We start from the raw sequence: 115,343 nt of genomic DNA, 5'->3' as shown, positions 1-115,343 counted from the left end.
CCCTCAGGAGGACGCGCCGTCTGATGCGCAGGCCATTGTGATCAGCCTTAAGTCACGTTCCTGTCCGGCTGATCAGGCGGTGACACAGTCGCTCAACGCGCTGCGCTGGCTGCAACAGCAAGGCTGTGAACGTTTTTATTTCAAATACTGTTCCACCTTCGACAGCACGCGCGGCGGCAATATTGGCCCGGTCACCGATGCGCTGCTGGCTGAGCTGAATGAGACGCAAACGGTAATCTGTCCGGCCCTGCCGGTGAACGGTCGCACCGTCTATCAGGGCTATCTGTTTGTCGGTGAACAGCTGCTGTCCGACTCCGGCATGCGTCATCATCCGGTCACGCCAATGACTGACAGCAATCTGCTACGGCTGATGGAAAGTCAGAGTACGGGAACAGCCGGTCTCATTTCTGCCGCCACCGTGGATCAGGGGGCCATGGCGATAAAGCAGCAGCTGGATCAACTGCGCGAGCAGGGCGTTAACTATGTGGTGATTGATACGCTCAGTGAGCAGCATCTGTTAGCACAGGGCCAGGCGCTGCAGGACAGGCGGCTGGTTACCGGTGGCTCCGGGCTGGCGATTGGCCTGGCACGTCAGTGGTCAGGCGACAGCGGCGATAAACGTCAGGCGCAGCGTGCCGGTTATCCCCAGGGTGAGCGGGCCGTCGTGCTGTCCGGCTCCTGTTCACAGATGACTCATCGCCAGGTCACGGCCTATCAACAGCAGGCACCAGCCCAGGCGATCAGCGTCGAGCGTTGTCTCAGTGATGAACATTACGCACAGGTGCTTTGTGACTGGGTTGCAGAAAATAGCGATGGACCGCTGGCCCCGATGTTATTTGCCACCGCCGAGGCCCAACAGCTGCAGTCGATCCAACAGCAATATGGCGCGCAGCGCAGTAGTGAAGCGGTAGAGCAGCTGTTTGCGCAGGTGGCCCGGGAACTGCAATCCCGCGGCTGGCAGCGTTTTATTGTCGCGGGCGGCGAAACCTCGGGCGTGGTCGCCCAAAGCCTGGGCGTCACCGCGTTTCATATTGGCCCGGTGATCTCGCCGGGTGTTCCCTGGGTCAGAGATATACAGCAGCCGCTGTCGCTGGCGCTCAAATCCGGTAATTTTGGCGACGAGCACTTTTTCCGTCGCGCGCAAACGGAGTTTCCCCATGACTGAACAACAGGCCCGTGAAGAGATGGTCAAACTCGGTGCGTCGTTCTTCCAGCGCGGTTATGCCACCGGGTCAGCCGGCAACCTTTCCCTGCTGCTGGACGACGGCAATCTGCTGGCAACACCCACCGGTTCCTGCCTGGGAGCGCTGGATGCCAGCCTTCTGTCAACGGTCACGTTACAGGGAGAATGGCTTGGCGGGGATAAACCCTCAAAAGAAATCGCCTTTCACCGGGCGCTCTACCTGAACAATCCGGACTGCCAGGCGGTCGTTCATCTGCACAGCCACTATCTGACCGCGCTGTCGTGCCTGCAAAATCTGGACAGCCAGAACTGCATCCGCCCGTTCACGCCCTACGTGGTGATGCGGGTGGGCGATGTGCCGGTTGTGCCTTACTACAAACCCGGTGACGTGCGACTGGCGGAAGATCTGGCACAGCTGGCACCGCGCTATCGTGCGTTTTTGCTGGCTAACCATGGCCCGGTCGTGATGGGTAAATCTCTGCAGGAAGCCGCGGACAATACCGAAGAACTGGAAGAGACCGCGCGCCTGATCTTTACTCTGGGCGATCGGGCCATCCGCTATCTCAGCGCTGACGACGTCGCCGAACTCAGGAGCCGATAATGCCAAAGTTTGCAGCCAACCTGTCTACCCAGTTCAATGAGGTGCCGTTCCTGCAGCGCTTTGCCGCCGCCGCACAGGCCGGATTTGAGGCGGTGGAGTTTCTGTTCCCTTATGATTATTCGGCTGAGCAGCTAAAACCGCTGCTGGATGACAACGGCCTAAAGCTGGTGCTGTTCAATACGGCACCGGGCAACGTTGCGGCTGGCGAATGGGGCGTCAGCGCTATCCCTGGCCGGGAAGCGGAGGCACGGGCCGATATCGACAGCGCGCTGGCCTACGCGCTGGCGCTTGACTGCCCCCAGGTGCATATCATGGCGGCCACCGTACCGCCGGGTGCGGATCGCCAGCAGTACGTTGACACCTTTGTCAGCAATATGCGTTACGCCGCAGAACGCTTCGCACCCCATAACATCAGGCTATTAATCGAAGCGTTAAATCCCACGACGAAACCGCGCTATCTGTATGCCAGCCAGTATCAGACGCTGGAGATGGTCGACCTGATCGACCGTCCCAACGTGTTTACTCAGCTTGATCTGTTCCATGCCCAGATCGTGGACGGCAACCTCAGCCATCTGATTCGCCATTACGCGGGACGTTACCGCCACGTGCAGATTGCCGCGGCCCCCGACCGCCACGAACCGGACGAAGGGGAGATCAACTATCCCTGGCTGTTCCGCTTACTGGATGAAGTGGGATATGACGGCTGGATCGGCTGTGAGTATATCCCGCGCGGGGACACCGTTCAGGGGCTGAACTGGTTCTCGCCCTGGGCAAAAAACCGCTAAGGAATTGATAAACATCACACCGGTGTGTCAGCACCGGTGCAGTTCTGGTCGTCTTTTATACGCACCAGCATCAGGTTGAGCTGTAACCAAAAATCCTAAAAAAGATAATTTACTCTGAGGTTTACCATGACGACTGCGTTGCTGTTAGCCATCGCGACCGCCAGCATTGTGATTCTGCTGCTGCTGGTCATTAAAGCCAAAGTGCACCCCTTTGTCGCGCTACTGATTGTCAGCCTGCTGGTGGCGATAGCGACCGGTATCCCGGCTGAAAAAATCATGGAGACGATTATCAGCGGCATGGGCGGGCTGCTGGGCCATATCACCATTATTATTGTGCTGGGTGCCATGCTCGGGGCCATTATCGAAGCCTCCGGCGGAGCGGAGTCGCTGGCCCAGCGCTTCAGTAAAGCCCTGGGCCTGAAACGGACCGTTGCCGCCCTGACGATGGCGGCGTTTATTCTGGGCATCCCGGTCTTTTTTGAAGTGGGCTTTATTATCGTTATCCCGTTGATCTACGGCTTTACCAAAGTGGCACGGGTTTCTCCCTTAAAGTTTGGCCTGCCGATGGCCGGGGTGATGTTAACGGTGCATGTGGCATTGCCCACCCATCCGGGTGCGGCGGCGGCGGCAGCGATTTTGCACACCGATATGGGCTGGCTGATGCTGCTGGGGATTCTTATCTCTGTTCCGGTTGGTATTTTAGGGTATTACGTCGCCCGGGTGATGAATCGCCGTCAGTATCATCTGTCAGTCGAGGTGCTGGAACAGTTACAGATGGCGAAGCCTGAAGGTGCCATAAAGAAAAATGAGCCGGCCCCACCGGGCGCATTGACCATCTGTGGCCTGATCGTGATTCCCATTGTTTTAATTGTTCTGGGCACGTTGTCGCACTCACTGCTGGCGCCAGACAGCCTGCTGGGGAAAGTGATGACGGTCATTGGCACGCCGCCTGTTGCGCTGTTGATTGCATTAGGGCTGGCTGCCTGGCTACTGGGCATCCGCCGTGGCTGGAGCAAAGATAAGCTGGAAGACCTGACCGGACGGGCGATTCCGGGATCGGCCAGCGTGATTCTGGTTGCGGGCGCAGGGGGCGCTTTTGGTAAGGTGCTGGTTGAGTCTGGCGTAGGTAAAGCGCTGGCCCTGGCGCTGGAAACACTGCACCTGCCGTTAATCCCTGCCGCCTTTATTCTGTCACTGGCGTTGCGCGCCTCTCAGGGATCGGCCACCGTCGCGATTCTCACCACCAGTGGCTTACTGACGCAGGCCGTCGGCGGCATTGATGATGTGCATCGGGTGCTGGTGACGCTGGCAATTTGTTTCGGTGGGCTTGGGCTGTCTCACGTTAACGATGCGGGCTTCTGGGTGGTGACCCGCTATCTGGGCCTGTCGGTGGCGGATGGGTTAAAAACCTGGACGGTACTGACAACCCTGATGGGGCTGTGCGGTTTTGCTCTGATCTGGGCGCTGTGGTGGGTGATCTGATGCGTAGGCCGGGAAAGGCGATTAGCTTTCCCCGGCCAGTCTGAGCGTCAGGACACCAGTTCCTGCGCATAGCGATACAGCGCTTTCAACTGTGCCACTTTTTCCTGGTCGCTTTCATGCAGGCTGGCCAGGGATTCCAGCTCCATCAGGAAGGACTGCACTTTCTCCGGGTTCAGCACCTCGCGTCGATGCTGCAGCCAGCGCTGCTGCTCGGCATCATCCAGGGTGCCCGGAAAATTACGCGCCCGGTAACGAAACAGCAGCTTAGCCACGCGTGGGCTGTCAAACGTCAGGTCCAGCGCGGGCAGATTCGCCGGTGCTGTCTGGCGAATAATGTTCATGCCCGCCCGATCGGCATCGCTAAAGAAACCATCATAGAGCTGGGTGTCGACATCATCCGACGGCGTGAAGGGGTCCGCATCGGCAAAGATCGCCACCAGTTTTTCACGCACCTCAGGATGTTGTCGCAGCGTCGCCAGGTTATCCAGGCTGAACTGACGATCGATACCCAAACGCTCGGCATCTTCTGGTCGCAGGGTATTCGCCGGTGCCAGCACGGGACACTTATTGATATGTACCAGCTTAACGGGAACGGCTGCCAGATCGCCGAGATCGCTTTTGCGCGTATACAGACGCGCGCGCAGGCTGTCGGCATCCAGCGCCAGTAGCGGCGTGATGTCCCCGGCCAGATCCACCACGATGAGCGCATTACGGTTGTCGGGATGCCAGGCGAGCGGCACCACCCAACTGGTATTGCCGCGTGCCGCGCCAAACATACCGGAAACGTGCACCAGCGGTTTCATTTGGGGGATGTCGACCAGCTGAATGAGTTTGTTTTTGTTGCGATGCGTAAACAAAAACTCAAACAGTTTGGGCTGTTTCTCTTTAACCAGTTTTGCCATGGCAAGTGTGGCGTACACATCTGACATCGCATCATGGGCGTTTTCATGGGCCACGCCGTTGGCTTTGGTCAGGTGCTCCAGCCGGAAGCTGGGAAAGCCGTCTTCATTTTCTGGCCAGTTAATGCCTTCGGGCCGCAGCGCATAGCAGGCGCGCATCACGTCCAGTAAATCCCAACGGGAGTTACCGTTCTGCCAGCTCCAGCCATAGGGATCGTAGAAGTTGCGGTAAAAAATATTCCGCGTCACCTCATCGTCAAAACGTACGTTGTTGTAGCCCACCACGCAGGTTTGCTCTGTGGTGAACAGGGCATGAATACGGGCGGCAAACTCGGCCTCGCTCACGCCTCGTGAGGCGGCAATTTGCGGCGTAATGCCGGTGATCATCACCGCTTCGGGCTGGGGCAGGTAATCATCCGGAGGACGGCAATAGAACACCTCTGGCTCGCCAATCGGATTGAAGTTGCTGTCGGTACGTAAACCGGCAAACTGCGCCGGACGATCCAGGGATGGACTGGTGCCGAAGGTTTCGTAATCGTGGAACAAGAAAGTTAATTCAGAGGCGGGCACGTCGCTGTCCTGTCTGCAAAAAATCAATGTTCAGGATAGTCTTCTGCGCGCTTCAGCACAACCGTGCAGGACAATGCTGCGTAACGGCGCGCAGCAGTTCATATTTTTTTTCAATTTATTTAAACCTTATTAAGGCTTTTGCCGTAAAACGTCCGGCTGTTCCCGTCTGTTTTATTTGCGCAACTAAGGATGAAGTGTTGAAAAGGCGTCTGTTAATTACCGTAACTGTTTTTTGGGCTTCGCTGGCACAGGCCGACGATATGCCGTTTCCCGTGACGCCACCGGCGATTGATGCCGCGTCATGGGTGCTGATGGATGCCACCACGGGGCAGGTTCTTACCGCGGGCAATCCCGACGAGCGCCGCAATCCTGCCAGTCTGACCAAACTGATGACCGGCTATGTGGTCGATCGCGCGATCGATCAAAAGAAAATTACCCGCGACGATATGGTCACCGTGGGTAAAGATGCCTGGGCTGCGGGCAATCCGGTCTTCAAAGGTTCCTCGCTGATGTTTCTTAAGCCAGGCGATAAGCTGACTGTGCGCGACCTGAGCCGTGGCGTCATCATCGACTCAGGCAATGACGCCTGCGTGGCGCTGGCCGACTACGTCGCCGGGAGCCAGGACAATTTTGTTAAGCTGATGAATCACTACGTTGAGAAACTGGGCCTGGCAAATACCCATTTCGAAACCGTCCACGGTCTGGATGCACCAGGACAATTCTCCAGCGCGCGGGACATGGCAAAACTGTCCCGCGCCATTATCAGCGGCGAGCCAGATTTCTATGCCATGTACCGTGAGAAAACCCTGTCCTGGAATGGCATCACCCAGAACAACCGTAATGGCCTGCTGTGGGATAACAACCTGCACGTCGATGGTCTGAAAACGGGCCATACCGAAACGGCCGGGTTCAACATTGTGGCTTCGAATGTGGTCGGCCAGCACCGTCTGATTGCCGTGATCATGGGCGGTAAAAGTGCCAAAGGGCGCGAAGAGCAGGCCCGCAAGCTGCTGGTCTGGGGACAGAATACCTTCGACACGGTGCAACTGTTCCATGCCGGTAAGAAAATTGGCAGCGAGCATGTCTGGTATGGTAATCCGCACCAGGTGGAAGTGGGCACGGCAGAGGACGTCTATCTGTCGCTACCGCGCAGTGAAATCCCGAACGTCAAAGCCAAATACGTCATTCAGCGTACCGATCTGGAAGCGCCGCTGAAAGCCAATGAAAACATTGGGGAAATCCAGGTGATGGACAAAGATAAGCAGATTGCCAGTTATCCACTGGTGGCGCTCAGCGCTGTAAACGAAGCGGGCATAGTTAGCCGCCTGTCTGACTATCTGAAACGTAAGTTTTAATCTCACGCAACGCGCACCTGCCTGTCGGGCAGGTGCCGGGCGATCGCCTGCCTCAGGACCGTCTGGCCACCTGAGCGGTTAATTTTGCTGATTTACGGTCACGGGTCGGAGATAATGACCCATTGCTTCAGGCATTCACCAAAATATTGACGGCGCGCCAGGACTGACAGGGCGCATCGCGTAGAATCACCTTTTTACCAGCGGACAGCCACCTTGCGCTCTGATAAGCCCATCTCAAATCTGGAATTCTGGTTGTATCGTCATTACCGCAGCGTGCACGGTCTGCGCATCGCGGTCGCGTTTCTCTTTGCTTTTTTATTTGTCCGCATCACTGAAATCCCCGAAGGCACCTGGCCACTGATTACGCTGGTGGTCGTCATGGGGCCGATTTCGACGTGGGGCAATGTGTTTCCCCGCGCCATTCAGCGCATTGGTGGCACGATTGCCGGTTCCATTTCGGGATTAATCGCGCTAAAGCTGGAGATCATTTCGCTGCCGGGTATGCTGGCATGGTGCGGGCTGATTATGTTTATCAGCGGCTATCTGACCCTGGGAAAACATCCCTATATGGCGTTGTTGATTGGCATCACGCTCTGCGTAGTGGTAGGCGCGCCGGTGGGGGATTTCACCGTTGCCATGTGGCGCGGTGGCGATGTGATTTTAGGCTCGCTGCTGGCGCTGATATTTACCGCCGTCTGGGCGCAACGCGCGTATATTCACTGGCGTATCCAACTTTCGGATACGCTGGGCGAGATGGCAAAAATCTATCATGCGGGGTTTTCGGCCAACCTGGTGGACAAGCCGCGACTGAACAAGCCGTTTGGTAAACTGCTCACCAGCGTGATCAAAATGCGGGCTTTGCTGGAGCCGTCCAGTAAGGAAACGCGCATTCCCCGTTCGGTGTTTGAAGCGATTCAGACCATTAACCGTAATATGGTGTACACCATTGAGATGCAAATTAATGCCTGGTGGGCATCGCGGGAAAGCCATCTGATTATGCTGAACGCCCCGGCACTGCGTCGTACCCAGCAGATGACGGAAAACGCGTTACGCACCTTATCGGTGATGGCGGTGAAGGGGGAAACCTATGACATTATTGCTGCCAACCATGAGTTAACAGAAATCGTCAAAGAACTTAAGCAGTTGATCGCCGACGGCAGCGACCGTCTGGAGGAAACGCCGATTTATGGCTATGTCTGGCTGAGTCTGGAGCTGGCGAAGCAGCTGGAGCGCATGACCGATTTGATGCGTCTGGCGCTGCGTAAATAATCACCTCAGACAATGACTTAATGCGAAACCCGGTTTTTTTGCGCTAAGATAAGAGCCAGTCCGAATTTAGCTGTGAGAATTGCCCATAAGGCTGGCTAGCCGCTAAGCTGATCGTTTTGACTCTCTCCCTGCTTTAGCAGGCTTAAAGAAAGGTGCCATCATGGAAAATGCCAAGCAATCATTTCAGGACGTACTTGAGTTTGTGCGTACGTTTCGCCGCAAGAACAAACTGCAGCGTGAAATTGTCGATAATGAGAAGAAAATTCGTGACAACCAAAAGCGTGTGCTGCTGCTGGATAACCTGAGCGAATACATTAAACCCGGCATGAGCGTTGAGGCGATTCAGGAAATCATCGCCAGCATGCGTGCTGACTATGAAGATCGCGTTGATGAATACATCATCAAAAATGCTGACCTGTCTAAAGAGCGCCGTGAGCTGTCTAAAAAGCTCAAGACGCTGGGCGTGGGTGAGACAAAAGCGCCGTAATGGCGCGCCGGTAGCGCAGAACGTCCGTTACCGATATCACCGGCCCGCTGCAACCCTCAAGGTTGGGCGGGCTTTTTTGCGCCCGCATGGCGGGCTAAAACGCTTAACCCGAAAGCTTACGCGCAATCTGCTGCAGCTGACGGGCCAGATCGGATAAGTCCAGGTCCTGACTGGCGGGTACGGCGGTGGTTTCCCGTATCACCAGAACCGGCTCCAGTATGCGGGACGTCACCGCCTCACCGCGCAGTTCGGCCAGCACCCGATCAACGCTGTGGGTGCCAAGTTGTTGAAGGTCCTGACGCACGGTGGTGAGCGGGGGCTGATACCAGGCACTTTCCGCCGTGTCATCGTACCCCACAATGGAAATATCGGCCGGGATCGCCACGCCGTGCTGATGCAGCGCCCGCATTGCGCCCAACGCCATCTCGTCATTCGCCACTAACAGCGCCTGGGGCAGGGCATCGGGTAGCTGCGTCAGCATGGCCAGATAGCCCGATTTTGCGCTCCAGTCGCCGCGCAGTACGCAGCAGGGGGAGAGCTGATGATCGGCCAGTACCTGACGCCAGACGGCTTCGCGCTGACGCGCCGATATCGAGCGCACAGGGCCATTGAGCAGGCCGATTTGCCGGTGTCCAAGGGCAATCAGATGCGCCACGGCGGCTCGTGCCCCTTGTTCGTTTGAATACTGGCAGTGAGAGACAACAGCATGCGGATCGGCATCCAGAAACAGTACGGGTTTTTTGCCACACATCGCGCGGATTTTTTCTGCCTCAGCCGCCTCTAAAGGGATATTAATCAGCACCGCATCAACACGTTGGGCCATCAGTTCATTCACCGTGGCTTCGGGGTTGTCTTCACTGTCCATGGCGATAACCAGGTGGTATCCGGCTCTGGCGGCGCGCTGCTGTATGGCCGAGGCAATTTGCGCCGGTGCCATCAGGGCCAGATTGCTGGTGGCCAGCCCCAGGGTGCGGGTGGCTTTTCCCGCCAGCTGCTGCGCGACCCGGTTGGGAACATAGTTAAGTTGTTGCATCGCCGCTTCAACTTTTTCTCGGGTGCGGGGGGAGACCTGCTCAGACCGGTTAAGTACACGAGAAACAGTTTGATAGGAAACGCCAGCCAGTTGGGCAACATCATCAAGGGTCACAGAGCGGGACGTCATTATTCCTCCATAAGATGAGGCAGCGAGTGTAACAAAATTCCGTTACCCGCGCGTCCTGCAACGGCGCGGCTGCTTTCTCATCACTTCCGTGTTTAACGGTTCTGTTGATAGATTTGCAGGTTAACGTTCACCGCATTCAACAGCGGCACCGTAAGACTGTGACGGTTGGCGCGCAACAGCAGGTCGCCAATGATGGTCTCTGCTTCAATCGCGAAACCCTGGGTCAAATCACGATACATTGAAGACGTCATCGGCGTGGCCGGATTGTTCAGCCACTGATAAATTTTGGCGGTAACGGCAGGGCGGGGGTGATAACCCTCGGCGCAAATAACCTGAAGCACCTCAGCGTAAATGCCCTGAAGCAGCATCTCGCCGCCTTCAGCGTTCAGCACCTGTTGCGTGTTACCTCGCGCCAGGCAGCAGACCGCGCCTAACGTGCTTAACAGCAGCCATTTTTCCCACAGTTCACTGATAATATCCTCGGTAAAAAACGTCTCTACCGCACAGGTGCGTAGCGCCGCATCCAGTTGCTGAAGCCGTGCGTCGTTATGGCCATCCAGCGCACCGTAATAGAGCTGATGCAGTGGCGTGAGCTGCACCACGTGGCCCTGTTCGTTAAGCGTGGCGTTAATTTTGCACAGGCCGCCCACCACCTTGTCTGCGCCAAAATGGGCAATCAGGGTATCGAAATGCCGCATACCGTTGAGAATCGGCATAATCAGGGTTTCTGGCCCGACCGCGTTATTCATATCGCGCAACGCCTGCTCAAGGCCGGTACTTTTAACGGTCAGAATGATCAGGTCAAACGGGCTGTTCAGCGCAGGAGCAGTGACTAACTGCGGTTGCAGGACTTCGCGTCCGGATGGGGTTTGCAGCACCAGGCCGGTTTCTTGTAATTGACTGAGACGGCGCTCACGCACAAGAAAGGTCACATCCTGCCCGGCCTGTACCAGCCGTGCGCCAAAATATCCGCCGGTTGCTCCGGCACCCACCATTAAAATGCGCATCCGATATCCTTGTATGAAAAGCGTCTGCCCTAACACAGCGCCGCAATTTCTGTTATGCGTCAAAATCCAACGCGCTCGCAAGTAATATTACAACCTGAACGCCAACAGGATAGGGACTGGCAGGCTAACCTTATGTCAAAATTCTTGAACGTAGCGCTTAAGGATATTCACTATCAGTGATGGACAAGCTGGCGTACCCTTTGTGCATTACGGTTTATAACGCGAAAGCAACCGTCTTTCGTCAGGAGACGTCACAGATGAAAAATATTGGTTTTCTCTCATTCGGCCACTGGACACCTTCGTCTCAGTCAGCCACCCGTTCGGCTCAGGACGTATTGCTGCAGTCTATCGATCTTGCCGTGGCGGCAGAAGAACTGGGCGCCGACGGCGCGTATTTTCGTGTGCATCACTTTGCCCGTCAGCTCAGCTCGCCGTTTCCGCTGCTGGCAGCCGTCGGCGCGCGCACCAAAAAAATTGAAATAGGCACCGGCGTTATCGATATGCGCTATGAGAATCCGCTTTATATGGTGGAAGACGCGAGTGCGGCCGATCTGATTTCTAACGGTCGCCTGCAACTGGGACTGAGCCGCGGTTCACCAGAACAGGTTATTGATGGCTGGCGCTACTTTGGCTATGCACCGCAGGAAGGCGAGACGGATGCCGACATGGGCCGTCGTCACACCGAGGTGTTCCTGGATGCGCTGCGTGGCGAAGGTTTTGCCAAACCCAATCCACAGCCGATGTTTCCGAACCCACCCGGCCTGCTGCGCCTGGAGCCGCTGTCTGAAGGCTTGCGCGATCGCATCTGGTGGGGTTCCGGCTCCAACGCTACGTCCGTATGGGCGGCGAAGATGGGCATGAACCTGCAAAGCTCGACGCTGAAAGATGATGAAACCGGCGAGCCGTTCCACATCCAGCAAGCTAAACAGATTCGCGCCTATCGTGAAGCCTGGAAAGCGGCAGGGCACCAGCGTGAGCCACGGGTTTCCGTCAGCCGCAGTATTTTTGCACTGGTAAATGATATGGACCGGGCTTACTTTGGCCGCAGTGGACAGGATCAGGATTCAGTGGGTTTTCTGGATGAGAAAACCCGCGCCATTTTCGGCCGCAGCTATTCCGCCGAACCGGAAAAACTGATCAAGCTGTTGGCAGAGGACGAAGCAATAGCTGAAGCCGATACTTTGCTGCTGACCGTGCCGAATCAGCTGGGCGTGGATTACAATGCGCATGTCATAGAATCGATTCTGAAGTATGTGGCTCCGGAGCTGGGCTGGCGTTAAGCCCTGATTGATTCCAGCCGATTGATAACCCCACGCAGCACTGGTTGCGTGGGGTTTTTTTATTCAATAATAACCCCACTTCGACAGCCCTCGCGCCCCCAACATCCTGCCGATTAGGTCAATGGCAGTGCCGCGTTTTGGTTAAAACTATTACCTCTTGAAACGATAACCTTTCGATAATATTTGCTTTCAGATTTATCCCAATAAATTAGCGTGCGTTGTAAATTAATTGACATGAAGTCATGTTAATTTTATTAATGTATCAAGATCTTCAAAAGGATACCTCTATTTTAGATATCCTGACATATTCATCTTCACTGCGTAAAACACGCAGGCGTCTTTTTATTTCTTGTTCGCACGCTACGACAGTCATTGCATGCTGCTTTATATTTTTTAATATCAAATGGCACTAAATTCTGTCGAAACCTACTGAACATAACGGATTGCAACGCCCGTTTTATCCTCATCACAACGTAATCGGAAAAAATTAATGGCGATCGATATTTATTTGAAAGTTGAAGGTACCACAGGAGAATCCCAGGACAGTAACCATAAAGGATGGACCGACGTGCTGTCATTTGACTGGGGGGCTTCACAACCCGGCAATATGGCGGTGGGAGGCGGTGGCGGCGCAGGGAAAGTGAATTTCAACGATCTGCGTGTTAAAGCGCTAATCGATAAATCCACGCCTGCTATCCTTAAATACTGTTCCAGCGGAAAGCATGTTTCAAAAGTTGAACTGTCCGTCTGTAAAGCCGGTGGAAGCCAGGTCGAGTATTCCAAAATCGTATTAGAAGATGTTCTGGTTACCGCGACCAATTTCAACGGCATCGGGCAAAGTGACACTATTGTGGTTGACTACGCTTTTCAGGCATCCAAAGTTTCAACCAGCTATTGGGAACAAAGCGCAAGCGGCACCAAAGGCGCGGAAACCAAAGCCGGTTGGGATATTAAACAAAATAAAGAGAGCTGAGTGAATCTGCCCTGAAATATAAAGGTGAAAAATGGCTATTGATATATTTTTAAAAATAGATGGAATCGAAGGCGAATCGCAAAATGCGAATCATAAAAAATGGATTGATGTCCTGTCATTTAACTGGGGAGCGCAGCAGCCAGGCAATATGGCTGTTGGCGGCGGCGGTGGAGCAGGGAAAGTTAATTATCATGATCTAAGCGTTGAGGCATTGATCGATAAAGCCACGCCTGCTTTAGTGAAATATTGCGCCACCGGTAAACATCTGCCAAAAGTTCAACTGTCTGTCTGTAAAGCGGGCGGACAGGAAGTGGAGTATACCCGTATCACGCTGGAAGATGTATTGGTGACACAGACTGACTTTACCGGAGTCGGTCACGCCTCCACGCTGGGGATGCAATACGCATTTCAGGCCAGCAAAGTGGCACTGGAATACTGGGAGCAGGCTTCTCAGGGAAGTAAAGCAGCCTCGGTGCAGATGGGCTGGGATATTAAACAAAATAAAGAAAGCTAATCACTTCGTCAGGCGGCATCAAACAGAGAGGGCGTTATGGCATTTCCCAAAGTTAACCTTATTGAGGGCCTTACTACGGACCCTGGTTCTAACCCTGCGGGTTCCGCTAATTTTCTGACAAAAGAGGTGCTTGAAGAAGCCCTGATTTTAGTCAGATCGTTTGAGCCAAAAGAAATCGCCCAGCTCAGTAAAACGGAAACAAGCCAGATTGCCTATGCGATGTCGAATTATAAAGATGAAAATAACCGCCGCTTCAAAAGCTGGAATGAAGAGTCTGCGTCGCATAGAAAACCGGGCGGGGAGATTCGTCGCCTGGATAATCGTATTGCGGGCGTAAAAGTACAGCAGGCGAGTATGATTGTGACAGGTGCTGTAGCCAGCTCTACCGGCGCGACAGGTATGGCCTTATGGTCAGCCTTAAATGGTCTGGGAAGTATTATTGGGCGTGGTTCTCTTCCTGTTATTGCGTCCATCGCTTCGAGTGTAGGCGGCTATTTCGTCACAAAAAGAACGTTTGCTGTTAACCAGATGGCTGCACATATCAAAACGCTGGCTGATACATTCAATTCAACACACGAAGCCTTTGAAGAGTTTAAAGTGGAAGCTGAACGTAAACGTGCCAATTTTAAACCTGATACGGAAATGCGCATACCACTCAGCTTTGAGCAAACCGTAGCCTCTCATAACGCGATGACACCGGACCTGGCGCAGGATATGGCGACTATCCTGCAGCAGTTTATTCACAATGAATATAAGCGTGTCGAGCTGTATGGCACCAGCAACCCGTTTGTGAAAGTTTTTTTCAGAAACCAGTCACCGCTAAGTCTGTCACGCACGCAGTACAGTACTCTTATCAACTTAAAATTCCCATAATCCGATATTTTTCCTAATAAAATGACAGGCTGTACAGCGCCCTGAGGTGAATTTCTCAGGGTCGGCCGCTGCTTGTTTGGCGGACCTGCGGTTCCGATTACCCCTCATATGCAACGACCATGAATACCGGTGTCGAGTCCGGCCTCCAGGTTACACCGTCTGCGCCAGGGCAAAATCGACCCAGCCCAGTGGGAGTTGAGGCGTTTTTCCGCTAACCAGTTTGCCCACTCGCTCAGGCACAGTGCCGGGGCGAAGAGTCAGACGCAGGCCTTCCATCGCGTGTAACGTGTCGATGGGCAAACCAAAAAACCGCCGCGCTGTGGGGAAGGGATTTTTACATCCTTACGTCAATCAGAAATTCACTGCTCATGGCACTGCGTCGTTAAGCACTGTCCTTACAGCGCGCACTGGCACGATCGCTGGGGTTATTAAAGCACAGGACGGCGGCAGGGGATCGTGCAGAAAGGGGGCTATTTTTAGCGTTATGCGAGGAGGCTTCCAGAGTCTGGCTTGTTGGCAGGCGTCAAAAACGCTATCGTTTACGGGCACTTGCAAAACCCAGTGACGGGACGTCTGCAGCGAAAACTTTCCCGGCGATATCATGCGAGCCTGCGTCTTTTAAACCTCGTCAGCTTTGCTACGCATCATTATCACGTGGGCTGTGTGAGAGCACACTAAGGTGCGCGGTAAGGACGCAGTAAGTTATGAGGTACGCGGGTTTAGTATAAGCAGACGTTCACAATGCGGTCAGCCCATCACCGTTGAAACGGGCACCTCTTATCATGGAATCATCCTCTTAACCAGGAGCTTGCAAATGACTATGAACTTAAGACCTTCTGATGCTGCACCTGTCTCAGTATCTTTTAAAACCCAGCGTCGATACAAAGTCGGCTATGTGCCTAATTTTGGCGATACCAGCACACCTGCGCTAAATATAAGTGGTAAATGGCTGCGTGAAGTCGGATTTGAAACCGGCACGCGGGTGACGGCAGAAATTAGCCTGGGATGTATTGTGCTGCGGATCGATAAGTCATAAAGGGGAAGCGTCAGGCCAAAAAACGCCTTAAGGACGATCTTCATCTTTTGCCGCACGCAGGTAGCAACGCCTGGTTAAATATAAAAGCCCTGCGCGCCAGCCCGGTTAGCATCCAGCACGACTTGCCGTCTTCTTCTACCTGACGTCCGTCAGCGCTGGTGGGTAAAATAAAAAAACAAAAAGCCCGCTCGGGTTTCCCTGAGCGGGCTCTTAAAATTTGGCTCCTCTGACTGGACTCGAACCAGTGACATACGGATTAACAGTCCGCCGTTCTACCGACTGAACTACAGAGGAATCGTTTGAACGGGGCGCATATTATCGACGTCCCGCAGGCTTGTCAAAGCTCTTTTTCACAAAACTGTCTAATTGCTGAAATACTCGCCAACTCCCGCGGTTCAGCCGTTCCGCTCTGCTTTGTGACCGCCAAAAATGGCCGCAAACTGCACCTTTTATTCAATAAACAGAATCTCTGTTCCATTTCTTAACGACTCTGAAAGGCCTGGTTGCACGAATGTTCTTTAGGTTCGTCACAGTTATTTCATTTTTAGTTTGAAATACCCTTAAATGGAATTTAAATTTCATTTAATCCTTTCTCTGTCAGCCCGGAGTCAAAATGAATAAAGTCAGAATCGGCATGATCGGTAGCGGTTATATCGGTCGCTGCCATGCGATCGCCTATGCCCAGGCACCGGCGGTGTTTGCGTTAAAAGGGGAGATCGTGCGTGAGATGCTGGCAGAGGTTAATCCCGAACTGGCGGCAAAGCAGGCCGCCACCTTTGGCTTTTCCCGCTCCACGGGTGACTGGCATGCGCTGGTATGCGACCCGAATATTGACGTCGTAGACATCTGCGCGCCCAATTTCCTGCACAAAGAGATGGCGCTGGCTGCCATTGCCAACGGCAAGCACGTTTATTCTGAAAAGCCGCTGTCTCTGACGGTGGCCGATGCGCAGGAGATGGTAGAGGCGGCCAATGCGGCAGGGGTTAAAACCCTGGTGGGCTTCAATTACATGAAGAATCCCACCAGCCAGCTGGCAAAAGAAATCATTGCGCGGGGCGAAATCGGTGAGGTGGTGCATTTTTATGGCACCCATAATGAAGACTACCTGGCGAAGCCGGAAACGCCGCTCGACTGGCACTGCCAGAAAGCGCTGGCCGGGTTAGGTGCACTGGGGGATCTGGCCGCGCACATCGTCAATATGGCGCACTATCTCGTAGGCAACATTGCTGAAGTCAGTGGGGATATGATGACGGTGATTAAAACCCGCCCGGACCCAAAAGACCTGAGCCGTCAGTTGCCGGTAGAAAACGAAGACCAGGCCAGTGCCTTGCTGCGCTTTCACAATGGCGCGCACGGCGTAATTGAAACCTCGCGCATCGCCTGCGGCGCCAAGATGGGGCTGACCTATGTCGTGACCGGCACCAAAGGCACGCTGCGTTATACCCAGGAGCGCATGGCGGAACTTGAGCTCTATATTCATGATGAACCGGCAGGGCGGCAGGGCTTCAAAACGCTGCTAACCGGGCCTGCGCATCCGGACTATGCTAACTTCTGCGTTTCGGCAGGCCATGGCATCGGCTTTAACGATCAGAAAACGGTAGAAATTCGCGATTTGATTAATGGTATCGCTGCGGGCGACCGCATGTGGCCAGATTTTGCAGAAGGATTGCAGGTGCAGAAGGTGCTGGAGGCGATAGCCCTGTCGGCAGCAGAAAGACGCTGGAAGGCGGTATAGGTCTTAGTTACATCATACTTATGGCTGCACAACATAAAGTCGGCCCCGAGCATCATGTCGGGGCCGGTCAACGTTGATCAGGCTGACGCTTTATCCCACCACAGCTTGTCCATCGCATAGTAGCGATCGCGCTGACTGACAGGCTGAGACAGATCGCGCTGCCACGGCTTATCCAGAATGTAATGCAGGTTCTTGACGTCGTCACATTCCCACAGTTTGTCATGCTGGAAACGCAGCGTTTTCAGGGCGTTGTAAACATAAGAGAGCGGCATCCACTGGCCTTTAAAGGCCTCGTTCAGCAAATCCTGCTCGGAAAAGGTGTACTCGCTCAGGTCATCGATAGCCGCAATGCGGGCTTCCAGTTTTTCAAACACGCCGTTATCGGGCTTCAGTACCAGAAAGCCGCCGTTGAGGTAGTCATCCAGATGCGCGGGTGGCGATTCCTCACGTTCCTGCCAGGTATAGTGACAGAATTCGGGTTGCCAGTTGTCAGGATAGGCGTCGATCTGGTTGGGATTGCAGCGGCAGGCATGACAGGCAGCAAGAAAGTTGTCACCGAGATCCAGTGAGAACAGTTCATCCATGTTCTGTAAGACCAGCATATCGGCATCCAGAAACACGACCCGCTGATAATCGGTCAACTGCCATGCACGCAGTTTGGTCCAGACTTCCCCGAAGCGTTCAGACGCATAGTGCGCGTTCAGATCGCTGTGCGGATAAAGTCCGTCAACACGATGGATCACACAGCCTTCATCTTCCAGTGCGGCGCAGTCTTGTGCATCAATGGCATCGGTTGCCATGACCACCAGTGGCCAGCGCGTTTTACTTTGCATCAGTGAACGGTGCAGCGCTTTCACGCCCACCAGATAATCCGGTTGCGTCAGTAAGGTTACCCAGGCAAACATATCATCCCTTATCGGTTTCATTAAACAGTGCGGTGGTGTAGTCGTTGCTAAGGCGGCTTTGCGGATCGCGCTGCTCCCGTAGGGCGCGGAAGGCTCCCCAGTGGGGATAGAGATCCTGCCAACGGTACAGCGAGGCATCATAATATTTGCCCCAGTGAGGACGACCGCCTTCTTCTGCCAGCAGTTTCTCCACCTCAGTTAAAAAGTGCAGGCCCGCTTCAGAAAGGGAACCGTCATCGGCGTAATACACCACAAAGCCAAAGAAGCAGGTGGGTTGGTCGAAGGCTGGGCTCAGCCAGGCCGATGAGGCACCGGTACAGCGCAGGATAATTGGATAGTGCATGTGCGGGCGATTTTCGGCATACCAGCGTTTAATCTTGCGGATAACCGCCGGTGTTTTTTCCAGCGGCACGCCGATCTCTACGTTGATCTGCGGCACGGCAATGCCGCGACAGAACAGCTGATAGATATCGCCGGTGACATCGGTAAAATCCCGAAAACGTGTCACGGTGCGGAACTGTTTGCCGCCTTTACCGTGAATCTGCGTGTCGCGATGCATATGTTCCAGCGTCTGATCGATGGTGTCGTTCAGGCTGTCATCACCTTCATCAGCGTGCTCCACGACTTCACGGCCATTCTTCTCATAATGCTGGATCTCGTCTTCACTGGCCTGATGCGCATTCCACACGTGCATCAGGTTGTCATCCACAAACCACCAGGCTTTGCTGAGTTCGTATTCGTCATTCCAGCGCAGCAAATCACTTTCCAGGTTATCTGCGGGAACCGCATTTTTATGGCAGGTGAAAATACGAAAAGGCTGGGTGCGCAAGGTGACCTCAGTGACGATGCCAAGCACGCCAAGGGAAACCTGCGCAGCAGCAAAATCCGCATCACCACGTGACAGCTCACGAACTGAACCGTCGCTCAGCACCATGCGGATGTGCTCAGCTTCATCGGCAATCGAACTCTGTTGCAGGCCCTGACCGTGGGTGCCGGTCGCCATTGCGCCCGCCAGCGTCTGTACGGAAATGACGCCGGGCGAAGAGGCGAGCATGCGATCCATGTCGGTCAAGGTGCTGTAGATGTCTTCCAGCGGTGTGGCAGCCGCGAAGGTCACGCTGTTCTCGTCGCTGCGGACAAGGCCGGTCAGCGCACTGAGATCCAGCAGCAACTCGTCCGGGTGCACGGACAACATTCTGCCAGGGGAATAGGTTTTGCCGGTCACGCGTACCTTGCCACTGGATTCACGCAATAACTGCTGAAGCGCGGCTTCATCAGCGGGGTGTTTTACCTGCTGACGCGTCCCAATTTGTGCATTTTGCGCCCAGTTCCAGACAGCATCATCGTGCGGATCAACGTGGGTCTGGCGTAGCGGATAAAGGTTGGCGTCTCTGCTCAAACTGCAGTCCTTAGTTAAGTGATATTAAAAATACCTCTTAAGCATAGACTATTGCTTTTTACGCCCGGGATGCTGGCCGCTAGCGACAGATATAACGCAGGGTGGCCGTGACCGCTAACTGGCGGTTACGACGGATAATGTCCGCTTCATCTTTGTCGGGGCTGAACAGAGTATTAAACGTGAACCGGTTCGATACCTGATGCACGCAGATACTGCTGATAAGGCGATGTACATCCAGCGTCTCGACTTCCTGAATAAACAGCCCCTGCTGCTGTCCCCGACTGAGGATGTCATCCAGCAGATCCAGCGCACTACGGTTCAGCTGGCCCAGGCGGGCTGACTGCGCGATATAGCGACCGCGGGACAGGTTTTCCATGCAGATCAGCCGAATAAAGTCTGGATGAGAAACATGGTAATCAAAACTGGCCTCAACCAGTTTGGTTATGGCCTGCTCAGGTTGCATTGCCGCCAGATTCAGGCCGGTTTCGTGTTCCCGGATCTGCTGATAAACCTGTTCCAGCACATCGATATAGAGCTGCTCTTTATTGCCAAAATGGTAAACCACCATGCGTTTGGTGGTCTGGGCATTCTCGGCAATCTGCTCCAGGCGAGCACCCTGCATACCAAATTCGGCAAAGGTTTTCAGTGCACCAGCCAGAATGCGTTTTTTAAGCCCTTCGGGATCGTTTTTGCGTTTCGTAGTGTCCGACATAGTGCTCAACGGGTTGCCTGATAACGAGAAAGTAAGAGGCTGATACTACCACAGCGAAACAATACTGTTGCGCCGACAGGGGAAAATCCCCCGGCCAATCAGGATTAATCAGTCTGTTCTGAGGTGCGTTCTCGATAAGGCAGCGGCACCTTTTCCCCTCTGACGTTATTGCTGCATTACAGCGTTTTTACGATCATACCGATGGCGGCCAGCAGCATAATCACGCCTACCACTTTGTACATTATCTGCAGCGATTGCGGGCTGGTCAGAAAAACCCGGATTTTCATCGCCGCCAATATAAACATTGCGCCGACAGCCAGTAATACCGCGGCGGTAACGGGCACCAGCACTGTCCCCCAAAATTTCAGTGAGATCGTCTCCAGGGAAATCACCAGCGGCAGTATTGCCAGATAAAAAGCAATCGTTTTGGGGTTACCCAGCGTAATACTCAGACCGGACAGCCAGGCTGAAGCCAGTTGCTGACGCGTCACTTTCTGGTCGATGTTGATTGCATGGGGTTGATAAGACCAAAACTGCCAGGCCAGAAAACCCAAATAAAGTGCAGCCGCCCAGTTAATCAGGGTAAAGAGAGCGGTATAGGTATGCGCGACCACGCCAAGGCCAAAAACGGCAAGGGTGAGATAAAACAGATCGCCCATTATCACGCCCGCCAGGGCGGCTAAGCCGGCCAGTGAACCGCCATTTAAGCTGCGCGCGACAATCGCCGTCATGCCCGGGCCAGGAATCGCGGCGGCCAGGCCAAGCGCCAAAACATAAGGCAGTAATTCTGCATTGGCAGGCATAGCATTTCCTTTCTTTAGATGACATGTATGCGTCTGTTCACGAGTCCTGTAGCCCTGACAGCACGCTCGCTCAGAGGCGAAGTAAAATGCCCTTATCCGCCTTACTTCGTTGCGTTTCATCCTGTCTGTAATGCATTCACCTCTCGCACCGCACACAACACAGGGTGAATACAGTATGCCGGAGCTGACCAGAAATGGGTTGTCTGAATCACGTCGATATGCCTTACTCTTTGCAAGAATTTACCTGTTTTATGCCTTAATCGGAAAGGAACTGACCTCTATGGCACTCGACAAGACAGAAATAAAAATTTTAAGCGTATTGCAGGGCGATGCGCGCATCACCAATCAGGAACTGGCCGATAAAATTGGCCTGTCCGCCTCACCGTGCTGGCGCAAAGTTCGCAAACTGGAAGAACAGGGCGTGATACAGGGCTATCGGGCGGTACTGGATCGAAAAAAAACCGGCTCTGGGGTAATGGTGTTTATTCGGGTGGTCATTGACTGTCACAGCGAAGCTGAAGCGGAAAAGTTTGAGCAGCAGGTGACCGCACTGGAGGACGTTGTGGCCTGCTACAGCATAGGCGGCGACGCTGACTTTCTGTTGCAGGTGGTGGCAACCGACCTCGACTCGTACGCCGATTTCGCCATGTCTGTCGTGCGCAGGCTGCCGCGTATCAAAGAGATGCAAAGCATGTTTGTCTTAAAGGAAATTAAACCTTTAACGACCTACCCGATTAAAAGCACATAATGAAACCATGGCTCTGGTAAATCCAGGTTCTGTTATCGCCTGGCCATCATACTCCGTATGGTGGCTCTATCCTGATGTCACGCCGATACGTTCCCGGCTTGCTCAACGGCCAAAAGCTCATGTAGTTTTAAAGCGGCCGGCCAATTTTTTTTGTACCTTTGATGTAGTTAAGGTTGTGATATTGGCCATTTGAATAAATCACAATGAACTTCCTCTGACCGACATAGGCTCCGTAACTGTTTTTAGCGTTAACCATGCCGGGAATGATCCAACCGAACATCAATTCTTCTTTATCTTCGGGAACATTCATGATCCATGAATATCCTCTATAGGGCTGGAAAAAACGATAATGGGCGCTATAGGGATCTTTTAGATGATAATAAAACGTATCTTTGACTAGCGTTTTATAGTTATTAGGCAGCGTGCCATAATTAGCGAACTGCACCTGTAACGGATCGGGTTCATGAGACCGTGCTACACATCCAGTTAGCAATACTGTTAAGGCAAAATAAAGAAAGCGCGTACTCATCAACTGCCTCTCAGTGGGGGGCATATTATAAATTTTTTATCAGCCAGAACACTAGCATCCCGATTGATTACCGATCTATAAACCATTGATAAACGAATTTTTTATTGATCAGTGCCCGTCTGGAAAGGGAAATGTATGGACGTTGCCCGTCGCGTGAAGGCAATCATGATCGATGTGTAAACAGTGAGGCCATCTGAAAGTGTTGCCTGCCAACATCAATCGGGTTTCAAGGTGCGTTAGCGATACCCCGCAAAAAGCCCGCTCAGGTTTCCCTGAGCGGGCTTCTCTAAATCTTGCTCCTCTCACCAGGATCGCCTTTGCCATTAACTGGCTGAATGACAAGCGAAACCGAAAAATGGCGGTTGTCAGGACCACCAGCACCCGTCACATTCGCCTTGTTTTCTCTCAACTGTTTAACACGGTACATTATTTTCATGAAAGTATTTGCATGTGATTTATATTTATTAATGCTTTTTTTTCACGAAAACAGTTTATTCAGATGTCTGAAAGGGCAACGTTAAAATATTTTGTATATCATTCGTAGTAAGTCACTATCCGTTGCCCACTCAGTTCATGGACACTAACCTTCATATCATAAAGTTGGCCGAGACGTTCAGCTCTAATAACCTGGTCAGGAGAACCCTCACAATATATTTTGCCTGCGGACATCGCAATAATGTGATCTGAATAGTACGAAGCAAAGTTGATATCATGAAGCACTAATACGACGGTTTTACCCAGATCGTCTGCTGCTCTTCGAAGAATCTTCATTGTAGCAGTAGCATGCTTGAGGTCTAAACTGTTCAGGGGTTCATCGAGTAACAGGTAATCGGTGTCCTGACACAGGACCATTGCAATAAAGGCGCGCTGGCGCTGTCCACCTGAAAGCTCGTCAAGGAAACAATCGCGCAACGATGTTATGTCCAGATACTCAAGTGCATGCTCAATATGCTCTCGATCATCTTGGGTGAAACGTCCTTTCGAGTGCGGGTAGCGGCCAAAAGCTACCAGGTCACTGACGGTCAGGCGCACGCTGGTATGGTTATCCTGGCGTAGAATTGCCAGACGTTGTGCAAGTATGTTCGTGGGCGTGTTAACGACATTCATCTCGTCAACCGTCACTGTTCCACTGGTTGCTGGCAATAACCTGCTAATGAGCATCATAAGTGTGGATTTACCTGCACCATTAGGACCGATGATGGATGTCAGTCCGCCTTTAGGTATACTCACTGAGACGTTGTCCACAGTCGTAATTGTGCCGTACCGTTTAGTGAGTGCGTGCGTTTTTATCATCGCGCCTTCTGCATGATTAATATAATGAAAGTAATACCGCCGAAGAACTCAATTATAATGCTCAGGCCGGTATTAAAGCCAAATAGCCTCTCCAGAACAAACTGCCCGCAGACCAGACACGTCATCGCGATCAGCACAGAGGCCGGTAGCATCAGAGCATGCCGCGCATTCCCGACAAAACGATAAGTTAGATTGGCTACCAGCAGGCCGAAGAAAGTAACCGGCCCAACCAATGCCGTAGAGACCGATACGAGGATGGCAATCATCATCAGGATGGCTCTAACCGTTCGTTTGTAATCAATGCCTAAATTGATCGCGGTGTCTCGCCCTAGCACCAACACATCAAAGCTGTGCCGCATTCTCCAGCCTATCAGCGAGACGCTAAGGACAAGTATTGCTGCTATGAATAGCAGGCTGGCGTCGATAAGATTGAAGCTTGCAAAGAGGCGGTCCTGCAGGACGGCGAATTCCCCCGGATTGATAACACGCTGCAGGAAATTTGACAGACTTCGCAGTAGCCCACCGAAAACGAGACCGGCCATCGCCAGAAACATCAGGTCTCTGCGCCCCCCGGCGAAGAGTCTGCTATAGAGCAGGGTTGCTGAACCGATCATGACGAATGTCTCGACTGCAAAACGTAGAAATGGGTTGATGGTAGCGTCGTGGACATAGCCTATGGTGAATGCCACTAAGGTCTGAATAAATACGTACAGTGCATCGAAACCCATGACGGATGGCGTCAGAATACGATTCTGGGTTATGGTCTGGAATAGCACAGTAGAGACGGCTATCGAATAACCAACTAACAAAAGCCCTGCGAGCTTTTGTGCACGAAGAGGTAGCACAAAAGACCAATGTCCTCCTGCACCGACTGTCATGAAAGCCACTGATAAGAGTAATGTCAGTGTAGCGAGCAAAATGATTACTATAACGGGTCTTATCTCTTGAGATTCAATCAAATCGTGCAGCTCCCCTTTTGAGGATGAAAAGGAAAATCACACTGCCAGCAATCCCTATGATGGGGCCCACTGGGATCTCGAAGGGTTGGTTTACGGAGCGACCTAGAATGTCGCAACTCAGTACGAAACCGGCGCCGAGAGTGGCGGTCCAGGGTACTGACCTGCGCAAATTATCGCCTATCATCATGCTGATGATATTTGGCACGACAAGACCGACAAAGGGAATTGCACCTACCGTCGCGACCACTGCAGCCGTTACGATTGAAACGATGACCAGCCCGGTAATGAGTGTCAGCCGATAGTTCAGGCCCAGGTTATTTGCGAAATTCTGTCCAAGTCCTGCCACAGTGAACCTGTCGGCTGCAATGTAAGCGAGGACGGCTGCGCCAAATGAGATCCACAGTAGTTCATAGCGGCCGCGCAGAACCGATGAAAAGTCCCCAGTAGACCAGGCTACGAGGGACTGAATAAGGTCGAAGCGGTAGGCAAGAAATGTCGCCATTGCATTGATTACGCCGCCGAGCATCAGGCCGACGAGCGGAACCATTAATGGCGAGCGCATGGGCGACAGTCGCAGGATGACAAGGAACAGCAGTGTTCCCAGAAGGGCGGTACAACATGCCACAAGCATGCGCGCGAGCACAGGCAGCCCGGGGGCCAGTAGCGCAGCCAGCAATAACCCAAGAGTGGCGGACTCAATCGTACCTGCTGTGCCAGGCTCCACGAATCGGTTTCGCGAAAGCATTTGCATGATCAGGCCAGCAACAGCCATGGAACTTCCAGCGAGGAGCAATGCAAGGGTCCTCGGAATGCGGCTAGCCAGCAGAATGCTTATAGTCGATGTCGTATTGCCTGCAAAAAGCGATACAGGCGAAGTTGTCGTCGCACCGATAAAGAGGCTAATAAGGGAAAGCAATCCGATAACGCTCAGTGCGATCAAAAGTCCTTTCACTGACGATTTGTCAACGTGCGCTGGAGACGTCATTTTGTCTTCGTTATTGCCAGGGAAACTTCATCAGCCATTGACTGAAGCGCAGTGAGTCCGTCGCCAACAATATACCATGCGACAGGATCAAGGTAGACAACGTGACCAGCCTTCCAGGCTTTAGTTTGACGCACCAGTTCATTATCCAGCAGCTGTTGGGCTGATGCTCCTTTTTCCCCTATGGCCGCGTCACGATCAATCACATAAAGCCAGTCAGGATTCGTTTCGAGAATGAACTCAGAGGATATCACCTGGCCGTGAGGGCCATCATCCAGTTTGCGCGTCACGGGTTGCACGCCAAAGTCGTTATAAAGTGTACCAAACCAAGAGTTTGGGCCGAGCGCCGCGATGCGTCCACCGCTGGTCATCACCAGCAGTCCTGTCCCCATTTTCGACGTTTGTGCTCGAAGTGCCTCTACTGTTGCACGTAGCTTGCTGGTACGACGGTCAACCTCGGCTTGCTTCCCAAATATTTCTCCAAGAAGCTGCGCATGCGATATGGCGCTGTCAACCCGGTGTTGAAAGTCAGGACTAAGGTCGATGGTAGGGGCGAGCTTTGCTAATTGGGTGTACTTGGGTGATGAACGTCCCCCCACGATGATCAGGTCAGGGGACAGCGCATTAAGTGCTTCGTAATCGGGCTCGAAAAGTGAACCAACCTTCCGGTAACGGCTTTCCCCAAATTTAGCGAGATAAGGGGGATAGTTGAGTGTGGGAACGCCAGCAACATCAACCCCTATCGTGGAAAGGGTATCTAGTGCAGCGATATCAAGTACAGCCACAACCCTGGGCTTGACCGGTACGCTGGTTATCCCCTGAGTATGATGAACGGTTATCGCTTCGGCTTGCAGCATGCTCGAAAAAAGAGCAAAGAATGTCAGTGAGATTATAGCCAGCGCATACTTCATGCCCACTACCACACTCGATGGGCGCGGATAATAACAGTTTGATATGAGTACAAGGACAGTCTGCCTGTTGAACATGCTGAATTTCCGTAATTGTCGGCGTCAACGCGCTGCACATCATGTCCATTGCATTGAACATCATAATAATGGGTTCGATATCGCCACAAGTTGTTAATTAGGGATATGACGGTTGCGCATACGATCAAAATAGACATGATCGCTAAAAATGATATGGATTTAAAGGTAAAGTGTCATTGCGCAATATAGCCAATCTGTTAACCAATTCAGCCAAAATTAATCGGATAATCTTTCTCACCAGGCGTGTTTTTTATCTATTTTAATAGCGGTCTCATGTGGGTGCTAAGTTATTAATAACGGGTGGCGGACTTTAATGCCAATTAATATCACGCTGGTTTTGTGAGCTAATCCCCAATAGTTTAATTTTTCAAAACTAAGATAATTTTGTGAGTATTTTTTTCAATGTTATTTAAACTGGAGCGATTTTATAAAAAAGAGAAGGGTGATTAACATGCAAAGAAAAATGAAAGCAATGGTTTATCACGGGAAAAATGATATTCGTGTTGAGGAAAGGGTTCGTCCAACGGTTATGGAAGCTACTGATGCCATTATTAAACTAACCAAAACGACAATCTGCGGGACTGACCCTGGTATATGGGAAGGAAAAAAACCGGAGACTGGCAAGCAGACGGACGGAGTGGTTCTGTGACCATGTTCTGTTGCGCTTGTGCCAGCTCAATGCAATGTGCTTAAACGTTTTTTCCGGTGAGCGGGCAGCTTTCCTGGCGATACGTTGCTGTGCTGGATTGATATTCTGCGCCAGCACCTTGCGTATGCCATCACGTTGCTGCCGGGCATAAGCCAGAGAAACATCGGGATAGGCACCTAAGCCGAGGCGGGATTCTTTACCATTGATACGATATTTGAGACACCAGAGACGTGAACCGGCTGGATTGACGAAAAGGGACAGGCCATGAGAATCGGAAACTTTGTAAGGTTTAGCGGATGGTTTTACGCTGCGGATTGTCGTGTCGTTCAGGGACGTAGAGTGGTTACGCCATTATCGAACTGAAATGACCCCAAATCAGACCACCAATCTTTCCCGATGCGGAGGGGAAAATGAAAATGCATCGGAAAGACTTTTCACGCTAACCTGTTGAATTTTAATCGTATAAAGATTCGGGAAGATGCATGAAAACATACATCTGGCTCCTCTGACTGGACTCGAACCAGTGACATACGGATTAACAGTCCGCCGTTCTACCGACTGAACTACAGAGGAATCGTGCTACAGGGCGCATACTAATGGAGTCAGGATGCTGAGTCAAAGCGGTTTTACCGGCTTCTGAACCCTTTGCTGAAGGTTTCAACAGCCTGGTTATTTCGCCCGCAATAGTCCCTTTGTAAGGTTCCATTTAAGCATTCGTTCAATCGCCTTTCAGATACATGACCTGGCCCTTAACGGATGAGGGCAGGGCGTTGGTGCGCGCGGTGATATTCGCGCCGCTTGTGCCGTGATAAGCAGCAGCTATGGTTAAAAGGGTGCATAACCTTATCACGGAGAGGCGAATGAACGAGCAACTGAAAGCGCAGATAGCCGCAAGGCTGGCGGTAACGGCCGGACAACGACAGCAGACACGCACAGCGCTCAGCCAGGGCCAGCAGGCGGAGCCGGATCAACGACGCGCGCAACGCTATGCGTTTCAGCAACGCGCCCGCCAGAGTGTCATCATCGGCACGAACGATCTGCTACCGGTATCTTTTTTGCAGCAAGGATTGCGCGCGGCCAAAGCCGTGGCGCTGGTCAGAGAAGATGGCGTGCCGAAAGGCAGTGGATTTCTCACCCACGGCAACCTCTTTGTGACTAACCATCATCTGCTGTCTGACCCCGCGGCATCAGGCCGTATTACACTTCAGTTCGGCTACCGTCAGGGCGAGGCGGACGAGCTTATTCAGGGGCGTCTTTATAGCGTAGATGCAGAACGCTTTTGGCTTACCAGTCCGACGGACGCCTTTGACTGCACGCTAGTCGCGCTGGGAGAAGCGCTTAACGACAGCGCTGAGAATCCGTTGCCGCTGGCGCTTAACGATCGCAACGATAAACATGCACTGGGCATCAGCCTTAATCTGATCCATCACCCGGCTGGTGCGCCACAGCAAATTACGCTGCGCAATAATGCGCTGTTAGCCCGTCACGAACAGTTTCTACACTACGAGGCCGACAGCGAAGGCGGCTCGTCGGGTGCGCCGGTATTCAACGATGGCTGGCAACTGGTGGCACTCCATCATGGCGGTGTTGAAGATAACGGGAAATGGGTTAACGAAGGTATACGCATCAGCGCGCTCACTGACTGGCTGAAAGGCGAACTGCCGACGCTGCCTGCTGACCGGCAGGCAATCCTGATGCAGGCACTCAAGGCTGAACCCGCACCGGACTACGCGCTTCCAGGTGCCGCCGCGCCGGACGAAAATTATCGTAACCGCGACGGTTTTCAGGCGGACTTTCTGGCTGATACCCACATCGATATGGCCGCGATTATCGCCCCGCGTTCCGGTGAAGTCGCGCCCCTGCGTGACGGGCGCAACGGCGCTGAGGCAAGGCTGGATTACGAACACTTTTCCCTGCTGATGAATGCTGAACGCAAGCTGGCATTTTTCACCGCCACCAATATTGATGGCGCGCGCTATATCAACATTGACCGTGGCAGCGGGCAGCCTTCTCTGCTCCCCGAAGGCGATCGCTGGTCTGAAGACAGCCGCATCGACAGCCGCTACGTTACCGGGCAGTCGTTCTATAGTGCGTTCAGCCGCTGGTTCGACCGCGGTCATCTTACTCGCCGCAGCGATCCCACCTGGGGCACGGCGGCCGAGGCGGTGCGCGCCAACAAAGATACGTTTCATTTTACCAACTGCTCACCGCAGCATTTTCGCTTTAACCAGAGCGTACAGTACTGGCAAGGCGTCGAGCGCTATATCCTGGAATATGGCGTGCTCAAGACCAAACAGCAGATTAGCGTGCTGACCGGACCGATACTTAACGATCAACATCGGCAATATGGAGAGTTACAGGTGCCGCTGATGTTCTGGAAAGTGGTTCTGCGCATCGGGCCACAGGGCAAACCGCAGGCGACCGCCTTGCTGGTCAGTCAGGATAAGTTGCTGGATGAGCCGCGCCGCGTGTTGCCTTCCTTGCAGCCGGAAGCGGTGCCGCAGGTGGACGAATACCGTGTCTCTGTCCGCTCGCTGGAAACGCTGGCCGGGCTTGATTTCAGTGCTTTCCGCGACTGGGACAGCTGGCAGCCAGATGCCAGTCTGCTGGCCGAGCCTGTGCAGGCCAAACTGATTATGACGTGGGCAGAGGTGTTGTAATCGCGAAGGAAAGGTTGCGCGTCAGGCTGACTATGACATCGCCATGACGCGTTAAGCTTTCTCGTGAAATGCGCAATGACGGGCTGTGTGACCTGCAGATTATTGATGGTCATCCTTTACACCCCAATAAGGTTTTTTGGTCGTCACCGCCCTTCAGAACACGGTTGGCTTTGAAACGGATGAGGCATTCCCAAGGCTATTGAAGGCTGTGCAGCCCGTCTGCACCCTGATATTCCACCCGGTTCTTTCATCATCAATTGCCATGTGGCGCGACCAGCTCACCCGTTCTGATTTTTCAGGCGATTGAAAAGGCCAGTGACAGGCACACCACCCGTATTTTCTCTGTCGCGTACCTTGCGTCGGTCCTGGCACCAGGCAGCCTTCTTCATTCAGTAAAATGGCGTAGCCGTAATGCACGCCTGCCCGGCCTCTCAATTCTGTTTCAGCGCTATTTTTCGTTTCGGCACTATCTCCTCCAGAAGCGGCGCAGGCTCAATTCCCAGCAGCCGTGCCACATGGACGAACTCGATCACATCTAATCGCCGCTCACCACTTTCAATCTTAGCGATAAAGGATTGGGGTTTATTGAGCGCATCCGCCAGCCGCTGCTGGGTAATGCCTTTCGCTACTCTTGCATCACGTAATGCTTTAACAACGCGTTGATATTCTTCTGTATAGATAGTCGACATCGTTTTATCTCGATCTTTATCCCAAAATGGGATTATACGATGCGTTTGCATAACGCGGAGTGAGCAGGATGGAAAATCAGGACTGGCATCCGGCAGATATCATCGCGGGAATAAAGAAACAAGAGACAGCGCTGTCGCGCAAGGCGGGTTTGGCCTTATCCACATTGGCCAATGCACTCACGCGGCCCTGGCCGAAAGGGGAAAGCCTTATTGCGGCTGCGTTAGGGGTTAAACCGGAAAAGATTTGGCGATCGCGCTATTCCCATGCAGCCGTCTTACCGGGCGACGCCACAAACGCTAACCCCCAGCAAGCAAAAAGCCCGCTCAGGTTTCCCTGAGCGGGCTTTTCAAAATCTGGCTCCTCTGACTGGACTCGAACCAGTGACATACGGATTAACAGTCCGCCGTTCTACCGACTGAACTACAGAGGAATTGTTGGAACGGGGCGAATAGTAGCGGCGTCAGTTCGGGATGTCAAAGCACTCTTTCATCGTTTGCGTTCAAGTGCTCGTAAAAGCAGCGCTTTGGCGAATATCAGACACATTCGCTTGCTTTTCAAACTGCTAACAGGATCTCACTTTAAACCCATTTCTCAGTAGATGTTAGACGCATGTCAAAGTTTTGTTATTTGACGATATCAAAACACTTGTTTCAGTGCTTTTATGATAAAAATTTCAAAAACAAAATATATGGAATAAATAAACTGTTCGGCGCGGGAAAGTGGGATGGACGTGCCAGCGTAAAGAGGGTGTCTCATCCTTATTTAGTAAAATCATGTAGATAAGAAAAGTAATGGTGGATTGAAAAAAAGCATTAACGGAGTTGCCTTACCTCAAATTTTCCATAAAAACGCCAGCGAAGCGGCTCGAATGTAAAAAATATTTTTCATTCAAAGCGTTATTCGCTAGCAAGTTAACAAATAAGAAGGGTCCCTATGAACATCAAAAAAACGATTGTTGCCTCACTGTTAGCCTGCATGTTGCCCGCCGCTGCGATGGCGAAAGATATTTCCGTGGGTGTTTCTATGGCGGTATTTGATGACAACTTTCTGACGATTGTGCGTAACGCCGTACAAAATGAGATGAAAAAAGATGGCGTAAAAGGCCAGATCGAAGATGCCAAAGGCGATGTGGCCCAGCAGCTCCAGCAAGTACAGAACTTTATTGGACAGGGCGTCGACGCCATTATTGTTAACCCAGTCGACACTGACGCCGTAAAACCGATTATCGATCAGGCGTCCAAGGCCGGTGTGGCATTGGTATTCGTAAACCGTAAACCGCAGGCCCAGTTAGGCGACAAAATGGCTTTTGTAGGCTCCGACTCTGAACTGGCGGGCCGTTTGCAGATGGAAGCCCTGGCGAAGGCCATGAACGGTAAGGGCAATGTTGCCATCTTATTAGGTGATCTGGCTAACGAATCAACCCGCGAACGCACCAAAGGTGTGGAAGCCGTAGTGGCGAAATACCCGAATATTAAAGTGGTGCAAAAGCAGACGGCGAAATTCAGCCGTAACGATGCGGTAGATGTCGTGAGCAACTGGATGACCGCTGGCGATGATATCAATGCCATCGCGTCAAACAACGATGAAATGGCGATTGGTGCCATTCAGGCATTAGGCAAGAACGATAAACACATTCTGGTAGCAGGCGTGGATGGCACACCGGATGCGTTGCAGATGATCAAGAACGGCAAGATGGTGGCCAGCGTATTCCAGGATGCAAAAGGGCAGGGTGAAGGCGCTGTTCAGACCGCCATCAAGCTGGCAAACGGTGAAAAAGTGCAGAAGATTGTCGATATCCCGTTCCAGCTGATCACCAAAGACAACTACACCAAATACACCACTATGAACCAAAAATAAACGTCTGAACCCGTAGTACGGAGGTGATGTATGACCGCTTTTGCGCTTGAAGCCGAAGGCATCAGCAAGTTCTTTCCGGGTGTGAAGGCACTGGATAATGTGTCGCTGCGCGTACGTTCCGGAACGGTACATGCTTTGATGGGTGAAAATGGCGCGGGCAAATCCACTTTAATGAAGTGCCTGATCGGGATTTACCGTCCCGATCAGGGCACCATCAAGATTAAAGGGGAGCCAGTGCAATTCAGGGACACGATGGATGCGTTACGGTCCGGTGTTTCAATGATCCATCAGGAACTGAATCTGGTGCCGCACATGACCGTGGCTGAAAATATCTGGCTTGGACGGGAGCCGGTTAAATTTGGCTTTGTCGACCATGCCCAGTTGAATAAAGAAACCCAGGCGCTGCTTAACCGGCTAAATATCAAACTGAAAGCCGACCGCATGGTAGGCGAACTGAGCATTGCCTCACAGCAGATGGTGGAAATTGCCAAAGCGGTGTCCTGGAATGCCGACATTGTCATTATGGACGAACCCACCTCTGCGCTGACGGAAACCGAAGTCGCACATTTATTTACCATCATTCGCGATCTGCGCGAGCAGGGTAAAGCCATCGTTTATATCAGTCACAAAATGGATGAGATCTTTGCCATCACGGATGAGATTAGTGTGTTTCGTGACGGCAGTTGGGTAGGCAGTGACAGTACCAGTGCGTTCACGCGCCAGTCTCTGATTACCAAAATGGTCGGGCGTGAGCTGACACAGCTTTTCCCGAAATTCAATAATGCCATCGGGGAAGAGGTGCTGACCGTTCGTCATCTGAGCTGCAAAGACCGCTTTACCGACATCAGTTTCGGTGTGCGCCGGGGAGAAATTCTCGGTGTGGCAGGCCTGGTCGGTGCCGGGCGCAGCGAAGTGATGGAAAGCCTGTTTGGCATGGCGCATTTTGACAGCGGCGAAATTCTGATTGACGGCATCCCGGCGAATATTGACTCACCCTCGGTCGCAATCGAAAAGGGCATGGCGTTTTTGACCGAGGATCGTAAAAAGTCAGGATTGTTTTTGGTGTTATCGGTGCTGGAGAACATGAGCATTGTCAATATGCCGGAATACAGCGGTAAAAGCGGCTTTGTCAGCCATGTCAAAATGGCTCAGGACTGCATGGATCAAATCCGCCGTCTGAATATCAAAACCCCTACCATGGATCAAATCATCAATAACCTGAGCGGCGGCAATCAGCAGAAAGTCTTGATCGCCCGTTGGCTGCTGGCCCAACCGAAAATCCTGATCCTGGATGAGCCAACGCGAGGAATCGATGTGGGGGCAAAAGCCGAAATTTATCGTTTGATTAGTGAGCTTGCCAACCGTGGAGTCGCCATCATTATGGTGTCCTCAGAGCTGCCGGAGATTCTGGGCATGAGTGATCGCATCATGGTGATGCATGGTGGGCGCATTACCGGCATCCTCGATAAAGAAGAGGCCGATCAGGAAACTATTTTGTCGTTAGCATCCGAATGAGGCGCGAAACCACGATGAGTAATATGAAAGCCACGGCCGCTCAGGCTTCTCAGCAACAACCCTCTTTCCTGGCAAACCTGCGTCACAAGGTTCCAAAGGATACCGGCATCTTTGTGGTGATGGTGGGGATTGCCTTAATTTTTGAAATTTTTGGCTGGTATGTTCGCGATCAGTCGTTCCTGATGAACACGAACCGCCTGATTTTAATCGTATTACAGGTCGCTATCATCGGCATCATCGCCGTCGGCGTAACCCAGGTGATCATTACGACCGGTATCGATCTCTCTTCCGGTTCGGTGATTGCGTTGACTGCGGTGGTGGCTGCCAGCCTGGCGCAAACCTCAGAAACGCTGACGCCGATGTTTCCATCCCTGGTGAATATGCCTGCGGCCGTGCCGATTGCTGCCGGCATTGGCGTTGGTTTACTGTGCGGTTTGATCAATGGCGTCTTAATTACCCGTACCGGTATCCCGCCGTTTATTGCCACCTTGGGTATGATGGTCTCCGCGCGCGGTCTGGCGCAGTATTACACCCAGGGCAACCCCATCAGTTTTCTGTCCGATGGATTCACCTCTATTGGTCAGGGAGCCATGCCGGTGGTGATTTTCCTGGTTGTGGCGCTGGTGTTTCACGTTGCGCTGAAACATACCCGTTACGGCAAATATGTTTATGCCATCGGCGGCAATATGACTTCGGCCAAAGTGTCCGGCATTAACGTCAATAAATACCTGATCATCGTTTACACCATCGCAGGGGCGCTGTCAGGCCTGGCGGGTGTGGTGCTGGCGGCACGCGTCAGCAGCGGCCAGTCAAGCATGGGCGTGGGCTACGAACTGGATGCGATTGCCGCAGCGGTCATCGGCGGCAGCAGCCTGATGGGCGGCGTGGGTCGTATTACCGGCACGCTGATTGGTGCGGTGATTCTTGGTCTGATTAAAAGCGGATTCACCTTTGTTGGGGTGGATGCGTATATCCAGGACATCATCAAAGGCATCATCATCGTCGCCGCAGTTACCATCGATATGCGACGCAATCGCGCCAAACGCTAATACGCTGCCGCCTTTGCGCCGTAGCGGCGTTGGCTCCAGGCGCTTATCCCAGTCACATAGTTAACTATGCTCCTGGGCCTAAGCGCCTGGCGCCGCCTTGCTACAACACAAATGCGTTTGCGTATTCGCGCTTTGCTGGCTGAGGTGAATAAAAGACAGCAAAACTAAAAAGCTTTTTACCGAAATCCCGTGGGGGTTTTCTCTGGTGCCAGAGGATATCTGCCTTGCTACAACACAAATGCGTTTGAGTATTCGCCTTTCTGACTTTTTAAAAAAACGTGAGTATATTTAGCGTTATAGGTGGGAAGACGTTTCGAATCGATCAACCACTCAGGCAATAACGTGTTTCTCCTCAGCCAACAGTCTTAGACTTTCACGCAGCAACGCAGCAACGCAGCAACGCCTCTCTCTTTCTGCTTTTTCTCCTGCATAACCGGGCCGGGCGCTGGCACGTCGATAACCTTTGCTGGCACAGGGCCGACGCTGCACGCTGGTTTGACATATTGCGCACTGTTGCGGTGCAGCTCACCTCGCGTCGCCGCCTGAATGCGGCGGCGCTCCCAGACTTACCTCTTTGGAGGTACAGATAAACGCTGTTTATTCTGATGCTTAGCAATTATTTCCCGACATGTTTCGCGATCTGAATAAACCTGGTCTGCATATTGCAATTCCCTCTTATGCAAGCTGGTTGACAGAGACCAGCCAGATACCTTGACGTAGCAACGGAGGCAAGATGAATTTAAGACGGCTGAAATATTTTGTGAAAATCGTCGATATCGGTAGCCTGACGCGGGCAGCCGAAGTGCTGCATATTGCTCAGCCTGCATTGAGCCAGCAGGTTGCTACGCTTGAAGGTGAGTTGGAACAGCAGCTTCTCAACCGCACCAAGCGCGGCGTTACGCCGACGGAAGCCGGGAAATTACTCTACAGCCATGCGCGCGTTATTCTGCGGCAGTGCGAACTGGCACAGTCAGCGGTGATGAATGCGGGTGAGGTGGTCAACGGGCAGGTGTCGATTGGCCTGGCACCGGGAACAGCGGCCTCAGCCTTAACTATGCCGCTGCTGCAAACCGTACGGGAACAGTATCCCGATATCATGGTTTATCTGCATGAAAACAGCAGCAGTGCGCTAAACGAAAACATCATCAACGGTCAGTTGGATATGGCCGTGCTGTATGACCGTGCGCCGACGGCAGGCATTAACAGCGTGCCGTTGCTGAAAGAAGATCTGTATCTGGTGGGCACCACGGCCTGTCCGGGGACTAACGTGGATCTGGCCGACGTGGCGCAGATGAGCCTGTTTCTGCCACGCGACTACAGCGCTGTGCGCCAGCGGGTCGATGAGGCGTTTTCACTGCGTCGCCTGAGTGCGCGCATTATTGGCGAAATAGAGTCGCTTTCTACCCTCACCGCCGCCATATCAAGCGGAATGGGTGTGACCGTGTTGCCGGAGTCGGCTGCCCGGGCGCTGGTAGGATCAACCCAGGCGTGGATGGCGCGCATTACCAGTCCGACCATCAGCCTGCCGTTGTCGCTGAACCTGTCACACCGTTTGCCTTTATCGCCGCCTGCGCAGGCCGTTAAAAATATCCTGCTGTCGCTGCTTAACAAGCCGCTGACGGAAAAACGCGAACTCACGCTGGTCAGCTAACGCTCATCCTTGTTGATCTGTCTGTAAAGCAGGGCGCGGAGACATCGCGCCACTGCCCTTTCTCTGGCTGTCCTCCCTGATGTGATTCATTCTCTCCTGCTGCGTGTCATATGCTTTAAATGCATAAATAAAACTTTTTTAGTATTTCCTGTTATCGATAATCCTTTTTACCCTCTGATTATCAGATTGTGTAAAGAGAGGTAAAGGGTGTGAATTTCCAGCAACTTAAAATTATTCGCGAAGCCGCGCGGCGGGAGTTCAACCTGACAGAGGTGGCAAGCACCCTGTTTACGTCACAATCGGGCGTCAGTCGCCATATCCGCGATCTGGAAGATGAGCTTGGCGTCGAAATTTTTATCCGGCGCGGCAAGCGACTGCTCGGTATGACAGAGCCGGGTAAGGCGTTGTTAACCATCGCTGAGCGAATTCTGGACGAAGCCGGTAAAGTCCGTCGTCTGGCGGACGTCTTCACCAATGAATCCAGCGGTATTCTTTCCATCGCAACCACCCATACTCAGGCCCGATACAGTCTGCCGCCGGTTATCAAGGCGTTCCGCCAGCTTTATCCCAATGTCCGGCTTGAACTCAACCAGGGATCGCCGCAGGAAATCGTAAATATGCTGCTGGCAGGAGAGGTGGATGTCGGCATTGCCAGTGAAATGCTGGTGAACAACGGCAGTCTGGCGGCGTTTCCATGGTTCAGCTGGCATCATGCTTTGCTGGTACCGCACGATCATGACCTCGTTCAGCAGCAACCGGTATCACTGAATGCGCTGAGCCACCATCCTCTTATTACCTATCGTCAGGGCATTACCGGACGCTCGCGCGTGGACAGAGCCTTTCAGGGTGCAGGTTTAAAACCGGACATCGTGCTCAGCGCCCAGGATTCCGATGTGGTGAAAACCTATGTCAAACTTGGTCTCGGAGTTGGTATCCTGGCCGATCAGGCCTGTGAAACCGAGCCGGGCGGAGAGCTGGTCAGGCTGGATGCCACGCACCTGTTTGACGCCAACACGGTATGGCTGGGCCTGAAACGGGGACAGCTACAGCGCAACTACGTCTGGCAATTTCTTGAGCTGTGCAACGCCAACCTGTCGCTTGAAGAGATCAAAAAGCAGGCGCTTTCATCAGCAGGTGATGATGAACCGGTGATCGATTTTCAGATTTAACGCTCGGGCACATCGGGCTGCATATCGTGACGGCATAAAATTTTTTTTCTGCCGTAAATCCTCTCAGCGAACGCTTTCTGGCTGGCAATAACAACATCCTGCGCTTCCCCCCACCCGATAAAGTGGAAAGATCTGAACAAAGGGGGATGGGATGTCACGTATACAACTACACGATCACACGCTGCTGCGCCAACAGGCGCTGTTCGCGGGCCAATGGCAGAATGGCTATCAGGGCGAAACCTTGCCGGTTATCGACCCGGCCACCGGCGACACGCTGGCCACCATTCCGGCGCTGGGCCGTGAGGAAACCGAGGCGGCAATTAACCACGCGGAGTCGGTGCGTCATGAATGGGCAAAAACGCCTAATGCCACGCGTGCCGGGCTGCTGGAGAAGTGGTACCAGCTTATTATCGATAACGCGGACGATCTTGCCATCATCATGACGGCCGAGCAGGGCAAGCCGCTGGCGGAAGCGAAAGGCGAAGTGCTGTACGGTGCCAGTTTCGTCAAATGGTTTGCCGAAGAGGCACGTCGCATTTATGGCGATACCATTCCTGCTCCCACCTCAGACCGCAGAATTATCGTGTTGAAACAGCCGGTCGGTGTGGCGGCAGCGATCACACCCTGGAACTTCCCTATCGCCATGATTACCCGCAAGGTGGCTCCGGCGCTGGCGGCGGGTTGCCCCATTATCGTTAAACCCTCCGACCTGACGCCGCTCTCCGCGCTGGCGCTGGCGGTACTGGCCGAGCGCGCTGGCTTTCCGTCCGGTGTCTTGCAGGTGGTCACCGGTATGCCGACGGAAATTGGTGCCGCGCTGACCGAAAGCCGCCTTGTCCGTAAGATCTCCTTTACCGGTTCAACTCGCGTGGGTCAGTTACTCATGAAGCAGTGCGCTGACAGCATAAAACGGCTGAGTCTGGAGCTGGGGGGAAATGCGCCGTTAATCGTTTTCGATGACGCCGACATTGAGATTGCGGTGGCGGGCGTAATGACCAGCAAGTTCCGTAACGCCGGGCAAACCTGCGTCTGCGCCAACCGGATTCTGGTTCAGCGCAACATCTATGACCGCTTTTCCGCCCGTCTGCTGGAGGCCGTTGCTACCCTGAAGGTGGGTGACGGATTTGCAGCCGGAAGCACCATCGGGCCGCTAATCAATACCGGGGCGGTCGAAAAGGTGAATGCGCACATCGACGATGCCTTACAAAAAGGGGCGACGCTGTTAACAGGCGGCATCAGCAATGGAACGGGCACCTGGGTTCAGCCTACCGTGCTCGGTCAGGTCACGCGTGAGATGCGTATTGCCCAGGAAGAAACCTTTGGCCCCGTGGCGCCGCTGTTTATCTTCGACGATGAAGAGCAGGCACTGGCGATGGCAAATGACACACCTTATGGACTGGGCGCTTACTTCTTTACCGAGAATATTCGTCGTGCCTGGCGGGTAGCGGAAGCGCTGGAATTTGGCATGGTCGGTTTTAATACGGGCGTAATCTCTTTAGAAGTCGCTCCTTTTGGTGGGGTAAAATTATCCGGTATTGGTCGTGAAGGTTCACGTTACGGAATTGATGAATATCTGGAGCAAAAAACTTTCCATCTCGGCAGCCTGTAATTTAAAACGGTATTCATAAATGTACGCGCCAGCATAAGCACTCTGCTGGCGCTTTTTTTTGTGCGCCAGATCTAAGTTTTCCTTCCATTCTCCTTTTTAGTGCAAGTTTCATGCGCAATGCACCAAAGCAATGCGGCTTTTTTGTGAGGTAAATCATCTGTTTAAGGCTTCGGCAATTCCGCAATAAATCCGTCATTAATACGGCAGAAAAATTTTTTTGCGTGGTTTTAAACGCATTTTAATTTTCTTAACGGCTGGCATACTTTCTGCATTACCTAATTAATATTTCAGAAAAGCATTGCCGAAATTTAACCAAACCAGTGTGTGACGGCTGTAACAAATAAGGATTCTTCCATGTTGAGTTTCGACCCGGAAAGCGTGCAACTCCCGTTGGGCCATTATATCGGCGGGAAACATGTGCAAACACAAGGCGAATCTTTTGCCGTCAAACGCCCCTCAGATGGTCACGTCTTTGCCACTCTGCATGAAGCGCAGGCCGAGGACGTTGACTATGCCGTCATGACGGCCCATCAGGCATTAAAAACCAGCGGCTGGTCAGGCTGCGCACCCCGTGAACGCGGTCGGATAATGCGTCGCTGGGCCGATTTAATTGAGCAGGATCGGCTGCTGGCCCAGCTTGAAGCGCTGGGCTCGACGCGTCCGATTGCTGACGTAATACAGCATGAAATTCCTTTCACTGCCGAAGCCATCCGTTTCTATGCCGAATGCGCGGACAAATACAGCGGTGACCTGTTCCCCACCCGTGAAAACAGCCTGGGGATGTTGATTGCTGAACCCTATGGGGTGATCGGTGCCATTACACCCTGGAATTTTCCGTTGTCGATGGCCTCGTGGAAGTGCGGACCGGCGCTGGCTGCGGGGAATGCCGTGGTACTCAAGCCATCAGAACTGACGCCGCTTTCTACCGTACGCATGGCAGAACTGGCGGTCCAGGCCGGTTTGCCCGCCGGTATCCTCAATATTGTACAGGGCAGTGGGGCCGTAACGGGCAGTGCGCTCGTCAGGCATCCTCTGGTCCGTAAGGTCTCCTTTACCGGCTCAACCCTGACCGGCGCGCGCATTATGAGCGATGCGGCGCAGTTCGGCATGAAACCGGTGACGTTGGAGCTGGGCGGAAAAAGTCCACAACTGGTCTTTGATGATGCGGGTGATATCGAGGTGCTGGCGCAGCGTATTCTGCGCGGTTTTACCGCCAATGGCGGTCAGGCCTGCGTAGCGGGTACGCGCTTAATCGTGCAGCGCGGCATTGCCGATGCGCTCACGGCGCGACTGATGACGTTGTGCCGTGAGGTTAAACCCGGCGTCACCTGGCAGGAAACCAGTCGTTATGCGCCGCTGATTGATGCACGCCAGGGCAATAAAGTGCGTTCGGTGATTGAAGAAGCCAAAGCCCTGGGCGCAGAAGTGCTGGTGGGCGGCGAACGCTTTGCGGATACCGATGAGGGCTGGTTCTGGCAGCCCACGCTGTTAAGCCAGGTTAAACCTGACAACCCGGCGGTTCAGCAGGAAATTTTTGGTCCGGTGCTGACGATTCAGACCTTCGATGAGGAAGAGCAGGGGCTGGCACTGGCGGCACATGACACGTATGGCCTGTGCGCGGGCGTGCATACGCTGAGTTTGCCACGAGCGATGCGGGCGATACGCGCGATTGAAGCCGGTACCGTCTGGGTCAACCGCTACGGTCGCTCTGGCGATTTTATTATCCCTACCGGCGGCTTTCTGGGATCGGGTATTGGCAAAGATTTGGGTCGCCAGGCCTTCCAGGCCTGCCAGCGCCAGAAAAGTGTACTTATCGATTTTTAAGCACCACACCTGACAATAACGAGGTTAATTCAATGGCACTGTTTAAACCCAAATTCATCACATTTGATTGTTACGGCACGCTGATTTTTTTTGACATGGCCGGTGCGGCTAAACGCTGTTTCGCCGATCGTGTCGACGCAGAAGCGCTGGACGCCTTTGTGACTGATTTTTCCAGCTACCGTCTGGACGAAGTCATGGGTGCATGGAAACCCTATTACGATGTCGTCAGCAATGCTATTCAGCGCACCTGCAAAAAGTGGGGCGTGAAATGGCAACAGGCAGACAGCGATTTTATTTACGCTGACTGCGCCACCTGGGGCCCGCATCCTGATGTGCCCGCTGGCTTAGCCAAAGTGGCAAAAGAATTCCCGCTGGTGCTGTTGACTAACTCGATGAATGACCTGATTCCTCATCATATTCCTCGCCTGGGCGCACCGATCCATATGACGATCACGGCGGAAGAGGCCGGTGCCTACAAACCGCATATGAAAGGTTTTGAATACATGCTGGAAAAACTGGACTGCCGTCCGGACGAGATCCTGCATGTGTCATCCAGTTTCCGTTATGACCTGATGACCGCCCACGACCTCGGCATTAAGCATAAGGTCTGGGTCAACCGCGGCCATGAACCGGCTAATCCGTATTATCAATACACCGAAGTTAAAGACATTGGCGGCCTGCCTGGCGTCGTCGGTCTTTGAGGACATCGACATGAAACTGGAATCGTACTGGCAAGCCACCGCCCCGTCGTTCAGCGCTGCCGCGCAGGGGCCGTTGCCGTCACAGGCGGATGTGGTGGTGATAGGCGCTGGCTTTACCGGTGTGTCTGCGGCGCTGACGCTGGCGCGAAACGGTATCAATGTTGTGGTGCTGGATAGCGGAGAGGTGATGAGTCAGGCCTCGTCGCGCAACGGCGGTCACTGCAATACCGGCGTGGCGCAAAACTTTGCCTCGCTGGTTGCCAGCCAGGGACTTGAACAGGCCAGTCGCTTCTATCGGGCGTTTGATGATGCGGTTACCTATGTTGAGCAGTTAGTGAAGGACGAGCAGATTCACTGCGATTTTCGGTGGTGCGGCAAACTCAAGCTGGCCAGTAAAGCCTCGCATTTTGCCGGACTGCAGGACGCCTTCACGTTGATGCGGCGCACGGTGGACCCCGATATCCAGTTACTGAGTAAAGATGACGTTCAGCGTGAGATCGGCAGTAGCGATTTTCACGGTGGATTGCTGCAACAGCGCGGCGGTCAGATGCACATGGGCAAGTTTGGTGTGGGCCTGGCCGAAGCCGCGGCACGCAGCGGCGCAAAAATTTATCCCCACCATCACGTCACCCAACTGGAACGCCTTGACGGCTATCGCCATCGGGTGGTGACCAGCAAGGGTGAAATCCAGGCAGACAAAGTACTGATGGCAACGGGCTGCTCCAGTGAAGGTCCGTTTCCGTGGTTCCAGCGTCGTATCGTGCCGGTAGGCAGCTTTATCGTTGTCACTGAGCCGCTGGATGATGGGCTAATCCGTACCTTGCTGCCTGAGGATCGTAACTACGTTACCTCCATGAATATTGGTAACTACTTCCGCACCACGGCGGACCGCCGTCTGGTCTTTGGTGGCCGTGCGCGCTTTGCCATCAGTAATCCGACCTCGGACTCACGCAGCGGCGAGATATTGCATGCTGCAATGGCGAAGATGTTTCCGAAGCTGGCTAACACCCAAATTGATTACTGCTGGGGTGGCATGGTGGATATGACGGCCGATCGCCTGCCGCACGCCGGCGAACAGGACGGCATATTTTATTCGCTGGGTTACAGCGGTCATGGCACCCAGATGTCGGTATGGATGGGCCGCGTGATGGCCGATCTGTTAAGTGAGAAAGTCCGGGACAACCCCTGGCAGCGTCAGACATGGCCTGCACTGCCGGGCTATCACGGAAAACCGTGGTTTTTGCCCCTTGCCGGGCTCTACTACAAAGCAAAGGATCGCCTTTCGTAAATTCACATTGTTTTTCAGGCCGTTGCGGGGCTGTTGTGTTCGCCGAGAGCGACCAACAGCCCGTCGCGGATGGGCAATGCAGCATGCGCCGTCTGAATAACGCAGGGAATTTTCCATGTTCGCTCGAACACGTAATGAGGTGTACAGATGAGTAAAATTGATAATAAAGAATCTGACGTAACCAATCCTGCTCTGACGCGGATGATCACTGAAGGCACATTGTCCCGTCGCAGTTTAATGAAGCTACTCTCCGCCGGTGCGGTGATGAGCACGGGACTGATTGGCTTCCCCGGCATGGCGCTGGCGGAAAGCAAACCCGTACAGGGCGGGAAACTGCGTGTCGGGATGTCTAACGCGTCTGCAACCGATACGCTGGACCCGGCAAAAGGCAGTAACAGCGCCGACTACACGCGCCAGTTTATGTTTTACAGCTGTCTGACCGAGGTCGACAAGGCGATGTCCGTTAAGCCCGGCCTGGCAGAGTCGGTTGATTCTGACGACGGCATCACCTGGAGCATTAAACTGCGCAAAGGTGTTACCTTCCACGACGGTAAACCTTTTACCGCGAAGGATGTGATTTTCTCGCTTAATCGTCATAAAGATCCTGCCGTTGCCTCCAGCGCATTCAAGCTTGCTGAACAGTTCAAGACCATCACTGCCGTCAACGATAATGAAGTGCAGCTTGTTCTCGTGGCACCTAACTTTGATCTTCCCTATATGCTGACCACGTCTCCCTTCCTGATTGTTCAGGATGGCACCAAAGATTTCAGCAAAGGGATCGGCACTGGCCCCTTCGTATGCAAGAGCTTTACGCCTGGCGTGAATACCGTGGGCACCAAAAACCCGAACTACTTTAAACCGGGCCTGCCGCATCTGGACGAAGTGGAGCTGCTTGGCGTTACCGATCAGGCTGCCCGCGTCAACGCCCTGCTGTCGGGTGATATCCAGGTGGCCTCGGGCCTGAAAGCCTCAGACAGTATGCGCATTGGTCATACGACGGATCACGCGGTGCTTGAAACCAAGGGCGGCATGTATACCAACCTGATCATCCGTACCGATATCAAACCCGGCAGCAACCCGGATTTCGTGCTGGCGATGAAATACCTGCAGCCCAGAGAAATCATCGTGAAAACGGTGCTGCAGGGCTTTGGCGATGTCAGTAATGACACGCCGGTTCCGCCGTGGCATCCGCTGTTTAACGCCGATCTTAAACCGCGTCCGCTCGATCCTGAAAAAGCCAAGTTTTACATCAACAAAGCGGGCATGACCGGACAGTCGATAGAGATTATTACCACACCGCCGCTGGAAGGCGCGACGGAAGGGGCGCAGCTCATCCAGCAGGTCGGGCGCAACGCAGGGCTTAACGTTAACGTGCGGCGCGTGCCGTATGAAGGCTACTGGGGAACACACTGGACGAAAGATCCGGTCGGCTACGGCTCGATCAACCCGCGCCCAACGCTGGATATGCTGTTCTCCCAGTTCTACCTGTCAAGCTCCTCCACGAACGAGAGCGGCTGGAAAAATCCCCAGTTTGACCAGTTGGTGATTGCGGCACGCGGTGAACGTGATAAAGCCAAACGCAAGCAGATGTACGGTGATATGCAAACCCTGATCTATGACCACTGCGGCACGCTCATCCCGGCATTTATCAGTTCAATGGATGGCTACAGCAAGAAGGTTAACGGCCTTGAGGCCTGGCCATCGGGCATGCTAATGGGCTATCGCTTCCATGAGTTTGCCTGGCTTTCAGCCTGATAATCGTCTGACGAAGGAGTTCGCCGATGAACCGATACATGATGTTCCTGATTGCCCGGCGCATTGGCGCCGGCATCCTGACCTTGCTTATCGTCTCGGCGGTGGTATTTTTTATCACCAGCCTGCTGCCGGGCGATGCGGCGCAAATGATCCTGGGGCAAAACGCCACGCCAGAAACGGTAGCGGCCTTGCGCCAGCAGCTCGGTTTAGATCAGCCGCTGCTGGTGCGCTATTTCACCTGGCTTGGCGGCATGCTGACGGGAAATTTTGGCACCTCATTTGCAAGTCATCTGCCGGTCGCACAGCTGGTGGCGCAGCGTCTTCCCGCCACCTTTGAACTCGCTGCTACTACCACAGCGATTTGTGTGCCGCTCGCACTGATTATTGGTATCGCGGCGGCCATGAATCGTGGCTCCAAACTCGATCGTGCGTTGGTGATTGGCACGATGGCGACGGTGGCCGTACCGGAATTTCTGGTGGCCACGATTGCGGTGCTGATTTTTGCCGTGAAGCTGCACTGGGTTTCTGCGATGTCGCTGGGCAGTCCCAGTATGGACTTCGCCAGCTACATCAAAGCCTATGCGTTGCCGGTGATGACGTTATGCTGCGGACTGGTCGCGCAAATGGCACGTATGACCCGCGCGGCCATTATTAACCAGCTCGACAGCCCTTATCTTGAAATGGCCTTGCTCAAAGGGGTTTCCCCCATGCGGGCGGTGTTACGCCATGCCTTACCGAATGCCGTCGGCCCCATTGCTAACGCGATTTCCCTCAGTCTTTCTTACCTGTTTGGTGGGGTCATTATTATCGAAACCATCTTCAGCTATCCGGGTCTGGCCAGCCAGATGGTCGACGCGGTCAGTAATCGCGATCTGCCGGTGGTACAGCTCTGCGTAATGCTGTTTGCCAGCTGTTATCTTGTGCTGCTGCTGGCGGCGGATATTGTCACTATCGCCTTTAACCCGAAATGGAGGAGCTGATGAAAATATTGCTTCCGTGGCGTATTTTTCAGTCACTGTCTTTATCGGGCCGCCTGGGCCTGGTGGTGACCTTGTTCTGGTTGATCATCGCCATCTTCGGCACCTGGTGGGCCCCCCACAATCTTGACGACATTGGGGTCGGGCCATTAATGGGCGGATTGACGCATGAAAACCTGCTGGGTACCGATTACCTCGGGCGGGATATGCTCAGCCGCATTATGTACGGTGCGAAGTTTTCCCTGGGGCTGGCGCTGGGCGCTGCCATGCTGGCCAGCCTGATTGGCACCATGCTGGCGTTGTTAGCGGCGGTAACCGGACGCTGGCTGGAAGAGCTGCTGGGCCGTATCAACGACGCGATGCTGGTGTTGCCAGGCAAAATACTGGCGCTGATGATTGTGGCGGTGTTCGGGTCCTCGCTGCCGATGCTGCTGATCACGGCGGTGTTTACCTACTGGCCGGGTGCGTTTCGTATCGCCTTTGCCCTCGCCAGCAACTTACGCAACATGGACTATGTCCGCGCCTCTCGCCTGCGGGGAGAAAGCCGCTGGTACATCGCCATCCACGATATTCTGCCCAACATGGTGCATCCGGTCCTGGCGGATTTTGGTCTGCGCTTTGTGTATATCGTTTTACTGCTGAGTGGATTGAGCTTCCTGGGGCTGGGCGTTCAGCCACCTTATGCCGACTGGGGAACATTAGTGCGTGAAAATATTCAGGGGTTGTTTGACGGCTCACCGGCGGTGTTGATGCCTGCGGTAGCGATTGCCAGCCTGACCATCGCGGTCAACCTGTTTATTGACAGCTTGCAAAGCATGCGTCCGTTGACGCTGGCAAAGGAGGGGGCATGAACGTGACACAACATACGGCAATGCCTGTGATTTCTGTCGAGAACCTGCGCGTGACGGCTCATACCGACAATGGGGATGAACTGGATATCGTCTCCGATATCCGCTTCACGGTGCAAAAAGGCGAAGTGCTGGCGCTGATTGGCGAATCCGGCTCGGGTAAAACCACCATTGCGATGGCGCTGATGGGCTATGCGCGCCACGGTTGCAAGATCGCCGAGGGCAATATTCATGTGGCGGGCACCAACATCATGGATCTCACGCCCGCGCAGTTGCGCGTGTTTCGCGGCAATAAAGTGTCCTATATTGCCCAGAGTGCCGCCGCCTCTTTTAACCCCGGAATGAAAATCATCGACCAGGTTATCGAACCGGTCGTGATTCACGGCACCATGACGCGCAAGGCGGCGAAGGTCAAAGCGCTGGCGCTGTTCCGTGAGCTGGCTTTACCCAACCCGGATACGATTGGCGATCGCTTCCCCCATCAGGTCTCAGGCGGGCAGTTACAGCGTTTAATGACGGCGATGGCCCTGATTAGCGATCCCGAGGTGGTCATTCTTGATGAACCCACCACGGCGTTAGACGTGACGACCCAGGTTGAAGTGCTAAAAGCCTTCCGTCGGGTGGTGAAACAACGCGGCGTAACGGCGATTTATGTCAGCCATGACCTGGCCGTGGTGGCACAAATGGCCGACCGGATTCTGGTTCTGCTGCAAGGCAAAATTGCCGAATACGGCACAACGGCGCATTTGATTGGTGCACCCCAGGCGGACTATACGCGCCTGCTGATGGATGCCGCTCAGCAAAAAGAGCGGCCCAGCAACTGGTGTCAGGCAAAGGCGAATGAACTGCCGTTGCTTGAAGTGCGTGACCTGTCAGCCGGTTACGGTCCAAAGGGCAGTGATGGATTGCCCAAAGTCCGCATTCTGGAAAATATTAATCTCACGCTGTGGAAAGGTCAGGCCATTGGCATTATCGGGGAATCCGGCTCGGGTAAAACCACCCTGGCGCATGCCATTGCCGGTCTCAATCCTGCCTGCCAGGGACATGTTCTGTTTAACGGCCACTCTGTTGCGGGCCAGATGCAAAAACGCAGCGACAATGAGCTGCGACGTATTCAGTACGTTTTCCAGATGGCGGATACAGCCCTCAATCCGGCCCATAGCGTGGAACGCATTTTAACGCGTCCGCTGACGCTGTTTCATGGTCTGAGCGGCATCGCTCGCCAGCAGCGACTCTATCAACTGCTTGATCTGGTTAAGCTGCCGCGCACCGTGCTGTCCCGCCGCCCCTGGTCACTGTCAGGTGGGCAAAAACAGCGTGTTAACCTGGCCCGTGCACTGGCGGCTGAACCGGATGTGATTTTATGTGATGAAGTCACGTCGGCGCTGGATACCGTGGTAGCTTCCGCCGTGCTGGATCTGATCAGCGAACTGCGCCGCGAGCTGGGCCTGTCGGTAATGTTTATCAGCCACGATATGCACGCCGTGCGCGCGGTATGTGATGAGATCGTCGTGATGCGAAATGGCAGCATCGTCACCCAGCTGGCGCGCAGCAATTATGACCAGCCTACCAGTGAACTCTATTTCGAACGCCTGAAACGTGCGGTTCCTGAGCTGCGTCAGGGCTGGCTGGATGAGCATGAAGAGATTCTGAAAGCTGAGTAACAGGCTGTTATGCCGTCGACCACGTTCGACAGACAGACAGTATCCAGGCGCCGGGCGCGATGAGCGTCATGGCACCGGCAAACAAACAGATTAAGAGGTGGCTACGCCATGCCCGCACCGATTCGTTACGTACAGGACAGCAGTGATTTCCCGGCGTCCGCCGATGTGGTGGTGATTGGTGCCGGTATTGCGGGGGCCGCCGCCACCTGGGAACTGGCAAAAAAAGGATTGAAGGTGGTGCTGATCGAGAAGGGGCTGGTCGGCGCCGAGCAGTCGAGCCGCAACTGGGGCTGGTGCCGTCAGCAGAATCGTGACGAGCGCGAACTGCCGCTGGTGATTGAAGCCTTACGCGGCTGGGAAGAACTTAGTATTGAAACCGGGGAAGAGCTGGGCTTTCGTCGCAGCGGTCTGGTCTATGCTACCCGCAATGAAGCAGATATTGCGGCCTGGGATAAGTGGGGCCAGATGGCCAAACAGTACGGCGTGCGCAGCGATATCCTGAATGCTCAGCAGGCGAAAGCCATGACGCCAGGCAGTACCACAAACTGGCTGGGCGGCGTTTCCGCCCCGGCGGATGGTGCGGCTGAACCTAAACTGGCTGCACCGGGCATTGTGACTGGCGCGCAAAAAAAAGGCGCGCTGGTTTTCCAGCAGTGCGCAGTGCGCGGGCTGGATATTTCAGCCGGGCGCGTCAGCGGAGTCATAACGGAACGCGGCCTGATCAAAACCACCCGGGTGATCTGTGCGGCGGGCGCCTGGACCTCGATGTTTTGCCGTCGGCACGGTATTGATTTGCCGCTGGGGAACGTCATTGGCACCGCCTTCCGTACCTACCCGATTGAGCAGGCTATCGCCGTCCCTTTTTATACCGAAAGCTTTGCCTGTCGACCGCAGATGGATGGCAGCTATACCGTTTCCGTATCGGGCCGCGGGCGGCTTGAACCCGGTGCGCAGGGGATTCGTTACCTGCGACAGTTTTATCCCACGTTTAAAAGTCGGCGTAAAAATCTTACCCTGAATCTGGGGGTGAAGCCGTTCTTTAATGGCCCTGAGGCGATGGGCCGCTGGGATCTGGATGCGATTTCACCCTTCGAGCGGATGCGTATTCTGGACCCCGCTGCCGATGCCTGGGTCGTGGAAAGCGGACTTGCGGCAATGCGGCGTGAATTTCCTGCGCTGGCAAACCTGAAAGTCGCCCAGGCCTGGGGTGGGATGATTGACAGTACGCCGGACGCGATTCCGGTCATTTCAACGGTGGCAAAACTGCCAGGCCTGGTGTTGTCGGCAGGATTCAGTGCCCACGGTTTTGGGATTGGGCCCGGTGCGGGCCGCCTGGCGGCTCAACTGGCGACAGACTCCACGCCGGTGGTCGATCCCACGCCTTATCGCTACAGCCGTTTTATCGACGGCAGCGGACTTGATGCACCCGGCATGATGTAAGGAAAGCAAAATGACAGTTGATATTCGTACCATGACGACCGAAGACATTCCCCAGGTTTACGCGATGAGCCAGGCGCTGAACTGGCCGCACCGCCATGAAGACTGGGCTATCGGCATGCAGCTCGGCGAAGGCGTGGTCATTGAAGAGCAGGGCGAAGTAATAGGCAGTGCGATTCTCTGGCGCTGGGGCGACAAGGCCGCGACCATCGGTCTGGTGATTGTCGCAAATCAGCACCAGGGGCGCGGGCTGGGCAAGCAGTTGATGCTGGCCTTATTAGAGAAAGTGCCCGGTTATAACGTCCGTCTGCACGCGACGGAGATGGGTAAGGGCCTGTATGAAAAACTCGGCTTTGTTACCTGCGGTAAGATCTTACAGTACCAAACGCCTGCCCTGAACGCGTTACCCAGAGTGGAGATTCCGGCTGGATTGACGCTGCGCAGCGCCACTCTTGACGATCGGGATGCGCTGGTGCAGATGGAGCAGGCCGCGCACGGGCTTTTCCGCCCGGCGCTGGTGGAACATCTGATTACCGACAATCAGACCATTATCTTGCAGGATGACCAGCAAACCCCTCAGGGTTATGCCAGCCTGCGGCGCTTTGGTCGTGGCTGGGTCATTGGACCCGTTATTGCACAGGATTTTCCGGTTGCCCAGGCGCTAACCGCCGCGCTGATGCAGAGCCTGAAGGGCGAATATCTGCGCATGGATACGGATGCCGCGCTGCCGCTGGCCGCCTGGCTGGAGAGCCTGGGCCTGACAAAGGTTGACTCGCCGATCACGATGGTGCGCGGTGACGTCTGGGTGCCACAAGGCATGCAGGCATTTGGGCTGATGACGCAGGCAATGGCCTGATGCACATCGTTTATAAATCGGAGCCACAGCGCGGCCTGCACTGGCAGCGTTGGCTGGCTGAGCACGCGCCCGATATTCATTTACACCTCTGGCCGGAGACCGGCGATGCCGATCAGGTTGATGCGCTGGTCGCCTGGCTGCCGCCCGATAACCTTGCAGACCGTTTTCCCAATCTGAAAATCCTGTTTTCCGTAGGGGCCGGAGCGGAACAGTTTGATCTGTCCACGCTGCCGTCACATATCCCGCTGGTCAGAACGATTGAACCCGGCCTGACGCAGGGCATGGTGGAGTACATCACCTTTGCGGTGTTGGGATTACATCGTGATATGCCACGCTATTTTCAGCAGCAACGGCATCAGCAATGGCAGGCGCATCTGGCTATTCCCGCCAGTCAGCGCCGCGTCGGGATCATGGGACTGGGCGAACTGGGCCGCGCGGCACTGGCACAGCTTCAGGCGATGGGATTTGACTGCGGCGGCTGGAGCCGTACGCCGCATCTTATTCCGGACGTGCCGTGCTGGCATGGTGACGATCAGCTGCCCGACTTTCTCGCCCGCAGCGATATTCTGGTGTGCCTGCTACCGCTGACGCCCAGTACTCAGGGGCGACTGAATGCCGGGCTGTTCAGCCAACTGCCAACAGGTGCTGCACTGGTGCAGGCCGGGCGCGGTCCTCAGCTTAATCATCAGGATCTGCTGGATGCGCTCGACAGCGGCCAGTTACGGGCGGTGGTGATTGATGTGACCGACCCTGAACCTCTGCCCTCCGATCATGCATTCTGGACGCATCCCGCAATCTGGCTCACGCCGCACATCGCCAGCCAGACGCAAAATGACAGCGCGATCAGCGCACTGCTGGCTAATCTGCGTCGCTTTCAGCGTGGTGAACCGCTGCACGGCGTCGTTGATCGTTCACGAGGATATTGATATGGACCATTTAGTGGCGTTGCGCCGCGATCTACACCGTAATCCTGAACTGGGTTTCCATGAACAGCGAACCAGCGATATTGTCGCGCGTTTTCTACAGGAGTTAGGCATTGAGGTGCATCGGGAAATTGGCAAAACGGGCGTAGTGGGCGTGCTGAAGAAAGGCAACGGCTCACGCATGATTGGGCTGCGGGCCGACATGGATGCGCTTCCCATGCAGGACAAAGGCGAGGTGCCCTGGACCAGTCTGGTAGCGAACCACAGTCATGCCTGTGGCCACGACGGTCACACCACCATGCTGCTGGGCGCGGCGGAAAAACTGGCGCGTGAGGTTGAGTTCAGCGGCACGGTCTGCTTTATCTTTCAGCCGGCAGAAGAGGGCCTGGCAGGCGCGAAGGCCATGATTGACGACGGTCTGTTTCAGCGCTTCCCCTGTGATGCGGTGTTTGCCCTGCATAACTGGCCTGAATTACCCCTGGGTGAAATTCAGACCCGGCCCGGTGCCATTATGGCCGCGGCAGACCGGTTTGATATCACTGTCAAAGGCGCGGGCGGTCATGCCGCACAGCCGCATCTTACGCACGATACGTTATTAGCCGTCAGTGAACTGGTGGTGCAGTTAAACACGCTGGTTTCCCGGGCGCTCGATCCCTGCGAACCGGCTTTGCTGACGGTGACGCGAATGCAAGGCGGTTTTTCCCACAATATGATCCCTGCGGAAGCCAACATCACCGGTACGGTGCGCACTTTTAACCCGGCAGCGCAGGACATTATTGAATCCCGGCTGCGGCAGATGGCGGAACACATTACGGCGGCGCACGGGTTACAGGCCGAGGTGAACTATTTGCGTTATTACCCGGCCACCATCAACAATGAATCTGAGGCGACTCAGGCCCTGGCGGCCTTGCAGGCGGCGGGCATGACAACCCAACTGGCGCGCCAGCCTGCACTCACCTCGGAAGATTTTGCCTTTATGTTACAGGCAAAGCCCGGTGCCTATGTATGGATAGGATCGGCCCCCAGCAAGCCGCTTCATCATGCCGCCTATGACTTTAACGACGCGCTGATACCGCATGGCATCCAGGCGTTGATTACCCTGGCCTGCCACGGGCTGGGAACAACATTTACTCGCTGAAACCCGTGGGATTTTGACACGAAATGCCGCTGCTGACGGAATTACGGCAGCGTTATTGCCCCACAGATTGCGATACTTAAGCCAATCGAACACGACGTGGATGAGGTATAAAAATGCAGAATGTCCTGGCAGAGCAGCAAACCTATGCGGACAACAGCCAGTTGCTGGATGTCCGAGATCATAATGTGCCGCGCGGCATTGTTACCGCTCATCCGCTGGTGATTGAGCGAGCCAAAGGCAGTGAAGTGTGGGATGTAGAAGGCAATCGCTATCTGGATTTTGTCGGCGGCATTGGCGTGCTTAACGTGGGCCACAACCATCCGGCTGTGGTTAACGCTGTAACCCGCCAGCTGGGCCTGGTATCGCACGCCTGTTTTCAGGTGGTGGCCTATCCGGGATATATCGAACTGGCGCAGCGCCTGAATAAGCTGGTAGGCGGGGACGAACACTATAAGAGCGTGTTTTTCACCAGCGGTGCAGAAGCGGTGGAGAATGCGGTTAAAATTGCCCGTTCTTATACGCAACGACCGGGCATCATCGCCTTTGACGGCGCCTTCCACGGACGTACTTTACTTGGCGTCACCTTGACGGGGATGTCCGCGCCTTACAAACAAAACTTTGGCCCTTTCCCTGGCGATGTTTATCGTCTGCCGTTCCCGAACCCGTTGCACGGCGTCACGGAAGCGGACTGCCTGAAAGCGCTGGACCAACTGTTTGCGGTGCAGATTCTGCCGGAGCGCGTGGCTGCGATTATCATTGAGCCAGTGCAGGGCGATGGCGGCTTCCTGCCCGCCGGGCCGGCATTTATGCAGGCGCTGCGTCGCATCACGACTCAACACGGTATTATGCTGATCTGTGATGAAATCCAGACCGGCTTTGGTCGTACGGGCAGCATGTTTGCCTTCCAGCAACTCGGCATTAAGCCTGATATGGTGACGATGGCGAAAAGTCTGGCGGGGGGCCTGCCGATTTCCGGTGTGGTGGGCAAAGCCGAAGTGATGGACGGCCCGGCACCGGGCGGACTGGGCGGCACCTATGGCGGTAATGCGCTGGCCTGTGCAGCGGCACTGGCGGTGCTTGACGTGTTTGAGCAAGAAAACCTGCTGGCGCGTTCCTGTCAGTTGGGTGAGCAGTTGAATCAACGTTTGCGTCAGCTTGCAGATAAATATGCCTGCATCGGTGACGTGCGCGGCGTGGGCTTTATGCAGGCAGTAGAAATTCTGGATGTGGACACCCACAAACCCGACAGCGCGCTGACGCAAAAGATCCTCGACAGCGCCTGTCAGGAAGGGCTGCTGCTGATTAAATGCGGTTTACACCGTAATACGATTCGCTTCCTTGCACCGTTAGTGACCACCGATTCGCAACTTGAAGAGGCACTGCATATTTTTGATATTGCCCTGGCGCGTGCGACCGGACGCTTAGGATAGCCGCTCTCCCTCATTGAACAGGCAACAGCCCGGTATCGCGGCCAGCGGGGCCGCCGCCGGGTTCAACGCTGGCGCAATTTTTGCAAAGCGTGACAGACCGGGGTTTTTTTGTGTTACAAAAAAGTAGCGTACTTGTTATTTTAAAGTGGCGTATTTTAAGTATCTATTAAAGTGCGCTTTACGCTTGTGTACACAGAGTCGCTCTGGGTAGTAGCGAACATCCAGTACAGCTGTAAACAATGAGGGGTGCTATGAACGGCTTAATGAAACTCGATCGCATCGATATCAATATTCTGGTGCAACTACAAAAAGATGGCCGTATCAGCAACGTTAATCTCGCCGATGCAGTAGGACTTTCCCCGAGTCCTTGCCTGCAACGGGTTAAACGGCTTGAGCAGGCCGGTTTTATTACCGGCTATGAAGCACACGTCAATCTCACCAAAATTACCGACTCCGTCACGGTGTTTACCGAAGTGACGCTGAACGGACACCGGCGCGAAGACTTTATGAAGTTTGAAGCCGCCATGCGTGACGTTGACGAACTCATGGAATGTCATTTAATTACCGGGGGTTACGATTACCTGTTGCGCTTTATTACCCGCAGCATTGAGCATTATCAGGATGTGATTGAGAAGATGCTGGATGCGCAAATTGGCATCGATAAGTACTTCAGCTATATCGTGATTAAATCACCCGTGATGAAAAGCAGTGTGCCGTTACGCTCACTGATCAGTAAACATAACCCGATGGAGTTCGGCGTGTAATTTTCGGCCCGGCGCGCAAAAGCCTGGCAAGCCCATTCTCTGCGCGCCTTGCCACCCGTACTCAGGATCAGAGCAGTTTAATACTGATTCGCGTCGCGGAGCTGACAGGCTGAGCCTGATAGCCCTCGACAATAATGCGACCAAAGTGGGCTGCATTTGAGCCGGCCTCAATCAACGGAATCAGCGTGCCTGCTTTGGGGTGATAACCCTTCACAAACTTTACTAACAGCGTACCGCCTGCGACCAATGGCCCCTTCACGTTGAGACGACCTCCGCCCTGACCATCGATATCCAGTTCAAGAGTTGCCTGAGGCCGCGCCGAATATTGTTTAACGCGCACCGGGCTGGCCGCAGCAATACGCACGCTGCCAGCGTTGCCCACATAAACTTCACCCACGCCCAGGGCGCTGGCTGAACCGGCCTCCAGCACGCCACCTTCAATTTCAGTGCCGCCGCTGTAGCGATTTGCACCCAGTAGCCGCAGCGTACCTGAACCCTGTAAGGTCAGTTTTCCCTGGCCGCCAATCGCATTCCGCCAGCTGTCGGCCTGATTAAAACCGCCTTTCTCAGCATCCATCATCACCTGCACATTCCCGGTAAACTGACCATATCCGTCGGCGGCCGCCACGATATTCAGACGTCCCCAACCTTCGGCATCATCCAGGATCGGATAGCCTGATGACAGCGCGGTGGTTTTTAAGACCACGCGGCGCTGCATGGCACTCAGATAGGGAAAACGGGTTTCCAGTAGAATCTCGGCACCTTTGGGCACCACCGCTGGACGATGGCGGGACGCGATGGGGGCAAAGCCAAACGTCATGCGCCGAAGGGCACTGGCACGGTTAAGGGTAGGATCGGCGAAGCGGTCGGCATTGAGCGGCGCGGCGTGAGCGTATTGCAGAAAGGTGTTGGGTTGTGTACCGGTGCGTTGCCATAATGCCTGATGCGCCTGTTTGTACGCGCGTTGTGCATCTTCATGATATGCCGTCAGATTCGCGGTGGTAACGGCCAGCGCGAACATGCGTCCGCCCATAACATCCAAAGGCGAATGCATCCCGGCGACGATCCGGCTTTCGCCCAATTCCATCCCGCGGCTGACCATCTCCTGGTAGCGCTCCGGCACCAGCCACGCCATGGTCAGGGCATCTCTGACCGCCTCCGCTGTGTGTCCGCTGATAAATCCGCCATCGGTAGCGGGCGTAGGGCTTTCTGCGGGCACAAGGGCAGGCACCACCGCCACCTCTGAACGCCAGCGGTAGGGACGGGCGTATTTATAGAAACGTTTTGCCGGTTCCGTAGAGGCGTTGTTACCCATTTCATTGAGAAAATCCACCACCTCACCGAAGTCGCGATTGCCGTCATGGCTGCCCGTGCCGGTGTTGTTTCCCTGGTCGTTATACAGCACCGTCGTGGCATCTGCGGGAATCTGCGTGATGGTGGTGACCTGCTGAGCGGCACTGCGCCACGCCGCGGTCAGCGGACCCAGGCCGTCCGTGACGCTATAGCCTTTGGCTCGACGATCGTCAAAGTAGGCCGCCTCGGCCTGGGCTGCCGTACGCTGGCGGGTCGCCGTAACCACATACTGAACATTCGCCGCCAGTACCTGATGATTAAGTATCGTGCCGCAGACGGGGGCCTTACCGGGCAGGCCAGTGCAATCAGAGGGCGTAATCGCCGCAAAACCATCACGGGCCGGTGCCGAAATCCCCGCATCGACCTTGAGCGTACGCGGACGCCACAGGGCCAGAAAGCCGGACACCACGCGCACGCCGGCATTCGTCTCCAGCGTGGCAAAGCGCGCATCCCCGCGTTGGTTGGTGGCGATGCTGTCAACAAAAGCCGGCACCTTTGCCGCAGGCGCGCTATCGGTAAATCCGGGGTCGGCGGGCGGTGCAGGCAGCGCGGCCGATGTCTGTGCGCTGCTCACAACAGGCGCCGCAATCATGCCTGAAAAAAGCGCCAGAAAAGTGCCAAAACGGATAACAGCAGACATGATAAAAGCCTTCGACAAGAATAATGGGCGACTATTTTGGTCGCCAGGCGTGAAGGGCGCATGACAACGCAGTGACATTCTGATGTGCTTTTCGCTTTCCAGATGAGATTCAAAAGTTTCCCATTTATCGTGCATCACCGCCCCATCAGCGTGCCAGAAACCGCCGCACCGCAACGGGTAAGGTGCCGCGTCTTATCATAAGTATTCGATCTTGTATCCCAGCCCGTATCCAGACGGACATCCGCGCGTGACAACGCGGGAGGGACGATTCCTGGCATGCTTCATGCACTTCTTATCGGGTTAAAAATACCGGTAAGACAACATGCGTGGAAAAGGGTTAACAGCCCGGTAAGGCGGCAGTACACCACCACGCAATGCAATGACAGTCGCCAGCGCGACGGCACCTGTACCGTCATAAAGATGGCGAGCACAGGATGAAAGTCAGTGCCCCAGCGCGCCTGTCCGTGGATTCACCTTAACCAGGAATTTTTGCCATGAAAAAACAGGCTTCCCCAACGTTAGAGCAGGAGTTTGAGCACGAACCCGTGCCGCTGTCGCATCGCCATCCGACCCGCTCGGTTTCTGCGGTCTGGTTTGGTTTCCCCATGATCCTCACCAATGCGCTGTTTGGCGGCATCATTACCTGGCACCTTGGCTTCTGGCCTGCGTTGCTGGCGATTGTGATGGGCAATCTGGTGCTGTTTGCCTATGTCGGCGCACTAAGCTGGTTTGCGGGCAATACCGGGATGAATTTTGCCCTGCAGGCGAAAAGGACCTTCGGCAGCAAAGGCTATATCCTCGTGTCCGGCTTTCTGTCGACCGTGGTTATCGGCTGGTACGCCTTCCAGACGGGATTGACCGGGACGGTGATTCATCAGACCTTTGGCTGGAATGCCCTGTCGGTGACGGCATTTGCCATGGTGCTGTTTACGGCCGTGACCTTTCTGGGCGTGCGTGCTCTGTCCGTGCTGGGCATGATTGCTGCGCCAATGTTTGTGATTTTAGGGTTTGTCGCGCTGTATTTCGTCGGGCAGACACATGATTTTTCCAGCATGTTTCACTGGAAGGGCAGCCCCACGGTGGCGGGAGCCATGAGCATGGGCACGGCGGTCACCATGGTGGTGGCGGGGTTTGCCGATTCCGGCACCATGACTGCCGATTTCACCCGCTGGTCGAAGAGTGGCCGTGCTGCGGTCATCGCCGCCTTTTCCGCGTTCCCGGTCGCAAACCTGATCGCCTATCTGTTTGGCGTGATTATTGTCTCGGTCGGCGCGGCGGTGGACCCGCTGACCAACGGCGGCAATTTCCTGCCCATGTTGATGGGGCAGGGTGAGATTTTAACCGTGGTGGCTTTCCTGTTTGTGTTCATCAATCTTGGCTCGGTGTGTACGCACTGTCTTTATAACGGTGCGGTAGGCTTCAGCCATCTTTTTAACAGCAAGATGCGCCGCTGGACGCTGATTCTCGGTGCCATCGGCGGCCTGCTGGCGCTGGCGGGCGTTTGGACCTATTTCCTGGCATGGCTGAGCCTGCTGGGCGTGGTGGTGCCACCGTTTGGTGCGGTCATGATTGTTGATCTGATTTTTATGGCGAAGCTGAGTGAACAGCGCCCGGCGCAACGGTTTCACGGTGCCGCTTTTGCGGCCTGGGCGCTGGGAAGCCTGTGCGCGGTCATCGCGCATCTGGCCTTTCCCCAGTTTGGCGAAGCGGTCATCGGCCTGGTGACGGCGGCACTGAGCTATACCCTGATTATCAAATTACGTTCCCCGACGCCGCGAATGGAGAAGAACAATGCCTGAGTACAGTGTGAATTCCACCCCCTATGCCTGGCCGTTTGATGGCCATTTTAGTGCCGCTGATACGGCGCTACTCGTCATCGATATGCAGATCGATTTTTGTGGCGCGGGCGGCTACGTTGACACCATGGGCTACGATATTAGCCTTACGCGCGCGCCTGTCGAACCGCTTAAGGTGTTGCTGGCCCGCATGCGTGCGCTGCATTTTCCCGTCATTCACACCCGGGAAGGGCATCGCCCGGATCTCAGCGATCTGCCTGCCAATAAACGCTGGCGGTCGGGCAGGATGAATGCAGAAATTGGCAGCCCAGGACCGTGCGGTCGTATCCTGGTGCGCGGTGAGCCGGGCTGGGAGATTATCCCGGAACTGGCACCGCTGCCGGGCGAAGTGATCATCGATAAGCCCGGTAAAGGCTCTTTCTATGCAACAGACCTTGAGCTGGTGTTACGCAGTCGCGGTATCCGCAATTTGATTATTACCGGTATTACAACGGATGTGTGTGTGCATACCACCTTGCGTGAGGCCAACGATCGCGGGTATGAGTGCCTGGTCTTATCCGACTGCTGTGCCGCCACTGAGCGACATCATCATGAAGCCGCCCTGAGCATGATTCATATGCAGGGCGGTATCTTTGGCGCGGTCGCCACCTCGGCGGCACTGCTGGATAGCCTGGGCCAGCCCTGAAGGACCCACCTGCCAGCCTGTTGCCCTGTACGCGACAGGCTGGCGCGAATTCATGTTTACGTCACCGTCTCGTCACCTCGCTGTCATCTGATCCCGTCAGTCTGTTTCCATCCCGCAGCACCTTCGCTGCGAAATCCCTCTACTGATGTGAGGATTTAATTGTGATGGAGTTATCCAGACATCCGACCACTGTGTATCAGGCTGTCGCAGCGCAACTGGAGCAGGCTGTTCAGGAACGCTACCGCAGTGGTGACTATTTACCCTCCGAGCAGCAACTGGCCGATCACTATGCGGTAAACCGCCATACGCTGCGTCGGGCGGTCGACGAGCTGGTCAATAAAGGCCTGCTGCAACGCCGCCACGGTGTTGGAATTTTGGTGTTGATGCGCCCCTACGACTATCCGCTGCATGCCCAGGCCCGCTTCAGCCAAAACCTGATGGAGCAGGGCAGCGATCCTACCAGTGAACGTCTGCTGGCGGTGCTGCGCCCGGCCAGTGCTGATGTGGCCGCGGCACTTGGGGTGAGCGAAGGCAATGACGTGATCCACCTGCGTACTCTGCGCCGAGTAAATGGTCTGCCGGTCTGTCTGATCAATCACTTTCTTGCCGATCTCAGCTGGTGGCCGCAGCTGCAACGCTTCAACAGCGGTTCACTCCATGACTTTCTGCAGCACCATACCGGCAAGCAGCTGGTGCGCAGCCAGACGCGTATCAGCACCCGCCGGGCGCAGGCCAAAGAGTGTAAACAGTTGGAAATCGCGCTGCATTCCCCGCTGTTGTGCGTGCGTACCCTGAATAAAACCACCGATGGCGCGATGGCGGAATACTCCGTCAGCCTGACCCGTGGCGACATGATCGAACTGACTCTGGAGCACTAATGAAACAGCAAACGGCCCGCCAGCACTGGCTTTCGGTGTTGGCCCACAGCAGTGCAGCCGAGCTTGACGCGCACTGGCAGCCGCTCAACCTCAAGCCTGAATTTACCCTGATCCGTCCGGCTGAAATTGGCCTGACGCGCCTGCAGGCCCGCATGGGCGCTACCGGCAAGCGTTTTGTGGTCGGTGATGCCACCGTGACGCGCGCAGTCGTGCGGCTTAACGATGGCACCCTGGGTTACAGCTACCTGCTCGGGCGGGATAAAGCCCATGCCGAACGTTGTGCCCTGATGGATGCCCTGTTGCAGCAGACAGAAACCGGTGAACTGCTGCAGGAAAAAATTATTACCCCGCTGGCGGCCTCACGTGAAGAGCAGCGTCAGCTGCGCGCACGTGAAATTGCCAGCAGCAAAGTGGACTTCTTTACGCTGGTACGCGGAGACAATGAATGACTTTACTGGCAAGTTTTAATCATCCGGTTGCGGATGCGCAGCACGCCTTTCGCCGCATTCTGAAAGCCATGAGCGAGCCGGGCGTGATGGTTTCCCTACCGCTGCAACAGGGCTGGGGCGCACTTTCGCCTGCCGCCACCGCCGTGCTGCTGACGTTGGTCGATCAGGAAAGCCCGCTATGGCTGGACCCGCAGGTGGATAATCAACAGCTGCGCGACAACCTGCGTTTTCATACCGGCGCTCCTGTTACCGACAGCAACGATGCGGCCTTTGCATTAAGCCACGCCGATGCCCAACCCAATCCAGGCGACTTCGCCGCGGGTGACAACCTGGCACCGGAAAAAAGCACCACGCTGATTATTGAGGTGCCCTCGCTAAACGGTGGTCTGGCGCTGCGATTGTCGGGGCCAGGGCTGCGTGAAGCCCGCGCCATTGCGCCACAGCTGCCAGAAAGCGTGCTCGAATACCTGCGCGCCCGGCCCCATCCGTTTCCTCAGGGCGTTGACCTGATTTTCACCTGTGGCGAAGCGATGATGGCGGTGCCACGCACAACAAATGTTGAGGTGTGCTCATGTACGTAGCGGTGAAAGGGGGCGAAAAAGCCATTGCGAATGCCCACCATCTGCAGGCCAACTTGCGCCGGGGCGATCGCGCCGTAGCGGAGCTCTCCTGCGATCAGATTGCACAGCAGCTTGGGCTGGCGGTGGATCGCGTGATGACGGAAGGCGGGATTTACGATCCCTTGCTGGCGGCGTTAGCGATTAAACAGGCCAGCGGTGACCTGGTAGAGGCGATTTTCCTGCTGCGTGCTTATCGCACGACCTTACCGCGTCTGGCACAAAGCACGCCGTTAGCCACCAGCAGCATGCGGATTGAGCGGCGTATCTCGGCTGTGTATAAGGACTTACCCGGCGGTCAGGTTTTAGGCCCGACCTACGACTACAGCCACCGCCTGCTGGATTTTACCCTGATGGCTAACGGGGAAACGCCGCTTCCGCCGCGAAGCGAGCAGGCACTGCCTGAGCACTGTCCGCATATGTTCAGCATGATGAGCGACGAAGGCTTAGCACAGAGTGAAAGCGACGACGACAGCGAACCGACGGATATCACCCGCGAGCCAATGGGGTTTCCCGCTTCGCGCGCCGCGCGGCTGCAACAGTTGGTACGCGGTGATGAAGGCTTTTTGCTCTCTCTGGGCTACTCCACCCAGCGTGGCTATGGGCGAACCCATCCCTTTGCCGGTGAAATCCGCACCGGCTATGTCAGCGTCAGCGTTTGCCCGGAAGAGCTGGGATTTGAACTGGAAATTGGCGAAATGCTGCTGACCGAGTGTGAAATGGTCAACGGATTTACCCACGACGGTGAAAGCGCGCCGCACTTCACGCGCGGCTATGGCCTGGTATTTGGTCGGGCAGAGCGAAAAGCCATGTCCATGGCGCTGGTGGATCGCGCGTTACAGACCCGCGAGCACAATGAACGTATCACCAGTCCGGCTCAGGATGAGGAGTTTGTGCTGTCCCATGCGGATAACGTCGAAGCCGCGGGATTTGTTTCCCACTTAAAACTGCCGCACTACGTCGATTTCCAGGCCGAACTGGAACTGCTGAAACGTCTGCGCCAGGACTATCAGGAGCAGCAAAATGGCTGAGCTCAGCGGCTATAACAACGGTTACCTCGACGAACAAACCAAACGCACGATTCGCCGTGCCATCTTAAAAGCCGTCGCGATTCCGGGCTATCAGGTGCCGTTTGCCGGACGTGAAATGCCCATGCCTTACGGCTGGGGCACGGGCGGGATTCAAATCACCGCCAGCGTGATTGGTGATAAAGATGTGCTGAAAGTCATCGACCAGGGCGCAGACGATACCACCAACGCCGTTTCTATTCGCCGTTTCTTCCAACGGGTCAGTGGGGCCGCCACCACCGAACGCACGGTCGATGCCACCCTGATCCAGACGCGCCACCGTATTCCCGAAACGCCGCTGGAGGAAGATCAGATTCTGATTTTCCAGGTGCCGATTCCTGAGCCGCTGCGTTTTATTGAGCCGCGCGAAACGGAAACCCGCACCATGCATGCCCTGGAAGAGTACGGCATCATGCAGGTCAAACTGTATGAAGATATCGCCCGCTTCGGTCATATCGCCACCACCTATGCCTATCCGGTGAAGGTCAACGATCGCTATGTGATGGACCCGTCGCCGATTCCCAAATTTGATAACCCGAAAATGCACATGATGCCGGCGCTGCAGCTGTTTGGTGCCGGACGCGAGAAGCGCATCTATGCCTTGCCGCCCTATACCAAAGTCGAAAGCCTCGACTTCGACGATCATCCCTTCACCGTGCAGCAGTGGGACGAACCCTGTGCGCTGTGCGGATCGCGTCACAGCTACCTGGATGAGGTGGTGATGGACGATCAGGGAACGCGAATGTTTGTGTGCTCAGATACCGATTTTTGCCACCAGCAGCAGGAACAACAACATGCACAGTGAACAACCGCTGCTCGCGGTCAATAACCTCACCCACCTTTATGCACCGGGAAAAGGCTTCGAGGAGGTCAGCTTTGATCTCTATCCGGGCGAGGTGCTGGGGATTGTGGGGGAGTCGGGTTCCGGCAAAACCACCTTGCTGCGTAGCCTGTCTGCCCGGCTGGTGCCGCAGGCGGGCGAGATTCATTACCTGCAGCGCGATCTCTATCAGATGAGTGAAAGCGACCGTCGCCGGTTACTGCGTACCGAATGGGGCGTGGTACACCAGCATCCGCTGGAAGGATTACGTCCTCAGGTCACGGCGGGCGGCAATATCGGTGAGCGTCTGATGGCTGTCGGCCACCGTCACTATGGTGATATCCGCGCAGAAGCCAGCCACTGGCTACAGGCGGTAGAAATCGCGGCTAACCGTATCGATGATCTTCCCACCACCTTCTCCGGGGGCATGCAGCAGCGTCTGCAAATCGCCTGCAATTTAGTGACCCAGCCGAAACTGGTGTTTATGGATGAACCGACAGGTGGGCTGGACGTCTCGGTGCAGGCGCGGCTGCTGGACCTGCTGCGTACCCTGGTACGTGAACTGAATCTGGCGGTGATCATCGTGACGCACGATCTGGGCGTGGCGCGCCTGCTGGCTCATCGGCTGCTGGTCATGAAGCAGGGCCGGGTGGTGGAAAGTGGGTTAACCGACCGCGTACTGGATGATCCGCATCATCCTTATACACAACTGCTGGTTTCATCGGTGCTTAACTAAATGGCGACAGCGACAATGAAGACGCAACTGCGCGTGGAAAATTTGTGCAAAACCTTTGTCCTGCACAATCAGAACGGTGCGGCACTGCCGGTATTGCAGGATGCCAGCCTCGATGTCAGTGAGGGGGAATGCGTGGTACTGCATGGGCATTCTGGCAGCGGTAAATCCACGCTGCTGCGTGCCCTGTATGGCAACTATCAGGCCAACAGCGGCAGTATTTGGGTACAGCATCAGGGCGAATGGGTGGATATGGCGCAGGCGCCAGCCCGCCAGATTATCGCGATTCGCCGCGATACCATCGGCTGGGTCAGTCAGTTTCTGCGCGTTATTCCCCGCGTACCAACGCTGGAAATCGTCATGCAGCCCTTGCTGGAGCGCGGCGCTGAACGCGGCTTCTGTGAAGCACGCGCCAAAGACCTGCTGACCCGGCTTAACGTACCGGAACGTCTCTGGGCCCTTGCGCCCTCGACCTTCTCCGGTGGGGAGCAGCAACGCGTCAATATCGCCCGGGGTTTTATCGCCGATTATCCGGTGCTGCTGTTGGATGAACCGACGGCGTCGCTCGACAGCGTTAACAGCGCGGCGGTGGTAAGCCTGATCGAACAGGCGCGTGAGCGCGGTGCGGCGATTGTGGGGATTTTTCATGATGAAGCGGTGCGGGAACGTGTGGCGGACCGCCTGCACGTGATTCAGCCCTTCACGACAGGGGCAGAAGCATGATCATCAATAATGTAAAGCTGGTGCTGGAAAATGAAGTCGTAGCGGGATCGCTGGAGTTTCGTGAAGATCGTATTACCAACTTTAGCGAAACGACCAGCCAGCTTGCCAGCGCGCTGGATGGCGAAGGCGCGTATCTGTTGCCCGGCCTGGTGGAGCTGCACACGGACAACCTGGATAAGTTTTTCACCCCGCGTCCTAAAGTCGACTGGCCGGCACACTCGGCCATGAGCAGCCATGACGCGCTGATGGTGGCCAGCGGCATCACCACGGTGCTGGATGCTATCGGCGTGGGCGATGTGCGCGATGGCGGTCACCGGCTGGACAACCTCAGCAAAATGATTGGGGCTATTCGCGACAGTAATCGCAAGGGGCTAAACCGCGCCGAGCATTTATTACATCTGCGCTGCGAGCTGCCGCACCACACAACGCTGCCGCTGTTTGAGGCGCTGATCTCGTCACCGGAGCTGTCGCTGGTGTCGTTGATGGACCATTCACCGGGACAGCGCCAGTACGCATCGCTGGAAAAGTACCGCGAGTACTATCAGGGAAAATATCAGCTTAATGATGAGCAGATGGATGAGTTTGAGCGCGATCAGCTGGCGCTGGCCAAAGCCTGGTCACAGCCTAACCGTCTGGCGATTGCCGCGCTGTGCCGTGAGCATGGCATCGCGATTGCCAGTCACGATGACGCCACCGAAGCGCACGTGGAAGAGTCACACGGCGTGGGCAGCGCGATAGCCGAGTTTCCCACCACGCTGGAGGCGGCGAAGGCGTCCCGCTACCGCAATATGCAGGTGTTGATGGGCGCGCCGAATATCGTGCGGGGCGGCTCGCACTCCGGCAACGTTGGCGCCTGGGAGCTGGCGTCACACGGGATGTTGGATATCCTGTCATCGGACTATTATCCCGGCAGCCTGCTGGATGCGGCGTTCCGCCTGGCGGCAGATGAGCGTAACGCGCTGTCTCTGCCGCAAACTATCGCGTTGGTGACCTGTAATCCGGCCCGGGCGCTGGGGCTGGAAGATCGTGGCGTAATTACTGAAGGCTGCCGCGCCGATCTGGTGCTGGCGCATACCCAACATGGTCATCCCCATATTCGCCATGTGTGGAGTAAAGGTCGGCAGGTGTACTGATGGCCCGGTTTATCTGGCTAACCGGTCCCTCCGGCTCAGGGAAAGACAGCCTGCTGGACCTGCTGCGCGAGGCACCGCCTGATAGCCTGCTGATTGCGCACCGCTACATTACGCGCCCCCACGATGTGGGGGGAGAAAACCATGTTGCCCTGACGGAAGCGGAGTTTATCCGGCGCGAGGCGCTGGGTTTATTTGCCGTTAGCTGGCAGGCCCACGGTTTTCGCTACGGCATCGGGCGTGAAATTGATAGCTGGCTTGAATGCGGGCAAAACGTGCTGGTAAACGGGTCCCGGCAGCATCTGGAACAGGTGCGCGCGCGTTACGGCGCGCAGCTGTTACCCTTGTGCATTGAGGTTTCCCCGTCGGTGCTGGCCGCGCGTTTACGGCAGCGCGGACGCGAAAATGAAGAGGCGATCGCCCAACGCCTGGCTCGCGCTGCGCAGCATCAACCAGAGGGCTGTTTACGGCTGAATAACGATGGCGCGCTGGCGGATACCGTACAACAGTTACGCCAGCTGCTGGCGCTGTCGCCATGAAACTGACCTTTCTCGGTACCGGCGGCGTGACGGGAGCACCGGTGTTCGGTTGTGACTGTCACGCCTGCTTACGCGCCCGCCAGCAGCCACGTTATAAACGTGCGCCCTGTAGCGCCCTGATTGAAGCCGGTCAGGCGCGTATTTTACTGGACGCGGGCTTGCCCCTGCTGGCCGAACGTTTCCAGCCGGGTGACATTAACCGGATTTTGCTGACTCACTATCATATGGACCACGTGCAGGGATTATTCACCCTGCGCTGGGGCGAAGGCAACGCCATTCCCGTCTGGGGGCCGCCGGATGAGAAGGGCTGTGACGATCTGTTCAAACATCCCGGACTGCTGGATTTCCGTCCATCCCTCACCCCTTTTGTGGCGGAGTCGTTCGGTGCGTTGCGGGTGACGGCACTGCCGCTGCAGCACTCCCGGCTGACGCACGGCTATCTGTTTGACTGGTATGGATCGCGTCTGGCCTGGCTGTGCGATACCTGCGGTCTGCCGCCCGATACAGCGGATTTTCTGCGCGGACAGACGCTGGATCACCTGGTGCTGGACTGTAACGATCCGCCCGGACAGGGTGGGCGCAATCATAACGATCTCACCGCAGCGCTGAAAATCATCGATGAACTGAAACCCCATCAGGCCTGGCTGATTCATTTGAGTCATCACATGGACAACTGGCTGGCAGAGCACGCCTTGCCTGCTCAGGTGCGCGCGGCTTACGACGGTTTGTCGTTGTCTCTCGGTGCCGATTTGCCTGTCACAGTTTAATCATCTAACCGTAATACAGCCTTCATCCCCCATGTTCTTAATATAGCGGTCTCTCGTCAGATTCCTGCGGCGTGAGCAACAGACGCAAGATAATGACGCACGCCAACCAGCACCGACCAGCGATATAACGTCAACTCTGGATTCGGGGGGCGGGCGTACAGAACGTAAACTGTAACAGCGGAGTACATCATGGCACAGGCACTGCTTAAAACTGTGGTCGATAACGTCACGTCATTGACCCATTCAGGCGGGCAAAAAGTGTTGTCTGTTCAGGGATTGAGCAAAGCATACGCTAACAATAAGGTGCTCGATAACGTCAGTTTCGATTTGCATGCGGGCGAATTAGTGGCGGTAATAGGTCGCTCTGGCGCAGGCAAATCGACGCTGCTGCATATGCTCAATGGCACCATTTCCGCCTCACAGGGCGCGATTATCAGTCTGCACCACGGCGAGGCCGATCGGAATGTGGTGAATCTCAGCAGTCGGCAGATGCGTGAATGGCGCACCCAGTGCGGCATGATTTTTCAGGATTTTTGCCTGGTGCCCCGTCTTGATGTGCTGACCAACGTATTGCTTGGCCGCCTCAGCCAGACGTCCACGCTGAAATCCTTTTTCAAAGTCTTCTCTGACGCCGATCGCGCCCGCGCCATTCAACTGCTTGAGTGGATGAATATGCTGCCGCAGGCGTTGCAGCGCGCCGAGAACCTCTCCGGCGGTCAAATGCAACGCGTGGCGATTTGCCGTGCACTGATGCAGAACCCAAAAATTCTGTTGGCGGATGAACCTGTCGCGTCGCTGGACCCTAAAAATACCACCCGCATTATGGATGTGTTGCGTCAGGTCAGCGGTCAGGGCATCAGCGTGATGGTGAACCTGCACTCGATTGAGCTGGTAAAAAGTTACTGCACGCGCGTCATTGGTATTCAGCGCGGTGTGGTGTTGTTTGACGGTCATCCTTCTGAACTCACCGACGGCCTGCTGCATCAGCTGTACGGTGACGAACTGAACCAGATCCACTAACTATCACAGCAAGAGAACAATGCTAATGAAAATGAGATCTTTCGCTTTATTGACTACAGCACTGCTTACCTTTGGCGTTAATGCAGCGGACGCACCGAAAGAACTGAATCTGGGTATCCTGGGCGGTCAGAACGCGACGCAGCAGATTGGTGATAACCAGTGTGTTAAATCGTTCTTCGATAAAGAGCTGAACGTGGATACCAAAATCCGCAACTCTTCGGACTATTCAGGCGTGATCCAGGGGCTGCTGGGCGGCAAAGTGGATCTGGTATTGAGCATGTCTCCCTCCTCGTACGCGTCCGTCTACATTCAGGACCCCAAGGCCGTTGATTTAGTGGGTATCGTTGTGGATGACAAAGATCAGTCTCGCGGTTACCACTCCGTGGTGATTGTGAAAGCCGACAGCCCCTACAAGAAGCTGGAAGATCTGAAAGGCAAATCCTTTGGTATGGCCGATCCGGATTCAACCTCGGGCTTCCTCGTGCCAAACCAGGCCTTTAAGAAGATGTTTGGTGGCACGATTGATAATAAATACAACAACTTCTTTTCAAGCGTGACCTTCTCCGGCGGTCATGAGCAGGACATTCTGGGCGTGCTGAATAATCAGTTTGACGGCGCGGTGACCTGGACATCCATGGTCGGTGATTACAACACCGGTTACACATCGGGTGCGTTTGGCCGACTGATCCGTATGGACCATCCCGATCTGATGAAGCAGATTCGCATCATCTGGCAATCGCCGTTGATTCCTAACGGTCCAATTCTGGTGAGCAATAAACTGCCAGCAGACTTTAAAGAGAAAGTGGTTGCGGCAATTAAAAAGCTGGATAAAACCGATCACGCCTGTTTCGTTAAAGCCGTGGGCGGCGCGCAGCACATTGGCAAAACCTCTGTTGCTGACTTTCAGAACATCATTGATATGAAACGCGAGCTGATGAAAGGCGCGCGCGGCTAACGGCAGGGCAGTGAGCTTTCCGTCCTCGTGCCGCCTCCAGCAAGGCAGGTGGCACGAGACAGCCGACGGGCTTGTCTGCACGTCAACCTTTCCAGGATGGCTTTGTCACACCTCAATCTGAGACATCTCCCGTGACCGACTTCGAACGTTATTATCAACGTATCCGCCGCCAACAGAAGCGTGACTCGCTCATCTGGTCTTTGGTATTGGTGGTGCTCTATCTGGCGGCGGCCAATATGTCAGAGTTCAGTCTCGTGACCATCTGGCAATCGTTGCCGCACTTTTTCGATTACATCCGCGAAATTATCCCCGTTTTGCATCTGCCGCTGCTGTTTGCCGATGGCAAGACGGAAGGGTCGCTGGCCTACTGGGGCTATCGTCTGAACATTCAGCTCCCGCTGATTTGGGAAACCTTACAGCTGGCGCTGGCCTCCACACTGATTGCGGTTGTCATTGCAGGCGTACTGGCATTTTTTGCCGCCGACAACACGCAAACGCCCGCCAGCCTGCGCATCGGAATTCGTGCCTTTGTGGCGTTTTTACGCACGATGCCTGAACTGGCGTGGGCGGTGATGTTTGTCATGGCGTTTGGGATTGGCGCGATTCCCGGTTTTCTGGCGCTGGCTTTACATACCATCGGCAGCCTGACCAAGCTGTTTTATGAATCGATTGAATCAGCATCGGATAAGCCGGTACGCGGACTTGCCGCCTGCGGTGCCAGCAAGCTACAGCGTATGCGCTTTGCATTCTGGCCCCAGGTCAAACCTACCTTTCTTTCCTACAGTTTTATGCGGCTGGAAGTGAATTTCCGTTCGTCGACCATTCTTGGGCTGGTCGGGGCAGGCGGAATCGGTCAGGAGTTAATGACCAACATCAAACTGGATCGCTTTGATCAGGTCAGCATGACGCTGTTGTTGATTCTGATTGTGGTGTCGCTACTGGATACGGTTTCTGGCCGCCTGCGCCGCCGTGTGGTGGAGGAATAAATATGGTTACGTTGGCCCCTGATATCATGGCGATGAAGCAGCAGCATCCTGAACTCTTTGCCGCGCAAAACCGCTATCTGCGGCGTCTGGCTATGCTGGCACTGGCGCTGATGCTCTATTACGTCTTTTTCTTTATGGTGTACGGTATTGAATGGGGCCGCCTGCTGATGGGCTGTCAGCAACTGGGGCGCTATTTCCTGCGCATGTTTGTCTGGCAGGACTTTGCCAACTGGCCCTTTGGCTACTATTTCTCTCAGGTAGGGATTACGCTGGCGATCGTATTTGCCGGTACGCTTACCGCCACCTTGCTGGCGCTGCCATTATCCTTTCTGGCTGCACGTAATGTGATGCATGACCGGGCAGCCCGGCCCATTGCTTTCCTGATGCGTCGTCTGTTCGACATGCTGCGCGGGATTGATATGGCCATCTGGGGCCTGATCTTTGTGCGTGCGGTCGGCATGGGGCCACTGGCCGGTGTACTGGCCATTATCCTGCAGGACGTGGGACTCTTGGGTAAGCTCTATTCAGAAGGGCACGAAGCGGTAGAGCGTTCACCCAGCCGGGGGCTGGGCGCACTGGGCGCGAACAGCTTACAGAAGCACCGTTTTGGTATCTTCACCCAGTCTTTTCCGCAGTTCCTGGCGCTCAGCCTTTATCAGATCGAGTCGAATACCCGCTCAGCGGCGGTCCTCGGCTTTGTCGGCGCGGGCGGTGTCGGCCTGGTTTATGCTGAAAATATGCGCCTGTGGAACTGGGATGTGGTGATGTTCCTGACGTTGATTCTGGTGGTGGTGGTGATGATCATGGATACGATCTCAAGCCATCTGCGTAAGCGCTATATCATTGGGAAAGCGGTGCCGTTGTGGCAGCCGGGCGGGCACGATTAAGACGCGCGCTTCGCTGCCAGGCGCGCTGAAGCGCCTGTACCAGTTGCGCCTCCTGCCAGGGTTTTGCCAGCCGCTCACACAGCGGCAGCGTGACCGGCTGGTGGCGCAGGTCCTGACCGCTGATCAGTAACGTTGCCAGTTTCGGCCAGGTTTGCTGGGCCTGACGAATGACCTCGGCACCGTTTATCTCCCCCGGCAACATTAAATCACTGATGAGCAAATCGATATCCGGCGTCTGATGCAGAAGTGCCAGCGCCTCTTCACCGGTCGCGCACTCCAGCGTCAGATAACCCAACTGATGCAGGTGCTCACACAGGGTTTGCCGCACCGCCGGTTCATCATCCAGCACCAGCACCAGACGGTCATCGGCGGCATCGGGCTGAGCCGGAGCCGGCACGATGGGACGTGCCGCCGCGACATCAGGCGCACGCGGCAGCAACAGCCGTACCGTTGTGCCCTGGCCGGGCGCGGTTTCCAGCTCTACCTGTCCACCCGACTGGCGGACAAAACCGTAGACCATCGACAGCCCCAGCCCGCTTCCGGTTCCGGTGGTCTTGGTGGTAAAGAAGGGCTCAAAGACCTGGGCGCGCACGTCATCCGCCATCCCACAACCGTGATCGATCACCTCAATCGTCACCCGATCACGTTTTTCACCCTGTTCGCTTCGCCGCTGATTCCAGATGCGCAGGCGAATCTCGCCACTCTGTCCACCCATGGCATCTCTGGCATTGACCACCAGATTCATCACCGCATTCTCTAACTGGCTGGCATCTATCCAGGCTGGCCAGCCGGGCCGCTGTGCATCGATAATCAAATGCTGACCTGGCAGCAGCGAGTGCTGCAGTAGCCCCTGTAGATTCTCTATCAACGACACGACGGAAACCGCATGGGGATTCAGGGTTTGTTTGCGCGAAAACGCCAACAGCCGCTGGGTCAGGAGTGCCGCTCTGTCCGCCGCCTGGCGTGCCCGTTCAATCCGGCTGGCAACAGGGCCGGGCGCAAGCTGCCCTTCGGTTAACGCCAGGCTGCCGATGATGACGGCCAGCAAATTATTAAAATCATGCGCGATGCCGCCGGTCAGTTGGCCCACCGCTTTCATTTTCTGGCTGTGCACCAGCGCTTCTTCCAGCACCTTGCGCGAGGTGCGTTCCAGCACGGTATTCACCATTCCGCGCCGCGGCACGGGGCTAAAGCGCAGTTCCAGCGTCCGTCCGTCTGCCAGCCTGACTTCCTGGGGTTCCGCTAAATCGTGCAACTGCACATCAAGCTGCTCCAGCAATTGCTGATAGTGCATGCCGCGATGCAAATCCCGCGGGGCGATGCCCAGCAGTTGCGGATACTGCGCATTCCATACCACTAATTCCCCGCTGTTATCAAAGAGGGCAAAACCATCGCGCATCGCCAGGAAGGTGGACTCAAGCTGGGTGCTTTTCTCTTTTAACAGTCGTGAGGTATGCGCCAGAGAGGCGGTATTGCGGGCAAAAACGTTAAACGCGCGCGCCAGCTCACCCAGTTCATCCCGACGCTGCAATCCTGGTACGCTGACGTTCTGCTCTCCTTGCGCCAGCCGGGTCATCGCCCCCGCAATGGCGGTCAGGCTGGAGCCAAGGTTGCGGTAAATGTAGTAGCCGGTATACACGGTAATCGCCAGCGCCAGCAGCGCAGAGAGCATGATAAATCCGCTCACCGAATCGAGTTGGTGATGTGTCGCAATATTGCGTCTTTCTGTTTGCTGCGCCACCTGCTGTACGTAAGCAGTAATGTCGTCATTCAGCGCGGCCACCAGCGCTTTGATACGGTAGGTGGCGTAGGCGATGGCCAGATCGCTCTGTTCCAGATCCGCCGACAGCGGCGTCAGGCTTTGCAGGGCCTGCACCAGTTGCTGCACGTTGTCACCCAGCGTTCCTTGCGCCGTGACGCTGTGCCATGTGTTCATGACCTGCTGCAGCTGTTCAATCACCGCGGCTGACGAAGGGGTACGGATAGCGATATCCAGCAGCCTGCCGGTCTGCTGTCGCAGCTCCCTGTCGGGTGCGCCTGCGGTCTGCCGCAGTGCCAGGTCGTTAATGCGTTCAAGCAGGAGTTGCGACTGCCATAAACCGCTTAACAACATATTGCGCTGCAGATGGCGCTCATGGCCGGTGCGTAACAGCAGACTGACCGACTGTTCAAGCATCAGGCTGCGCGCCCGGAGGCGAGCCACGCGCTCAGGCTCACGTGCGGCCAGCGGTGTGTTGGCCAGCAAAAAGAGCGAATGCTGCAAAGCCTGCTGATTCTGCTGTAATCGTCGCGATTCACTTTGATATTCAAGCGCACCGACCACCTGGGATAAGCGCACTGCCGTAATGGCGACGTTCGCGGTATCCCGCGCCAGGGCAAGGCTGCCGTTCATATCGGCCAGGGTTTGCGCCTGGGCCTGTTCCTGGATGGTGCCCGCATGACGAAAGCTGGTTACTGCCACCACGCTGACCATTAATGTGACGCATACCACCAACAAATGAGACAGCAACAGGCGACCGCGCGCCCCGACTTGCCACGGTGAACTGCGTTGCATAAAGACTCTCCGACCGTGCGACGATGAGCCGAGTATAGGAGCGAGCACAAGGCGGAATATGACAAATATGAATGACCTCTGACATTTTCCATTTATCTGGCCCTGCTTAACTCGCTGCTATTCATAACCAGCAGGAGCGGGTAGATGACAGCAAAGCCGATACTCGAAATGCGCGAGATCACCCGACGCTTTGGTAATTTTTACGCGTTAAAAGGGGTGGATCTCACCGTGTATCCCGGTGAGGTGCATGCGCTCATGGGCGAAAATGGCGCGGGTAAAAGCACCCTGATGAAGATACTGGCGGGTGCCTATACGGCCAGCAGTGGCGAGGTGTTAATTGATGGCAAGCCCTGGCAGTTGAAAGGGCCCAAAGAGGCATTAGCTGCTGGCATCACGCTGATCTATCAGGAAATCAACCTGGCCCCCAATCTTACCGTGGCCGAAAACATCTTTCTCGGCAGTGAAATTACCCGGGCAGGCATGGTGAAACGCCACCAGATGGCGGACGAGGCGCAACAGGTGATCAACCGGTTGGGCGCACAGTTCAGCGCCACTGACAAAGTCAGCCGCTTGAGTATTGCCGAGCAGCAGCAGGTTGAAATTGCGCGCGCTTTGCACCGTAACAGCCGGATTCTGGTGATGGATGAGCCTACCGCCGCCCTGTCGAATCGTGAAACCGAACAACTGTTTGCCCTCATCAAACGTCTGCGCAGCGAAGGTATGGCGATTATTTATATCAGCCACCGCATGGCTGAAGTCTATGAACTGTCAGATCGGGTCAGCGTGCTGCGCGACGGGCAGTACGTGGGCAGCCTGACGCGTGACAACCTCAATGCCAGTGAGCTGGTGCGCATGATGGTGGGGCGTCCACTCAGTGACCTGTTTAACAAAGACCGCACGATTCCGCGCGGTGCCGTTCGCCTGGCGATCAACCACCTGTCCGACGGCGGCAAAGTCCATCCCTGTAGCCTGGAGGTTCGTGCGGGTGAAATCGTCGGCCTGGCCGGACTGGTGGGGGCCGGACGCAGTGAACTGGCACAGCTGATCTTTGGTGTGCACCGGCTTAAACAGGGTGAGATCTGGATCGATGGTCAGAAGGTGGTGATTCACTCCCCGCGTGAGGCGATTGCGCACGGCATTGGTTTTCTTACCGAGAACCGTAAAGAGCAGGGGCTGTTTCTGGAGATGGCCGCGCAGGAAAACATCGTGATGGCTACCCTGGAGCGTGATGCCAGCTACGGCATGCTTAACCGTCGCAAATCCCGAAAAATCGCCAGTGAGGCCATTTCGTCTCTCAATATTCGTGTGCCCCATGCGCTGGTACGCGCTGGCGGTTTATCAGGGGGCAATCAGCAAAAGCTGTTGATCTCTCGCTGGATAGCCATCGGTCCCCGCATTCTGATTCTGGACGAGCCGACGCGCGGCGTCGATGTCGGCGCGAAAAGCGAAATTTACCGCATGATGCAGGACATGGCGCGGCAGGGCGTGGCCATTCTCATGATCTCCAGTGAATTACCGGAGGTCGTCGGCATGAGCGACCGGGTCTATGTGATGCATGAAGGGGCCATCGCCGGCGAGCTGGCAGGCGACCGGATCAGTCAGGAAAACATCATGACGCTGGCAACCGGTGCGCACAGCGCATCACCGCTTGAAGTATGAGGATAAAACAATGACACAAACGGCACCTGTTAACCCACCGACGATCAAGCGCGCTCTGATGGGCGACATCATGCAGACGGTGGGCATTTTACCGATTTTGATTTTAATCGTCGCGGTCTTCGGTTTTGTTACCCCTAACTTCTTTACCGAAGCCAATTTACTGAACATTACGCGCCAGGCTTCTATCAATATTGTGCTGGCGGCAGGAATGACCTTTGTCATTCTGACGGGCGGTATCGATTTGTCCGTGGGATCGATGCTGGGCACCACGGCGGTGGTGGCGCTACTGACCTCGCTGGACCCGATGCTGGCGTCACTGACGATCCCAATGGCGCTGGGAGCCGGGCTGGTCATGGGATTGTTTAACGGCATTCTGGTGGCCTGGGCCGGACTGCCGCCGTTTATCGTCACGCTCGGCACCTATACCGCTCTGCGCGGCGCGGCCTATCTGCTGGCCAACGGCACCACGGTCATTAATTCCGATATTAATTTTGAGTGGATAGGCAACGGCTATCTTGGGCCGGTGCCGTGGCTCATCGTCATCGCTTTTGCCGTCATCGCCATCTGCTGGTTTATTTTGCGCCGCACCACGCTGGGGGTGCATATCTACGCGGTGGGCGGCAACATCCAGGCGGCCCGACTGACGGGCATCAAAGTGGGCATGGTGCTGGTATTTGTCTACGGCATGAGCGGGTTGCTGTCCGGGCTGGGCGGTCTGATGAGTGCGTCGCGTCTTTACAGCGCCAACGGCAACCTTGGCGTGGGCTATGAGCTGGACGCCATCGCAGCGGTCATTTTAGGCGGCACCAGTTTCGTCGGTGGCATCGGCACCATTACCGGTACGCTGATTGGGGCGCTGATTATCGCCACGCTGAACAACGGCATGACATTAATGGGCGTTTCCTATTTCTGGCAGTTGGTGATTAAAGGCGCGGTGATCATTATTGCCGTGCTGATCGACAAATATCGAACTCGTCATCATGTGGGCTGACAGGCCACATGCGCAGAGCAAACAAAGCGCCATTCAGCAGTTGGCAGATAAATAACAGCAGGAGAAGATCTATGCGTTTTAATCCGATTGTAACTGGGCTGCTGGCGGCAACGCTGTTCAGCGCCGGTGTGGCTCAGGCAAAAGAACTGAAATCTATTGGTGTAACCGTAGGCGATCTGGCTAACCCATTCTTTGTGCAGATCACTAAAGGTGCAGAGATGAAGGCGCGTCAGCTGGCCGGCGACAACGTTAAGGTCACGCTGGTCTCGAGCGGCTACGATCTCGGACAGCAGGTCGGTCAGATTGACAACTTTATTGCTGCCAAAGTGGACATGATTATCCTGAATGCCGCCGATTCAAAAGGGATTGCTCCCGCCGTTAAGCGCGCACGTGACGCCGGTATTGTCGTGGTCGCGGTGGACGTTGCCGCAGATGGTGCTAACGCCACCATCACGTCCGATAACACCCAGGCCGGTGAAATGGCCTGTAAATACATCGCCGATCGCCTGAAAGAGAAAGGCAACGTGGTGATTATTAACGGACCGCCTGTTTCGGCAGTACAGAACCGCGTCGAAGGCTGCATGACCGAGCTGAAACGCCATCCGGACATCAAGCTGCTTTCCTCTAACCAGAACGCCAAAGGCAGCCGTGAAGGCGGACTGGAAGTGATGACCGGCCTGCTGTCGGCAAATCCAAAAATCGATGCGGTGTTTGCCATTAACGATCCTACCGCTATCGGCGCAGACTTAGCTGCAAAACAGGCGCAGCGCAAAGAGTTCTTTATTGTCGGCGTGGATGGTTCGCCGGACGGCGAGGAAGCGCTGAAGCGTAAAAACTCGCTGTTTGCCGCCACGCCAGCACAGGACCCGCAGGTGATGGCAGCCAAAGCCGTTGAGATCGGTTACGACATTCTTCAGGGCAAACCGGCCCCGGATAAACCGGTACTGATCCCGGTGAAGTTAATCGATCGTAATAACGTCAGCAGCTACAAGGGCTGGACAGTGAAATAAACCGGCGCGCGGCACCTCAGGGTGCCGCTTTAACGGGAGAGCTGAGGATGCAACGCTCCGAAGTGAATGTGTTTTTGCAAAACACGCGAGACTTTTTTACGCGTCAGGATGTCCATCTGCCGCCCTGGGCGGATTACGATATCCGTCAGTGGCGTCAGCAGCAGTGTGATATGGATGAAATTGTGGCGTTACGTCTGGGCTGGGACCTCACCAGCTTTGGCGCCGATGATTTTCTGCAAACCGGCCTGACGCTCTTCACCCTGCGCAATGGCTCACCGGGCGGAAAGCCCTGGCACAAACCCTATGCTGAAAAAGTGATGCATGTGCGTGAAGGGCAGGTGACGCCGATGCATTACCATCCACGAAAAATGGAAGACATTATTAATCGCGGTGGCGGCAATCTGATCGTCGAGCTTTACAACCGTGAAGGCAATGAAAAAGCGAGCACGCCGGTCACGGTGTCGCTGGATGGCATCAGGCAAACCCATGCTGCAGGGTCACAGCTCCGGCTGTCACCTGGCGAAAGCGTCACTCTGATAGCCGGTGTCTGGCACAGTTTCTGGGGCGAAAACGGCTTTGGCGATGTGCTGGTCGGGGAAGTCTCGATGCCTAACGATGACGATAACGACAACGTGTTTCTGACGCCGCTGGCACGCTTTAACGCCCTCGACGAGGATCAGGAGCCGCACCGGCTGCTCTGCAACGACTATTCCCATTGGCTCAATCTGAGGAGTGAATAATGGCATTGATCTCTCTGGCACAAGGGCTGGCTCATGCACAGCAAAATGGGTACGCACTGGGCGCGTTTAATGTTCTGGACAGCCATTTCCTGCGCGCGCTGTTTGCGGCTGCCGGGCAGCAACGCTCACCTTTTATTATCAACATTGCAGAAGTGCATTTTAAATACGTCACCCTCGACCAGATCGTTGAGGCGATAAAGTTTGAAGCCGCGAAGCACGCTATTCCGGTAGTGCTCAATCTGGATCACGGTTTGCACTTCGAAGCGGTGATGCAGGCCATCCGCCTGGGCTTTACCTCGGTAATGTTCGACGGTTCGACCCTGAGTTATGACGAGAACATTCGCCAGACCCGCGAGGTTGTCAGGGCGGCACATGCCGTGGGCGTGTCGGTTGAAGCGGAGCTGGGTGCGGTAGGGGGAGATGAAGGTGGCGCGCTCTTTGGGGAGGCCGATAGCGAAAAATTCACCGATCCGCGCCTGGCCGCCGAATTTGTCCGCGAAACCGGCATCGATACGCTGGCGGTTGCCATTGGGAATGCCCACGGCAAATACAAAGGCGAACCCAAACTTGATTTTGACCGGCTGGCCGCCATCCGTCAGCAAACCGGCGTGCCGCTGGTGCTGCACGGCGGATCGGGCATCAGCGATGCGGATTTCCGCCGGGCTATCTCGCTCGGTATTCATAAAATTAACTTTTATACCGGCATGTCCCAGGCGGCACTCGACGCGGTAGAGCGCAGTCTGGCATCACGCAATACGCGTTATGACGAGTTTGCTGAACTGCTCATGGCGGTAGAAAAAGCCATTTGTGAGACGGTCATGCAGCAAATGAAGATTTTCGGCAGCGTAGGGCAGGCATAGATGAGCGCGCGGCGCGGCATTCTGGCCGCTGGCGTGATGCTGGTGGATTATGTCCACCGCATTAGTCACTGGCCGGAGCAGGGCTGGCTGGCGGAGGTGCAGCATAGCGAAAAGGCGGCAGGTGGTGCGCCGCTTAACGTCCTGCTTACCCTGTCGCGCATGCACTGTCAGCTTCCGCTGGTGGCGATCGGCCTGTTAGGGAATGACGCCGACGGTGACTATCTGCTGACCATCATGCAGGAGGCGCAGATCGATCATCGCTGGGTGCAGCGCACCAGTCATAAGCCCACCGCGATGACGCAGGTGATGACGGCACCGGATGGGCAGCGAACGTTTTTCTTTTCACCCGGCGCGAACGCCCTGCTGGACAGGCCCCATTTTGCGGCCGTTGATGACGCACAGCGCATCTTCCATTTAGGCTATTTACTGCTGCTTGAAACGCTGGATGGCGCAGACAGCGAATTTGGTACGCGCAGCGCCCGTTTACTGGCCCAGATGCAGCAGCGTGGCTATTTTACCTCTCTGGATTTAGCCTCACGCGTGGGTGATTATCGTCCCCAGGTGCTGCCCGCACTACGCTGGCTGGATTATCTGATCATTAACGAACTGGAAGCACAGGCGCTGTCAGGTATTGTGTTGCGTGACAGTCAGGGGATTCAGCCACCGGCGGCTTTTGCAAACGCCGCACAGTGGCTGGCCGGGCAGGGCGTGCGCCAGCGCGTGGTCATTCATGCGCCGGAAGGTGCATGGGGTCAGGAGGTGGGCGGCGAGGGCATCTGGCAGCCAGCATGGCAACTGGCACCGGACGACATTGTTGGCAGTGTAGGAGCCGGCGATGCGTTTTGCGCGGGGGTGCTGTTTGCCAGCCATCAGGGCGATGACATGCTGTCGACGCTGCAACTGGCTCACACCTGTGCCTGCTTTAACTTACGCGCGGCGAATGCCATCGATGGCATTCGTCCACTGACCGAGATGCGGCAGTGGATGGCTCAGGCCGTTTGCGTCGAGAGCCGCAGACCTTCAGGTTTCACCACGTCCGCTGAAAAAACATAACCCAGCCCGCGAATCGTGCGGATCAGGCCGGGTTGATGCGGGTTCACTTCGATTTTACGGCGCAGCCGCATAATCAGAACATCGATAGTACGGTCAAACACATCCATGCTTTCGCTATGAGTGAGTTCCAGTAACTGATCGCGCGTCAGGACCTTGCGCGCATGTCGTACCATGGCGCGCAGCAAGGTGTATTCACCCTGGGTTAAGGTCACGGTTTCACGCTGCGGATTCAGTAACTGGCAGCGCGCCTCATCAAGCAGCCAGCCATTAAAACGCCATCCTTCATGGTCACCTTCCGGCGTCACGACGCGCCCGCTACGCCTGAGTGCAGCGCGCGCCCGCGCAACGACGACGCGGGGGTTGAAGGGCTTGGCGATATAATCATCCGCTCCCATCTCCAGGCCCACCACCATCTCCGCTTCCGATCCCATCCCGGTCAGCATAATCACCAGAATGTCCGGCCGCTGACGCTGCAACTGCTGCAGAACCAGCAATCCATTGGTGTCGGGCAACATCATGTCCAGCATCACCAGTGAAATTTCCGGGCGTTCGCGCACCATCGCGAGGGCATCTTTTCCCTGATGACAGCGATAAACCAACAAACCATGTTCACTGAGTGCGTCCTGCAACAGATCGCAGACAGCATGATCGTCATCCACCACCAGAATTGCTGGCTTCATCGTGTGACCTCAATGTTACTGAAGGGTTAAATGCGAGTGTACACATTCCAATACTGTCTGCAGGTTGATGCTGCTGAAACGTGACCAGCGTCGCCTGGCAAGGTGCTAAACCGTGCGTAAGCGCAGAATTTCCCGGAGAGTGAACCGTGCAGGAAAACGATTGCGCTGTTAGGGGGCAATGCACCATAATCGCGCCCTGATTCGGTTCAGAATTATCTTAAGGCTCGCTTGCGCTCACCCAGGTAATCGATTGCGTGCCAGGCTGGCACAGCAATTGCTTAAGCCTTTGCAATTGCTCACGTGACTAAGGAAAGCGAAAACAGTATTTCGGGTGGCCGGGCTGGCATGCGACAGCACTGGCGATCCCTCAGTATCACAACAAACAGCATGACCATAACTTTGGCAAGAGAGCGCGCACCTAAGTGACGTCTCTATCATCGAGAGATAATGATGTTAGAAAAACTATTTAAATTAAAAGCGCACAACACAACCGTACGCACTGAAATCATCGCAGGGATTACCACCTTCCTGGCGATGGCCTACATTCTGTTTGTTAACCCCAGTATTCTGGGCGCAACCGGCATGGATAAAGGTGCCGTTTTTGTCGCGACCTGTCTGGCAGCTGCGATTGGTTCTGTATTAATGGGGCTGATTGCCAACTACCCGATTGCGCTGGCACCGGGGATGGGGCTGAATGCCTTTTTCACTTATGCCGTTGTCTTGCACATGGGCTATAGCTGGCAGATTGCGTTAGGTGCGGTGTTCCTGTCCGCCGTGATCTTCTTTGCCTTATCCATATTTAAGATTCGCGAATGGATTATTAACAGCATCCCGCTGCCGCTGCGCGCAGGTATTGCCGCCGGGATCGGGCTTTTCCTGGCGATTATCGCGCTGGAAGGTGCCGGAATCGTGGTGGATAACCCGGCCACGCTGGTGGGGATTGGCGATCTGACCAAGCCGGGACCGCTGCTGGCGATGTTAGGTTTTATCATCATCGTCGTCCTGGAAGCGCGTCGCGTCACAGGGGCCGTATTAATTGGCATTTTGCTCATTACCTTTATTTCCATGGGGATAGGCCTGACCAAATTTGGTGGTGTGTTTTCTGCACCGCCTTCAATCGCGCCAACCTTTATGCAGTTGGACATTGCCGGAGCCTTTAACGTCGGCTTAATTAGCGTGATTTTTGCTTTCTTGTTTGTCGATGTGTTTGATAACACCGGCACACTGCTGGGCGTGACCAAACGTGCCGGGCTGGCTGACGAGCAGGGCAACGTGCCTAAGATGGGGCGCGCGCTGGTTGCAGACAGTGCTGCCGCGCTGTTTGGTTCTCTGCTGGGGACATCTACCACTACCAGCTATGTCGAGTCTGCCGCTGGCGTCAGCGCAGGCGGACGTACCGGTCTGACGGCTGTGGTGGTTGCCGTTCTTTTCCTGCTTGCGCTGTTCTTTTCTCCCCTCGCGTCAAGCGTACCGGTTTATGCCACCGCACCGGCGTTACTGTTTGTCGCTGTTTTGATGACGTCCGGGTTGGCTGAAATTGACTGGAAAGATATCACGACTGCCGCCCCTGTGACGGTAACCGCACTGACGATGCCGCTGACGTATTCTATTGCCAACGGTATCGCGTTTGGCTTTATCACCTGGACCGTGGTTAAGTTACTCAGCGGGCGCACCAAAGAGATTAATGTTGCACTGATTATTCTTTCTATCTTATTTGTCATTAAACTTGGCTGGCTGAGTGCCTAATTAATCAGACCGTTACAGTATATTGAATATGCTGTAACGGTTTTAATGCGGCATGCCAAATTAACGGGTGACGGTTATTCACGGTTATCTTCAATCCTTGTGCGCTCCCTTCCAGATCCTCTCTGAACTACCTTTTCTTCACGCCGCTGTCCTTTTATCCTTTGATTAAACATTGCGAATAAAGGAACGAGTTGACTCTCTTTTTATTTTTCCTTTTTATTCAATCAGGTAATGTTTATTGCGCGAGACTTTGCTTCAATAACAGTGAAGCAGGTTGGAACTTACATTAATGGATTGAGTTAATCCGCCTGTCAGGAAAAAATAATGGGCAATCTGTATGGAAAACGGAATCGCGGTAATCCGCATTTGACCCTCAGTCATCGCTGGACAGGAGGCAGAAAAATGGAAAATTTTGAGATGCGCTTTGAGCGACTTGAAGCCGACAATCATCAAATAAAAATCGATCTGGCGCTTTTTAGTGGGCGCGCCATGGCGTTTGCGACTAAAGACGATCTTGAGCGTCTGCGCTCGGAGCAGACTGTGTTTCATGTTGAAATACGTCAGCGATTTACTCAACTGGAAGATAAAGTTGAACATTTTAGCATCAGGTTTGCCGATGTTGACGGCAGGCTGGTCAGCATTGAGAGCAAACTGACTGAAATCGATGGCATATTATTCAACTTTGCTAATCGATTTAATCTTATCGATATCCAGTTCAGCGTGATAAATGCGAAGTTTGATGATGTTTACAAAAAATTCGACGTTATTGATGTGAGATTTAACGGTATTGAAGCACGTCTTGACGGCATTGATTTCAGGCTTAATGGCATTGATATCAGACTTGATGGCATCGACAGACGACTTGATGCCATGGATCATCGATTCGACAAGATTGACGAAAGATTCGATAAACTGGATTTAAAATTTGAAAGCCTGAATAACCGGCTTATCTGGACGTTAATGGTCCCGGCTATCCTTGCTGTATTTGCCTGGTTCATCAATACTGCCGTATTAAACGCGGCCTGAATCAGCATAACGTATTCAATGTAGAGACGGCATTAATGTGAAATGCATTCACACTTAATACCGTCTTTTTCATCTTTTATCGTTTAACGGAACGGTGGTTCGTTAAACGTGCGTAACTTACGTGAATGCAGCTTATCACCTTCAGCCCGCAATAATTCCACGGCACGAATACCAATCTGCAGATGTTCTGAAATCGCACCATCGTAGAAGCGGTTTGCCTGACCGGGCAGCTTGATCTCGCCATGCAGCGGCTTATCTGAAACACAGAGTAATGTGCCATAAGGCACCCGGAAGCGATAACCCTGCGCGGCAATCGTCGCACTTTCCATATCGACGGCGACGGCACGGCTGAGGTTAAAACGCAGGGCAGAAGCCGAATAGCGCAGTTCCCAGTTGCGATCGTCAGTCGTTACAACGGTTCCGGTGCGCAGGCGTTCTTTGACCTCTTCGCCCGGCATACCGCTGACCGATTTGGTTGCGTCATACAACGCCCGCTGAACCTCAGCGATGCTTGGAATCGGGATATCGGGTGGCAACACGCTGTCAAGCACATGGTCATCACGCAGATAAGCGTGCGCCAGCACATAGTCACCGATACGCTGGCTTTCACGCAGGCCACCACAGTGCCCAATCATCAGCCAGGCATGGGGACGAATAACGGCCAGATGATCGCAGATGGTTTTGGCATTGGACGGACCGACGCCGATATTAATCAGGGTAATGCCCCGGCGGTTGGGTGAGGTCAGGTGCCAGGCGGGCATCTGATGCTTCTTCCACGCTAAATCAGACAGCATCGCTTCGTTGTCTTCCGTACTGGCTGTCAGAACGACATCACCTGCGCAGACAAGACTGTCAAAAGGCGTCGAAGGATCGCGAACCTGCTCAATGGCCCAGCGAACGAATTCGTCTACATAGCGCGTGTAGTTGGTGAACAGTACAAACGGCTGAAAATGCTCAACGGCGGTGCCGGTATAATGGCGCAGGCGGGCGAGTGAAAAGTCAGTGCGCAGCGCATCGAAGTGAGAAAGAGGGAAGGTGGCATCGGCATGAAATAAACCGTCTGCCGTTTCATCACCAATCTGCGACAGCTCGGTGGTGGGAAAATGGCGGGCAATACCGGCGCTCATGGTGCGGTCCAGCGACAGGTCAGAACCGTCAATGACGTAAGGATAAGGGATTTCCTGACGCGAAGGACCGACGTCGATTTCTACCTCATACTCTTTTTCCAGCATAGCAAGCTGCTCAGAAATGTAATGGCGCAGCAAAGCCGGGCGCGTAATCGTAGTGCTGTAACTGCCTGTGTGAGTAAAACGTCCCCAGGCGCGGGTACGATTCTGCTGAGGGCCATCGCCCTGCCATGTAATACGTAATTCAGGATAAACAAACAGACCTTGCGACCGGGCAACGGGATCAGGTAACGATCCTTCTTCCGTGTAGGCTTTTATCGACGCGCGCAGGGCATTCACTGCATCGTCATACATCTGCTCAAGCGTATCAAGCGCCTGCTCGCGTGTAAGATTTTTCCGTTGGGCGGGCATAACTTCTCCTTTCACATGCTTACGACAATTTCCTTCAGCTTAGCGGGTTTAACGAAGGATTTGGTGAAGAATCTATGATCGCGCGCATTTTACTGCTGCGAGTTATAGGCGAGGCTTAACGCTGGCGCGATGGGGTAAGTGAAAATGCAGATAAACCCGACCATTACATCAGGTTATCCGCACAGAAAAGGCATTCTTCCAGGGATTATTGCGTGCCGGATGCGACAACGCGGCGATTTAAATGGGTGGGAGGCAGAGATAAAAAAAGTGTGTAACCATGATTTAACAGGAATGCAAAACGTTTTGCATATTTGCCCGCAGGCTACCATCATTAGAGTTATTCCCCCGACTTCTTCATATTTGGTACTCCTTTGCAAAATCCCGGCGTAGCAGTGGTGCAGGCGATTAAGCGCACGGCGTGGTATCCCAAACGTCGTTCCTACCGCACGCTGTACTGGCGTGAAATTTCGCCGCTTGCAGTTCCTATCTTTTTCGAAAACGCCTGTGTGCTGTTAATGGGTGTGTTGAGTACTTTCCTGGTCAGTTGGCTGGGTAAAGAGGCGATGGCAGGCGTGGGCCTGGCTGACAGTTTTAACATGGTCATCATCTCCTTTTTTGCCGCCATCGATCTCGGTACCACCGTGGTCGTCGCTTTCAGCCTTGCAAGGCGCAACGGCAAGCGGGCCCGCGCCGCCACGCGCCAGTCTCTGGCCATGATGACGATTTTGGCGCTGGTGCTGGTCATTGCTATCGAATTCTGGGGCCACCTGATCATTGATGCTATTGCGGGCGCTGCCGAACCAAAAGTTAAAGCTTTAGCACTGAGCTATCTCCAGGTTTCCGCATGGAGCTATCCGGCAGCGGCAATCACGCTAATCGGCAGTGGCGCGCTGCGTGGGGCAGGGAATACCAAGATCCCGATGCTGATTAATGGCGGGATGAATATCCTCAATATCATGATCAGTAGCGTACTCATTTATGGCTGCTTTTCATGGGATGGACTGGGGTTTGTCGGCGCTGGATTAGGGTTAACCATTACCCGCTACATCGGCGCTTTCGCCATTATTTATGTGCTAATGATTGGATTTAATGCTTCGCTAAAAATCACGCTTTCCAGTTATTTTCGTCGCTGGAACAGCAGCATCTTATATGAAGTACTGAGCATAGGCGTGCCTGCCAGTATCGAATCCGTGCTGTTTAACGGCGGTAAATTGCTGACTCAGGTTTTTGTCGCAGGCATGGGCACCAATGAAATTGCCGGTAATTTTATCGCCTTCTCTGTCGCTTCATTGATTAACCTGCCGGGTAACTCTCTGGGTTCAGCGTCAACCATCATCACCGGAAGGCGGCTGGGCAAATACCAGGTGTTTCAGGCTGAACGGCAGGCAAAGCATGTCTTTTGGCTGGCCACGCTCTGTCTGTCATGTATTGCTGCGCTTACCGTACCGCTGGCAGGTTTACTGGCCCGTTTCTACACCAGCGATCCCGACGTCATCAATGTGACTAAACACCTCATCTGGCTGAATGCCTTGTTCATGCCAATATGGGCCGCCTCGTGGGTTCTTCCCGCCGGTCTCAAGGGCGCGCGTGATGCCCGTTACACAATGTATGTCTCCATGTTCAGCATGTGGTGTGCCAGAGTTGTTGTGGGCTACCTGTTGGGCATTGAACTGGGGATGGGCGTGACTGGCGTCTGGCTTGGCATGTTCCTCGACTGGATGGTGAGAGGGCTCTTTTTCTGGAGACGATTCAACAGCGGTAAGTGGTTGAACAATTACCGTAAGATGATTGCCAAAGCCCAGCAGTCGTGATTTCTGCGCACACCGCGCTGGCTAACGCTGGTCTGTGTTGGCGTTCAGCGTAACGCTTGCGGCTTCCTGTTTTCGTCCGTCCAGACGTCACTTCCCGCATCCATACTTTCATTTAAAATCGGCCCTCAGGCGTTATCCCTGCGGGCCTGGCTGGTCTGTAACAACTGACGCGATGCCGTTTAATTTCCCATAACAGTTGCAGAAAGACGCTATTAATTGTTCAGGTTATTAAGATAATTCTTAAATTAATATAAGTCCTTGTTTTTAACTCATTGAATTTAAATAAATTAAATGAATTAGGATTTATTACTTATGGGTAAAATTTGACTTAATTACGATTTAATACTTAAAAACGCTTCCCCGGCGCGCCCATTATCCTGCTTTCCAGACATAATTTCTTCATTAAGCATTCGTTATGCTAATGTTTACAGGCTTAAGCGGAGCGGGAGGCAGCCCGAATTCGCGGTTTTTAGCCATTTTGATGGCAATATTCTCAGGCCAGGATGAAGTTTGCGTTAACCATAAATATTAGTTTTATTACTGATTAGGATGTGTCTGAGCTATGTTGAAATTTTGCAGGCATTATGTAAAGCTGTGTAAGATGTTAATAAAAGGAAAAGAACTTTACACAGGCGAGCAGGATGTTCAGGCTCGTGCGGTAGCTATGGTGCTGCAGTTTAATTTGTAAGCCATTGATTTATTGCTATTTGTGTGAGATCGACTGGAAGTTAAGCAGGATGTTGCCATTCTCCCCACACTTATAACGATTAATCAGCCTTGCAAAACTTAACGATTCAGCAATATGAATTGTTTGCGCGTAAGAGTTAACCAGGCTGTCTTAATGACGTTTGCGTTTAGGAATTTGTCAGTTTGCTGAATGTTTAATCTTACATTTAGCCGTCTTGTTCCGGTCATCAGGTTTTTATGAGCAGTTTCTACACTGTTCAATCTCATCGAATATAAATTTTACACTCAATAAATTATCTTATTCAGGCAAATTGTTTTGTTAATCAGGATGTTGGCTCCAAATGGCGGCCAGCATACCTCGTATGACGACATGGTTTGCTTAACACCGGCCAATGGCCACTTTTTGGGTATTAATGGAACTAAATATGAAGAAAATGGTGAACTTTCGAATTGCATTAAGCCTGATGTTCGTTTTTGCTGTTGCAGGCTGTAAAACACCGCCAAAAATGACGGATGACACAATGGTGACCAGCACGGTTGATGGCACCACCTTGATGCATCGTCATGCCATTGCTGCACCCGCTCAGTTTTCTGCCTTGAATGAAACCTATCGCGCCTTGTATCCGGCGTCCGTCATGACGCGCCCGGATTTCAGCGGCAAAGTGGTTGAAACCCTAAAAACCGGTGAAAGCTATACCGTTGTCGGCCAGGTTGAAAATAACTGGCTGGCATTGGGTGAAGACGCGCAGGCCGAAGCCGCACCCGCACCCGCACCCGCGCCAGCTGCCGATGCAAAAGCAGCTGATAACAAAGGTGCCGCTGCTCAGGCCCCAACCAGCGCTGTAAAAGTCATTGGCTATGTGCCGTTCCGTGCCGTGGTGAAAAGCGATATGTACGATCAAACCGTTAAAGCTGACCAGCCAAAGCGTCGTGTGCGTGCCGCTGCCAGGAAAAAGACCTGTGTGTCAGTCGATGGCAACAGTCAGGCGTGCCAGAACAAAAATAACGGTACCTGGATCATCAACTAAGTCAGGGGCAGGGAGGGACAGAAATGGCACATACCTATTTACGCGCTGGTCTGAAAATATGGCTCTGGCCCTTCCTGCTACTCTTGCTGACGGCATGCAGTAGCAGTAAGCCTGATATCGCGCGCTACAACCTGAATTTTCAGGCGCATCCACAAATCAATGGTGGCGCGCCGTTGAAAGTCCGGGTGATGTTACTGACGTCGGATGCGGAGTTTATGTCCGCTGACTTTTTCACCTTACAGAATCAACCTGCTACCGCGCTGGGAAATACGCTGCTTAACAACCAGCAGTTTTTCCTGATGTCCGGTCAGCTCACTAAAACGCTGAGTGCCAAAAGTCTTCCTGAAGCACGTTTCATCGGCATCATGGCGGAATATCAAAAGCTGGATGGCAAAGTGTGGCGGCTGGCGTTGCCTTTTCCTGACAGCGACAGCAGTTCGTTCTGGCAGTTCTGGAAGAGCAATGATGGCGAGTTAAACGCCAACATTATCGTAGACGATGCCGGCATGCGTCCCGTTAAGCAATAAAACCGTCTTCAAAGGATGATTATGAACAGAGCCGAAAAGGTTGTTTGGGCGGAAGGGATGTTTTTACGTCCCCACCATTTTCAGCAGGCAGAAAACTTTCTGCAAAACGCACTGCGTGAATGGGGCCAGTCGCAACGTCCTTACGTTTGGGGATTTTTCGATCTCGAATTTGATGAAGCTCTGTTACGGCAGGGTAAACTGGCGCTCAGTGCTGCCAGCGGATGCTTGCCAGATGGTACCTTTTTTTCCTTCAGCCAGCCGCAACACGGGCCTGCACCGCTGGATGTGCCGGGCAATATAGACCGCGCTAAAGTGGTCCTGGCGATTCCTGCTCGCCGTAACGGACGTGAAGCCGTGACCTTTCAGGATTCACCGGATTCGCTGGCGCGCTATCTGGCCTGGGAAGCGGAAGTTGAAGATGATAATGCGCAGGCTGTCGGGACGGCCACCGTCCAGTTTGGCAAGCTGCGCCTGCGTTTGATGCTGGAGCAGGATCTGACCGCAGAATGGACAGCGATGGGCGTTGCCCAGATCGTTGAAAAACGCAGTGACAACCACATTCGTTTAGACAATGACTACATTCCCCCCACACTTACCCTTGCTGGCAGTCGTCCGCTACAGAGCATGATGACCGACCTGCACGGCATGATTCAGCAGCGTAGCCAGCAGTTAAGCCAACGTGCACCCGGCACAGGCCGTTTTAACAGCGCAGATATGGTGGATTTTATGCTGCTGGCGCTGCTCAATCGCCAGTTAGGCCTGCATGCGCATCTGCAACACCTGCCGCTATTGCATCCCGAAACCCTCTACAGCCACTGGCTGCAGCTGGCTGCTGAGCTGGCAACGTGGACGGAGGCTCGCACGCCAGATGCTTTTCCCCTCTACGACCATGATGACCTGCAGGGCTGTTTCTCGCGCCTCACGCTGTTGTTGCGCCAGGGGCTGTCACAGGTCATGGAAGAGAGCGCTATCCAGTTACCGCTGACCCAACGCTCACACGGCCTGAATGTCGCAACCGTGCCGGATAACAGCATGGTGCGCGAGTTTGGCTTTGTGCTGGCAGTGAAAGCCAGTGTGCCAGCGGAAGCCCTGAAAACGCATTTCCCGGCGCAAATGAAGGTCGCTCCGGTCACGAAAATTCGCGACCTCGTGCAGTTGCAGTTGCCTGGCCTTGCCCTGAAAGCCATGCCGGGCGCGCCGCCGCAGATCCCATGGCATGCAGGTTACAGCTATTTTGAGTTGGATAAGAACAGCGAGCTGTGGCAGGAGATGGAACGATCGGGTGCCTTCGCGCTGCACCTTGCCGGTGATTTTCCGGGCCTGAACATGGAGTTCTGGGCCATTCGCAGTCAGTCAGAATAATTCAAACTGAGCAGGCATGATGCAGGAACAAAATAAACCGAACAGTGATGCATTTCAGCAGGATCTTAGCCATCAGAATATTTTGGTGGCAGCCGCTAATCCGCTGATTAACGCGATTCCACAGATTCGTCACTCCGTGTCGCATGACGATCCCGCACGTCTACGTCAACAGCTTATCGACCAGATCCGCCGTTTCGAGCTGGCGTGCCAGCAGTCCGGCCTGAGTTATGAGGTGATCGTAGGCGCACGTTATTGTTTGTGTACTGCACTTGATGAAGCTGCAGCACTGACGCCCTGGGGAAGCCGTGGCGTGTGGACCAGTAATGGCTTGCTGGTGACCTTCCACAATGAAACCTGGGGCGGTGAAAAGTTTTTCCAGTTGCTGGCGAAGCTTTCGCAAAATCCGCGTCAGCACATCCTGTTACTGGAGCTGATCTATTTCTGCTTACTGCTTGGTTTTGAAGGGCGCTATCGGGTTTTAGATAATGGCCGTTCTCAACTGGACACCATTAAACAGCGTCTGTTGCAGATGATTCGAAGCGTCAGGGGCAGCTTTGCCGCTGCGTTATCGCCGCATCCGACTGACCAGCCAGTGTTGCGCAAACTGTGGCGACCGATGATTCCGCTGTGGGCCTGCGCGGCGCTGGCCGGTCTGGCTGCCTGCCTGTTCTATATTGTGCTGAACTGGCGTCTGGGGGATTACACCTCGCCAGTCCTGGCAAAAATTTATCAGACGACGCTGCCAGAAGTGCAGATCCGCAATCCGGCACCGCCGCCGCCGCCGTCCCTGAATCTGAAGTCCTTCCTCAAGCCTGAAATCGACGAAGGCCTGGTTGCCGTGCGCGACGAGGCAGATCAAAGCGTGGTGACGCTGAAAGGGGATGGCCTGTTCGCATCCGGCTCGACAGAGATTCGCGGACGTTATGACGCCGTCATCCAGCGTATTGCTGAAGCCATGAATAATGTCAGTGGGAAAATTCTGGTGGTGGGCTACAGCGATAACGTTCCGATTCGCAGTGCACGATTCGCGTCCAACTATGAGCTGTCACTGGCGCGAGCCCAGTCCGTGCAGACCGTGTTGCAAAAACAGTTGGCTAAACCATCACGCGTTAAAGCGGAAGGGCGTGGCGAAACGCATCCGTTGGTGCCGAATAACAGTGCAGAAAACCGCGCACGTAATCGTCGTGTCGAGATTACATTGCAGGTCGCACCTGATACGACGCAAGCTGAACTCAACGGCCTGGCGAGAGGGAACTAATCCATGCTGAACGTACTATTTGCGGTACTGACCAGCCGTCTGGCCTGGGGTTTTGTCGGTATTACCGCGTTATCATTTATTATCTGGGTTATCGGCCCGGTGTTCTCAATTGTGGATTCTCGCCCGCTGGAGTCTGAACAGAACCGCATGATCAGCATTGCGCTGCTCTACGTCGTCTGGGGCCTCAGTCAGGCGATTCCGCGCGTTTACAACTACTGGCTGAACCGGAAACTGATGTCCAGCCTGGAGAGTAATAAGTCGGATGCGCCGGAAGAAGACCGCAAGCGTCTGACCAGTGAAGATCAGGTGCTGGCGACTCGTTTCTCTGAAGCCACAGAGATGCTTAAAAAAGCACACTTTCAGCGTCAGAGCAGTAAAGGTGCGCCTTTCTGGGCACAGCGCTTCAGTCATCAATATCTCTATCAACTGCCGTGGTACATGATTATCGGCGCACCGGGTGCCGGTAAAACGACGGCCCTGGTGAATTCCGGGTTGCAGTTCCCACTGGCGGATAAGTTTGGTAAGGCCGCACTGCGCGGGATTGGTGGTACGCGTAACTGCGACTGGTGGTTTACTAACGAAGCCGTGTTGCTTGATACAGCAGGACGTTATACCACTCAGGAAAGCCAGCAGGAGCGGGATGCCGGTGAATGGCATCAGTTCCTTGAACTCCTGCGTAAATACCGTGGACGCCAGCCGGTTAACGGCGTCATCGTGACCTTGAGTGTGGCGGATCTGTTATCCCAGTCACCTGAGGCCATGCGTAATCAGGCGGTGGCGTTGCGCCAGCGACTGATGGAGTTGCATGACCAACTCGGTATCCGTTTCCCGGTGTATGTTCTGGTTACCAAAACCGACCTGTTAAAAGGCTTCCGCAGCTATTTTTCCAGCCTGGACAAGGCACAGCGCGAGCAGATTTGGGGCTTTACCTTCCCTTGGGCAAAAGCATCAACGGCAGACTTTGAACTCAGCAGCCAGTTTCAGCAGGAATATTCGCTGCTGCAACAGCGACTGGATGCGGGACTTGCTGATGTCCTGTTGGCGGAAAGTGATGCTCAGGCTCGTGCCGAAAGCTACCTGTTTCCACAGGAATTTGCCGCGCTTCGCCCACAGTTGGCCGAAGCGTTGGATATCCTGTTTGCACGTTCCGATTTTGAAACCCAGTTTGCGCCGCGCGGTATCTACTTCGCCAGCGGTACGCAGGAAGGATTACCCTTTGACCGCGTGATGGGTGAACTGACCCGCGCGCTGCATCTGCCGGGCCAACAGCAAGGGGAATCTGGCAGTTGGGACAAGGTCGATAAAGACGCACCGATTCCGCAAAACAAAGGCCAGAGCTTTTTCCTTAAGGGCGTGCTGGAAAATGTCATCTTCCAGGAGTCCGGTCTGGCCGGCAGTAACCGCTGGTGGGAATTACGTAACCGGGTGGGCTTGTGGTCTGGCTATGTTGCGTTACTGGTCATTGTACTGATTGCGGGTGCACTGTGGTTGGTGAGTTATAACAAAAACAAAACCTACCTGCAGGAGATGGCCGCGAAAAGCCCACAGGTTGAGCAACTGGGCGACAAGCTGCAAAAAGAGGTGAATGGCAACCTGTTTGTGTTGGTGCCTTATCTCAACACGCTGCTGCACCTTCCTGAAAGTGAATCCTTTTCTCTGGATCATCCCCCGCTTACGCGCCGGATGGGCCTGTACCGCGGAACGGAAGTCAGTGATGCCACCCAGGCCTTGTATGACCGGGCGCTGAAGCAGTTGCTGATGCCACAGGTTGCACAGAACATTACCCGCTGGCTGCGCAATGACACCGGGAGTGATGCCGACTACAGCTATGAAGCGCTCAAGGCTTATCAGATGCTGTACCAGCCAAAACACTACGACGGTAAATTTCTCCAGGCATGGATGATGTTAAACATTTCTCGCGAATTGCCGCAGGACGTGACCCAGGCAGAAGTGAAGCAACTGGCGTGGCATCTGCAGCAGCTCCTGGAGACGCAGATTCAGTCCTCGCCGTATGCGAAGGATGATGCGCTGGTAAAGCGCGAGCAGGCGCTGATTAGTCAGATGCCGCTGTCACAGCGCGTTTACGGACGCCTGAAACGCCTGCTGGAACGCGATGGCTCACTGTCACCGGTTACCCTGTCAGCCCTGGGCGGGCCACAAAGTGAACTGGTGTTTTCACGTAAAAGCGGTAAGTCAGTCAACGACGGCGTGTCCGGGCTCTTTACGCCAGACGGTTACTGGAACCATGTTGATAAACAGATCGCGCCGGTGACGGATGCGCTCTACAAGGATGATACCTGGGTGCTGGGTGCCGAGACAGCCCATGAAGACAGCAAACAAACCGACCTTGCGGTGCGCCAGCTGTATATTCAGGACTACATCCGTCAGTGGGAGCAGTTTCTCAGCGACATTCAGCTCAACAGTAATGCCGATCTGACGCAGCGTATTAATACGGCACGCCTGCTGTCAGGCAATCATTCACCGTTGCGCCAGTTGGTGATTAACCTGAGCAAACAGCTCACGCTGACCCGCGCACAGCCTGAAGACAAGAACGCAAAAGACCCGTCTGCATCTTCAGATAACAGTGCGACCCGAACGCTACAGGCGCTGTTTACTTCGCCACGTACCAACGGTGAACAGGCAGCCGTGCAGCAAACGCCTGAGCAAGCGGTCACCGCGCATTTTGCGCCGATTATTGAACTCGCACAGCCCTTGCAGCAAGGCAGCAAAGTGCTGGCCGTCGATGATTTCCTGAAGCAGATTGACGATCTTTATCGCTACCTGACTGCCGTGCAGGATGCCGCCAATAGCGGTATGCCACCGCCGTCTGGTGATGCGATAAGCCGTCTGCAGGCCAGCGCCGGACGCTTGCCTGGCTCGCTGCAAAATATGGTGTCCGGTATGGCTGTCGGCGCCAGCAGCGATGCACAACGTCGCGATATGGATAATGTCCGTAAACGCATCACCATGGAGGTGGGCAGTTTCTGCCGTCAGGCTATCGCAGGTCGTTACCCGTTGGTGCGTAATGGACGAAGCGAAGTCACACCGGATGACCTGGCGCGCATGTTTGCCCCGGGCACCGGACTGATGGACAGTTTTTTCCGTGACAATCTGGCCAGCAAAGTGGATACCACGCGTGCCGCATGGCGTTTCACGCCCGGCATTGACGGTAAAACGTTACCCGGCGGCGAAGCCTTACTGCGTCCTTTCCAGCAGGCGCAGTCGATTCGTGATGCCTTCTTTGCCAATGGCGCTACCACGCCATCCTTCCGCGTGACATTGCGTACGGTGAAGATGGATAACGATATCCTGAATATGACATTGGACGTGGATGGACAGATTTTACGCTATAGTCATGGACCACAGGCTGTGCAGTTAGTGAGCTGGCCCGGTCCGGGCGGGACAAGTCAGGTACGTATGCAACTGGGTCTGACGAATGGCACCACCTCGACGCTGACCACCAGCGGCCCATGGGCGCTTAATCGCTTCTTTGACCGCGCGCGGGTAACGTCGGTAGGTGGGCTGACTCGCGAAGCCAGCTTCAGTGTGGATGGTCATAATGTGACGCTGTCATTCACACCTGGCAGCATTCGTAATCCTTTCCAGCTACCCGCATTTAGCTGTCCCTGAAACAGGATCTGACTATGACCCATTACGCAGCACCTGGCTGGTACGGTAAACTGCCCAGTTCGGGTGATTTTGTGAAACGACGCTTTCCCGATACCTTGCAGCGCCAGTGGTCTAACTGGTTTCAGGTGGGATTGCATCACTGGCAAACCAGTGCTGAAGGCGAAAATGCCCCCTCACGGGCTTTTCTTAAAGCGCCGGTGTGGAACTTTGTGGTGCCGCCCATGCTCGGCACACAACTGATCCAAATGGGTTGTCTGACGGCCGCACGTGACAGCGTGGGACGCCATTATCCCCTCTGCGCCTTACGTTATTTTACGCCGACCGAATGGATGCCTTCATTACTGGCACGCACGGGCGACTGGTATCACCAGATGGGGAATACCTTGTTGCGCGCGGTGCAGGATGGCGGAACACCCGAGCAGTTCGACCAGGCGCTGTTGAGTATTCCACTGCCTCAGCCTCAGCAGGACGAGGAGTCATCGGATATTCTGGCGGTTATCGGCAGCGGAGAACAAGATTCAACACTGAGCTGGCATTTGCCGTCACAAAGCTTTGATCCCCAGTTCCAGACCAGTTTCTGGTGGACGAATCAGAGCGATGGCTTCCCGCTTTATACCCATGTCCACAGTGGAAACTTAACGGCGCAGTTATTTTCACTGTTGTTTGATCCGGCGGGCGGTGCAAAGCCGGGACGAAATGGACTTTATCCTCCTATGTTTGAATCCTGAGGCGAAGCGGATGAGTATTGATATTGACACCTTGCTGATACCGGTAAGCCACGATAATCCGTGCGGTGAAAACCTGGAGTACGATGCGGATTTTCAGGCGATGGAACAGGCCAGTGTGGGGAAAGGCGAACAGCAGTTCGGTAACACTATTATCCCGGCTGAACCCGCCGACTGGAATAAAGTGGAAAAGCTGGCGCTGGAGCTACTGACCCGCAGCAAAGATTTACGCGTCATGCTGACGCTGACACATGCCTGGACGCGCCTCAAAGGGCTGCCAGGTTATGCCCAAGGGCTACAATTGATTGAGCAGGCCATGCTGCAGTACTGGGAGCCGCTCTGGCCCCGCCTCGAAGAAGATGGCGAGCATGATCCTTTTTATCGCATCAATGCGCTCGCGGTGCTGGGCGATCAGTCGGCACTGACCGGCGCGGTGCGTCAGTCATGGCTCATGCGCTATGCGTCCGACGGTATTACACTGCGTGATGCCTCAGCCCTGTGTGACGGCAGCAAAACAGAGGTGGCCGACTACCCAGGTGGGCTGCCACGTCTCAATGACGAACTGGCGCGCGGCGAACAACCGGGCATTGCGGCAATCCAGAACATTGCCGAGCGTTTGCAGAATATTCGCCGCATTGTGGTGGAAAAACTGGATGAAACGGCCTTACCGGATATGAGTCAGCTGCAGCGCAGCATTGCGATGCTGAATGAGCGCTGCCAGGCCACGGATATCGAATCATTACATTCACTGGCGGCTGCGGTGCAGTCAGCACCGGAAACCGAGCGTCAGGCCAGTCCTGCCGCCCCGCGTGCCGCGACTGACTGGCGCAGTGCTCAACTGAATTCTCGGGCAGAAGCCCAACTTATGCTGGAAAAAGTCAAACAGTACTTCAGCCAGCATGAGCCGAGTCATCCGGCGCCGCTGATGATAGACAGGGTACAACGCCTGATCGAACTGGATTTTTTGGACATCATTCGCGATCTCGCGCCCGATGGTGTACATCAGTTAGAGAACATTTTTGGACGCCGCGACTAAGCTAACAGTCAAGCCTTTACGCAGCGAGACCTGCGCGCCTCCTGCGAGCCTATACCCGCGCATTATTTATGGAGAGAACCATGCCAACAATGAAGTCCAGTGGGCAGAAATTTATCGCCCGCAATCGCGCGCCCCGCGTTCAGATTGAATATGACGTGGAAGTTTATGGTGCCGAACGCAAAATTCAGTTGCCATTCATCATGGGTGTCCTGGCCGATTTAGCCGGTAAACCGCTGGAGCCGCAGGCCAGCGTTGACGATCGTAAATTCATGGAAATCGACATCGACAATTTCGATGAGCGTATGAAAGCCATGAAGCCACGCGCCGCATTCCAGGTAGACAACACGCTGAACGGCGACGGCAAACTCAACATCGATCTGACCTTTGAAAGCATGGACGATTTTTCTCCAGATGCCATTGCCCGCAAAGTAGACCCGTTGAACAGTCTGCTGGAAGCACGCACCCAGCTCTCGAATCTGCTGACCTATATGGACGGCAAAAACGGGGCTGAAGAGCTTATCGGTAAGATTTTACAGGACCCATCACTGATGCAGGCGCTGTCACACGTGCCTAAGCAGCCCGATGCCCCTGAAGGTAAGGAGGAGCAGTAATGAACCAGACTTCTCAACAACCGCAATCGCAGGGCGGCGCCAGCTTTAGCCAGGATGAATTCAGTGCGTTACTGAACAAAGAATTCCGTCCTAAAAGCGATCAGGCGCGTGAAGCGGTAGAAAGCGCGGTAAAAACGCTGGCACAGCAGGCGCTGGAAAACACCGTTACGATGTCCAGCGATGCCTACCGCACGATTCAGGCGCTGATCGCTGAAATTGACGAAAAGCTGTCTCAGCAGGTAAACAAGATTATTCACCACGATGACTTTCAGAAGCTGGAAAGCGCCTGGCGCGGTCTGAGCTACCTGGTGAACAACACTGAAACTGATGAAATGCTCAAGATTCGCTTTATGAGTATTTCTAAGCAGGAACTGAGCCGCACGCTGAAACGTTATAAAGGCGTGGGCTGGGATCAGAGCCCGCTGTTTAAGAAAATCTACGAGCAGGAATATGGCCAGTTTGGTGGTGAACCCTTTGGCTGCCTGGTTGGCGATTACTATTTCGATCACAGCCCGCAGGATGTCGAGCTGTTGGGCGAGATGGCACGTATCGGTGCTGCGGCCCACTGTCCGTTTATCACCGGTACGGCCCCAAGCGTTATGCAGATGGAATCCTGGCAGGAACTGGCTAATCCACGCGATCTGACCAAAATCTTCCAGAACACCGAATATGCTGCATGGCGCAGCCTGCGTGAGTCGGAAGATGCGCGCTATCTGGGCCTGGTGATGCCGCGTTTCCTGTCTCGTCTGCCTTACGGTATCCGCACCAATCCGGTTGACAGCTTTGATTTTGAAGAGCAGACCGACGGTTCCGATCACGGCAACTACAGCTGGACTAACGCAGCCTATGCGATGGCGGCTAACATCAACCGTTCATTTAAAGAGTATGGCTGGTGCACATCGATTCGTGGCGTAGAGTCGGGCGGGGCAGTGGAAGATCTGCCGTGCCACACTTTCCCAAGCGATGACGGCGGTGTGGACATGAAGTGTCCAACGGAAATCGCCATCAGCGATCGCCGTGAAGCCGAGCTGGCAAAAAATGGCTTTATGCCATTAGTTCACCGTAAAAACTCCGACTTTGCGGCCTTTATTGGTGCGCAGTCGCTGCAAAAGCCAGCGGAATACCATGATGCTGATGCCACCGCCAACGCCCGTCTGGCCGCGCGCCTGCCTTATCTGTTCGCCTGCTGCCGTTTCGCTCACTACCTGAAGTGTATTGTGCGTGACAAAATTGGTTCTTTCCGCGAGCGTGACGAAATGGAACGCTGGCTGAACGACTGGGTGATGAACTATGTCGATGGTGACCCGGCTAACTCTTCTCAGGAAACCAAATCACGCAAGCCACTGGCTGCTGCAGAGGTAAATGTGGAAGAACAGGAAGATAACCCAGGCTATTACGCTGCGAAATTCTTCCTGCGCCCGCATTACCAGCTGGAAGGATTGACCGTATCACTGCGTCTGGTATCAAAACTGCCCTCGCTGAAGTCGAACGAAAACTAATCGTTAAAACATGAGGCACGCCCTGCGGGGTGTGCTCTTTTTGTCATAACGCACTGTACTGCTGCATGAAGGCAAGCTGTTTAGTAAAAATGGCTGGCTTACGTTTTACCCCACATTTTAGCAATATCGCTTGGGACGAAGCGGAATAAACCTTTTCCGAAAATGGTGTTTGTCGCGAAGAGTGTCGCGCTTTCTTCGTGCATTAGTCAGTATAATGTTCCGCCTGCCTTTACGTTATAAATAACGGCGGTGTGAGCACAACGGATGAAATAATTATTACAACCAGTTTGTCGGTGTTCAGGCTTATTTCAGCAGCGTAATCTGGATGAAACAGAGTGCACAACATAATGGTTTCACTCTATAAGTGTCGTTGCCTTTTGCACAAAGACCTTAATTTGAAATACCCATACAGCAAAAAAATCTCCTGCTATTGCGGTTAATTGTGGTGGGATCTTTCGGGATGCCTGTAGCAACACCCGAAGTCGAGGCAAAAGTAAAATATGGACTGTTTTATTCAGCCCCATGCTTTTCTCTTTGCCATATAGATGCTTTTTCGAAAGCGACAACTTTTTCCATAACGAAGAGTAAATATTATGGCTATTGATATGTTCATGAAAGTAGAAGGTGTTACCGGTGAATCAAAAGATTCAAACCACTCTGGCTGGACTGATATCACTTCCTTTTCATGGGGAGCGTCTCAGCCCGGCAATATGAGTGTTGGCGGAGGTGGTGGTGCAGGTAAAGTCAATTTCAACGACCTGCATGTTAATGCGCTTGTTGACAAATCAACCACAGCAATCCTGAAGCATTGCGCAAGCGGTAAGCACCTCACCAAAGTTGAATTATCTGTTTGTAAAGCAGGTGGTCAGCAAGTTGAGTATACGCGTATCACACTAGATGATGTCCTGGTAACCTCAGTACAGTATACCGGTGCTGATAATGGCGACACCGTGGGTGTGACTTATGCTTTCCAGGCATCTAAAGTGAAACAGCAATACTGGGAGCAGACTTCTGCTGGCGGTAAAGGTGCTGAAAGTAGCGCTGGCTGGAACATTAAAGAAAATAAAGAAGCGTAATATAGATAAGGCCTCTTTTAAAAGAGGCCTTTACTGCTCCTTCTAATCACTCTTTCGGAAATGAGGCTCGCATATGGCAAGGATCAGTGCAGCTGTTGGGATTGGACAAAGGAATCTCTATGCTGACGTCGTTACTATTCAAACATTATTGAACAAAAACAGTGTTGTAACGACGCCTTCAAATAAGTTGAATGTTGATGGCATTATTGGCCCCGGTACAATTAATAGAATAAAAGAATTTCAGGATAAAGTTGTGCATATGAAAGATCCGGATGGGATTATTTCTCCTAATGGAATAACTATGCGTAATCTTATCGTCCATTCTTCATTTCACACAAATACGAACCGCTCCACTCGCGCTGTAGTATTTAGTAATGAACAATTAACACAGGCTGCAAAAGAGCTTGGATGTGAAATAGCTGCTATAAAATCTGTCGTTTTGACTGAGACACCTCGTGGCGCTTTTGATGAAAACGGACGCCCGACAATACTATACGAAAGACATTATTTCCATCGCTTAACTAATGGTAAGTATGATAGTGACCCTGAAATTTCTAACAAAAACTCTGGTGGTTACGGTAAATTTAGCGCTCAATATGGCAAGCTTAACAAAGCAATAGCGCTTGATAAGAATGCTGCATTACAATCTGCATCTTGGGGTGCTTTTCAGATTATGGGCGAGAATTATCGTGCTGCAGGCTTTGGAAGTGTTAACGATTTTGTAAAATCAATGGAAACAGTTCAGGGGCAATTAGACGCCTTCGTTAATTTCATCAAAAACACCCCGAATTTACTTCCTGCTCTTCAAAACAAGCAATGGAGCACATTCGCCAGAACCTATAATGGCCCTAAGTACAGACAAAACGACTATGATAATAAACTGGCTAATAATTATCAGATTGCTTTAAAAGGTTGATGGAGAAATTATGCGTTATTTACTGATTGTCTTAACAATGCTGGCATCATGCAATGCGGTTGCAAAAACATATCTCCATCCAATAAAAAGTGCAGTATTTCAGAAGGATTTGTTTAAAAAGTCTACCGATAAAATGATAAGCGGTGGTTCCCCGGTTGATGGACAAAGTTTTGCTTTGATTAGCGATAATAAAACAATTGGTAGTTTTATTTCTGGTCATGGATTTAACGCTCAGGATAATAATGTGTGTTTTATCGGGTGGTCAAAGAAAGAACCACTCATAAGTGAAGTTATCCCTACTATAGGTTTTGACAATTGGGAAGCCGAGACCTGTGCTTCAACCAAGTCGGTTGGTATCATCTCTAAAGATAATGACACTTCGACAAAAATTGCTGTGATTTATGAAGCTTCTTCTCCAAATGCTTCGTCTGATGAATCAATTATTTTTTCAGTTGATAACAAAAGTGGTGATATTACCCTTGATCAGGGACTTACGGAAAAAATTGGTGCGTCTGGAGCTAAAGATATCAAAGAGTTGAAAACGCTTTATTTGAAATCTAAGTAATAAAAATAAGCCGATGGTATCATGTATAAATACCATCGGCTTTCGTTGGTCGTGTTATTTCATGATGTTAAATCTGGTGGTTGTTAAAAAATTTATTGATCTTACAGGATTAACTAAGTTCAATTAAAATATTTTTTTCATTTTTTCATTTTTTCATTTTTTCATTTTTTCATTTTTAGCTGAGCTTTAAATCTTATTTTTTAAGTAACCTTCCTTTACACCTATATCCCGCCTTTCTCCCCGAGAGACGCGCGATATAGATGTCGAACAGCTAACCGCAGGAATCCGTGATGCGCTTTACGATAATAACCGCTAAACCCGGCCATGAACCGCCGCATACAAGTTTTGATTTTCTTCCTCCCGGCGGCACAATTGGTCGAGGCGTGGATAATAATCTGGTACTGCCTGACGACGACCGCACTATTTCCCGCCTGCAGGCTATCGTGCACATCACTGCTGAGGGTGAATGCCGCCTGACTAACCGTGGCAATGTCACGCGCGTGCTGCTGAATGACATCCCGCTTGAACGGGGACGCCAGGTGGAGTTGCAGGATGGGGACGTTCTCGGCATTGACGACTATCGCCTGCTGGTAAACGATCTCAATGGCGAGCAGCAACCGCAACAGCCACCGTTAGCGGCAGCGCCAAAGCCGCAGGCTGTGCCCAATGCGGCCCCTGTTCAGGCTTCGGCCGCCCCGACCGCTGCCAGTACGGCAGCGATTCCAAGCGAGATCTGGGACAGCCTTGCCAAAGAGTTTTCGATTTCTGACGACTTATCGAAGCGTAAAAGCCCGGCGCCAGAAATGCCTGAAGCGAATCCATTAACTTCTACTGCTGCGAACCGTAATCCCGAAGATCCGCTGGCGCAGTTGATCAGCGATAAACCCCTGGATATCGGTCAGCAACCTAAAACAAGCAGCCTGTTTGATGAAGAAGATGCGCTGTTTGCTCAGGAAAGCATTTTTGATGACCGCACACCCAGTACCTTGTCGGCAAAACAAAACGCGCAAGGGCAGCCAAAAATAGAGGAAATGTCCACCGACGTGGACCCGTTAAATCTGTTTGGCAGCCAGGCCACGCCGGACCCGCGCCATCATGACGATCCCCTGGGATTAATGATGAGCGGTGCGGTGCCGCTGGCCCAGCCTGATGTGGTGCTTTCTTCACCTGAGGCTGCGCCCTTGCAGCAGAAAGAGAGCCATCAGTCTGCACCCTTGCAGCAGAAAGAGCCCCATCAAGCGTCGCCATTACAGCAGAAAGAAAATCACCAGCCGATGCCAGATATCCTTGATACGGCACCGGTTGAGTTGGCCGATTTAAGCAGTTCGCCATTGTTTGATCACACGGAAACGCAGGTCACTCACGATCCCGCTTTCGATCCTCAACCGGAGCCTGTCCAGCCTGAAGGTGCACAGAGTCCGATTGATTATGGCGGCATTACCTTACCCACACCGCAGGCGGTGCAGCGCACGCCTTCACCGACGCCAAAAGGGCGGTTGCGTATCGATCCGGTTGCCTCTCACAACAATAGCGGTGGGGCAGAGCAGAGCAGTACCAGCAGCAGTGGCGATGCCTTAAAAGGTGAGTTGCTGGATGCGTTACTGGAAGGTATGGGTTTACAGGACCTGCAACCGACGCCGCAGTTCGACCGTGAGCAGATGCGGCAGTTCGGCCAGATGCTCAGCATGTTCTCGCAGGGAACGGTGGCACTGCTTTCTTCACGGTCAATTTTAAAGCGCGGTGTGAAAGCCGACATGACCGTGATCCTGGATGATGCCAACAACCCGTTCAAGCTCCTGCCGTCGGGTAAGACGGTCCTGATGCAGATGTTTGGTAGCCGTATGCCTGGCTTTATGCCACCACGTCAGGCTGTGCGTGACGCGCTGATCGATCTGCAGGCGCATCAGTTAGGCATGATTGCCGGTATTCGCGCCATCATTGCTTCCATGCTGCAATCCTTCAATCCCGATCAACTTGAAGACGAAGCACGCCAGGCGGGTTCTGTGTCGCGCCTTGGTCTGCCGGGTAGCCGTAAAGCCGCGTTGTGGGAGCATTTTGTCCAGCGCTATGGCGAAACCGCCGGTGAAATTGAAGATGACTTCCATACCTTGTTTGGCGAAGCCTTCTTGCACGCGTACGACATGGAAGTAAATCAGTATAAAGACTCACAAACCCACACGGATGACGCATGAATATCTCTACTGCTTCCACGTCGAATCAGGGCGATCGCGCCAGCAATCAGGATCAAACCGGTGAGAGCATCGGTGAACGTTCAGCCTGCTTTGTGGTGTGTGATGGTGTAGCAGGGTTTCCGGGCGGTGATGTGGCAGCAAAAATTGCACGCAGTAGCCTGATGGAAGCCTTCGATGGGAATGCGCATCTGGATGCGCAAACCATCCGCGATTACGTGAATTATGCCAATGGCGCGATTCGGCAACAGCAAAAAGCAAACAGTCAGCACAGCCGGATGGGGACAACGCTGGTCAGTTTGTTTATCGACAGAGACTATGAACTGGCTTACTGGGCGCATGCAGGTGACAGTCGCCTGTACCTGTTTCGTCGGGGCTATCTCTATCACGTCACCACCGACCACAGCCTGATCCAGCAAATGAAAGATGCCGGGCACCAGACGGAAGGCATTAACAGTAACCTGCTCTATTTTGCGTTAGGCATGGGCGATGAACAGCGGGATGCCAGCTACAGCGATGTGGTGCCTATTGAAGACGGGGATGCTTTCTTGCTGTGCACGGATGGTTTCTGGCATGGCGTCACGCTCGAACAAATGCAGCAGTCATTGCATATGGTGAATACGCCAGAAGAGTGGCTGACCCTGATGCAACAAATTATCAAAAACAGCCAACCGCAGGGTGGTCAGCAGGACAACTTCAGCGCTATGGCTGTGTGGGTAGGTTCACCAGAAGACACCACCTTATTGCACTCGCTGTCTGATGCGGCGCAGTTTTTCCCTCTTCGAGATTGAGAACGCCAACATGAAATATGGATTAGTGGGCCTGACTGCATTGCTGTTGAGTACACATGCCTTTGCAGAGAACTATCGCATTGTGCAGTCGCCAACTCAGAAACTGGATGTCTGGATTGATGATGTAAAAGATAACCAGCTTTCGAGCTGGTGTAAGAGCACGGTCAATCTGCGCATTGTGACGCACGGTGACAAAGAGGCGTCGGTGCTGAATGATTTTCTGCCGCGTGTCGCCGGGTTAATGGCGTCACAATGTAAACCGTTACAGCAGTTGCACTGGCAATTAACCGATACTGACGGCGGCGCGCTGTCTGCGGGTACGGCGGCAAAAAACCAACAGTGGAAACCTGTGGTCACGCCGCCAGCCGCGGTGCAACCGGTTCAGTCTGCGCAGCAGCCGCCCGTACAGCAGCCGCCCGTACAGCAGGCGCCCGTGCAGCAGCCCGTCACCCAGACCGCACCTGCCACCCCAGTGGTACTGAACTCGCCGGCGGCAGATACAACGCCATGGCTTCAGTTCAGCTTGCTGGATGGTTGCCATTTCCGCACCTGGTGGTATCAGCCCGCTCAGTCCAGTGCGCTCTTTGTTCCCGCTAAGCAGGGCGTAACCTGTGGTAAAGATGGCTGGTTAAGCGGACACAGCACGCTAACGCAAATGGGTAAGGACGCGTCTAAATCGGTTTCTGTGAGTTTTCTTCAGGGTTTCCCGGTGTCGGGCCTGAATAATAAGCAGCCGGTTGATGAGCTGACCATCACCACCGTCAACAGTGAGCGCATGGTCCTCAGTGATGAAAAATCACCGGACAGCTGGTTGGTGTTGCCGTTCAATCAACAGTTCAATGGTTGGCAGGCGGTAAATCAGGTTGTCGTTGAGATGCCCGCCAGTGAAGCCGCAGACGAAAACGCCTTGCGTGCCCGCCTGCAGGAAGTCCGTAAAATCTGGTCACCCTGGTTAAGCAGCCCTGCATCAATCAAAGTGCAGTTGGTGGAAAAACTGCATCCGGAACTTAAAGATCCGGCCGCAGCCGTCTATCGCACCATCAACTAAGGCATAAGGAGTTTGAATGGACTCATTACAACAGCGACTGGCTAGCGCTTCTCTGGCTGAAAACCTCTCCAGCATCACTGCGCAAATTCAGGCCAATCCCGCGGATGTCGATTTACGCGCGGCTTTTGTACAGCTGCTGTGCCTTGCCGGTAACTGGAGCCGGGCACAGACGCAGTTAAAATCCTGGCTGGCCATGCTGCCGCAGGCACAGCCGACCGTGACCCTGCTACAACAGGCCATCGAGGGCGAACAGCTACGTGCAGCGGTTTTACGCGGTGACGCTGAGCCGCAACTGCCGGGCAGCGCCTGGCCGTGGTGCGAAGTCTTACTGGCCGCGCTGAAAGCAGACATTGCAGGCGACAAGGCCGCCGGTACGGCACTGCGTGCTCAGGCGCTGGAAAGTGCAGAGGCCAGTGCCGGCACCGCCACGACTCAGGAAGGGGAAAGCCAGTTTGCCTGGATAATGGACGGTGACAGCCGCTTTGGACCGGTCTGTGAAGCCATCGCTAATGGACGTTATTACTGGATTCCGTTCGCTGCCATTCGTGAAATGGAGTTTCAGGCACCGGCGAGCGTCACGGATCTGGTCTGGCGTCACACCCGACTGCAGCTGGTGGATGGCAGTGAACAGATCTGCCAGATTCCGGTACGTTATCCTTTACAGGACAAGGCAGACGAACGTTTCCTGCGCGCCAGCGTCACCGAGTGGCAGGCTTCAGACAGCGAAGACGGTCAGTTTATCGGACACGGGCAAAAGATGTGGCTCAGTGATGACGCTGACTATCCTGTACTGACACTGCAACAGCTTATTTTCAACGAAACTGAGTTAGCTCATGAGTCGTAATGACAATTCGTCCGGAGACGGCTATTCGCAGCTGCATGGCGGTTATCGTGCGCGCAAAAATCGCGACACGCTAACGGCGCGCGACAAACTTCAGTCCTCCTTGCTGGATCGACTGACGGATGACGCGCCAGACAAAACCAACGAGTCCGGCAACAGTTCCATTATTACTCACAGTACGCTGCGGCGTAATGTTCTGCGCGATCTCCAGTGGTTATTCAACACCATTAATAACGAGGCGCAGCACGATCTCACCGGTTTGACTGAGGTACAGCGTTCTGTCCTGAACTTTGGCGTGGCGCCGCTGGCGGGACAAAATATTTCGGATATTGAATGGCAGGATATGCAACGCAAAATGACCGATGCCATTCTGCATTTTGAGCCACGTATTTTACCCCAGGGCTTGCAGGTCCGCTGTGTAAGCGACCTGACCTCCCTGAGTCTGCACAACGTGTTATCGATTGAGATTAAAGGCCGGTTATGGTGCGTGCCGTACCCGCTGGAGTTTCTGTTCCGCACTCAGGTTGATTTAGAGAGCGGCCATTTTGAACTACAGGATGCAGGTTAATCATGGACAGCAAGCTGCTCGATTACTACAACCGTGAACTGGCCTATCTGCGCGAGATGGGCGCGGAGTTTGCTGCCCAGTATCCCAAGGTCGCCGGGCGGCTTGGCATGCGCGGTATTGACGTTGCCGATCCTTATGTCGAAAGGTTGATGGAAGGCTTTGCCTTTCTGACGTCGCGCGTGCAGTTAAAGATGGATGCCGAGTTTCCACGGTTTTCCCAGCGGATGCTGGAAATGGTGGCACCGGGCTATCTTTCACCGACACCCTCAATGGCGATAGCACAGCTCACACCGGACAGCCGTAAAGGTGATATCAGCAACGGTTTCTTAGTGCCGCGCGGCACGATGATGGAAAGCCAGAACCTGAAAAAAACCGGGGTTACCTGTAGCTACACCACCGCACACGATGTCATGCTCCAGCCCCTGCGTATCAGCGATGTGTCGTTAGGCGGCGTGCCGGCAGACATCCCTTTAGGCGAACTGAAAGCGGTCGGATCGACAGCAGCTTCCAGCGCACTCCGTATCCGCATCACCTGCGAAGGCATTTCCTCGCTGAGCCAGATGAGCCTGGATGACATCATGTTCTTCCTGAGCGGACCCGATATTCAGGCGCTGAAACTGATGGAGCTGCTGATGCAGCACCGTGTTGGCATCATCCTGCAGTCCGTGGAAGCAAAACCGCAACGTCAGTTTTTGCCCGATGATGCCCTGCAACAGGAAGGCTTCGCACCCGAACAGGCATTGTTACCGGACGATCTGCGCAATTTCGACGGTTATCGCCTGTTGCAGGAATATTTCGCCTTTCCGGCTCGTTTCCAGTTTGTCAGTCTGCGCCAGCTGGCGCCTTTCCTGCGCCGCTGCGACACCACACAGTCTTTCGATATCGTCATCTTGCTGGATAAAGCCGATGCGGCACTGGAAAGCGTGGTAGACAGCGCGCACCTTGCCCTGCACTGCACACCGGTCATTAACCTGTTCCCCAAAACGGCCGAACGGCTTAAGGTCAGTGACAGCCAGCATGAATACCATCTGGTGGTCGATAACATTCGCCCGCTGGACTACGAGATACATTCGGTGAAGCGCTTATTTGCCTCAGTGGAAGGGCAGCGCGAGGAGCAGATCTTCCGGCCATTCTGGAGCACGTTCAGCCATGATGGCGGAGATTATGGCGCTTACTTCTCACTGCGTCGTGAGCAGCGCACATTATCTGAGCACGCCATGCGTTATGGCACTCGCACAGGCTATATCGGTTCTGAAGTGTTTCTCTCGTTGGTCGATCAAAACCATACGCCATGGAACAGTGACATCCGCTATTTGTCGGCTGAAGTCATGTGTACCAGCCGTGATCTGCCGTTGATGCTGTTGCAGCAGGAGCAGGGAAACTTTGTTATGCCGGACTCCATCCCGGTCGGGCAGCTTAAATTGTGCAAAGGCCCGACACCGCCGCGCCCGGCGCTGGCCGAAGGGCTGTCAGCATGGCGACTGGTTAGCCACCTGCAGATGAACTATCTGAGCCTGATGGACAGCAGTGATGGCGAAGGCGCGGCTGCACTGCGCCAGATGCTGAGTTTATATGCCAGCCTGGCGGAAACGCCGTTAACCCGGCAGATTGACGGTATACGTCACTGCAACCTCAAAGCCGTTCACCGCCGGGTGCCTGAACCGGGGCCGGTGGTGTTTGCGCGCGGCGTCAGTATTGCGCTTGAAGTCGATGAGCAGGCGTTTTCAGGTGCCAGCCCGTGGCTGTTTGGCAGCGTGCTGGAGCGGGTCTTTTCTCGCCTTGTCGCGCTAAACAGCTTTACCGAATTCACCCTGAGCAGCCAACAGCGCGGCGAAGTGGGCTACTGGCCACCGCGCATGGGTAAAAAGGCCCTGCTATGAGTGAGACGGCGCACGTTATTCCTTTACAGCGGGCCGTTCGCCTGCCTGATGGCTTTTGGCAGGCGGTCATGGCCGCGCCCTGGCGCTATGACCTGTTTCAGCTGTTACGCAAGCTGGATGCTCAGAGTGGGCAGCGTTATGCCTTAGGTAAAGCGCCACTGCCCAAATTTGAAGCCGTGCGTATTGGACAAAAGCCATCCCTGGCCTTTGCACCGTCGACTGTGTCACAGGTTAAAGCCCGTGAGCAGGACGAACGCTACGACGTCTCCATTTACAGCTTTGGGTTGTTTGGTCCTAACGGCCCTTTGCCCACGCACCTGACGGAATATGTACGCGGACGCATCGATCACCATCAGGATCACAGCCTGAGCGCCTTCGCCGATCTGTTTCACCATCGTGCCACGCTACTGTTTTACCGGGCCTGGGCGAATTCACAGCCCACCAGTTCTCTGGATCGCCGCGACGATCGCCGCTTCCAGGATTATCTGGCCTGCGTGGCGGGCATTGGTTTACCTGCTCAGCAGCAGGCCAGTTCGCTGAGTTTGCATGCCCGTCTTATGCTGTCAGGCCATCTCAGTCGCCATGGTCACGATGCGGAAGGACTGGTTCGCATTCTGCGTCATTACTTTGCCGTGCCGGTTATGCTGCAACAGAACGTGCCGCAGTGGTTATCACTGGACAGCCGCGATCAGGCCCGGCTGTCTGCCGGACGCCATATGCCGCGCCTTGGCGAATCTGCCTTTCTCGGTGTGGCTGTGCGTGATGTGCAACATCGTTTTCGTCTGCGTATCGGCCCACTCAGCGCCGAGCAATATGAACGCTTTTTACCCCACGCACAGGGCTCGCGAGAAGTGTGTGACTGGGTACGTCACTATCTGGGCATTGAGATGCAGTGGGATCTCAGCCTGATTCTGGCGGCCGAAGCCGTTAAGGGAATCACCCTTGGCGGTACGGCCCGGCTGGGCTACACCAGTTGGCTTGGACAGCAACCGCAGCCCGTTGATCGTGAAGATTTTGCCTTTGAGGTTGAGGCGATGCCGTCATAGCCCAACCGCTTTCCCCGATAGTTAGCCCGCTTCTTTCAATAAAGAGAACCGATATGTCAGAGATCAGCCGTGCCGTGCTATTCGGCAAACTGGATACGCTGTTATTTACCTCGCTTGAGAGTGCGACCGCCTTTTGTAAACTGCGTGGCAATCCCTACGTCGAGTTGGTGCACTGGCTGCATCAGCTTATGCAGCAGCAGGATGGCGATCTTCAGCAGGTGATTAAGCATTTTTCACTGGATGAAAACGCGCTGACGCGGGATATCGTCGCTGCACTGGACCGCCTGCCGCGCGGCGCTGGGGCAGTATCCGATCTCGCAGAACACATCGATAGCGCCGTTGAGCGCGCCTGGGTTTATGCCTCACTGAAGTACGGTGCCACCCGCATTCGTGGCGGTCATCTGCTGATTGGAATGTTAAAAACCTTTACGCTTGCCAGCGTTCTGAAGGGCATTTCAGCGCAGTTTTCACGCGTGAATGCCGATGCCTTGCTGGAGCAGTTTGATACCTTGCTGGCTAACAGCAAGGAAGTTCAGCAGGCGCTGGTGCAGCCAGCCGGTGAGGCCGCCGCGCCCCCTGCGGCGGGCGACAGCACCTTAGCGCAGTATGCGCAAGACCTGACCGCCCGTGCGCGTGACGGAAAAATCGATCCGGTCGCGGGCCGCGATGAAGAGATCCGCCAGATGGTGGATATCCTGATGCGCCGTCGCCAGAACAACCCCTTGCTGACTGGCGAAGCCGGTGTTGGTAAAACGGCGGTGGTGGAAGGCCTGGCGCTGCGCATTGCCGCCGGCGATGTCCCTGCACCGCTGCGCGACGTACAGTTGTGGCTGCTGGATATTGGTATGTTGCAGGCCGGTGCCGGAATGAAAGGCGAGTTCGAAGCGCGTTTACAGGCCCTGATTAATGAAGTGCAGTCCAGCCCGACGCCGATTGTGTTGTTTATCGATGAAATTCACACGTTGGTCGGGGCAGGTGGTCAGCAGGGCACAGGCGATGCCGCCAACCTGTTAAAACCGGCGCTGGCACGTGGCCAGTTGCGCACCATCGGCGCGACGACCTGGGCAGAATACAAAAAATACATCGAAAAAGATCCGGCGCTGACCCGACGTTTTCAGACCGTGCAGGTGCAGGAGCCGGATGAAGCGAAAGCGATCCTGATGCTGCGCAGCACCGTCAGCGCGCTGGAAAAACACCATAAGATACTGTTGCTGGATGAGGCGGTGAGCGCCGCCGTGAAGCTGTCTCACCGTTATATTCCCGCTCGCCAGCTACCGGATAAAGCCGTAGCGTTACTGGATACCGCCTGTGCGCGCGTTGCCGTCAGCCAGGGGGCACAGCCTGCCGCGCTGGAAGATTGCCTGCACCGTCTGGCTGCGTTGGAAATCGAAGCGGAAATCGCCGAACGCGAAACCAAAGTGGGGCTGGGTGATGAAACGCGTCAGGCCAGTATTGCCGCACAGCGCACTGCACTGGAAGCGGAGCGCGATGCGCTGGACGCGCGCTGGCAGCAGGAGCGTGAATTAGTCGAACAGCTGATTGCCCTGCGCGCACGTTGCGTCACGGAAGGGGAAACCTCCCTGCGTGAGCAGCTCGACGAGACCCGACAGAAACTGCACGCGGTGCAGGGTGAAGCGCCGTTACTGTTTGCCGCCGTTGACGCCAGCGTGGTTGCTGCGGTGGTCTCTGACTGGACCGGTATCCCGCTGGGCCGTATGGTGAAAAATGAAATTGACGCCGTGCTTAACCTGGCGGACACGCTGAACCAGCGCGTTATCGGTCAGCGGCATGGCCTGGATCTGATTGCCAAACGCGTACGTACCTCGCGCGCCCGCCTGGACAATCCCAATAAACCTGTCGGTGTCTTTATGCTCTGTGGTCCGTCGGGCGTGGGGAAAACCGAGACCGCGCTGGCGCTGGCTGAGTCACTCTACGGTGGTGAGCAAAACATCATCACCATCAATATGAGCGAATTCCAGGAAGCGCACACCGTTTCAACCCTGAAAGGCGCACCTCCGGGTTATGTCGGTTATGGTGAAGGTGGGGTGCTGACGGAGGCCGTTCGTCGTCGTCCTTACAGCGTCGTGTTGCTGGATGAGATTGAGAAAGCGCATCCAGACGTGCATGAGCTGTTCTTCCAGGTGTTCGATAAGGGCTGGATGGAAGACGGTGAAGGCCGCCATATCGATTTCCGCAATACCATTATCATCCTTACCTCTAACGTAGGAACGCAACTGATCAGTGCGCTCTGTGCCGACCCGGAACTGATGCCCGATCCTGATGCGCTCAGCACCGCCCTGCGTAAACCCTTACTTGAGGTGTTCCCGCCTGCACTGTTAGGCCGTTTGCTGGTGGTGCCTTACTATCCATTAAGCGATGAGATGCTGGCAGAGATTGTTAAGCTGCAACTAGGGCGCATTGTCCGTCGTCTGGAAGAGAACCACGGTATTGAAGCCATTATTGACGATTCGGTGGTCAGCCAGATCGTGCAGCGTTGTACGGAAGTCGAGTCTGGCGGTCGCATGGTCGATGCCATCCTGACAAATACCCTGTTGCCGCAGATGAGCCAGATACTGCTCAGCGCCCATGCCCGTGATGAACGTTATCGTCGCGTGCGGGTCAGCTGTGATCAGGGCGAGTTTGTTTGCCAGTTTGCTGTCTAAAGCCGTTTGTTATCAGAGAGCTTTCGAATATGTCGGAAAATGATAATCACCAGAATGTACCCAATGCACTTCCGATTGGTTACCGGTTCAATGAATTTGAAATAAAAGATGTCATCGGTGGCGGCGGTTTCGGCATTGTCTATCGTGCCTGGGACCACCAGCTGGAGCGCGATATCGCCATTAAAGAGTTTATGCCTGCGTCGCTGGCCGTGCGCAGCGATGACCTGAACCTGGTATTGCGAAGTGAACGCTTCAGTAAAACCTTCCATGCGGGCCTGAACAGCTTTATTCAGGAAGCGCGTCTGCTGGCCCGTTTTAATCATCCCAACCTGCTACACGTTCTGCGCTTTTGGGTGCAAAACGACACGGCCTATATGGGCACGGTGTTCTACAGTGGCACGACGCTGTCTAACATGCGTGAACGAAATCCTCATCTGATTGATGAAAACTGGATTCGTCGCCTGCTGCCACCGCTGTTGGGTGCCATCAAGACGATCCATGATGCGGGCTATCTGCATCGTGATATCTCGCTGGATAATATTCAAATCCAGAGCAACGGTGAGCCGGTATTACTGGACTTTGGTTCGGCACGTAAAACCATCGGTAATCTTTCTGATGAAAGTGAAACCATGCTGCGTCCGGGTTATGCGCCCATAGAACAATACAGCGATAACGATGAAAGCGAGCAGGGCGCGTGGACCGATATTTACGCCCTGGGCGCTGTACTGCACACATTAATCACTGGCGCACCGCCGCCCGTCAGTGTGGTGCGCAGTATTGAAGATAACTATCAACCTCTGGTGCAACGTGCGCCGGCTGGTTACAGCCAGACCTTGCTGGCCGCAGTTGATCGCGCGCTGGCGCTGAAACCGGAAGATCGTCCGCAGAGCATTGACGCTTTCGCGGCTTCAATGGTGCTGCCAGAAAAAGCACCTGAACCGCTGCCTGAAGTTAAGTACAGCGGGCCGGGCACCATGCTGGTACCGGTTCAGGAAGAGCAAGAGGATGAGGCAGCGGCTGCACCTGCTACGCCGCTGAAAAAACTGATGCGTAACCGCTTTGCACTGCCTGGCCTGGTCGCGGCGGGCGTGTTGGTGGGGGTTTGCGTCGGTCTGATGATGGCGAGTGGCGATAAAGAGGCTGCTGAGCCTGCGACCGTTGCGCAGACAGAGACCGCGCCAGCAACGCCGGTGGCCTCTCAGCCTCCGGTCGAACAACCGGCAGCAACGCCAGCGCAAACCCAGACCGCACAGGCCGAACCGGAAAAACCGCAGGAACCGGTTGCGCCACCGCCTGAACCCGTGGCGCAGGTTTATATTAAGCTCCAGCCTGGCGAGCGTGTTGAGGTGAATGGTAAACCGCAGGCGGTTGTTCCGGCAGCCAACGGTTTTGCGGCACTGCAGCTGGCACCCGGCAATTACACGTTTTCTGTGACAGGCCAGCGTGGCGAACGCGAACAAACGTTGACCATTAATCAGGAAGGCGTTTGGTTACTTGATCCCCATAGTTAACAGGTATGTCTATGTCCTCACGTATAACTGTACAACTTCCCGCGGAAGGGCTGCTGTTCCGCCGTCTGAGCGGCAGTGAAGCGCTGTCCCAGTCGTTTGTGCTGGAGACGGAACTGCTCTCCACCGACGCGCGCATTGATCGCAAGTCGCTGCTGGGCAAGCCGGTCACGTTCACGCTGCCGACGGACGGCCTGATGAGCGCGGTGAACCCGCGCTACATCAACGGCAAAATCACCCGGATAGGCGTGCGCAGCGAGGAGCTGGGCGGCGTGCGTTATGCGGTGTACGGGCTGACGGTGGAGTCGGATCTGTGGCCGATGAAGCGCGACCGCAACCTGCGCATCTTCCAGAGCCAGACGGTGCCGCAGATTGTGCAGACGCTGCTGAAGGAGTACGGGGTAAACGTGGAGACGCGGCTGGCGGGAAGCTACCGGGTGTGGGAATACTGCGTGCAGTATCAGGAGAGCAGCTTCGACTTTATCAGCCGGCTGATGGAGCTGGAGGGGATGTACTACTTCTTCCGTCACGAGGCGGACAAGCACACGCTGGTGCTGTGCGACGCGCCGGACCAGCATCAGGCGTTCCCGGGCTACGAAACGATAGCCTACCACGTGACGCCGTCGGGCGGCAGCGTGACGGAAGAGGGCGTGAGCCAGTGGGCGCTGTCGGAAAGCGTGACGCCGGGGATGTACAGCACGGACGACTACGACTTCCGCAAGCCGAACGCGTGGATGCTGCAGGCGCGGCAGAACCCGGTGTCGCCGACCCCGGGTTCGGTGGACGTGTACGACTGGCCGGGTCGCTTCGTGGAGCACGGTCACGGCGAATACTACGCGCGCATCCGCCAGGAGGTGTGGCAGGTGGAGCACCACATGGTGAGCGGGAGCGGCACGGCGACGGGCATCGCGCCGGGGTACACTTTTTCGCTGCTGAACGCGCCGCACTTCAGCGACAACGGCAAATACCTGGTGACGTCGGCGCACTACGACTTTGAAGAGAACAGCTACGCCAGCGGCGACGTGGGCGCCACGCGGCACAACATCGACTTCACGGTGCTGCCGGCGGCGGTGACGTACCGTGCGAAGCCGGACACGCCGTGGCCGAAGACGCACGGCCCGCAGACGGCGAAGGTGGTGGGGCCGAAAGGCGAGAGCATCTGGACGGACAAATACGGCCGGGTGAAGGTGAAGTT

The 115,343-nt window shown here is 54.5% G+C and carries 101 protein-coding genes, 3 tRNA genes and 1 pseudogene (1 of these 105 running past the window's edge); 83 read left to right on the top strand and 22 right to left on the bottom strand.

Annotated features, from left to right (window positions below; translation table 11 throughout):
- From otnK to CMR03_RS03465, 4 genes are all read left to right on the top strand, one after another.
- A protein-coding gene (gene otnK / locus CMR03_RS03480) for a 3-oxo-tetronate kinase (protein WP_096010943.1) crosses the window boundary here: on the top strand, positions 1 to 1,165 show its 3' portion. The gene continues 98 nt to the left of window position 1, outside the view; the window shows 1,165 of its 1,263 coding nt (coding positions 99-1,263); its start codon lies off the left edge, out of view; its stop codon occupies positions 1,163 to 1,165.
- On the top strand, positions 1,158 to 1,784 hold the full coding sequence (gene otnC, locus CMR03_RS03475) for a 3-oxo-tetronate 4-phosphate decarboxylase (RefSeq protein ID WP_096010781.1): 627 nt from the start codon (positions 1,158 to 1,160) through the stop codon (positions 1,782 to 1,784). The genes otnK and otnC overlap by 8 nt, the downstream gene beginning before the upstream one ends.
- Positions 1,784 to 2,569 carry an HPr family phosphocarrier protein gene (locus CMR03_RS03470; protein ID WP_063880132.1) on the top strand — a complete coding sequence of 262 codons (786 nt, stop codon included), beginning with the start codon at positions 1,784 to 1,786 and terminating at the stop codon, positions 2,567 to 2,569. Before otnC ends, CMR03_RS03470 begins: the two co-directional genes overlap by 1 nt.
- 126 nt (positions 2,570 to 2,695) lie before the next feature.
- Positions 2,696 to 4,051 carry a GntP family transporter gene (locus CMR03_RS03465; protein ID WP_096010780.1) on the top strand — a complete coding sequence of 452 codons (1,356 nt, stop codon included), beginning with the start codon at positions 2,696 to 2,698 and terminating at the stop codon, positions 4,049 to 4,051.
- A gap of 47 nt (positions 4,052 to 4,098) precedes the next feature.
- On the opposite strand, the gene sbcB is transcribed toward CMR03_RS03465, so the two are convergent.
- Positions 4,099 to 5,520, bottom strand: coding sequence for an exodeoxyribonuclease I (gene sbcB, locus CMR03_RS03460; RefSeq protein ID WP_096010779.1), 1,422 nt, complete (start codon positions 5,518 to 5,520; stop codon positions 4,099 to 4,101).
- Positions 5,521 to 5,717: 197 nt separating this feature from the next.
- Between sbcB and dacD the strand changes: the two genes are divergently transcribed.
- From dacD to tmaR, 3 genes are all read left to right on the top strand, one after another.
- Entirely contained in the window at positions 5,718 to 6,875 is a 1,158-nt protein-coding gene (gene dacD, locus CMR03_RS03455) for a serine-type D-Ala-D-Ala carboxypeptidase DacD (protein WP_172823904.1), read from the top strand.
- A gap of 213 nt (positions 6,876 to 7,088) precedes the next feature.
- Entirely contained in the window at positions 7,089 to 8,144 is a 1,056-nt protein-coding gene (locus CMR03_RS03450; RefSeq protein WP_063880129.1) for an FUSC family protein, read from the top strand.
- Positions 8,145 to 8,304: 160 nt separating this feature from the next.
- Positions 8,305 to 8,631 carry a PTS system regulator TmaR gene (gene tmaR / locus CMR03_RS03445; protein WP_063880128.1) on the top strand — a complete coding sequence of 109 codons (327 nt, stop codon included), beginning with the start codon at positions 8,305 to 8,307 and terminating at the stop codon, positions 8,629 to 8,631.
- 103 nt (positions 8,632 to 8,734) lie between these two features.
- Here the strand turns inward: tmaR and CMR03_RS03440 are convergent, their stop codons facing one another.
- A complete protein-coding gene (locus CMR03_RS03440; protein ID WP_096010778.1) occupies positions 8,735 to 9,793 on the bottom strand; it encodes a LacI family DNA-binding transcriptional regulator in 1,059 nt (352 codons plus the stop codon).
- Positions 9,794 to 9,885: 92 nt separating this feature from the next.
- On the bottom strand, positions 9,886 to 10,800 hold the full coding sequence (locus tag CMR03_RS03435) for a ketopantoate reductase family protein (protein WP_063880126.1): 915 nt from the start codon (positions 10,798 to 10,800) through the stop codon (positions 9,886 to 9,888).
- 257 nt (positions 10,801 to 11,057) lie between these two features.
- Between CMR03_RS03435 and CMR03_RS03430 the strand changes: the two genes are divergently transcribed.
- The 4 genes from CMR03_RS03430 to CMR03_RS03415 all read left to right on the top strand — a co-directional run bounded on the left by CMR03_RS03430 (position 11,058) and on the right by CMR03_RS03415 (position 14,440).
- Positions 11,058 to 12,080, top strand: coding sequence for an LLM class flavin-dependent oxidoreductase (locus CMR03_RS03430; protein ID WP_096010942.1), 1,023 nt, complete (start codon positions 11,058 to 11,060; stop codon positions 12,078 to 12,080).
- 490 nt (positions 12,081 to 12,570) lie between these two features.
- Positions 12,571 to 13,053: an Hcp family type VI secretion system effector gene (locus tag CMR03_RS03425; protein ID WP_063880125.1), complete on the top strand. Its 483-nt coding sequence runs from the start codon at positions 12,571 to 12,573 to the stop codon at positions 13,051 to 13,053.
- Between the two features lie 31 nt (positions 13,054 to 13,084).
- The gene (locus CMR03_RS03420; RefSeq protein WP_096010777.1) at positions 13,085 to 13,567 is read left to right on the top strand and encodes an Hcp family type VI secretion system effector; all 483 of its coding nucleotides are present in this window, start codon (positions 13,085 to 13,087) and stop codon (positions 13,565 to 13,567) included.
- Between the two features lie 36 nt (positions 13,568 to 13,603).
- A complete protein-coding gene (locus tag CMR03_RS03415) occupies positions 13,604 to 14,440 on the top strand; it encodes a hypothetical protein (RefSeq protein WP_063880123.1) in 837 nt (278 codons plus the stop codon).
- Positions 14,441 to 14,590: 150 nt separating this feature from the next.
- On the opposite strand, the gene CMR03_RS25185 is transcribed toward CMR03_RS03415, so the two are convergent.
- Complete coding sequence (locus tag CMR03_RS25185) at positions 14,591 to 14,740, bottom strand: hypothetical protein (protein WP_156506680.1); 150 nt, start codon at positions 14,738 to 14,740, stop codon at positions 14,591 to 14,593.
- 514 nt (positions 14,741 to 15,254) lie between these two features.
- On the opposite strand from CMR03_RS25185, the gene CMR03_RS03410 reads away from it, so the two are divergent.
- Positions 15,255 to 15,476: a SymE family type I addiction module toxin gene (locus CMR03_RS03410; protein ID WP_063880122.1), complete on the top strand. Its 222-nt coding sequence runs from the start codon at positions 15,255 to 15,257 to the stop codon at positions 15,474 to 15,476.
- 218 nt (positions 15,477 to 15,694) lie between these two features.
- Here CMR03_RS03410 and CMR03_RS03405 read toward each other — a convergent pair.
- Positions 15,695 to 15,770: transfer RNA gene (locus CMR03_RS03405), tRNA-Asn, on the bottom strand.
- 319 nt (positions 15,771 to 16,089) lie between these two features.
- Between CMR03_RS03405 and CMR03_RS03400 the strand changes: the two genes are divergently transcribed.
- Positions 16,090 to 17,211 carry a Gfo/Idh/MocA family protein gene (locus CMR03_RS03400; protein WP_096010776.1) on the top strand — a complete coding sequence of 374 codons (1,122 nt, stop codon included), beginning with the start codon at positions 16,090 to 16,092 and terminating at the stop codon, positions 17,209 to 17,211.
- Between the two features lie 77 nt (positions 17,212 to 17,288).
- On the opposite strand, the gene CMR03_RS03395 is transcribed toward CMR03_RS03400, so the two are convergent.
- The 4 genes from CMR03_RS03395 to CMR03_RS03380 form a co-directional block, all read right to left on the bottom strand.
- Positions 17,289 to 18,116: a glycosyltransferase family 8 protein gene (locus CMR03_RS03395; RefSeq protein ID WP_063880120.1), complete on the bottom strand. Its 828-nt coding sequence runs from the start codon at positions 18,114 to 18,116 to the stop codon at positions 17,289 to 17,291.
- Between the two features lies 1 nt (position 18,117).
- The gene (locus CMR03_RS03390) at positions 18,118 to 19,515 is read right to left on the bottom strand and encodes a D-arabinono-1,4-lactone oxidase (protein ID WP_096010775.1); all 1,398 of its coding nucleotides are present in this window, start codon (positions 19,513 to 19,515) and stop codon (positions 18,118 to 18,120) included.
- A 79-nt stretch (positions 19,516 to 19,594) separates the two neighbouring features.
- Positions 19,595 to 20,227 carry a TetR/AcrR family transcriptional regulator gene (locus CMR03_RS03385; RefSeq protein ID WP_063880118.1) on the bottom strand — a complete coding sequence of 211 codons (633 nt, stop codon included), beginning with the start codon at positions 20,225 to 20,227 and terminating at the stop codon, positions 19,595 to 19,597.
- Between the two features lie 176 nt (positions 20,228 to 20,403).
- Entirely contained in the window at positions 20,404 to 21,030 is a 627-nt protein-coding gene (locus CMR03_RS03380; RefSeq protein WP_063880117.1) for a LysE family translocator, read from the bottom strand.
- Between the two features lie 280 nt (positions 21,031 to 21,310).
- Between CMR03_RS03380 and CMR03_RS03375 the strand changes: the two genes are divergently transcribed.
- Entirely contained in the window at positions 21,311 to 21,778 is a 468-nt protein-coding gene (locus CMR03_RS03375; protein ID WP_063881208.1) for an Lrp/AsnC family transcriptional regulator, read from the top strand.
- Between the two features lie 127 nt (positions 21,779 to 21,905).
- On the opposite strand, the gene CMR03_RS03370 is transcribed toward CMR03_RS03375, so the two are convergent.
- The 5 genes from CMR03_RS03370 to CMR03_RS03350 all read right to left on the bottom strand — a co-directional run bounded on the left by CMR03_RS03370 (position 21,906) and on the right by CMR03_RS03350 (position 26,452).
- The gene (locus CMR03_RS03370; protein ID WP_063880116.1) at positions 21,906 to 22,307 is read right to left on the bottom strand and encodes a hypothetical protein; all 402 of its coding nucleotides are present in this window, start codon (positions 22,305 to 22,307) and stop codon (positions 21,906 to 21,908) included.
- 534 nt (positions 22,308 to 22,841) lie between these two features.
- Entirely contained in the window at positions 22,842 to 23,600 is a 759-nt protein-coding gene (locus tag CMR03_RS03365) for an iron ABC transporter ATP-binding protein (protein WP_063880115.1), read from the bottom strand.
- Positions 23,597 to 24,559 carry an iron chelate uptake ABC transporter family permease subunit gene (locus CMR03_RS03360; RefSeq protein WP_208625003.1) on the bottom strand — a complete coding sequence of 321 codons (963 nt, stop codon included), beginning with the start codon at positions 24,557 to 24,559 and terminating at the stop codon, positions 23,597 to 23,599. The genes CMR03_RS03365 and CMR03_RS03360 overlap by 4 nt, the downstream gene beginning before the upstream one ends.
- Positions 24,552 to 25,511 (bottom strand): ABC transporter permease, encoded by a 960-nt coding sequence (locus tag CMR03_RS03355; protein ID WP_063881205.1) that lies wholly within the window; start codon positions 25,509 to 25,511, stop codon positions 24,552 to 24,554. Before CMR03_RS03355 ends, CMR03_RS03360 begins: the two co-directional genes overlap by 8 nt.
- Positions 25,512 to 25,540: 29 nt before the next feature.
- Positions 25,541 to 26,452 carry a siderophore ABC transporter substrate-binding protein gene (locus tag CMR03_RS03350; protein ID WP_164484296.1) on the bottom strand — a complete coding sequence of 304 codons (912 nt, stop codon included), beginning with the start codon at positions 26,450 to 26,452 and terminating at the stop codon, positions 25,541 to 25,543.
- 526 nt (positions 26,453 to 26,978) lie between these two features.
- On the opposite strand from CMR03_RS03350, the gene CMR03_RS03345 reads away from it, so the two are divergent.
- The gene (locus CMR03_RS03345) at positions 26,979 to 27,176 is read left to right on the top strand and encodes an alanine acetyltransferase (RefSeq protein ID WP_244181329.1); all 198 of its coding nucleotides are present in this window, start codon (positions 26,979 to 26,981) and stop codon (positions 27,174 to 27,176) included.
- Here the strand turns inward: CMR03_RS03345 and CMR03_RS03340 are convergent.
- Together CMR03_RS03340 and CMR03_RS03335 are read right to left on the bottom strand one after the other, a co-directional pair.
- Positions 27,123 to 27,506: pseudogene (locus CMR03_RS03340) on the bottom strand (Arm DNA-binding domain-containing protein); the annotation flags it as partial. The gene CMR03_RS03345 and the pseudogene CMR03_RS03340 overlap by 54 nt on opposite strands.
- 167 nt (positions 27,507 to 27,673) lie before the next feature.
- Positions 27,674 to 27,749, bottom strand: a tRNA-Asn gene (locus tag CMR03_RS03335).
- 287 nt (positions 27,750 to 28,036) lie between these two features.
- On the opposite strand from CMR03_RS03335, the gene CMR03_RS03330 reads away from it, so the two are divergent.
- Complete coding sequence (locus CMR03_RS03330) at positions 28,037 to 29,836, top strand: DNA/RNA non-specific endonuclease (protein WP_096010773.1); 1,800 nt, start codon at positions 28,037 to 28,039, stop codon at positions 29,834 to 29,836.
- 431 nt (positions 29,837 to 30,267) lie between these two features.
- On the opposite strand, the gene CMR03_RS03325 is transcribed toward CMR03_RS03330, so the two are convergent.
- Entirely contained in the window at positions 30,268 to 30,525 is a 258-nt protein-coding gene (locus CMR03_RS03325) for a helix-turn-helix domain-containing protein (protein WP_096010772.1), read from the bottom strand.
- A gap of 68 nt (positions 30,526 to 30,593) precedes the next feature.
- On the opposite strand from CMR03_RS03325, the gene CMR03_RS03320 reads away from it, so the two are divergent.
- Positions 30,594 to 30,863, top strand: a complete 270-nt coding sequence (locus CMR03_RS03320) for a helix-turn-helix domain-containing protein (RefSeq protein WP_096010771.1) — start codon at positions 30,594 to 30,596, stop codon at positions 30,861 to 30,863.
- A 17-nt stretch (positions 30,864 to 30,880) separates the two neighbouring features.
- Here CMR03_RS03320 and CMR03_RS03315 read toward each other — a convergent pair.
- Positions 30,881 to 30,956, bottom strand: a tRNA-Asn gene (locus CMR03_RS03315).
- A 503-nt stretch (positions 30,957 to 31,459) separates the two neighbouring features.
- Between CMR03_RS03315 and CMR03_RS03310 the strand changes: the two genes are divergently transcribed.
- The 19 genes from CMR03_RS03310 to CMR03_RS03220 all read left to right on the top strand — a co-directional run bounded on the left by CMR03_RS03310 (position 31,460) and on the right by CMR03_RS03220 (position 54,981).
- The gene (locus CMR03_RS03310; protein ID WP_063880111.1) at positions 31,460 to 32,383 is read left to right on the top strand and encodes a sugar ABC transporter substrate-binding protein; all 924 of its coding nucleotides are present in this window, start codon (positions 31,460 to 31,462) and stop codon (positions 32,381 to 32,383) included.
- A 30-nt stretch (positions 32,384 to 32,413) separates the two neighbouring features.
- Positions 32,414 to 33,898: a sugar ABC transporter ATP-binding protein gene (locus CMR03_RS03305; RefSeq protein ID WP_063880110.1), complete on the top strand. Its 1,485-nt coding sequence runs from the start codon at positions 32,414 to 32,416 to the stop codon at positions 33,896 to 33,898.
- Positions 33,899 to 33,921: 23 nt separating this feature from the next.
- On the top strand, positions 33,922 to 34,947 hold the full coding sequence (locus CMR03_RS03300) for an ABC transporter permease (RefSeq protein WP_172823928.1): 1,026 nt from the start codon (positions 33,922 to 33,924) through the stop codon (positions 34,945 to 34,947).
- A 733-nt stretch (positions 34,948 to 35,680) separates the two neighbouring features.
- Positions 35,681 to 36,598: a nitrogen assimilation transcriptional regulator NAC gene (gene nac / locus CMR03_RS03295; RefSeq protein ID WP_063880109.1), complete on the top strand. Its 918-nt coding sequence runs from the start codon at positions 35,681 to 35,683 to the stop codon at positions 36,596 to 36,598.
- Positions 36,599 to 36,807: 209 nt separating this feature from the next.
- A complete protein-coding gene (gene cbl / locus CMR03_RS03290) occupies positions 36,808 to 37,767 on the top strand; it encodes an HTH-type transcriptional regulator Cbl (protein WP_096010770.1) in 960 nt (319 codons plus the stop codon).
- A 151-nt stretch (positions 37,768 to 37,918) separates the two neighbouring features.
- A complete protein-coding gene (locus tag CMR03_RS03285) occupies positions 37,919 to 39,376 on the top strand; it encodes an NAD-dependent succinate-semialdehyde dehydrogenase (protein ID WP_096010769.1) in 1,458 nt (485 codons plus the stop codon).
- Positions 39,377 to 39,730: 354 nt separating this feature from the next.
- The gene (locus tag CMR03_RS03280; RefSeq protein WP_096010768.1) at positions 39,731 to 41,200 is read left to right on the top strand and encodes an aldehyde dehydrogenase family protein; all 1,470 of its coding nucleotides are present in this window, start codon (positions 39,731 to 39,733) and stop codon (positions 41,198 to 41,200) included.
- A gap of 32 nt (positions 41,201 to 41,232) precedes the next feature.
- Positions 41,233 to 41,901: a haloacid dehalogenase type II gene (locus CMR03_RS03275; RefSeq protein ID WP_063880105.1), complete on the top strand. Its 669-nt coding sequence runs from the start codon at positions 41,233 to 41,235 to the stop codon at positions 41,899 to 41,901.
- 10 nt (positions 41,902 to 41,911) lie between these two features.
- Complete coding sequence (locus tag CMR03_RS03270) at positions 41,912 to 43,189, top strand: NAD(P)/FAD-dependent oxidoreductase (protein ID WP_096010767.1); 1,278 nt, start codon at positions 41,912 to 41,914, stop codon at positions 43,187 to 43,189.
- 147 nt (positions 43,190 to 43,336) lie between these two features.
- Entirely contained in the window at positions 43,337 to 44,944 is a 1,608-nt protein-coding gene (locus CMR03_RS03265) for an ABC transporter substrate-binding protein (RefSeq protein ID WP_096010766.1), read from the top strand.
- A gap of 26 nt (positions 44,945 to 44,970) precedes the next feature.
- Positions 44,971 to 45,924, top strand: coding sequence for an ABC transporter permease (locus CMR03_RS03260; RefSeq protein WP_063880102.1), 954 nt, complete (start codon positions 44,971 to 44,973; stop codon positions 45,922 to 45,924).
- The gene (locus tag CMR03_RS03255; protein WP_063880101.1) at positions 45,924 to 46,772 is read left to right on the top strand and encodes an ABC transporter permease; all 849 of its coding nucleotides are present in this window, start codon (positions 45,924 to 45,926) and stop codon (positions 46,770 to 46,772) included. Before CMR03_RS03260 ends, CMR03_RS03255 begins: the two co-directional genes overlap by 1 nt.
- Positions 46,769 to 48,433 carry an ABC transporter ATP-binding protein gene (locus tag CMR03_RS03250; protein ID WP_096010765.1) on the top strand — a complete coding sequence of 555 codons (1,665 nt, stop codon included), beginning with the start codon at positions 46,769 to 46,771 and terminating at the stop codon, positions 48,431 to 48,433. Before CMR03_RS03255 ends, CMR03_RS03250 begins: the two co-directional genes overlap by 4 nt.
- Before the next feature lie 108 nt (positions 48,434 to 48,541).
- Positions 48,542 to 49,873, top strand: a complete 1,332-nt coding sequence (locus CMR03_RS03245) for an NAD(P)/FAD-dependent oxidoreductase (RefSeq protein WP_096010764.1) — start codon at positions 48,542 to 48,544, stop codon at positions 49,871 to 49,873.
- A gap of 10 nt (positions 49,874 to 49,883) precedes the next feature.
- Positions 49,884 to 50,726 carry a GNAT family N-acetyltransferase gene (locus tag CMR03_RS03240; RefSeq protein WP_096010763.1) on the top strand — a complete coding sequence of 281 codons (843 nt, stop codon included), beginning with the start codon at positions 49,884 to 49,886 and terminating at the stop codon, positions 50,724 to 50,726.
- Positions 50,726 to 51,652, top strand: coding sequence for a 2-hydroxyacid dehydrogenase (locus CMR03_RS03235; RefSeq protein WP_096010762.1), 927 nt, complete (start codon positions 50,726 to 50,728; stop codon positions 51,650 to 51,652). Before CMR03_RS03240 ends, CMR03_RS03235 begins: the two co-directional genes overlap by 1 nt.
- A 1-nt stretch (position 51,653) precedes the next feature.
- On the top strand, positions 51,654 to 52,787 hold the full coding sequence (locus CMR03_RS03230; protein ID WP_096010761.1) for a M20 aminoacylase family protein: 1,134 nt from the start codon (positions 51,654 to 51,656) through the stop codon (positions 52,785 to 52,787).
- Between the two features lie 113 nt (positions 52,788 to 52,900).
- Positions 52,901 to 54,217, top strand: coding sequence for a 4-aminobutyrate--2-oxoglutarate transaminase (gene gabT, locus CMR03_RS03225; protein ID WP_063880095.1), 1,317 nt, complete (start codon positions 52,901 to 52,903; stop codon positions 54,215 to 54,217).
- Positions 54,218 to 54,468: 251 nt separating this feature from the next.
- Positions 54,469 to 54,981 (top strand): Lrp/AsnC family transcriptional regulator, encoded by a 513-nt coding sequence (locus tag CMR03_RS03220; protein WP_096010760.1) that lies wholly within the window; start codon positions 54,469 to 54,471, stop codon positions 54,979 to 54,981.
- 67 nt (positions 54,982 to 55,048) lie between these two features.
- Here the strand turns inward: CMR03_RS03220 and CMR03_RS03215 are convergent, their stop codons facing one another.
- Complete coding sequence (locus CMR03_RS03215) at positions 55,049 to 56,974, bottom strand: phosphatase PAP2 family protein (protein ID WP_096010938.1); 1,926 nt, start codon at positions 56,972 to 56,974, stop codon at positions 55,049 to 55,051.
- A 494-nt stretch (positions 56,975 to 57,468) separates the two neighbouring features.
- Here CMR03_RS03215 and CMR03_RS03210 point away from each other — a divergent pair, with 494 nt between their 5' ends.
- From CMR03_RS03210 to phnE (CMR03_RS03135), 16 genes are all read left to right on the top strand, one after another.
- Positions 57,469 to 58,773: a purine-cytosine permease family protein gene (locus CMR03_RS03210; RefSeq protein ID WP_096010759.1), complete on the top strand. Its 1,305-nt coding sequence runs from the start codon at positions 57,469 to 57,471 to the stop codon at positions 58,771 to 58,773.
- On the top strand, positions 58,766 to 59,455 hold the full coding sequence (gene biuH / locus CMR03_RS03205) for a biuret amidohydrolase (RefSeq protein ID WP_096010758.1): 690 nt from the start codon (positions 58,766 to 58,768) through the stop codon (positions 59,453 to 59,455). Before CMR03_RS03210 ends, biuH begins: the two co-directional genes overlap by 8 nt.
- A 164-nt stretch (positions 59,456 to 59,619) precedes the next feature.
- Positions 59,620 to 60,333 carry a phosphonate metabolism transcriptional regulator PhnF gene (phnF, locus tag CMR03_RS03200; RefSeq protein ID WP_063880091.1) on the top strand — a complete coding sequence of 238 codons (714 nt, stop codon included), beginning with the start codon at positions 59,620 to 59,622 and terminating at the stop codon, positions 60,331 to 60,333.
- Entirely contained in the window at positions 60,333 to 60,782 is a 450-nt protein-coding gene (phnG, locus tag CMR03_RS03195) for a phosphonate C-P lyase system protein PhnG (protein WP_063880090.1), read from the top strand. Before phnF ends, phnG begins: the two co-directional genes overlap by 1 nt.
- Positions 60,779 to 61,363, top strand: a complete 585-nt coding sequence (gene phnH / locus CMR03_RS03190; protein WP_096010757.1) for a phosphonate C-P lyase system protein PhnH — start codon at positions 60,779 to 60,781, stop codon at positions 61,361 to 61,363. The genes phnG and phnH overlap by 4 nt, the downstream gene beginning before the upstream one ends.
- Entirely contained in the window at positions 61,354 to 62,430 is a 1,077-nt protein-coding gene (locus tag CMR03_RS03185) for a carbon-phosphorus lyase complex subunit (protein WP_096010756.1), read from the top strand. Before phnH ends, CMR03_RS03185 begins: the two co-directional genes overlap by 10 nt.
- The gene (locus CMR03_RS03180; protein WP_013026274.1) at positions 62,423 to 63,271 is read left to right on the top strand and encodes an alpha-D-ribose 1-methylphosphonate 5-phosphate C-P-lyase PhnJ; all 849 of its coding nucleotides are present in this window, start codon (positions 62,423 to 62,425) and stop codon (positions 63,269 to 63,271) included. Before CMR03_RS03185 ends, CMR03_RS03180 begins: the two co-directional genes overlap by 8 nt.
- Positions 63,261 to 64,022, top strand: a complete 762-nt coding sequence (gene phnK / locus CMR03_RS03175) for a phosphonate C-P lyase system protein PhnK (protein ID WP_096010755.1) — start codon at positions 63,261 to 63,263, stop codon at positions 64,020 to 64,022. The genes CMR03_RS03180 and phnK overlap by 11 nt, the downstream gene beginning before the upstream one ends.
- Positions 64,023 to 64,742: a phosphonate C-P lyase system protein PhnL gene (gene phnL / locus CMR03_RS03170; protein WP_096010754.1), complete on the top strand. Its 720-nt coding sequence runs from the start codon at positions 64,023 to 64,025 to the stop codon at positions 64,740 to 64,742. It abuts the gene before it with no gap.
- Positions 64,739 to 65,875, top strand: coding sequence for an alpha-D-ribose 1-methylphosphonate 5-triphosphate diphosphatase (gene phnM / locus CMR03_RS03165; protein ID WP_096010753.1), 1,137 nt, complete (start codon positions 64,739 to 64,741; stop codon positions 65,873 to 65,875). Before phnL ends, phnM begins: the two co-directional genes overlap by 4 nt.
- On the top strand, positions 65,875 to 66,411 hold the full coding sequence (gene phnN, locus CMR03_RS03160; protein ID WP_096010752.1) for a ribose 1,5-bisphosphokinase: 537 nt from the start codon (positions 65,875 to 65,877) through the stop codon (positions 66,409 to 66,411). Before phnM ends, phnN begins: the two co-directional genes overlap by 1 nt.
- The gene (phnP, locus tag CMR03_RS03155) at positions 66,408 to 67,178 is read left to right on the top strand and encodes a phosphonate metabolism protein PhnP (RefSeq protein ID WP_096010751.1); all 771 of its coding nucleotides are present in this window, start codon (positions 66,408 to 66,410) and stop codon (positions 67,176 to 67,178) included. Before phnN ends, phnP begins: the two co-directional genes overlap by 4 nt.
- Before the next feature lie 189 nt (positions 67,179 to 67,367).
- Positions 67,368 to 68,198 (top strand): phosphonate ABC transporter ATP-binding protein, encoded by an 831-nt coding sequence (gene phnC / locus CMR03_RS03150; RefSeq protein ID WP_096010750.1) that lies wholly within the window; start codon positions 67,368 to 67,370, stop codon positions 68,196 to 68,198.
- A 25-nt stretch (positions 68,199 to 68,223) separates the two neighbouring features.
- Positions 68,224 to 69,153: a phosphonate ABC transporter substrate-binding protein gene (gene phnD / locus CMR03_RS03145; RefSeq protein ID WP_096010749.1), complete on the top strand. Its 930-nt coding sequence runs from the start codon at positions 68,224 to 68,226 to the stop codon at positions 69,151 to 69,153.
- A 131-nt stretch (positions 69,154 to 69,284) separates the two neighbouring features.
- On the top strand, positions 69,285 to 70,139 hold the full coding sequence (gene phnE, locus CMR03_RS03140) for a phosphonate ABC transporter, permease protein PhnE (protein WP_063880081.1): 855 nt from the start codon (positions 69,285 to 69,287) through the stop codon (positions 70,137 to 70,139).
- A 2-nt stretch (positions 70,140 to 70,141) separates the two neighbouring features.
- Positions 70,142 to 71,026, top strand: a complete 885-nt coding sequence (phnE, locus tag CMR03_RS03135) for a phosphonate ABC transporter, permease protein PhnE (RefSeq protein WP_096010748.1) — start codon at positions 70,142 to 70,144, stop codon at positions 71,024 to 71,026.
- Here phnE (CMR03_RS03135) and CMR03_RS03130 read toward each other — a convergent pair.
- Positions 70,980 to 73,580, bottom strand: a complete 2,601-nt coding sequence (locus tag CMR03_RS03130) for an ATP-binding protein (RefSeq protein WP_096010747.1) — start codon at positions 73,578 to 73,580, stop codon at positions 70,980 to 70,982. The genes phnE (CMR03_RS03135) and CMR03_RS03130 overlap by 47 nt on opposite strands.
- Before the next feature lie 144 nt (positions 73,581 to 73,724).
- Here CMR03_RS03130 and CMR03_RS03125 point away from each other — a divergent pair, with 144 nt between their 5' ends.
- The 6 genes from CMR03_RS03125 (at position 73,725) to CMR03_RS03100 (ending at position 79,893) form a co-directional block, all read left to right on the top strand.
- A complete protein-coding gene (locus CMR03_RS03125; protein ID WP_096010746.1) occupies positions 73,725 to 75,239 on the top strand; it encodes a sugar ABC transporter ATP-binding protein in 1,515 nt (504 codons plus the stop codon).
- A gap of 10 nt (positions 75,240 to 75,249) precedes the next feature.
- Positions 75,250 to 76,230, top strand: a complete 981-nt coding sequence (locus CMR03_RS03120; protein WP_063880077.1) for an ABC transporter permease subunit — start codon at positions 75,250 to 75,252, stop codon at positions 76,228 to 76,230.
- Positions 76,231 to 76,301: 71 nt separating this feature from the next.
- The gene (locus tag CMR03_RS03115; protein ID WP_063880076.1) at positions 76,302 to 77,240 is read left to right on the top strand and encodes an ABC transporter substrate-binding protein; all 939 of its coding nucleotides are present in this window, start codon (positions 76,302 to 76,304) and stop codon (positions 77,238 to 77,240) included.
- A 47-nt stretch (positions 77,241 to 77,287) separates the two neighbouring features.
- Positions 77,288 to 77,980 carry a D-lyxose/D-mannose isomerase gene (locus CMR03_RS03110; RefSeq protein ID WP_063880075.1) on the top strand — a complete coding sequence of 231 codons (693 nt, stop codon included), beginning with the start codon at positions 77,288 to 77,290 and terminating at the stop codon, positions 77,978 to 77,980.
- Positions 77,980 to 78,840 (top strand): ketose 1,6-bisphosphate aldolase, encoded by an 861-nt coding sequence (locus tag CMR03_RS03105; protein ID WP_096010745.1) that lies wholly within the window; start codon positions 77,980 to 77,982, stop codon positions 78,838 to 78,840. Before CMR03_RS03110 ends, CMR03_RS03105 begins: the two co-directional genes overlap by 1 nt.
- Complete coding sequence (locus CMR03_RS03100; protein ID WP_096010744.1) at positions 78,841 to 79,893, top strand: carbohydrate kinase family protein; 1,053 nt, start codon at positions 78,841 to 78,843, stop codon at positions 79,891 to 79,893.
- Here the strand turns inward: CMR03_RS03100 and CMR03_RS03095 are convergent.
- Positions 79,830 to 80,573, bottom strand: a complete 744-nt coding sequence (locus tag CMR03_RS03095; protein ID WP_096010743.1) for a response regulator — start codon at positions 80,571 to 80,573, stop codon at positions 79,830 to 79,832. The genes CMR03_RS03100 and CMR03_RS03095 overlap by 64 nt on opposite strands.
- Before the next feature lie 447 nt (positions 80,574 to 81,020).
- On the opposite strand from CMR03_RS03095, the gene CMR03_RS03090 reads away from it, so the two are divergent.
- The gene (locus CMR03_RS03090; RefSeq protein WP_208625002.1) at positions 81,021 to 82,319 is read left to right on the top strand and encodes an NCS2 family permease; all 1,299 of its coding nucleotides are present in this window, start codon (positions 81,021 to 81,023) and stop codon (positions 82,317 to 82,319) included.
- A gap of 402 nt (positions 82,320 to 82,721) precedes the next feature.
- Positions 82,722 to 83,345, top strand: a complete 624-nt coding sequence (locus tag CMR03_RS03085) for a hypothetical protein (protein WP_244181327.1) — start codon at positions 82,722 to 82,724, stop codon at positions 83,343 to 83,345.
- Positions 83,346 to 83,428: 83 nt separating this feature from the next.
- Here the strand turns inward: CMR03_RS03085 and CMR03_RS03080 are convergent, their stop codons facing one another.
- The gene (locus CMR03_RS03080) at positions 83,429 to 84,883 is read right to left on the bottom strand and encodes an AMP nucleosidase (RefSeq protein WP_063880069.1); all 1,455 of its coding nucleotides are present in this window, start codon (positions 84,881 to 84,883) and stop codon (positions 83,429 to 83,431) included.
- A 395-nt stretch (positions 84,884 to 85,278) separates the two neighbouring features.
- On the opposite strand from CMR03_RS03080, the gene CMR03_RS03075 reads away from it, so the two are divergent.
- The 23 genes from CMR03_RS03075 to CMR03_RS02965 form a co-directional block, all read left to right on the top strand.
- Complete coding sequence (locus CMR03_RS03075) at positions 85,279 to 86,694, top strand: EmmdR/YeeO family multidrug/toxin efflux MATE transporter (RefSeq protein ID WP_063881201.1); 1,416 nt, start codon at positions 85,279 to 85,281, stop codon at positions 86,692 to 86,694.
- Between the two features lie 1,100 nt (positions 86,695 to 87,794).
- Positions 87,795 to 88,409, top strand: coding sequence for a hypothetical protein (locus CMR03_RS03070; protein WP_096010937.1), 615 nt, complete (start codon positions 87,795 to 87,797; stop codon positions 88,407 to 88,409).
- Positions 88,410 to 88,432: 23 nt separating this feature from the next.
- A complete protein-coding gene (gene tssJ / locus CMR03_RS03065; RefSeq protein ID WP_096010740.1) occupies positions 88,433 to 88,936 on the top strand; it encodes a type VI secretion system lipoprotein TssJ in 504 nt (167 codons plus the stop codon).
- Between the two features lie 21 nt (positions 88,937 to 88,957).
- Entirely contained in the window at positions 88,958 to 90,298 is a 1,341-nt protein-coding gene (gene tssK / locus CMR03_RS03060; RefSeq protein WP_063880066.1) for a type VI secretion system baseplate subunit TssK, read from the top strand.
- 16 nt (positions 90,299 to 90,314) lie between these two features.
- Complete coding sequence (locus CMR03_RS03055; RefSeq protein ID WP_063880065.1) at positions 90,315 to 91,556, top strand: DotU family type VI secretion system protein; 1,242 nt, start codon at positions 90,315 to 90,317, stop codon at positions 91,554 to 91,556.
- 3 nt (positions 91,557 to 91,559) lie between these two features.
- Complete coding sequence (tssM, locus tag CMR03_RS03050; protein ID WP_096010739.1) at positions 91,560 to 95,186, top strand: type VI secretion system membrane subunit TssM; 3,627 nt, start codon at positions 91,560 to 91,562, stop codon at positions 95,184 to 95,186.
- Between the two features lie 14 nt (positions 95,187 to 95,200).
- On the top strand, positions 95,201 to 95,914 hold the full coding sequence (tagF, locus tag CMR03_RS03045; protein ID WP_063880063.1) for a type VI secretion system-associated protein TagF: 714 nt from the start codon (positions 95,201 to 95,203) through the stop codon (positions 95,912 to 95,914).
- 10 nt (positions 95,915 to 95,924) lie between these two features.
- The gene (gene tssA, locus CMR03_RS03040; protein ID WP_063880062.1) at positions 95,925 to 96,947 is read left to right on the top strand and encodes a type VI secretion system protein TssA; all 1,023 of its coding nucleotides are present in this window, start codon (positions 95,925 to 95,927) and stop codon (positions 96,945 to 96,947) included.
- Positions 96,948 to 97,027: 80 nt separating this feature from the next.
- Positions 97,028 to 97,558, top strand: a complete 531-nt coding sequence (tssB, locus tag CMR03_RS03035) for a type VI secretion system contractile sheath small subunit (protein WP_063880061.1) — start codon at positions 97,028 to 97,030, stop codon at positions 97,556 to 97,558.
- Positions 97,558 to 99,057, top strand: a complete 1,500-nt coding sequence (gene tssC / locus CMR03_RS03030; protein ID WP_096010738.1) for a type VI secretion system contractile sheath large subunit — start codon at positions 97,558 to 97,560, stop codon at positions 99,055 to 99,057. Before tssB ends, tssC begins: the two co-directional genes overlap by 1 nt.
- A gap of 593 nt (positions 99,058 to 99,650) precedes the next feature.
- Entirely contained in the window at positions 99,651 to 100,133 is a 483-nt protein-coding gene (locus tag CMR03_RS03025) for an Hcp family type VI secretion system effector (RefSeq protein WP_096010737.1), read from the top strand.
- 73 nt (positions 100,134 to 100,206) lie between these two features.
- The gene (locus CMR03_RS03020; RefSeq protein WP_096010736.1) at positions 100,207 to 101,049 is read left to right on the top strand and encodes an N-acetylmuramidase domain-containing protein; all 843 of its coding nucleotides are present in this window, start codon (positions 100,207 to 100,209) and stop codon (positions 101,047 to 101,049) included.
- A 10-nt stretch (positions 101,050 to 101,059) separates the two neighbouring features.
- Positions 101,060 to 101,614: a hypothetical protein gene (locus tag CMR03_RS03015; protein WP_096010735.1), complete on the top strand. Its 555-nt coding sequence runs from the start codon at positions 101,060 to 101,062 to the stop codon at positions 101,612 to 101,614.
- 290 nt (positions 101,615 to 101,904) lie between these two features.
- On the top strand, positions 101,905 to 103,806 hold the full coding sequence (gene tagH, locus CMR03_RS03010; protein WP_096010734.1) for a type VI secretion system-associated FHA domain protein TagH: 1,902 nt from the start codon (positions 101,905 to 101,907) through the stop codon (positions 103,804 to 103,806).
- Positions 103,803 to 104,594 (top strand): PP2C family protein-serine/threonine phosphatase, encoded by a 792-nt coding sequence (locus tag CMR03_RS03005; RefSeq protein WP_013026239.1) that lies wholly within the window; start codon positions 103,803 to 103,805, stop codon positions 104,592 to 104,594. The genes tagH and CMR03_RS03005 overlap by 4 nt, the downstream gene beginning before the upstream one ends.
- Positions 104,595 to 104,604: 10 nt before the next feature.
- Positions 104,605 to 105,642, top strand: a complete 1,038-nt coding sequence (locus CMR03_RS03000; protein ID WP_244181325.1) for a hypothetical protein — start codon at positions 104,605 to 104,607, stop codon at positions 105,640 to 105,642.
- 16 nt (positions 105,643 to 105,658) lie between these two features.
- Positions 105,659 to 106,486, top strand: a complete 828-nt coding sequence (locus tag CMR03_RS02995; protein ID WP_096010732.1) for a type VI secretion system accessory protein TagJ — start codon at positions 105,659 to 105,661, stop codon at positions 106,484 to 106,486.
- A complete protein-coding gene (tssE, locus tag CMR03_RS02990) occupies positions 106,476 to 107,051 on the top strand; it encodes a type VI secretion system baseplate subunit TssE (RefSeq protein WP_063880049.1) in 576 nt (191 codons plus the stop codon). Before CMR03_RS02995 ends, tssE begins: the two co-directional genes overlap by 11 nt.
- A gap of 2 nt (positions 107,052 to 107,053) precedes the next feature.
- On the top strand, positions 107,054 to 108,931 hold the full coding sequence (tssF, locus tag CMR03_RS02985; RefSeq protein WP_063880048.1) for a type VI secretion system baseplate subunit TssF: 1,878 nt from the start codon (positions 107,054 to 107,056) through the stop codon (positions 108,929 to 108,931).
- A complete protein-coding gene (tssG, locus tag CMR03_RS02980) occupies positions 108,928 to 109,977 on the top strand; it encodes a type VI secretion system baseplate subunit TssG (protein ID WP_096010731.1) in 1,050 nt (349 codons plus the stop codon). Before tssF ends, tssG begins: the two co-directional genes overlap by 4 nt.
- A 53-nt stretch (positions 109,978 to 110,030) precedes the next feature.
- Entirely contained in the window at positions 110,031 to 112,640 is a 2,610-nt protein-coding gene (gene tssH, locus CMR03_RS02975; RefSeq protein ID WP_063880046.1) for a type VI secretion system ATPase TssH, read from the top strand.
- A 29-nt stretch (positions 112,641 to 112,669) separates the two neighbouring features.
- On the top strand, positions 112,670 to 114,151 hold the full coding sequence (locus CMR03_RS02970) for a serine/threonine protein kinase (protein ID WP_096010730.1): 1,482 nt from the start codon (positions 112,670 to 112,672) through the stop codon (positions 114,149 to 114,151).
- An 11-nt stretch (positions 114,152 to 114,162) separates the two neighbouring features.
- Positions 114,163 to 115,343, top strand: a 1,181-nt coding sequence (locus CMR03_RS02965) for a type VI secretion system Vgr family protein (protein ID WP_141248548.1), incomplete at its 3' end; no start/stop codon positions are given.

It is taken from the genome of Pantoea allii, assembly GCF_002307475.1.
GTDB classification, from domain to species: domain Bacteria; phylum Pseudomonadota; class Gammaproteobacteria; order Enterobacterales; family Enterobacteriaceae; genus Pantoea; species Pantoea allii.
Note: the sequence above shows the minus strand (reverse complement) of the source record. Positions and strands in the feature narration are given on the sequence as shown.

Bases quoted from the DNA above. Each gene is read 5' to 3' on its own strand.
- otnC (WP_096010781.1), top strand. From the start codon at position 1,158: ATGACTGAACAACAGGCCCGTGAAGAGATGGTCAAACTCGGTGCGTCG.
- CMR03_RS03470 (WP_063880132.1), top strand. From the start codon at position 1,784: ATGCCAAAGTTTGCAGCCAACCTGTCTACCCAGTTCAATGAGGTGCCG.
- CMR03_RS03465 (WP_096010780.1), top strand. From the start codon at position 2,696: ATGACGACTGCGTTGCTGTTAGCCATCGCGACCGCCAGCATTGTGATT.
- tmaR (WP_063880128.1), top strand. From the start codon at position 8,305: ATGGAAAATGCCAAGCAATCATTTCAGGACGTACTTGAGTTTGTGCGT.
- CMR03_RS03440 (WP_096010778.1), bottom strand. From the start codon at position 9,793: ATGACGTCCCGCTCTGTGACCCTTGATGATGTTGCCCAACTGGCTGGC.
- CMR03_RS03435 (WP_063880126.1), bottom strand. From the start codon at position 10,800: ATGCGCATTTTAATGGTGGGTGCCGGAGCAACCGGCGGATATTTTGGC.
- CMR03_RS03430 (WP_096010942.1), top strand. From the start codon at position 11,058: ATGAAAAATATTGGTTTTCTCTCATTCGGCCACTGGACACCTTCGTCT.
- CMR03_RS03425 (WP_063880125.1), top strand. From the start codon at position 12,571: ATGGCGATCGATATTTATTTGAAAGTTGAAGGTACCACAGGAGAATCC.
- CMR03_RS03420 (WP_096010777.1), top strand. From the start codon at position 13,085: ATGGCTATTGATATATTTTTAAAAATAGATGGAATCGAAGGCGAATCG.
- CMR03_RS03415 (WP_063880123.1), top strand. From the start codon at position 13,604: ATGGCATTTCCCAAAGTTAACCTTATTGAGGGCCTTACTACGGACCCT.
- CMR03_RS03410 (WP_063880122.1), top strand. From the start codon at position 15,255: ATGACTATGAACTTAAGACCTTCTGATGCTGCACCTGTCTCAGTATCT.
- CMR03_RS03400 (WP_096010776.1), top strand. From the start codon at position 16,090: ATGAATAAAGTCAGAATCGGCATGATCGGTAGCGGTTATATCGGTCGC.
- CMR03_RS03395 (WP_063880120.1), bottom strand. From the start codon at position 18,116: ATGTTTGCCTGGGTAACCTTACTGACGCAACCGGATTATCTGGTGGGC.
- CMR03_RS03385 (WP_063880118.1), bottom strand. From the start codon at position 20,227: ATGTCGGACACTACGAAACGCAAAAACGATCCCGAAGGGCTTAAAAAA.
- CMR03_RS03380 (WP_063880117.1), bottom strand. From the start codon at position 21,030: ATGCCTGCCAATGCAGAATTACTGCCTTATGTTTTGGCGCTTGGCCTG.
- CMR03_RS03375 (WP_063881208.1), top strand. From the start codon at position 21,311: ATGGCACTCGACAAGACAGAAATAAAAATTTTAAGCGTATTGCAGGGC.
- CMR03_RS03370 (WP_063880116.1), bottom strand. From the start codon at position 22,307: ATGAGTACGCGCTTTCTTTATTTTGCCTTAACAGTATTGCTAACTGGA.
- CMR03_RS03365 (WP_063880115.1), bottom strand. From the start codon at position 23,600: ATGATAAAAACGCACGCACTCACTAAACGGTACGGCACAATTACGACT.
- CMR03_RS03350 (WP_164484296.1), bottom strand. From the start codon at position 26,452: ATGAAGTATGCGCTGGCTATAATCTCACTGACATTCTTTGCTCTTTTT.
- CMR03_RS03345 (WP_244181329.1), top strand. From the start codon at position 26,979: ATGCAAAGAAAAATGAAAGCAATGGTTTATCACGGGAAAAATGATATT.
- CMR03_RS03330 (WP_096010773.1), top strand. From the start codon at position 28,037: ATGAACGAGCAACTGAAAGCGCAGATAGCCGCAAGGCTGGCGGTAACG.
- CMR03_RS03325 (WP_096010772.1), bottom strand. From the start codon at position 30,525: ATGTCGACTATCTATACAGAAGAATATCAACGCGTTGTTAAAGCATTA.
- CMR03_RS03320 (WP_096010771.1), top strand. From the start codon at position 30,594: ATGGAAAATCAGGACTGGCATCCGGCAGATATCATCGCGGGAATAAAG.
- CMR03_RS03310 (WP_063880111.1), top strand. From the start codon at position 31,460: ATGAACATCAAAAAAACGATTGTTGCCTCACTGTTAGCCTGCATGTTG.
- CMR03_RS03305 (WP_063880110.1), top strand. From the start codon at position 32,414: ATGACCGCTTTTGCGCTTGAAGCCGAAGGCATCAGCAAGTTCTTTCCG.
- CMR03_RS03300 (WP_172823928.1), top strand. From the start codon at position 33,922: ATGAAAGCCACGGCCGCTCAGGCTTCTCAGCAACAACCCTCTTTCCTG.
- nac (WP_063880109.1), top strand. From the start codon at position 35,681: ATGAATTTAAGACGGCTGAAATATTTTGTGAAAATCGTCGATATCGGT.
- CMR03_RS03285 (WP_096010769.1), top strand. From the start codon at position 37,919: ATGTCACGTATACAACTACACGATCACACGCTGCTGCGCCAACAGGCG.
- CMR03_RS03280 (WP_096010768.1), top strand. From the start codon at position 39,731: ATGTTGAGTTTCGACCCGGAAAGCGTGCAACTCCCGTTGGGCCATTAT.
- CMR03_RS03275 (WP_063880105.1), top strand. From the start codon at position 41,233: ATGGCACTGTTTAAACCCAAATTCATCACATTTGATTGTTACGGCACG.
- CMR03_RS03270 (WP_096010767.1), top strand. From the start codon at position 41,912: ATGAAACTGGAATCGTACTGGCAAGCCACCGCCCCGTCGTTCAGCGCT.
- CMR03_RS03265 (WP_096010766.1), top strand. From the start codon at position 43,337: ATGAGTAAAATTGATAATAAAGAATCTGACGTAACCAATCCTGCTCTG.
- CMR03_RS03260 (WP_063880102.1), top strand. From the start codon at position 44,971: ATGAACCGATACATGATGTTCCTGATTGCCCGGCGCATTGGCGCCGGC.
- CMR03_RS03255 (WP_063880101.1), top strand. From the start codon at position 45,924: ATGAAAATATTGCTTCCGTGGCGTATTTTTCAGTCACTGTCTTTATCG.
- CMR03_RS03250 (WP_096010765.1), top strand. From the start codon at position 46,769: ATGAACGTGACACAACATACGGCAATGCCTGTGATTTCTGTCGAGAAC.
- CMR03_RS03245 (WP_096010764.1), top strand. From the start codon at position 48,542: ATGCCCGCACCGATTCGTTACGTACAGGACAGCAGTGATTTCCCGGCG.
- CMR03_RS03240 (WP_096010763.1), top strand. From the start codon at position 49,884: ATGACAGTTGATATTCGTACCATGACGACCGAAGACATTCCCCAGGTT.
- CMR03_RS03235 (WP_096010762.1), top strand. From the start codon at position 50,726: ATGCACATCGTTTATAAATCGGAGCCACAGCGCGGCCTGCACTGGCAG.
- CMR03_RS03230 (WP_096010761.1), top strand. From the start codon at position 51,654: ATGGACCATTTAGTGGCGTTGCGCCGCGATCTACACCGTAATCCTGAA.
- gabT (WP_063880095.1), top strand. From the start codon at position 52,901: ATGCAGAATGTCCTGGCAGAGCAGCAAACCTATGCGGACAACAGCCAG.
- CMR03_RS03220 (WP_096010760.1), top strand. From the start codon at position 54,469: ATGAACGGCTTAATGAAACTCGATCGCATCGATATCAATATTCTGGTG.
- CMR03_RS03215 (WP_096010938.1), bottom strand. From the start codon at position 56,974: ATGTCTGCTGTTATCCGTTTTGGCACTTTTCTGGCGCTTTTTTCAGGC.
- CMR03_RS03210 (WP_096010759.1), top strand. From the start codon at position 57,469: ATGAAAAAACAGGCTTCCCCAACGTTAGAGCAGGAGTTTGAGCACGAA.
- biuH (WP_096010758.1), top strand. From the start codon at position 58,766: ATGCCTGAGTACAGTGTGAATTCCACCCCCTATGCCTGGCCGTTTGAT.
- phnF (WP_063880091.1), top strand. From the start codon at position 59,620: ATGGAGTTATCCAGACATCCGACCACTGTGTATCAGGCTGTCGCAGCG.
- phnG (WP_063880090.1), top strand. From the start codon at position 60,333: ATGAAACAGCAAACGGCCCGCCAGCACTGGCTTTCGGTGTTGGCCCAC.
- phnH (WP_096010757.1), top strand. From the start codon at position 60,779: ATGACTTTACTGGCAAGTTTTAATCATCCGGTTGCGGATGCGCAGCAC.
- CMR03_RS03185 (WP_096010756.1), top strand. From the start codon at position 61,354: ATGTACGTAGCGGTGAAAGGGGGCGAAAAAGCCATTGCGAATGCCCAC.
- CMR03_RS03180 (WP_013026274.1), top strand. From the start codon at position 62,423: ATGGCTGAGCTCAGCGGCTATAACAACGGTTACCTCGACGAACAAACC.
- phnK (WP_096010755.1), top strand. From the start codon at position 63,261: ATGCACAGTGAACAACCGCTGCTCGCGGTCAATAACCTCACCCACCTT.
- phnL (WP_096010754.1), top strand. From the start codon at position 64,023: ATGGCGACAGCGACAATGAAGACGCAACTGCGCGTGGAAAATTTGTGC.
- phnM (WP_096010753.1), top strand. From the start codon at position 64,739: ATGATCATCAATAATGTAAAGCTGGTGCTGGAAAATGAAGTCGTAGCG.
- phnN (WP_096010752.1), top strand. From the start codon at position 65,875: ATGGCCCGGTTTATCTGGCTAACCGGTCCCTCCGGCTCAGGGAAAGAC.
- phnP (WP_096010751.1), top strand. From the start codon at position 66,408: ATGAAACTGACCTTTCTCGGTACCGGCGGCGTGACGGGAGCACCGGTG.
- phnC (WP_096010750.1), top strand. From the start codon at position 67,368: ATGGCACAGGCACTGCTTAAAACTGTGGTCGATAACGTCACGTCATTG.
- phnD (WP_096010749.1), top strand. From the start codon at position 68,224: ATGAAAATGAGATCTTTCGCTTTATTGACTACAGCACTGCTTACCTTT.
- phnE (WP_096010748.1), top strand. From the start codon at position 70,142: ATGGTTACGTTGGCCCCTGATATCATGGCGATGAAGCAGCAGCATCCT.
- CMR03_RS03130 (WP_096010747.1), bottom strand. From the start codon at position 73,580: ATGCAACGCAGTTCACCGTGGCAAGTCGGGGCGCGCGGTCGCCTGTTG.
- CMR03_RS03125 (WP_096010746.1), top strand. From the start codon at position 73,725: ATGACAGCAAAGCCGATACTCGAAATGCGCGAGATCACCCGACGCTTT.
- CMR03_RS03120 (WP_063880077.1), top strand. From the start codon at position 75,250: ATGACACAAACGGCACCTGTTAACCCACCGACGATCAAGCGCGCTCTG.
- CMR03_RS03115 (WP_063880076.1), top strand. From the start codon at position 76,302: ATGCGTTTTAATCCGATTGTAACTGGGCTGCTGGCGGCAACGCTGTTC.
- CMR03_RS03110 (WP_063880075.1), top strand. From the start codon at position 77,288: ATGCAACGCTCCGAAGTGAATGTGTTTTTGCAAAACACGCGAGACTTT.
- CMR03_RS03105 (WP_096010745.1), top strand. From the start codon at position 77,980: ATGGCATTGATCTCTCTGGCACAAGGGCTGGCTCATGCACAGCAAAAT.
- CMR03_RS03100 (WP_096010744.1), top strand. From the start codon at position 78,841: ATGAGCGCGCGGCGCGGCATTCTGGCCGCTGGCGTGATGCTGGTGGAT.
- CMR03_RS03095 (WP_096010743.1), bottom strand. From the start codon at position 80,573: ATGAAGCCAGCAATTCTGGTGGTGGATGACGATCATGCTGTCTGCGAT.
- CMR03_RS03090 (WP_208625002.1), top strand. From the start codon at position 81,021: ATGATGTTAGAAAAACTATTTAAATTAAAAGCGCACAACACAACCGTA.
- CMR03_RS03085 (WP_244181327.1), top strand. From the start codon at position 82,722: ATGGAAAATTTTGAGATGCGCTTTGAGCGACTTGAAGCCGACAATCAT.
- CMR03_RS03080 (WP_063880069.1), bottom strand. From the start codon at position 84,883: ATGCCCGCCCAACGGAAAAATCTTACACGCGAGCAGGCGCTTGATACG.
- CMR03_RS03070 (WP_096010937.1), top strand. From the start codon at position 87,795: ATGGAACTAAATATGAAGAAAATGGTGAACTTTCGAATTGCATTAAGC.
- tssJ (WP_096010740.1), top strand. From the start codon at position 88,433: ATGGCACATACCTATTTACGCGCTGGTCTGAAAATATGGCTCTGGCCC.
- tssK (WP_063880066.1), top strand. From the start codon at position 88,958: ATGAACAGAGCCGAAAAGGTTGTTTGGGCGGAAGGGATGTTTTTACGT.
- CMR03_RS03055 (WP_063880065.1), top strand. From the start codon at position 90,315: ATGATGCAGGAACAAAATAAACCGAACAGTGATGCATTTCAGCAGGAT.
- tssM (WP_096010739.1), top strand. From the start codon at position 91,560: ATGCTGAACGTACTATTTGCGGTACTGACCAGCCGTCTGGCCTGGGGT.
- tagF (WP_063880063.1), top strand. From the start codon at position 95,201: ATGACCCATTACGCAGCACCTGGCTGGTACGGTAAACTGCCCAGTTCG.
- tssA (WP_063880062.1), top strand. From the start codon at position 95,925: ATGAGTATTGATATTGACACCTTGCTGATACCGGTAAGCCACGATAAT.
- tssB (WP_063880061.1), top strand. From the start codon at position 97,028: ATGCCAACAATGAAGTCCAGTGGGCAGAAATTTATCGCCCGCAATCGC.
- tssC (WP_096010738.1), top strand. From the start codon at position 97,558: ATGAACCAGACTTCTCAACAACCGCAATCGCAGGGCGGCGCCAGCTTT.
- CMR03_RS03025 (WP_096010737.1), top strand. From the start codon at position 99,651: ATGGCTATTGATATGTTCATGAAAGTAGAAGGTGTTACCGGTGAATCA.
- CMR03_RS03020 (WP_096010736.1), top strand. From the start codon at position 100,207: ATGGCAAGGATCAGTGCAGCTGTTGGGATTGGACAAAGGAATCTCTAT.
- CMR03_RS03015 (WP_096010735.1), top strand. From the start codon at position 101,060: ATGCGTTATTTACTGATTGTCTTAACAATGCTGGCATCATGCAATGCG.
- tagH (WP_096010734.1), top strand. From the start codon at position 101,905: ATGCGCTTTACGATAATAACCGCTAAACCCGGCCATGAACCGCCGCAT.
- CMR03_RS03005 (WP_013026239.1), top strand. From the start codon at position 103,803: ATGAATATCTCTACTGCTTCCACGTCGAATCAGGGCGATCGCGCCAGC.
- CMR03_RS03000 (WP_244181325.1), top strand. From the start codon at position 104,605: ATGAAATATGGATTAGTGGGCCTGACTGCATTGCTGTTGAGTACACAT.
- CMR03_RS02995 (WP_096010732.1), top strand. From the start codon at position 105,659: ATGGACTCATTACAACAGCGACTGGCTAGCGCTTCTCTGGCTGAAAAC.
- tssE (WP_063880049.1), top strand. From the start codon at position 106,476: ATGAGTCGTAATGACAATTCGTCCGGAGACGGCTATTCGCAGCTGCAT.
- tssF (WP_063880048.1), top strand. From the start codon at position 107,054: ATGGACAGCAAGCTGCTCGATTACTACAACCGTGAACTGGCCTATCTG.
- tssG (WP_096010731.1), top strand. From the start codon at position 108,928: ATGAGTGAGACGGCGCACGTTATTCCTTTACAGCGGGCCGTTCGCCTG.
- tssH (WP_063880046.1), top strand. From the start codon at position 110,031: ATGTCAGAGATCAGCCGTGCCGTGCTATTCGGCAAACTGGATACGCTG.
- CMR03_RS02970 (WP_096010730.1), top strand. From the start codon at position 112,670: ATGTCGGAAAATGATAATCACCAGAATGTACCCAATGCACTTCCGATT.